This window comes from Chlorogloeopsis sp. ULAP02 (assembly GCF_038404745.2).
Taxonomy (GTDB): domain Bacteria; phylum Cyanobacteriota; class Cyanobacteriia; order Cyanobacteriales; family Nostocaceae; genus Chlorogloeopsis.
Map to the genome: position 1 here is coordinate 1 of NZ_JAYKTT020000065.1, position 115,343 is coordinate 115,343.

The window sequence follows — 115,343 nt, forward strand, 5'->3', positions numbered from 1 at the left end:
GATTTTCCCAGGCGTGACTTTCCATCCGCCCGATGGTAGTTAACCTCACTCTCACGAACATTGAGTTGTCAAGGTTCATTTGAAGAATATAAGGCGTTCTCCATTTGATTCCTTGCCTCTAATCCTCTGCAAAATCGCAGTTTCTAGAGAACGAATCGCGCCCTGTATGCCCTACAGTACTTAGTCCTTTAGTTAAAATGTTAAGTGCGTTCTCATCCCGGCACAACTGAGCACCACAAATACATTTATGGGTACGAGTAGATAAAGTTTTTTTAACTTGTCTACCACAAGATGAGCAGTTGATACTGGTGTATTGTGGAGCTACAGCAATAGTTACTTTACCGTAGGTATTTCCAAAATACTCAAGCCAACATCTGAACTGATACCATTGAAAATCCAAAAAATTTTCAAGATGCTACTAGTGGGCTTTCAAACTTCCCAGTATTTCTTGTAAGTGGTTGTGCAAAAGAAATTATCTAGTTAGAAAAGGGAACGGGGAACAGGGGGTAACACGAGTGCAGGCGACTGTATACACGCACAGACGCTCGTAGGGTGGCAAGACAAGGAGAATCGAACTATTGTGAAAAGATTATGGTTTTCATTCAATTTAAATAGTGTAGTTCTCTAGCTAGCACTAAAAAAAAGTGTTAAAAAATATATAACACGTTTTAAAAAGTATTTAATCATGGTTCAAACTATATCTGTAGCTAGGCTGCCACAGGAGCAGCCCAAGGTTTGGCATGCTTTGGAAACAGCACAAGCGATCGCCTGCTTGGAAACAGATTTAGATCAAGGTTTGAGCAGCGCAGAAGTAGAGCAGCGATTAGCTGATTTTGGTGTTAATGAACTGACAGGGAAAAAAAGTAAACCTTGGTGGTTAAAATTTCTCCTGCAATTTAACCAACCACTGCTGATTATTTTGCTGTGTGCGGGATTAGTGAAAGCAGTCACTGGTAGTTTTGTAAATGCAGGGGTAATTTGGGGTGTCACCACTACCAACGCAATGATTGGATTTATCCAGGAATCAAAAGCCGAAGGAGCGATCGCGGCACTAGCTCAAGCCATTACTACGGAAACAACTGTTATTCGTGATGGTCAAAAATTACGCATTCCTTCACGGAATTTGGTTCCTGGTGATGTCGTATTGCTTGCTTCTGGTGATAAAGTACCAGCAGATTTACGGTTAGTACAAGCGCGAAATTTACAAATAGATGAGTCAGCACTAACTGGTGAATCGGTAGCGGTAGAAAAAAATACTCAATCTTTAACAGCAGAAACCCCTCTCGCAGAGCGTAAGAATATGGCTTACGCGGGTGGTTTTGTCACCTTTGGTCAAGCTATAGGTGTAGTAGTTGCTACTGGGAATGAGACTGAAACAGGTCGAATTTCTCAGTTAATGGAGCAACATACCAACCTTTCTACTCCCTTAACTAGAAAATTTGATAAATTTAGCCAGAGTTGGCTACGTGTAGTTTTGGGACTTGCGAGTCTGACTTTTGTGGTAGGACTCAGTTATAGAAATTTGCAAGATGCCTTAGAAGCAGCCGTAGCTTTAACTGTCAGTGCGATCCCAGAAGGCTTGCCAGCGGTAGTAACTGTAACACTTGCCATCGGTGTTTCGCGCATGGCACAACGGCACGCCATTATCCGGAAGTTGCCAGCAGTGGAAACTTTGGGGAGTGCGACTGTTATCTGTTCTGATAAAACTGGCACTCTCACAGAAAATCAGATGACAGTACAAGCAATTTATGCAGGAGGGCATCAGTATACTGTCACTGGTATTGGTTACGAACCGCAAGGAGAAATACTTCAAGATGACAAACCAGTTAATTTAAACAGTGATAAAGGTTTGCAGGAATGTCTGTTTGCTGGATTGTTGTGCAATGATTCCCACATGGAAAATAAAAACGGCAAATGGGTAGTAGTTGGCGATCCGACAGAGGGAGCGTTAATTATATCTGCGAATAAGGCGGGTTTTAGTCAATCTAACTTAGCAAGACAAATGCCAAGGTTGGATGCGATTCCCTTTGAGTCAGATTACCAGTACATGGCAACTTTGCATGAGACTTCCAGAGGTAAAAGTATTTATGTTAAGGGTTCGGCAGAGGCAATTCTCAAACGCTGCACTTTGATGTTGAATACTGATGGACAACCCCGCCCGATAGATTGTGTAGAAACTCTACGCCAAACAACTATCGAACGAGAAGTAAATATTATGGCGCGGCAGGGGTTGCGAGTGCTGGCGTTGGCGAAAAAGTCAGTCAGCAATGAGCAAATGACGGTGGATCATCCTGATATTGAGACTGGTTTAATTTTCTTGGGATTGCAAGGGATGATAGATCCACCACGCGCAAGTGCAATTAAAGCAGTGCAAGCTTGTCAAGAAGCAGGAATTCAAGTCAAGATGATCACGGGCGATCATGCTGTAACTGCCCAAGCGATCGCTCGCCGCATGGGGATTCATAAAAATGGCTCAGTTCTAGCCTTTACTGGTGCAGAACTAGCAAAAATGGATCGACAAGAATTAGCCCAAGTAGCAGAAGAGGGTGTAGTATTCGCCCGTGTAGCACCAGAACAAAAGCTGCGCCTTGTGGAAGCTTTGCAGTCAAAAGGCGAAATTGTCGCCATGACAGGAGATGGTGTTAACGACGCCCCTGCCTTAAAGCAAGCAGACATTGGTATTGCAATGGGCGGCGCTGGTACAGAAGTTGCCAAAGAAGCGTCTGATATGCTGCTTACTAATGATAACTTTGCCTCTATTGAAGCAGCGGTAGAGGAAGGGCGCGCTGTCTATAAAAATCTTTTGAAAGCAATGTGCTTTATTCTCCCTGTTAATGGTGGAGAATCAATGACAGTTTTGTTAAGCACATTGTTAGCTAGAGATTTGCCAATTTTGTCATTACAAATTCTTTGGTTGAATGTCATCAATTCCATCACCATGACAGTGCCTTTAGCCTTTGAGCCAAAGCCGCAAAACGTGATGAAACAGCCACCACGCAGCCCCAATGAACCATTGCTATCTGGTAGTAGAATCAAGCGAATTTTAGCAATTTCTCTGTTTAACTGGATTGTGATATTTGGTGTTTTTGAGTATATTCGCCAAACTACAGGTAACGTTGATTTAGCACGAACAATGGCGATTAATTCCTTAATTGCGGGACGGATTTTTTATCTATTGAGTATTAGTCAATTAATCCCGAATTTAATTGCCAAGATGGATGGAACGATCCAAGAAAATGTGGATATTCCCGCAATTGGGCTGGGAATTGTGGGAGCGATCGCTTTACAGATTGTATTTGCTCATGTGCCATTGATTAATCATGTATTTGAAACAGCACCTTTAACTCTCCAGCAGTGGTTGTTCTGTTTGGCTGTAGGTTCACCGATGATCGTTTGGGCTGCGATCGCTAATAAGATTGATCCACCAAATTAAATCAGAATCCAGAATTCCTCCTCATTTCGGGCTTCTGTCTCCTGGCTGTCTATTTTCCCCGCCTACGCACGCCAATTCCCAAAATAGCTTCTAATTACTGGGTAATTTGTTGTTAAAATTTCTCAAGAAATAGGCCAACACAAATGAACTTACGCAAAATCCCTCTAAAATCCTCTTAACTCCGTGTTCTCTGCGTTCTCTGCGGTTTATTATTCCATAACTTGTGCGTAAGTCCTGCTCAAAACACAACTCCCTGACTCTTCATTAGATGTCGGGGAGCTTGCAGTTGGTGAAGTAAATCCATAAGTCACCTAATTTAGGAATAATTGAGTCGGATACCTACGCGATCGCTTTCATTTTAAGCAATAAGTTTAAAAATAAATGATAATATATCTCAAGAAAGATACCAAGAGTAAATTACTAGTGAAAAATAATCTTGTTTGCTTCTGATTTGAGGAAAGTTCACTATGGTTGCGACTTTGGATGACACAAAGCGTAGTGCGATCGCTATGGAGATTGCAGATCTCAAAGCACTACAAGAGTTGCTGATTGCTACCGAACAAAAATTACAGCCTGCTGTGAGTAGTGATACCGAGATTAGCGATCGCTTGAATGATTTTATTAGAGATGATCGAGAAAATCTTGCAGTTCTTCAGGAAGTGCTCGCGAAGTTTGATGGTAGTTCGGTTCAGCCTAGAGATAATATCCGGCAGTATGTAGATCAGGTGAACCGTTTGATGGATGGAACTGAGCTGACATTGTATCAGAAAGTTTCTGCCTACGAACGGATCAAGCACCAAGCTGTGATGACTGGCTTGATTGTCCATAAGGCATCTCAAGTGGTTGGTGACGATGTAAAAGAGGCAATTGGTTCCTTAAATCAGGTGAACTTTAAAAATCGCGCCCATCAAGAGCAATTGAAAGGAGTAATGGAAGTTTTGGGTACGCGAGAACTTACAGGTAAAGATCCTGATCAGAGTGTTTGGGCGCGGACTCAAGATGCTGTCGCTGCTGTCAGAGGTATGTTTGAAGGACTAACTCAGTAGGAAAAGGACAAGGGAATAAGGAGACGCGGGGACACGGAGAATCGTGAATTACATTATTGCCCCTCTGAACCTGAAGCTCCTGGTGCTTCTTTCCTAGTCCCTAGCTCCCACTCCCCCTTTCCTCTTTTGCACCCATTGGGGCAATCCATTAAGAAGGTACTACCTGAGAGTGTGATAAGACTTTGTACTTGTAGCTAGATTGAAATAATCAGGCTGGTGAGAAAGCAAGTTTCAGATGCTGCAAGTAGAACAAGTCTTACAAAACCGTTATCAACTTCAATGCCAACTTGGTAACAATGGAGTTCGCCAAACCTGGCTAGCTAATGATTTACAAGCCCCCGATCCAGAAAATGCACTAGTTGTTGTCAAACTCCTAGTCTTTGATGGTATTGTACAGTGGGATGACCTTAAACTTTTTGAGCGAGAAGCACAAATTCTTCAAAATCTTAATCATCGCCGTATTCCCAAGTATGTCGATAATTTTTGTATTGATGACCGAGTACTCTGGTTTGGCTTAGTACAACAATATATTCCTGGTATATCCCTCAAAGAAAAACTTGCTCAAGGACATAGATTTACAGAAAAGCAAGTTCGCAAAATTGCTGTTGAGGTTTTAAATATTCTGACAGTTTTGCACGAGTTGCATCCACCAGTGTTGCATCGGGATATTAAGCCGAGTAATTTAATTTGGGGAGTAGATCATCATATTTATTTAGTGGATTTTGGCGCAGTTCAGGATCAAGTTCTCAGAGAAGGAGTAACGTTTACTGTTGTGGGAACCTACGGTTACGCACCGATGGAACAATATGGTGGTAGGGCAACTCCGGCATCGGATTTGTATGCACTCGGAGCAACATTGATTCATTTGCTAACTGGCATTTCTCCAGCAGAATTACCTCAATCCAATTTGCAGATTCAATTTATTGAGCGAGTTACCATCAGTTTCAGTTTTGCCAGCTGGCTAGAGAAAATGACAGCACCAGCGCCAGAGCAAAGATTTGTCAATGCTCGCGAGGCACTAGAAGCTTTAAAATCAGGTTTGGTTGTTAATAAATCAGTCAGAAATAAATTGGTAATACCGTCACGAGAATTAATTAATAACTCTGGGTGTGGTATTAACAATACTAAAGAACAAGTTCCTGATGAAATTCTCGGCTGGAATTGGGGTGCATTTCTCATGCCTTGGTTTTGGTTGTGGACTAATCAAGTTTGGATTGGATTGATCTGTTTATTTCCCTCAGTTGGGTGGATTATGACAATCTTACTTGGTGCAAGAGGTAATGAATGGGCTTGGAGAAGCAAACGCTGGCGCAGCGTGCAACACTTTAAAGAGCATCAAAGAGGTTGGGCGATCGCTGGACTTTTAATTGGTGCACCCTTTAGTTTGATTTTGTGGGGAGGAGCGATCGCCTTTATCGCATCTTTGTTGTAATACAGGTTACAGGTTATAGGTTACAGAAGAGGAGTGGGGGAGTGGATCTGTAGTAAAAATCCTTCTCCTTGTTCCCTGTCCCCTATTCCCTGTTCCCTGTTCCCTGTCCCCTGTTCCCTGTCCCCTATCCCCTACCTTTGGAGTTGCTATTTGTAATATCTTCTCCAGCAACCAAGGAGCAAAACGTTGACACCAGACTGCGATATGACTTTGCCATCCCACTAAAATTTCTGGTGAATCTTTTTGCAAGCCGAGAACAAGCGCTTTTGCTACTTTTTGAGGAGTCATTGGCATTACCCAACGAAATAACTCTAAATCTCTTACCATATCTGTATCTGTAAGAGTTGGCAGCAATGCCATCACCCGAATATTATATGGAGCTAACTCACTGCGCAAAGCTTGAGTAAATCCGACGATCGCAAATTTGGTGGCTGAATATGTCGCCATCGTTGGAGCGGCTACTTTCCCCATCAAGCTGGAAACATTAACTATTGTCCCTTCCCTGCGGCTTGCCATGCGTCGAGCCATCATATGAGTTAAAGAGTAGGTTCCCAATAAATTGAGAGATAGTTCTTCTTGAACTTGGGGAAGTTTAGATTGCAAAAAAGAGTTTTGGTGTGCTACACCTGCACAATTGACTAATATATGAATTGGCCCATAACTGCGCCACAACTGGGCGATCGCAATATGAACAAATACTGGCTTAGTCAAATCAACTGCCATAATCGTGGCTTCTACTCCCATTGCCTCGATTTCTTTGGCTACCTCTGCTAACTTATGGCGATCGCGTGCCACTAATATCAACCGTTTTATGCCTTGTTGCGCTAGTTCTAGAGCGATCGCACGTCCAATTCCACGGGAAGCCCCTGTTACTAGAGCTACTTTACCCTGAATATTCATGGATTTAAAACCTCCAGAATTCTAGTCTTACCGCACCTGTGTCATCTACAAACTTCATGAGAGCTTTTTCGCAATCCGGTATCAGTAAGACGAAATTTAATCTCACTAAAAATCCACAGCCGTAAATCAACACTTGACGCGATCGGCAAAATGGATGTGGCTCATAGTTCACTCCTCTCCTAAATACTTAGGATTTACGTGTATCTTTGCACAAACACAATCTAACAGTTAAATCAAGTACCCGCAATATTTTTTAATAAGAATTTCTTAATACTCATAAGTAATAAATGCATATAATGTATGGAGACTAAAACTAGATTTTTTATATAAGTTTTTCTTAATAATCGTTGAAAAATAACTTGATTTATTTTACAAATATGCCAAAAAATGCTTTTTTCTTGAAAAAGAAGCTCTTTTAAAAACTTTTAGAACTAAACTTCTAATGTAAATGAGCTGAACTCACATTGAGTTGAAGCAAATAACAGATTGATTGCAAAATCATATTTTTAGGTAATAACGACCACTGTCTTGGAAAGCTTTGAAGTTCCCTCCGGGACGCTGCGCGAACGCCGGTTTCCGGCGCACCCTACGGGAAGCCGCAAAGCGTCTACAAACTTTCCGCAGATAAACACAGATGCACACGGATAAATTATCTGTGTTCATCTGTGTCCATCTGTGTTCGATTTCTAAAAATATGATTTTTGCTTTGCCATTTTAGTTCACAATAAGATCCCCGACTTTTCACAAAAGTCGGGGATCTGTGACTTTAAAAATTAAGATTCAACTAATCCTACAGGGCAACTAACATTTGTTCCACCCAAACCACAATACCCACCAGGATTTTTGGCTAAATACTGCTGATGGTAATCTTCAGCGTAGTAAAACTCAGGCGCATCTAGAATTTCTGTAGTGATGTTTCCGTAACCTGCTTCCTTGAGAGCTTTTTGATACACATCTCGCGATGCTTCTGCTAACTTTCTTTGTTCCTCAGAATAAACATAAATCCCAGAACGGTACTGAGTGCCAACGTCGTTACCCTGACGCATTCCTTGGGTGGGATCGTGATTTTCCCAAAAGACTTTGAGTATGTCACTGTAACTAATTACTTTGGGATCAAAGACAACCAGAACCACTTCATTGTGACCGGTCATGCCGCTACAGACTTCTCTGTATGTAGGGTTAGGCGTAACGCCCGCAGCATAGCCAACTGCCGTAGTGTATACTCCAGATAATTGCCAAAATTTGCGTTCTGCACCCCAAAAGCACCCCATACCAAATATGGCCATTTCCATGCCTTCTGGAAAAGGAGGTTTGATCGGATTGCCGTTGACATAATGACGATTGGTGACTGGCATAGCCTCAGCCCGCCCTGGCAAAGCTTGTTCAGGAGTGGGGAGGGATAATTTTTTACCAAATCCAAATAGCACCATTGATTTTGACTCTGATTCTGAGAAATATTTTGACTTTACTTACATATTTTAAAGATTATGGCGATCGCTATTGGGTGGGTTTTCTCTTCTATCTTCTTCATAATTTCCCCCCTCTGGCTGAGTTAGTGCAGTTTCAGAGAAATAGCTATTAATCCAATTCAAAATTGGTATTAACAATAACAGTAAAATTCCAGAAAAGATGTCTCCACCCCAACTGTCATGCAACCAATGAAAAGCACCTTCTTGATCTGTACCGTGAAAGTATGCCAGTAAAGTGTTGCGAACAATATTGCCACTCACGCTAATTAATACTGCTATGGATAAAAACGAAGTGGTTATGCGACGAGAAGACAAAGCACCAGTCCAATAAAGTAGCATCAAGCTAACGTAAAGAGTTGTCAACAGCATTTTCAACCCCGCACAGTAAGGGGCAACTTCCACAATCCGTTCTTCTATATATATATTGATGCCATCAACAGTTACCGTCATACCCAACTGATTTAATATAAACCCCGCAGTGCCAGCAATGAAGCTTTGCAAGGGGAAAGTATAAGGAGCAATTAAGTAAGGAACTAAAGTTGGCGTTGCTAGAAAAACTAATAGCAGGGGAAATCTTTGCAATTTCAAGCCTGGAATTCCTTTGAGCCACAAGCATAATCCTATCAGGATCGCACTAAAGGAAAGATTCACCCATTCGCTAAGTCCGCTCAGATAAAAAACTCCCCCAACTAACAACAACACAGCACCCAAGGGATGAGTAATATCTGGCAGTCTTTGCCACAATTTTCGCTGTTTCCAAGCAATATAGGCAGCAAAGGGTAAACCGATTATACCGTGACTAAAATATTCGTGTTCTGTACTAATATTTTTGTGTAACCAACCATCCAGCCAATGTAGTACAACCGGAGCATATAACAGCCCTAAAATACTAACAATTAGCAGGCTAAACAATTGTGGCGAAAGCCAATGTTTTACTTGACGCCGAATGATCATAATTTTTAGCTAGAGTCAATCATCAAACCATCAGCCATCACACTTAGATTGCAACGGGAAGATTGGTTGGCAGTTCAGCAGCGATCGCACTCGAAATTTCTTTGACTTGGCTGTTGCTCAAGCCAGGATACATCGGCAACGATAGAATTTGCTTTGCCAGCATTTCAGCATGAGGAAAGTCACCGACTTGATAACCCAAATCAGCAAATGCTGGCTGGAGATGACAGGGAATTGGGTAATGAATGCCTGTTTGAATTCCTGCTGCCATCAGTTGTGCTTGCATTGCAGAACGTTCCACAGGGCAAGAATCACAAACTCTTATGACGTAAAGGTGATAAACGTGTCCCTCACCGCTATGGTTTTCGATAGGAATAATTCCGCTTGCTGCTAAGGGTGCCAGTTCAGTGTCGTAATCCTGAGCAATCTGGAAGCGATCGCGATTCCACTGAGCAAGATATGGTAATTTTTGGTGCAACACAGCGGCTTGGATTGTATCCAAGCGGCTATTTGTACCACTTTCGGTATGAAAATATTTTTGGGATGCACCGTAATTGCGTAAACGGATCATAGTTTGAGCCACACCTGGATCTCGCGTTACAAGCATTCCTCCATCACCCAATCCTCCCAAATTTTTGCTGGGGTAAAAACTAAAAGCTGCTGCAATTCCTACTGAACCAGCACGATATCCTTCTCGCTCGGCTAGATGTGCCTGTGCTGCATCCTCAAAAATTAGTAATTTGTAAGTATCAGCCAAATCTAAAAGCTGTTTTGGCGATACCATTTGACCGTAAAGATGTACGGGAATAATTGCTTTAGTTTTTGATGTGATTGCTCTTACCGCTGCGTCTAAATCAATTAAAGCTGTGCGAGGATCGCAATCGACAAAAATTGGTTTTGCTCCTGCACGCAAAACTCCAATCAGCGTTGCGATAAAAGTGTTAACTGGTAGAATTACTTCATCTCCAACACCGATATTACAAGCTTGTAAACCAAGGGCGATCGCATCAGTACCTGAGGCTACACCGACACCATATTTTGAGCCACAAGCAGCAGCAAATACAGCTTCAAAATCTGAAAGTGCTTGCCCTAAAATAAAATCTCCCTGTTCTAATACAGTCTGAATTGCCTGTTGCAGTTGATTTTGAATTAACTGATGTTGGAAATTTAAGTTTACAAAAGGGATGGCGATTGGTATATTACTCATTTTCATATATACTCAAAAATCTCATATTAAATTTTTATTAATAAAGTCTTAACATACTTGTTCATTTAATGCCATAATTGGTATTGATTATTGTGCATTACAAGCATAAATTCATTTTTAATATCTATTGAAAACTATTGAATTAACTCAGGATTTTATAGAAATTAAATTCAAAATAACAATTTTGCAAATATTTAAAGATATAAAATACTCCATCTAACCATTTTGGATATTTAACTCATAGAGTGTTTGAAAAAAACAACATCCACTAAAATTTTTACAACTCTTTTAAAACAGAAGCGCTACTTCTAATTTAAAAAGTTGCTCTATGTATGATTTCGGAAATATACCAGGGTAAATTTTTAGTTTCTATTTACTTCTGAGTTTTATCTTACCCAGTTCAACCCCAAGACTAACGTAGTTAGGTATCGATTTTGAAATAACTACGGATTACATTTACAGCACAAGAGATAGAAAATATATACTGTCTACTGAGGCAACCAAATATTTCAAAAAAGAAGTAGTTAGCTAGATGAAAAATTTTTAGTAAGTTAAAATTTTTACTCTTTCCTTGTTGATCCGCAGCGAAATTGGGGAATGCTTAAGAGTAGCGAATAACCCATAAACAGTGGTTACATGAATTACAGTATCGATCAATTATCAAGGTAGTGGTGGGAATGGTGGAGCCTGAAAATAAGTTTTTACCCCTAAAGGATGGTTGGGAATCCTCAGAAACTAAAGAGCAACAACGCCTGAAGGCATTGTCAGAATTAGGTTTACGACAACCAGAAACCATTCCTGTTTTTGAAGAAGCCACTCAAACGGCAGCCCATTTTTTAGAGGCACCGATTTCTATTTTGGGATTTGTGGATCAAGAACGCCATTGGTTCAAGTCAGCAGTGGGTTTATCCAGACTAGGACTAATGAATCAATTAGCGCAAAACCGCCAATTGTTACGTTGGGAGTCTTTTTGCACTCAGGTCGTAGAAGGTTCGCAAGCTGTAGTGATAAATGATACTAAGCATTTAGCAAATACAGAGCTAGCTGCCAGTAAGTTAGTGCAAGATTATGGCATTCGTGCCTATTTAGGAGCACCATTAATAGATGCTTGTGGAAATTGTTTAGGTGCGCTGGCTGTAATGGACTTGGTGCCACGCAATTTTACTCAGCGCGATATTGAATTTTTACAAATAATAGCTCGTTGGAGCATGAGTGAATTTGAGCGTAATCGGCTACTGCAATCTGTTTCAGACAGTACAATTTCTATGAGTACTGCTAATTGGTCACTTCCAGAAGTTAGTACTAGTGAAATCCAAATTAGTCCAGTTACAATTCAAACAGATGTAGTTCCTACTAACCAACTCAAGTTGAAGCTTTTGGAACAGTTAACTCAGGAGTTGCGTACACCCTTAACATCTGTGTTGGGTATGGCTAGTGTACTTGGACGCGAAATATACGGCCCTTTGACTACTAAGCAAAGAGAATATTTAGACATTATCCAACACAGCGGTCGATACTTACTTTCCTTAGTGAATGAAATTACTGAACTAGGAGCAATGGATGAAAGCCAAACTACACTAAATATTGCTCCTGTAGATATTGAAATGTTGTGTCAACAAGCAATAAATACTCTTGAAGAAGCCGCCAATCGTTGTAAGCAAGATATTCGCCTCTCTATTGAACCAGGACGTCATCGCATTTGGCCTTTAGATAAAGACAAGGTACGACAAATGTTGTATCACCTAATTTTTAGCGTGATTCAACTATCTGCAACAGGCAGCGTTGTCCGGCTTCATGTCTCATATAAAGAGAATACGCTCAATATAACGATTTGGGTTTCCCATCCTTGGTTAGGAGATGGAATTACAGAAGTTGATCCTTACTTCAGACTCAATAGCTCACCATTGCTTGAACTAACGAGTGAGACAAAAACTTACGATCACCCAGAAAATCAAGAAATAACACTGAAATTACCACTAGCAATAGATCAGCTGAATAATGGGAGAGTTGCAGTGTCGAGTATCCTGGATCTAACTCAGCAGCATGGTAATCTCTCAAGGGAAAGCTTGGGTTTGTTACTCAGTTGTGAGTTGGCAGAATTACATGGCGGGTACATTTCGATTCAAGGATCACCAGAATCAGGATACCGTTATGTCTTAACGTTGCCACTGAATCAAGAAAAAACACAAGCAATGAGTGATGTTTCCTCAAATACTTCTTCTTAGTACACACAATTTTAGACTGGCGCAGCACAGCAAACACAAAAATATATATACAAGTTTTCTCTTTTGTCTTTAAGCATTAACTGTCTTCAATTAGCATGGACTATGAGTTGAAAAAGTTTCAACTTTTAGAGCTATATAAACTATCATAAATCTGCACTCTGTGCTAATTGCTTACAGTGTCTTATGAATTTAATCTGGCAAAAATTTACATTATCCGATTTACCACTGAAAGAATATCTTGGCACTAGCTACTTACACAGTTTTTTGGTGGGCTTATTGAGATCTTGGCGACAAACTAGTATCTTGATGCAGTGGGGAGACGCAATTTCGGCTGCTTTAGTGAGCTTGGTGTTAATATTGGCACCATTCACTGTGAATAATACAGCTGTGCTGGGGATATTAATGTTGGCTTGTGGAGCCTTTTGGCTACTGTTGACTTTGTCTGATGAAGTTACATCCCCAAATACTCTGTTTGTGACTCCAATTCATCTGCTAGTATTACTTTTTTGGGGAGTTTGTGTAGTTGCTACCGCCTTATCTCCAGAAAAAAGGGCTGCTCTAGCAGGGCTAATAAATTTTACACTCTATTTGCTGCTGTTTGCACTGTGTGCCAGAATACTCACTTCACCCCGGATTAGGTCTTGGTTACTGATTTTATACTTGCATATGTCTTTACTGGTGGGTGTCTATGGGGTGCGGCAGAAGTTTTTTGGTGCTGCACAGTTGGCAACTTGGGTTGATCCTGAATCACCATTGTCTAAGAATACAAGAGTTTATAGTTTTTTAGGAAATCCGAATTTGCTGGCTGGATATTTGCTGCCAGCTGTGATTTTAAGTTTAGTGGCAGTGTTTGCTTGGCGGGGATGGGTGCAAAAATCTTTAGCAATCACGATGTTGGTTGTAAATCTAGCCTGCTTCCGTTTTGCTGACAGTCGTGGTGGTTTTATTGGTTTAGCAGTTGGTTTAGTTGTTTTGGTGTTGCTATTGCGTTACTGGTATGGTGAGTACCTACCCCGGTTTTGGCGAATCTGGTTAGTACCGATGCTTTTTGGGTTTTTTGTCGCTGCTTTTGTTGTCGCTTTTGGATTTTCAGAAACTTTTCGCTTGCGTATTCTCAGTATTTTTGCTGGGCGTGGCGATAGCAGCAATAACTTTCGTATCAATGTTTGGATGGCAGTGATTAAAATGATTCAAGACTATCCAGTATTTGGTATCGGCCCTGGACATGATGTTTTTAATAAAATTTATCCATTCTACCAACTGCCTCGATACAATGCCCTCAGTGCTTATTCGATTTTGCTAGAAGTGGCTGTGGAGACTGGCATCATTGGTTTAACTAGTTTTATATGGTTTTTAGTAGTAATGTTTAATACAGGTTGGTTGCAACTGCAAAAACTGCGCCAAGCTTCAAGTGTAGACGGTTTGTGGTTAATTGGAGCGATCGCTGCCTTGGCAGGTATGCTAGGTCATGGTTTTGTAGATACCGTGTGGTATCGTCCAGCAGTCAATAGTATTTGGTGGCTATTAGTAGGTTTAGTTGCCAGCTACTGGACATCTTCAGCTCAAGCTCAAACTCAACAAGTAAATTCACTTCATTCCCAATCCGCACCCAACTAAAGTCTCACCTGAAAAGGGGAAATAGGTGACAGGGAACAGACAAGAGAAATTGTCATGCTTAGTTGTAGAATTTTACTGTGATCAAATAAATTGAAATTGAAAAAAGCCTTGGAGGATAATCTATCCAAGGCTTTTTGTATATAATCATCTTCCCAATAATGTGCGTTATGGAGTAGTCGTAGATTTCATCAGCAAATTTATTCCCTATAAGTAGTGCTACCCACAGCGTTAGGATCGCGATATCGGGTTGTTTCATCAGTACGTTTTCTACCAGCTAAACCAGCTAAACCCAAAAGTCCAAGCAATCCCAACCAACCCCAATCAAAACCGCCGTCTTCCTCAACTCTAGTACTTGGTGCAGGTGTAGTTTGGACTCCAGGTTGAGTTTGCTGAACTTGTGCTTGTGCAGGTAGAGTTAAGGGCAAAATAACCATACTCAAAGTGACAACACCAGCGCTCACAGCTTTAGTGAAATGACTTTTCATAGTAAAAGTTCCTTGTCTATTTCAAAGTTATTCACCACTGTATCGACTCACCCAGTAAACATAATCAATCTGTAGCTATAAACTCAACTGACGTTAAACTCACGCTTAAGACATATAGATTTCAATTATTCTCTCAAGGTTAGGATAAGAATAATATCCAGTTGAGCATTTATAGTGGTTTAATAGCCCTTTATAAATTCGTTAGCCAGTTTACAAGACTTTTCATTCATTAATTTAGGCACAAGTACAATTCTCAATGAGCGATAAGAATGACGGTTACAAAGTTATTAGTGACAATCGACAAGCCCGGTATTTATATGAGATTCTCGAAACTTACGAAGCTGGTATCCAGTTGACTGGAACTGAAGTTAAATCAATCCGTGCGGGTAGGGTTAATCTCCAAGATGGCTATGCTTTGATTCGCAATGGAGAAGCATGGCTAATTAACGCTCATATTTCACCTTACACAGCTAGTGGACAATATTTCAACCATGAGCCACGCCGTACACGCAAGCTACTACTGCATCGCCAAGAACTTCGTAAACTTATTGGCAAGGTGGAACAGCAGGGTTTGACTTTAGTGCCTCTGAAAATGTATCTCAAACGTGGTTGGGTAAAGGTGACTATAGCTCTTGTCAGAGGGAAGAAACTCCATGACAAGCGAGAAGATCTCAAAAAACGCCAAGATCAGCGTGAAATGCGAAGAGCGATGAAAAATTATTAAGATTAGGGACTAGGAAAGAAGCACCAGGAGTAAGAACGTCAAGCACGATTCTCCGTGTCCCCGCGTCCCCATCTCCCCGTGTCCTCTTCAGTACCCAGTAAATTTTTCTTGCTCTGAATCTTCTCTAAACAAACCTAGCACAGGGCCGAGAATTGCCCCAAATAGAAAACCACCAGCGTGCGCCCAGTATGCAATACCACCACTTTCCATACCAATATTGGTAGGTGCTTCTAAGCTCGCAACGCCGTAAAAAGCTTGTTGGAGAAACCAGAATCCGAGAAAGAAGTATGCTGGAACGCGAAAGGTAGGAAAGAAAAATCCCAAGGGAACTATACCTAAAACCTCTGCTTGAGGAAAGCGGATTATATATGCTCCCATGACACCAGCGATCGCCCCACTTGCCCCTAATGAAGGAACTGCGGAAGTTTGTGAGAAGTACCACTGAGCCAATGTCGCTAAAATACCGCAGCTTATATAGAAAAATAAATATTTAACATGGCCTAGCTTATCTTCAACGTTGTTGCCAAAAATCCACAAAAACAACATATTGCCAGCTAAGTGTAGCAAACCGCCATGCAGAAATTGTGCAGTAATTAAAGTTACCCATTCCGGTACTGGTTGATTGACAATGATACCTCCAAAGCTAGCTGTTAATTCTCGCGGCACCACTGCAAATAGATGAAAAAAACTATCTAAGTATTGGGGAGGTAGACTCGCTTCATAAATAAAAGCAAGAACGTTAGCTGCAATCAGCCCATAGGTAACATAAGGTGTAATTTTTGTTGGATTATTATCTCTAATTGGAACCACAGGAGTCTTTGTTAATTTTTTAGAACAAGATTTACCATACCTAATTTGTTGAGTATTTCTGCCAACCTCTAGATAGATTTAGCACGTTACATTGGAGATATTTCTTTTGTAGATAAGTTTTGATTGCTGTCAGGTCTCATTACCTAAATTATTTAAGATCCTTTAGTACAAGTATTAAGTTATACTTAAACTATATTTTAAAAAATCTACAATTATCATCACTCAAAGTCATGATCACTTCAGGTAAGTTAACCTAAAGCTTATATGTCAAGGAGGATGGAAAATTTGTTCTAAAATTCTTTATTTACGTTATTTTTTGATACAACGGACTGAGATTTTGACAAAGTTAGAGAACAAACAACGGCATAAATAATAATGGTTCAAAACAAGAAAATATCTCTATTCGGTGAAGACTCCTAATTATAGATGTGTCACAATAGTCGTCCACCTTGATGCTAAATCCTCAGCAATGCATAGATTTTTTGTACACAATTTTGTAACCTATGTTTGTGATTTTCTAAATTTAGAACTATATATGTATGTATATGTATAATTAGGTTTAATTTGATTAAGGACTTATCATTGATGATGTGTTACAAATTATAAAAAAGTTGGATCTAGTTCTACAGCTATTTAGATGTAAGTTTAACTTTAGGAATACAACTGAATAATACCTCTTACGATTGGAAGTTATATTGGTAATTCATTCTACAGAGTGTTATTAGCTGGTAATCCTGTCATAGTATGAAACATAAGAGTACTATTATTGTCTGTGTTTGCTGACAGTGTTTATAGAAGCAAATTTCTTAGGAAAAAATGCTAGGGGTGTACTTTCCATGCCCTTGACAATCCTTGTAGTGGACGACGATCTAGGCACTCGTCTGTCTATTAGCGATTATCTTGAATTGTCTGGCTACTCGGTAATTACTGCTAATGACGGTCAAGAGGCTTTGATAAAGGTGGAGGAGTTCCATCCTGATTTAATAGTCACCGATATTGTCATGCCACAAATGAATGGTTATGAATTAGTCCGCCAGGTAAGACAAAAATCTATGTTTCGGTTACTGCCTGTAATTTTATTAACAGCACGAACACGAACACAGGAAAGAATTCTTGGCTATCAGTCAGGGTGCGATTTATACTTACCTAAACCTTTTGAATTAGAAGAACTAGGAGCAGCGATTCGCAATCTCTTAGCGCGATCGCAACTCATTCAATCTGCATACAATGTTTCCTATCCCGACAATGCGAGTGCTTCCACCCCCACAACTACTGTGGAGTTACTTTCCGAATTAACTCCCAGAGAACAGGAAGTTTTAGAACTTTTGACTCATGGTCTTTCCAATGCTGAAATGGGTCAAAAGTTGCATCTGAGTCCTCGGACAGTGGAAAAGTATGTTAGCAGTTTATTAAGAAAGACCGCCACTAATAACAGAGCAGAATTAGTACGTTTTGCTATTAAACATGGACTGGTAGAATAGCTAAACCAACCAATAATTCTTTTATTAAAAACAAAATCTGATTAGCGTATTAACGTTACAAAAAGTAATAAATTATTATCTATTTCCAAATATGCTATTGCTGTTGCGATCGCCTAGCTTCTCCTAAAGACTCTTGCCTTACTTCTCCAATCGCAAAGTTAGATTCCATCTGTTCTAACACAACTTGCCAAACTCCATATCCATTTTTACTAAGATGTAATCCATCTGTAGTTAGATCTTCTCGCAAATTGCCTTGAAAGTCAGCAAACCAGTCATGTAAATTCAGATAACTGGCTTTTTCTTGTCGAGTAATTAAAGCTAGCTGACTATTAAGACGACGAATTCGGCTATTAGAAATCGAAGCAAGACGAGTTGGCAATATTGATTGGACAAGAATCAAGCTACCTGGATGATTTTGGCGTAAGCGACGAATAATTAAACGATAATTGCGTAAAATTGCCTGATCATTCATGCCCTTACGCAAATCATTAATTCCAGCCATTACGTAAATCACATCTGGCTTGGTTGCGGCAAAAGCAGACAATCTGTTGAGGATGCCACTAGAAGTATCACCAGATATTCCTTGATTCAACCATAATTTCCCAGCAGGTAGCTTTTCATTAGGAAACCACATACTTAAAGAATCGCCAACTAAGACATTTAGGCGATTTGCGCCTTGTCCTTTAACCATTGCTCTGGCTTCCATTGCCAATAAGCTTTTCCAATCTTCATAAGTTAGCTGGGGCTTTTTCCCAGACTCCAACAAAGACTGTAATTCATTTTCGCTTAGGCGTGTATAAATTTGACCAGCTTTTAGAGCTGCTAGTCTATGGTAGTAAAGTTGACTGCCAGATAAAAATCTCCGAGTCGGTTGGTATATTGACTGAACAGAGGATTCAACTGGTATAGGCAAATTCGGGTTGCTAAATTCTGGTGAGGGAGTTTCTACCGTTGAAGCCACTGTTTCACCTGCTACTGCCTGCAAACCCTCTTTTGTATTCAACTGGATTTGATTACTTTCTGTTTTGAAGACTAAGGGCTGTGGCAACGTTGTTACTGGAATAGCTAATCCTGCAATTAAGCCTGCTGCCAATAAATAAACGTTCCTCATCTCGTAAGTTTCTCCTATGACTACTATTTTGTCCAATGACAGCGTTTCTCGGCTGATTGCAGGAAATTTCTTGAATCAGCTAATTAATTACCTTTTACAGTATTTACACTGTATCGGTGTAATTAGCTAGCTTAGGAGATTCGTTTTTACAGTATCTTTAATGTTTTTTCTTAGTAGTATAAATTTTGTTCGATTTTTTATACTTTTCCTGTTCCCTAAATTTAACTATAAAATTATTTTGTGCGTTTGATTTTTAAGGAAAACTGCTACGGATCTACAAATCTATAACGACTGCCAATCACATAATCTTCATTAATTTCAAATGATATCCATTGTCTTTGCAAGGTTTCTGCAACAAAACCGGTTGTATTAGAACCCGCAAATGGATCTAAAACTGTATCGCCTTCATCAGTTAAAAATTTGATAAAAAACTCTGCAAAACCTTGAGGAAAACGTGCAGGATGTGGTTGTATCCCCATTAATTTGCAGCGACGTAAGTAGGCGCTATTTGATTCAGTATTAGCAATTTCTAGCAAATTAGGTGGAATTGCACCTTTGTTATCTTTTTGGAATTGCTCGGAAATATCATGTCCACTAGGACGCATTTTGGCTTTATAACCATTTTTAAGTAATTGCTTCATACTCTCGCTGTATGGCTTTAAAACTTTTCTATTATCAGCTTTGGGGTGGGGGGTTTTCGATAACCACCAAACGATATTTACTGAGTCTTTCACACGAATACGTCTAATTGTTACCCACTCAGCCGGGGTAGGTAATCGTGCCGGATTGTAGTGATAAAATTCTTGAGCTAGAAAAAAACCAACTTCTTTGCACAACCTAACTAAAAGCTCATATTGATAGATACTCCGCACGGGATTTCCAGGTAGATAAGCACCACCTAAATCAAGCACAAATGAGCCATCCTCTGCAAGTAATCTTTTAAATTCATAAGCGAAAGGTAGAAACCATTCTATATATTTTTCTGCGCTTTCGTTGCCGTATTCTTTTTTGCGGGTGAGCGCAAATGGAGGTGAGGTAATAATTAAATTAATACTGCTATCTTCAATATATTTAATTAGTTCTTGGGTATTACCTAAATATATGGAACCGTAGTTTTGAGTGTAATAGGGAATCAAATTTATAGATTGCTGTGAAGTTATTTGTTTGGATTTCAAGGGTTATGTTGTTGGAAAATAAAGAACTAGTTTATAGTTTATATACACTTTGAAGGGGCGGGCAAGAGACCCACCCCACAAGAAATGTTTCTACAAATATTCTTGTTAAGAAGTTTGCCAGAAAAAGGGATAATCTTCAGGAGTTTTTGAAAGAGCAGCTTTGACAGGATTTTGCCTAATGTAATCCCAATATGTCTGAAACTCTTCTTCATTTCTAATAATGCGGTCGTATCGCTCATCTTGCCAGATTGTACCTGTATGTTTCATTAACTTAGGAATTTTTTTAGCACTATAACCTTTGATACTTTTCATAATGCTACTAAGTGACCAAAATTCATTGTCTAATTTGAGCCAAGGCTGAATTAGCATATGGACATGGTCTGCCATTACAACAAAGATATAAATGTTATATCTCTTGTTATTAAAAAATAGACAAGCATTAAATACTACTTGCCTAGCTTCTGGGGTAAGTTCTAACTTTTCCCAAGTATTAAAAGTAATAAAATAAACTGCTCCATCTAATTCCCAATGAGGTAAGGTTCTTTGGGTAATTTTAAACTTTGGCTCTTGCATATGGGACAGGAAGGTAATTGTTATTTATCTTGTGGAGTGGGCATCTTGCCCGCCCCTTTATTTATTTTTCCCATTCCAAAAAGAGAAAATTTACATTCTAAAAAGAGAAAGTTTAATATCTTTACTTAAGATTGTAGAAATTTTACCTGTTTTTAATCTAGGACGGGTGAGACACCCATCCCACAAAACAATTCTTTTGATTATTCAACTGAAACGGCAATAATTCCTCTTTTCTAGTTAATTGGGCTGTTTAGTGTTCATTATTTTTATTCAAACAGTCAACGGGATACTCACCTCATCAATTTGTCATCTCAAGTGCCGAATCGAGCAGGCTCGCGAACTCCTAATTAAAAGTGACTTGTCAATTGCGGATATTACTTATAAAGTCGGCTTTGCTAATCAATGACATTTCACTAGTCATTTTAAGCGCCTACTTGGAGTCACACCTAAGATTTTTCGAGAGCATCGCATAAACCCGTAAAAAAAAAGCAAGAATTTGTAAGAAAAAATTTTGTGCGATCGCTATTTTGGAAGTCAGGAGTGCTGCAAGCACCATATTTTGGTTGGTAGCCACTGGAATCGAGCTGCACCCGCGTCCAAGAAGTGACAATTCCAAGGAGAGGTTTTCTTATGGCGATCAAATTTACTGGCGGTTGTCTATGCGGAGCAGTCCGCTACGAATGTTCGGCTGAACCCATTGCGATGGGAAATTGCCACTGTCGCGATTGTCAACGTGCGACGGGAACTGCTTATGCGTCCGGGCTTCTTGTGCCCCAGAGTGCAGTCACTATCACCGGAGAGGTGAAATACTATGAGGTGATTGGTGATAGCGGCAATATTGTTGGTCGAGGCTTTTGCCCAAACTGCGGTTCTCGATTATTTAGCAAGCCTCCAATTCCTGAATTTATGGGCATTATGGCTGGGAGTCTTGACGATCCAAGCTGGTTCCGACCGACTATGGATATTTATACAGCCAGTGCTCAACCGTGGGATTACATGAACCCGGATTTGCCTAAGATTGCCAAGATGCCATAGTGCCTGCTTTTGAGGTGGACATCTTGCCCCACCATAAAAAATCCCCCGCCACTGGCAGGGGATTTCAATTAATTACCTACAAAACTAGCAGCCGAATTAACCGAACTTACCAGCCGTCGAGGCAATTAGGAATGCTGCGTAAGTTAGAACATAGCCCACAGTGAAGTGAGTTAAACCAACCAAACGAGCTTGAACGATAGACAGAGCAACGGGCTTGTCCTTCCAGCGAACTAGGTTTGCTAGTGGAGTACGCTCGTGTGCCCAAACAAGAGTTTCAATCAACTCTTGCCAGTAACCTCTCCAGGAGATCAGGAACATGAAGCCAGTTGCCCAAACTAGGTGTCCGAACAGGAACATCCAAGCCCAAACAGACAGGTTATTCATGCCGTAGGGGTTGTATCCGTTAATTAACTGAGCGGAGTTAGCCCAGAGATAATCGCGGAACCAGCCCATCAGGTATGTAGAGGATTCGTTAAACTGAGCTACGTTGCCTTGCCAAATTCCCAGGTGCTTCCAGTGCCAGTAGAAGGTTACCCAACCAACTGTGTTTAATGCCCAGAAAGTAGCTAGGTAGAAAGCGTCCCAACCGGAGATGTCGCAGGTACCGCCACGACCGGGGCCGTCGCAAGGGAAGGCATAACCGAAGTCCTTTTTATCGGGCATCAGCTTAGAACCACGGGCATCCAGAGCACCTTTCACGAGTACGAGAACGGTGGTGTGAATAGCCAATGCGAAGGCGTGGTGTACTAAGAAGTCGCCAGGGCCGATAGTTAAGAACAGGGAGTTAGTACCAGAGTTAATTGCATCCAACCAACCTTGCAACCAAACGTTGCCGTAATTGGGGTATGCTGTGTAAGCAACGCTGTCTGGGTTAGACAACAGGACGTTTAGTCCGTAGAGCACTTTACCGTGAGATGCTTGGATGAACTGAGCAAACACAGGTTCGATCAGGATTTGCTTCTCTGGTGTGCCGAAAGCAACAACTACGTCGTTGTGAACGTACAGACCTAAGGTGTGGAAGCCTAAGAATAGGGATACCCAGCTCAGGTGAGAGATAATCGCTTCTTTGTGCTTCAGTACACGCTCAAGTACGTTGCCCTTATTTTGTTCGGGATCGTAATCACGAACCCAGAAGATCGCACCGTGAGCGAAAGCACCAAGCATCAAGAAAATAGCGATGTATTGGTGGTGAGTATAAAGAGCGGCTTGGGTTGTGTAGTCCTTACCGATGAAGGCATAAGGTGGCATAGCATACATATGCTGTGCTACCAAGGAGGTAACAGTTCCCAAAGCAGCTAAGTGAATGCCCAACTGGAAGTGTAGGGAGTTGTTATAAGTATCGTACAAACCTTGGTGAGGCAGGTTAAACTGACCTTCACTCTTGGTACCAGGTACTAAACCAGATTTGGAGTTCAGCATTTCTTTAATGCTGTGACCAATTCCAAAATTAGTCCGGTACATATGGCCGGCGACGATGAAAATTACAGCGATCGCTAAGTGGTGGTGAGCCATATCGGTCAGCCACAGCGATTCTGTTTGAGGATGGAAGCCACCCAAGAAGGTCAAAATTGCTGTACCAGCACCTTGGGAAGTACCAAATACATGGTTTGCAGTATCGGGGTTAGAAGCGTAAACTCCCCAATTACCAGTAAAGAAGGGTTGCAAGCCTGCCGGGTGGGGCAGAGTGCTTAAGAAGTTATCCCAACCTACGTGCTGTCCGCGAGATTCGGGGATAGCAACGTGAATCAAGTGACCAGCCCAAGCCAGAGAGCTAACACCAAACAAACCTGCTAGGTGGTGATTGAGGCGAGGCTCTGCACTCTTAAACCAAGAGAGGCTAGGACGGAACTTGGGTTGTAGATGCAACCAACCAGCAAACAAGAAAACTGATGCCAGGATAAGGAGGAACACAGAACCCATGTATAGGTCGCTGTTCGTCCGCATACCGATGGTGTACCACCAGTGATAAACACCAGAGTAAGCAATGTTTACCGGATAGTTAGCTCCACCTTGGGTAAAAGCTTCTATTGCGGGCTTACCAAATTGAGGGTCCCAAATCGCATGAGCGATCGGACGGATGTGAAGAGGATCTTTAATCCACTGTTCAAAGTTACCTTGCCAGGCTACGTGAAATAGGAGGCTGGATGCCCACAGGAAAATGATTGCCACATGACCGAAGTGAGTAGCGAAAATCTTTTGGTAAAGATTTTCTTCCGTCATGCCATCATGGCTTTCAAAGTCATTTCCTGTAGCCATCGCATACCAGATCCGACGTGTCGTCGGGTCTTGCGCGAGATCCTGGCTAAATTTTGGAAATTTTGTCGCCATAGGTTTGAGAAATCCTCTGACTTTTAGCCATCAGGTATCAATGTTCTTAAGGAGTTCTGAGTTAGGAGTTTTGAGTTAATGGTTGTCAGTTCGTGGTTTTTGTTGTTGATGTTAACCGCTAAAAACAACTTGTAGCCCATCACTCATAACTCATTGCTCCTAAATGCTGGTTGCTAGCCTAATGAGAGAATATGTGCGTGGAAGAACGCCCATGTCGTGGCAATTCCCCCCAAGAGGTAGTGAGCTACACCGACCGCACGACCCTGAATAATGCTCAGAGCGCGAGGCTGAATTGAAGGTGCTACTTTCAGTTTATTATGTGCCCAAACAATGGACTCAATTAATTCTTGCCAGTAGCCACGACCACTGAACAGGAACATTAAGCTGAATGCCCAAACAAAGTGAGCACCCAAGAACATAAGTCCGTAAGCTGACAGGGCACTTCCATAGGAGTTGATCACCTGTACTGCTTGCGCCCACAGGAAGTCACGCAACCAGCCATTGATGGTGATGGCACTTTGGGCAAAGTTACCACCAGTAATATGAGTCACATTACCAGCTGCGTCTACTGTTCCCCAGACGTCAGATTGCATCTTCCAGCTAAAGTGGAAAATTGCGATCGAAATGGTGTTGTACATCCAGAACAAACCGAGGAACACGTGATCCCAACCAGACACCTGACAGGTACCACCACGACCAGGGCCGTCGCAGGGGAAACGGAAGCCCAAGTTTGCCTTGTCTGGAATCAGACGAGAACTGCGGGCAAACAGGAAGCCTTTCAAGAGAATTAGTACTGTGACATGAATTTGGAATGCGTGAATATGGTGGATCATGAAGTCCGCCGTACCCAACGCAATCGGCATCATTGCCACTTTACCGCCTACGGCGAGAATACCACCGCCAAAGGCATAGCTAACAGGTTCAAGTGCATTTGGCGCGGTTGCTCCTGGTGCTACAGTGTGTAGGTTTTGTACCCACTGAGCAAATACAGGCTGCAACTGAATTGCCGAATCCGAGAACATATCTTGGGGACGGCCCAAGGCGCGCATTGTGTCGTTGTGGATGTAAAGCCCAAAGCTGTGGAAGCCAAGGAAAATACAAACCCAGTTGAGGTGAGAGATGATTGCATCCCGGTGACGAATCACACGATCCAGAACGTTATTTTGGTTCACAACAGGATCGTAATCGCGCACCATGAAAATGGCAGCGTGAGCAGCACCACCCACAATTAGGAAACCGCCAATCCACATATGGTGAGTAAATATGCAGAGTTGGGTAGCGTAATCGGTTGCCAAGTACGGATATGGGGGCATCGCGTACATATGGTGGGCAATGATGATCGTCAGCGAACCCAAGAAGGCAAGGTTAGTTGCCAATTGAGCATGCCAAGATGTGGTCATGTTCTCGTAGAGACCCTTGTGACCTTCACCAGTGAAGGGGCCTTTGTGGTTTTCCAGGATCTCTTTGATGCTGTGACCGATACCCCAGTTGGTACGGTACATATGACCAGCGACGATGAACAATACCGCGATCGCCAAGTGGTGATGGGCAATATCAGTCATCCACAAGCCACCTGTGACCGGGTTTAGACCACCCTTGAACGTCAGGAAGTCAGCATACTGACCCCAGTTCAATGTAAAGAAAGGTGCTAAACCACTGGCAAAGCTGGGATATAACTCGGTTAACAAGTCTTTGTTCAGGATGAACTCATGGGGCAGGGGTACATCCCGAAGAGGAACTCCTGCATCCAAAAGCTTGTTGGTTGGTGCGGAAACATGAATGATGTGTCCTGCCCACCCCAAGGAACCACAACCTAGCAATACTTGCAGGTGGTGATTGAGCATTGACTCCACATTCTGGAACCATTCCAGTTTAGGAGCGCGCTTGTGGTAGTGGAACCAGCCAGCAAACAGGAACAAACCTGCTAATACCAAACCGCCAATAGCTGTGCAATACAGTTGGAAGGAGTTGGTAATCCCCCAGCCACGCCAAACTTGGAATAGACCGGAAGTAATTTGAATGCCGTGGAAGCCACCACCGACATCCCCATTCAAAATGTCTTGACCAACAATTGGCCAAACAACTTGAGCGCTAGGCTTGACGTTGAGTGGATCGCTCAACCAAGCTTCGTAGTTTGAAAAACGAGCGCCATGAAAAATCATCCCGCTCAACCACAAGGTCACTACAGCTAAGTGACCAAAGTGGGCTGCAAATATCTTGCGGGAAATATCTTCTAAATCACTTGTATGTGTATCAAAATCGTGGGCGAGTGCATGCAGGTTCCAAATCCATGTGGTGGTTTTGGGACCTCTGGCTAGGGTTCTGTCGAAGTGACCTGGTTTCGCCCATCGTTCAAACGAAGTTGGAACCGGATCGTTATCGACTATCACTCTTGCCTTTTTTTCCTCTCGCTCCGGAGGACTTATTGTCATTCGACCTCCTCTCTTAAAAAGGGACTGAGGAATCATTGTGACCACAAGCTGTCTTCTTGGTTTTTATGAACCAAATCGCATTTTCCATTTATAATTTGGAGCCGCGATGAAGACCTTGTGTGGGGAGTGGTTTCTGTTGAATTATAAAGTCTTCTCTTGTACATTGTTGGAGACTTTTTAACAATAATTCAAAATCCCCAGATTTATTGTCTCATCTACTTTCCGATTCTAAAACACTGGTCAAAAAGTCAATACTTTCTCTATTTATTTTACAAAGCTAAACAATTCGCAAAATTTATGGTTATTTTCTGAGCGATCGCTGTTTTTAACTCTTACAGCTATAATCCAATTAAAAATATTTGGAATTTTCGTTACAGGTTATACCAAAATATAGTTAAATAGCTGTAAGAAGAAATAGTTAAAATCGCCACATAATTATCTTAGATAGTACTGACATAAATTCAAAAACTTAAATTCTCAGTCCAAGGACAGGTAGTTAAAAAAGGATTTCACCTTTTGGGCTATAGTTCCGAATGGACAGTTTGCGCCAAAATGCAACATAAAATCTGTCTGTTGTTTAGGAATGGGTGAAAAACATGAACTCGTGGCGGACAACGGCTGCAACTTTAATAAAGTCGCTAACGGTATTGACCTTAGTATTATATTTAACTAGCTGTGGTGATAAAGCCATCAGCCAAGAGCCATCTGGTAGTTTACAAGAAAGCCCTGCAATTTCAACAAAGCAATTCTCGGAGGTTGCCCCACCAACGGTCGTTCAAGAACTACGTCAAACCTTAGAAGTATATAGACCTCAGGTATCAATAGTGACTCCTAAGCAGGATGAAGTTCTGCAAGATAACACAGCTACAGTCCGCTTCCAGGTTAAGGATTTACCTATATTTAAAGATCCACAACTGGATATGGGGCCACATCTGCACGTAATAATTGACAATCAACCGTACATTGCAGTTTACGACTTAAATCAACCGTTAACTTTACCAGACTTGTCCCCTGGTACCCATACCTTACGTGTTTTTGCCTCCCGTCCTTGGCATGAAAGCTTTAAAAACGAGGGTGCCTACGCTCAGACAACATTTCACATCTTCACTAAAAGCGATGACAACAACCCCGATCCAAATTTACCCCTGCTAACCTACAGCCGTCCGAAAGGCAGTTATGGAGCGGAGCCTATTTTACTGGATTTTTACTTGACAAACGCGCCGTTACACCTGATTGCGAAAGATAACCCTAACAACCAGTTTGCAGATTGGCGCATCCGCTGCACTATTAATGGCGAAAGTTTTGTTCTTGATCGCTGGCAAGCAATATATCTAAAAGGCTTTAAACCAGGTAAAAACTGGGTAAAACTAGAATTTCTTGATAACCAAGGCAATCCTGTCAAAAATGAATTTAACAGTACAGTTAGGCTAATAACCTACGAGCCAAAAGGTAAAGACACCCTTTCTAAAATTGTCAGAGGAGAACTTTCTGCAGAACGAGTTCGCGCAATTGTAGATCCCAACTACACAGGTAAAGTACCGACTGCCGAACCCACACCTACTACTACACAAAAAATTCAACCCCAAGAAGAAAAACAGCCGAGTTTGGAAGTTACACCTACACCAACTCCTAGCATCGCACCCAGGGTTGAAACTACACCAGAGATACAACTTCAAGAAAAACAACCTGTTCCTGAAATTGAACAAACACCTCCAACTCAACCAGAGAAACCAAAAGGTGGCTTTTTCAATCGTTTCCAAAATCGAGCAGGCAAAACACCTATTCTACAACCTACAGAAATCTCTCCTAGCCCAACTCCGGCATTAGAACCATCACCGGAAATTGCACCAGAGCCTGAAGCTATTGATTTACCAGAAAAACAGCCTACTCAGCCAGAAAAATCTCGATTTGGTAAATTTTTTCAGCGTTTTACAGGTAAAGCGCCTATATCTCAACCTACAGTAGAACCGTCTCCAAGCGTTTCTCCCACATTACCGGAAATTATTGAGACACCAGCCCCAGAAACTACAGCTGAACCTCTGGTTACTCAACCAGAAAAATCAAGATTTAGTCGATTTTTTAATCGCCGTGTAGGTGATCTATCAACTCCACAACCTTCACTAGAAAAATCTCCTAGCCTACCTCCAACACTGCCTGAGATTGTAAATGAGTCTCCCGCGCCAGAACAGGAACTTTTACCAAAAGCTGATCCAAGACTTTTACCTCAAAAAGTTGCTCCTCAGCCAGAAAAACCAGAATTAGAAAGATTTTTTAATCGTCGGCAATATCCAAATTCTGCGCCATCTCCAACTTTACCTTTTGCTCGATCACAGATGAATCAGCCTTCTACACCAGAAGCGACAGCAACGCCTGAACACTCAAGCGGGTAAATCCACAATTGATTGTGACGAAACAAGAACCCTGACTTTTTTGAAAGTCGGGGTTCTGTGTATTTAGTAGCTTTTTAAAACGCAGAGGGACGCAAAGTGAGCGCAGAGGAGCGCAGAGTTTTTAATTAGAAATACTGAGTTCAGTTTTGGTAAGTTTATTTAATTTGTAAATTTCTGGTAATTGCCACCAAGCAAGATGAGGGTATTCGTGATGTTCTTTGTGGTAGCCAAAATGATAGCAAGTAATAAGTGACAACCATGTTGGCATAGAGATAGTTTGAGCAAAGTGAGGTTTAATATAACCTCCTGGTGGTTCTTTATGAGTAAGGAATGTACCAAAATAAAATAATTGTAATGAGCTTAATAGTGAAGGTAATGCCCAAAAGAGAATAAGATTTGTATGGGGTATATTTAATACGTAATGAATAGTATTATACGCTACTATCCAGGCTATTATTTGACTCCAACTCCAGTAATTCTTCATAAAGTATAAATACCAGGCAAAGAAATTTTTATGCTTGCCGTCGTGGAAATCGGGATCTAGTTCACTGGCAGGGTGATGGTGATGCATCCAGTGCTTTTTTATTAATGTTTTGTAGGATAAAAAACCATAAAAAAGTAAGCATATAGTTCCGATTAAATGATTAATTTTAGTGTTTCTGGAAAATACTACCCCATGCATAGCATCATGAGCAGTAATGAATAATCCTGTATATATAAATGTCTGCAAGATTATAGCTAATAATGACTCTAAAATATCTGATTTGGAAAGGTCAAATGAAAGTAAAAAAATTAAGCTAGCTGCCCATATTCCTAAAATGGCAATAGCAATGAAAATGCCTGCCATACCAACAGTAGATTGATTTGTAATTTCTATATGATGGCTAGATAAGTGTTTTGATTGCATCAGGCTTTTACTCCGCCTAAAATTTCGTCGAAATTCACACAATTCGGTCATTAAAAAGTTCACTAACCACTTAAGGGAAAACCCTGTTCATGGTCAGTGCTGTGATATAAGTAACACCTAAATCAAATATGTAGAAAAATTAAGTTTACTTAAATAATATTACACATATTTGCATAGATGGTGACTGTGTAAGCAAAATTTCTTGCTCTATAAGGTTTTTGAGCCGTGGAGTTTAGTGAATGAGGTTGAGTACCTCGCGCAGTACGCTGTAGCCCTGATAATCCCAAAGTAGATAAGCAAGAAAACCAATCATCGCCAAGCGTCCATTCCATAGTTCAGCTTGGGGTGTAAAGCCAAACTTAAAGGCATTGCGATCGCTACCGTTATATGCTTTCTCTGTTACATCAGTCGGATAAGGCCCCATTGTTAAGTTTCCTCAAGATTGTGAACTACACCATTCATAGTATTTACCCACCTAACAAGTGCTATCTATCTCTAGTGCCAAAGTGTAAGCAAGTCGAAAGGGTGAGGTTTGGAGGCTAATATACAGGGTTGTATCTGACAAAAGGTTAATAAATATTTCTCTTAGTCTCTACAATCAAGATTATTTGTAAAGCAAATTAGTAATAATGCATACATAAACTCTTCTTGAGTTTTGAAGAAATGCTTGTAAGTTGTTAGATGGTGCGATCGCCTGTTTAAAGTTCACTACAGAGAGCGATAGTTGCAAGGTTGTCAGTAATATCTAACGGAAGTCAGAAGGTTTTCTAATTATTGTTGCTCAAACTAATAAGAAGTAAATAAGTTTTTGAACGAAGAATATGGCTCCTACGGCACTAATTACGGGTGGATCTGAAGGGATTGGTAAAGCAACAGCTATTTTATTTGCCCGTAAAGGATATGAACTTATACTTGCGGCTCGTCATCGCGATCGCTTAGAAAGCGCAGCGCAAGTGGTGCAAAGCGTTGGTGGTACAGCACCACTAATAGTTACTTGCGATGTCACCGATCCATTGCAGGTAAAAACACTAGTAGACAAAGCTTTAGAGCATTATGGTTATATTGATGTGCTGGTAAATAACGCAGGCATTTATGCGTCAGCACCAGTAGAGGAGTTTTCGCTGGAAGATTGGCACAAGGTTATAGATACTAATTTATGGGGATATATCCATACAATTCATGCTTTACTACCTCACTTTCTTCAAAGAGGAAAAGGAACAATTGTGAATGTGAGTTCAATTGGTGGTAAAGTGCCTACCGCTTACCTTGTTCCTTACTGTACAAGTAAGTTTGGCGTTACAGGATTGACAGAAGCGCTTCATGCAGAATTAAAGCCGAAAGGAATTCAGGTTTGTGGTATTTACCCGAATTTAATTAAATCTAATTTTATGGAACGGGCTGTAATGAGAGGGAAAAATGAGCAAGATACTCAAAGCCGTCGCCAACAAATTGACAACATCCTGAAAAATCCCGTGGTAGAGAAACCCGAAGATGTAGCAAATGCTATTTGGGATGCAGTTAAAAATCAAAAATCCGAAGTATTTGTTGGTTCTGCCAACTTTTCACAAGCAGTGAATCGGTTATTTCCTGGTTTATTCCAGTGGGCTTCTCATCAAATCTTTAAAAATAAAGATAGCTGAAGGGCTAAGTATGCAAGATAAAGTTTTTCCTAATTTTGGAAGCTCAAGATTGACTGATACTATTTCATAAAAATCTGATACAAATACAGACTTTGTAGAGAAGCGATATATCGCGTCTGGGCAAAATTTATGTGTATCATAATTAGCGTGAAATGGAATGACTCCTTAATAAGGCTGAAGTAAACATATGTTTCCCTTCTGCCTTCTGCCGTCTACCTGATTAATTCCAGTACAAAACTTTTTCTTTAATTATTGTTTTACCATCCCTAGACACTTTTAGTGCATTCCGAGTCAGTAGGTAACGAATGTCACCATTAACAGCAATGAACTGGCTATTTTCTATTCCTATATGGAATTTATAGCTTTGCAGTGGAATGGTAATTGTGTCATTGCCTTGGCGAGTCACAGCTACGTAACTGTTGGGAAGTTCTCTACCGCAAATATACACAATAAAGTTTTTGGTCTTAGCTTCTACAAAGGTAGTATTACCATTAGGACAACCCCTAGCTAAGGGTTTTCCATCAGCATCGATCGCGCTATTAACTTTTTCTTTAAAGGTAACACTACCACCCTTACTAAGTTTTGTAATTACTAATTCATAAGGAGTAACCATGTATGTTATTTCACCCTGAATAGCAACATAAGTCTCACCGTTTTTACTACTTATAGGTACAGTAATTTTATTACTGCCATTTTTAGAGATTTTAATGTAATATCCAAGAGAATTATGCCGTTCTCCTCTACAAATATAGATGTAATCTTTAGCTGTATAAAAAGTGCGTTTAGGTATTAAATTACCAGAAGGGCAAACTTGCGTTTGAGCAGTTTTTAGTTGATAAATTTTTGAGTTTTTTAGTATATTGCCTGTTTCCTTCACTTGAGACTTTGAAAAGGGTGTCAATAACCATAAGGAAGACACGCTCACAACGATTAACTGTAAAGTTACTGCGTGAGCAACATCCAGTTGTAAAAAATTCATGTTTTTAAACTTTTAAACATTAAAATTGCCGCCACATCTAAGAAAACATGGCGTGAAAATATCAGTGTTTTAACGGATGAAAAACTGAAATTATTATCGTATTAAAAAAACCCAAAACAACTAAAATTTCTGGGAATTTATTTATTCTTTAATAAAAGTAATTGTTAAATGAAATTCTTGTTAGCCGAGATGGGGATTGAGTACTGGGAAGAGAACATGGGAACGCAAAGAGAAAATTCCCCTATCATCTGTTCCCTGTCACCTATCCCCTATCCCCTATTTACCTGACTCGCATTCTTGTCTAGTTATGTGATGACGATAGCGAAACATTGCTTCTAGTTGTACTTGTACCAACCAGCCACCTAGAAACTCAGCTGGTTGTCCGCCAGGTAAAGCAAAGGAAATTTCATCAGTTAATCTGGTTTTGCCATTTTCCGATTTAAATATATGCCGATGTAGCCAGGATTCAAATGGCCCAGATATCTGTTCATCTGTAAACAGATGATATTCTTCATATTCAGTATGACGTGCTAACCAACGCAAAGGCAATGGCCCGATCGCCAGACGAAACTCAGTAATAGCATTTATGCCTAAGCCTCCCTCACGACGTACTACTTGCAACGGTTGCCAAGGAGGGGTAAGCAATTGCAACACGTCTGCTCTTTCGTGAAATTTCCAAACTGTTTCTAAGGGTGCATCAATAACTGAGGAATACTTAAAGTGCAGCATTAAGAAAAACCTCAAACTTAGCCTTCATACTCAGTATCGATTTCGATATCAAGAGTGTCTTCATCGATGCGGATATACAAAATATTGGGGCGACAGCAAACTTGGCAATCTTCTACATAAGATTGCTGCCCTCCCGCACTCAAATCTACAAAAGTTAAATTTTCTTCACCACAATAAGCACAGTAATATTCTGCTGTTGTTTGCATCTATCTGTTTTAAATTTTAGATTGTAACTGCTAATAGCTAATGCTAATTTTATTTTGACAATTTACTATCAACATTTAGCCATTATTTTTTCAGATGATTTATCGAGTTGACTTGTAGCATCAGCCAAGTGCTTTAGTAGTGTAGACTGTGGTAGAGGCCCTTGCAAATGACTCCAAGGTAAGACTTGATCGGTTGACCAGTTAGTATGAACGTAAAAATCTAAACTGGGAAGTTGTCCTTTTAGTTCTTTAAAAGCACGTTTATAGCTACCTAAAGAATCACCAAAGTTACGGGTAAGTTCTAAAAGGTGTGATAGTCGGCGATCGCCTCGTGATAACAAAGCCTGAATAATTGACCAATTGTAACTTTCGGGGCGAAAATCTATCCCTTGTGGCTTTAGTTGTTTCTGTAAAAACTGCAACCGCTTCTGGGCTTGGCGATTTACTCCCAACCACTGAAAAGGCGTATGTGACTTGGGAACAAAAGTACTGCATCCTAATGTTAACCGCAAACCAGGAGCAGCTTTTTTAATATCGCGCATCATCGCTACAGTCGCATCTAAATCCTCTGGTTCTTCGCTAGGAATTCCTACCATGCCGTAGAGTTTTAAATTAGTTAATCCTCCAGCTTTGGCATTCATGGCAGCTTGAATAATTTCATCATTGTCCAGCTTTTTATTGATAATTTGTCGTACCCTTGAAGAGCCACTTTCTACAGCAATCGTTAAGGATTTTGTATCTCGTTTCGCTAAAGTTTGCGCCAATTGTACTGTCACAGTATTAGTTCGCACCGAAGCAATACTCAGACGTATATCGTCGAACTGGGGTTGGCTGATATAGTTCAATAATTCCTCAAACTCAGGATGTTGAGTAACTGAAGCACCTAATAATCCGAGCCGATTTGTGACTGTTAAACCTTTTGTAATTGCTGGTATTAAAGAACCTTCCAAACTAGCAGTTCTAAAAGGTAAAGTGAGATAACTTGCCAGACAGAAGCGACACATTTCTGGACAACTTCTCACCACTTCTACCATATAAATATTTTCCCAAGCTGCTTTTTCAGTCACTACCGTTGAAGCTGATAAAGTGTTGCCTCGATAGGTTTGTTTTTGTACTACAGCGGGAATTTCTGGGGAAATAGGTTGAATTGATTTAATCGTACCATCTACATCGTAATACTCAACTTCATACAAACTGGGAACATAAATGCCCGGTACTTGTGCGAGTGCTTGAAGTTGAGTTTGCCTGTCAGCATTTCTAACTGCTTGATAAGCATCAATAAAATTATCTAAGAGATTTTCACCATCCCCCAGTAAAATGACATCAAAAAAATCTGCGAAGGGTTCGGGGTTGGCAGTTAAGACGGGGCCACCACCAAAAACTATGGGATGATTAGGATCGCGGAAAGCTGCCCTGATGGGAATTTCTAAAGATTCTAATAAGTTCAATATATTCACATAATCCAACTCCCAGGACATCGAAAAGCCAAGTAATTCCGGCTTTCGTGGCAGTGGTTCGTGAATATCGGTGAACAAGCGACTCACCTGCAGATCTGAACGCATAGCTAAAGTAGCCCACACCACTTGATAGCCAAGGCTTGTAATGCCCACACTATACTCGTTAGGAAAAGCAAAGATAGTGGCGATCGCGTCAGTGTTGGGAGTGGCAGGAGTGAATAAAAGGCGTTCAGCAGCAAATATAGAAGATGTCACAGATTAAAAATAGGGGCTAGGGGCTAGGGGCTAGAAAGTAATCTCGTCTCTAGTTTGTTTATCTATATTTAATTTTAAGGTATAAAATTATGAGATTAAAAACTAAAGTTATAAGATTCGCTAGTATAATTGCTAAATCCTGGCGAAAGATGCCATAGATTAACCATAAAAAAACACCACTGATAAAAGTAATCAGCATCGTGTATGAAACATCTTTTGCTGATTTAGATTGCCAGGTTTTAATCATTTGTGGTAAAAAAGCACTTGTAGTTATAGTTGCAGCAGTTAATCCTAAAATAGTGAGAAATTCCATAGAGTAGATGCCAAGCATTTAGCTAAATACATCCACTTATTATACCCATGCCAACTGTTTTGATTCTGTAATTATTGTCTCGTTTATTAACCATGCATCGAGTTCATCAATCAGTACGATCGCTTGATCAAGAATGTTTTGCTGTTCGCAAATAGATAGGATTAATTTAGTAATATTATCTTCAAGATTTTTCGGTAATTTATTGCAAAATTTTTTAGCAAACTTAATCAGTCTTTTTTCACCGGGATGAGGTAGATAATTAACAGCAAAAATGATATCAAAATAACTAGCTATTAAAGCAGAAATACGGTGATTGATGCTGATTAAATCGTTACGTTTAGTTGCTAATTCTATTTGATGTGTGTGGGCAGAAAGATTGTTGCGTAAAATTGGATAATTTTTGGCAATAATTGCTCTTCTTAACTCTTCAGGATAAGGTTGGGTAGCTCTAACACGTAACTGTCTAAACCAACCATCTTTATCATACAACGGTTGCGAATGTAAAATGTTCCACCAAAAACAAGTTGAGTAACCAACTGATGCTTCGTGTTTGACAAGTACAGCATCTATTTGTTGTTCAATCCAATTCGGTGTGCGATACATAATATCAACACTCCACCCGGAATTTTTATCTATCCATTCGTCACCGGGTTCCCAAAATTGATTGTTAATTTCAATGCGATCACTGAATTTTTTAGCTATGCTCTCACGAATATTTACCGAAATTTCTTCTTGCACGTATACATAAAAATCTAAGTCTGAGAAATCATCGGCAATAGCACTTGTTTGAGAACCTGCTAAAGCCACAGCTACAACTTGCGGTAGTTGGCTAAATTCAGCGGCGATGTTTTGAGCTAAAGAGGAAATTTTTTGAAAGTCAACAGATTTTTTAGGACTTATGTCATCATCAAACATAGACACCGAATTGCATACAGGGTTGGCAATACATCCCACCCTAGCAAATATGTACTACTGTCTGCTGTCCAAGACGCTTATAAAATCTGACACTGTCCATGATGCCGCAAAAGATGGTCACACAACACTAGCGCCATCATCGCTTCAACCATTGGAACTGCACGCGGTAGCACACAAGGATCGTGGCGTCCTTTGCCGGCTAAAACAGTCTCTTCGCCCTCATTGGTTACTGTCTTCTGCTCTTTTCTAATTGTTGCCGTAGGTTTAAATGCTACACGAATCAGGATATTTTCACCGTTGGAAATTCCGCCTTGAATACCTCCGGAACGGTTGGTACGAGTACGAATTTCACCATTTTCATCAATATAAAATTCGTCGTTATGTTCAAATCCACTCAACAGAGTTCCAGCAAAACCAGAACCGATTTCAAAACCTTTACTAGCGGGTAAAGACATTACACCTTTGGCGATATCGGCTTCCAACTTATCAAACACTGGCTCGCCCAAGCCTTTCGGTACATTTCGCGCTACGCATTCAACTACACCACCAATAGAATTCCCTTCCCGCCGGATTTGCTCGATTAATTCAATCATTTTTTCAGCGCATTCAGCATCAGGGCAGCGAACAATATTGCTTTCAACTTGTTCTAAAGTCACGCCATCAGGATCGATAACCCCTTCTAAATCTTTAATGCGCTTGACGTAACCGATAATTTCTACACCCGCAACTTGCCGGAGAATTTTTTTAGCGATCGCTCCTGCCGCTACTCTGCCTATTGTCTCCCGTGCCGACGATCTACCACCACCTTGCCAGTTACGAATGCCATACTTAGCATCATAAGTTGCATCTGCGTGGGAAGGGCGATACTTAAACGCCATCTCATCATAATCTTGGGAACGAGTATCTTTATTCTTGACTAAAATTGCGATCGGTGTCCCCAGCGTTTTCCCCTCAAACACCCCAGAGAGAATTTCGCATTTGTCTTCTTCTTTGCGAGGCGTTGTAATTTTACTTTGTCCCGGACGCCTTCTGTCGAGTTCTACTTGAATTTCCTCAGCTGAAATTTCCAGTCGGGGAGGACAACCATCAATTACAACTCCCACACCGCCGCCGTGGGATTCGCCAAAAGTGGTGACGCGAAAAAGATGCCCAAATGTGTTGCCCATGATGTTGAGGAGATATCGTCTAATATATCTTACTTGAAGTTCTGTTCTCCCTAAGTCTCCTTTTTGTTTGGGTGTAGAAGTATTAGTATCTTTTGCTTATCCTTCACTCTCTAAAAATTATTTCCCTTACACCCTCACCCCCTTAAACCCTTACACCCCTATTCAAAACTATGCCCCAAGCCAAAGTCTTTGTTACCCGCCGCCTTCCTACTGAGTTACAGCGATTACAACAAATTGCGGATGTAGAAGTTTGGACGGAACGCCAGCCGCCTCCCTACGAAGTTTTGCTGGCAAAGACAAAGGAAATAGACGGGTTATTGTGTTTGTTAACCGATCAAATTGATCGGCAACTGATAGAAGCCGCAACTTCTATTAAGGTTATCAGTCAAATGGCAGTGGGGTACGACAATATTGATATTCTATCTGCTACAGCACGGCGTATCCCAGTTGGTCACACTCCTGGTGTATTAACAGATGCAACAGCCGATTTAACTTGGGCGTTACTAATGGCAGCCGCACGACGAGTGGTAGAGGCAGATCGGTTTACGCGTGCGGGAGAATGGCGGACATGGGAACCAGATTTGTTACTGGGGCCTAATGTCACAGGTGCTACTCTGGGGATTGTTGGTTTTGGGCGAATTGGACAGGCAGTAGCTCGTCGTGCTAAGGGTTTTGAAATGCGAATTATTTATACCAGCAAGCACAGATGTGAGCCAGAGCTAGAAGAATCTTTGGGTGTGGAATTTGCTAGTTTTGAACGTTTATTACAAGAGTCTGATTTTGTGACAATTCATACTCCTCTAACAGCAGATACACACCATCTGTTTAGTGAACCGCAATTTGCGCTGATGAAGCAATCTGCGATTCTTATCAACACAGCACGGGGAACAATTGTAGAGCCAAATGCCTTATATCAAGCTTTATCCAACGGTCAAATTGCAGGTGCCGCTATTGATGTTACAGAACCAGAACCTATTCCCACCGATAGTCCATTACTGAGTCTTGATAACTTAATTATTACTCCTCATATCGGTAGCGCCAGTCGTCAGACGCGGAAAAAAATGGCAGATATGGCGATTGAGAATTTAATTGCTGGGTTAAAGGGAGAGCGGTTGCCTTATTGTGTTAACCCGGAAGTTTACCAGTAAAATTCAACAATTTTTGTAGGGTGGGGAAATTTTCTAAGTAATGCCGTTATGCAAACTCAGATGTTACACTAGTATTACAATTTTTTCCGAGAGGCAAAAAATGAACCAACGGGACTTCTCAAGCCGGACTTGACAAACCCGGCTCATGGCATTCACGCTATTAATCTTGTCGTCTACAAAATTGCCGAGGCTCTGTACAAGTCTGAATATCCAGAACCAATAATTTGGCGTTCTTCGCCCATCACTACAGTTGCTAACAATTTCGACAAACTTTATTTCCCTTCAGACAGTTTGTCACGTTCCCCGAAATACACTCGCTACCTCAGTGACGATAGGTTACTCAGAACTCACACCACTGTAATCATGCCAGAGTTATTTCCCCACCTTAGGGGAGAACAACTTATCCTCCACCCCGGTATTTGCTATCGTCGCGATGTGGTGGATAAACGCCATGTGGGCGAACCCCACCAAATGGATGTTTGGCTGATTAATGAACATCAGCATCTAGGTAGAGAAGCTTTAATTCCATTCATCGAAACTATTATTTACGCTGTTCTGCCAGGTATATCCTACCGCCTCAACGAAACTTCGCACCCCTATACCCGCAATGGGTTAGAAATTGAAGTGTTAGTTGATGGCAAATGGATTGAAATCGGAGAATGCGGGGAAGCTCATCCTCATTTGTTGCGATCGCCTCAAAGCGGATTAGCATCTGGTTGGGGATTAGATCGTCTGGTGATGTTAGTCAAAGGCATAGATGATATTCGCTTGCTGCGAAGTAGCCATCCCCGGATTGCCGAGCAGATGAGAAACTTGCAACCTTACCGCCCAGTCTCCAATCAACCTAGCATTAGTCGAGATATGTCAATTGTGACTGAGTTAGATACGGAATTGGAAGATATCTGCGAACAAATAGTAGAGGTATTGGGTGACGATGCCGAACTTTTGGAGTCAGTAGATATACTGAGTGAAACGCACTATCAACAACTTCTACCCCAGGCTATTCAACGCTTGGGTATCCAACCGGCTCAAAAGAATCGGTTGGTGCGGATGACTCTAAGAAGCCTACATAAATCAATTTCCAACCAAAAAGCTAATTTGCTTAGAGATTTGGTTTATCAAAAGATTCATCAGGGAGTGGTTGTGAATGTTTAGAACAGCAATTTAGTAGTTACAACAAAAAAGCGATCGCTTCTCATTAAGATGGCGATCGCTTGCAATCAAAACCAGATGTTCACACCCTTACCAGTGGTGTCGTATCCAATCGTAAATTTTTACGTATTCTTCCCCTGGATTTTTCCACGAGTAGTCATATTCCATACCTTGGATAGCTAGTTTTTGAAACTCGTCCGGATAGTAGTGCCACAAGCCAATCGCTCTATCCATTGCTGATTCAATCGCAAGATAATCAGTATCGTAGAATACGTAACCATTGCGTTTTTCTTGGGGGACATTCTCGTCATAGTCGCGATCAAACACGGTATTTACCAGCCCACCCACACCCCGGACAATCGGTACAGTACCATACTTCAAACCAATCATCTGGGTTAACCCACAAGGCTCGTAGTTACTTGGAACCACAATCATATCTGCCCCTGCATAAATCAGGTGGGATAATTCTTCGTTGAAGCCCAGTTCTAAATGTACATCGGGGTTATCATTCAAAAAGCGTTTTTCATGCTGGAAGTGAGCATTGATACCAGGTTCTGTGGCAGAACCCAATAATACAAATTGCGCTCCCCGATCTAGGGCGTAATAAATTGCGTGGTGAACAAGGTGAACTCCTTTTTGATTATCTAAACGACCGATGTAAGCAACAATTGGTTTATCAACATCGCGTAACAACAGTCTTTCTCTTAAAGCTTTTTTATTTTTGGCTTTATCTTCAAAGGTTTCTTTGGTGTATTTACAAGGAATATAGCGATCAATTTCGGGATTCCAAAAATCATAATCTATACCGTTGAGAACCCCACTGAACCTATCTTGATGTAAATGTAAGGTATGACCTAAACCACAACCAACATCCGTAGAACGAGCTTCCCAAGCGTGGTTGGGTGAAACTGTGGTGATAGCGTTGGCGTAAACTATACCCCCTTTCATTAAGTTCAAAGCAAAGGGGTTGAAGTTGTCGCGCAGCTTATCATATTGGAAATAATAAGCTTCTTGGTTTAAACCTGTCGCCCGCAGAGCATCAGCACCAGCTATTCCTTGATGTTTAAAGTTGTGAATGGTATAGCAAACTCGTTGATACTCCATACCGTGATACTTATAAATTTCAAACAGCAGAGGTGGTATTAAACCAGTCTGCCAGTCATGGCAATGGATAACATCAGGGCGCTTATTACTTCTAAGCAAAAATTCTAAAGCGGCTTTACTGAAGAAGGCAAAGCGCATATTGTCATCATCACAACCGTAATAGCAACCCCGATTAAAGAAATTATCTTGAGAATGGGGTTCAATGAAGAAACAGACTCGCCCGTGTACCCAACCACAGTAAACAGAACAGTGAATAGCAGCGCCATACCAGGGTACCCACAAGTTCATGTAGGCATCATGAAGCCCCCAAATATGGTCGTAGCGCATACAATCATACTTTGGCAGAATAATCTCGACGCAATGCTCCCGTGTCTCCAACTCACGACTCAGCCCGTAAACGACATCCCCCAAACCCCCAGCTTTAATCACAGGAGCGCACTCCGAGGCAATCTGTACAATGTACATCCCTACTCCTCGCTTAACAAAACTTTATTTTTATATTCTCATTCATTATATGAAAGATGTACTCATTGACAAGCGACTGGTGGGATGATATCGGAATTATGTATAAATTAAAACGGTGCAATCCATAGAATAGAAAAAGTGTAATAAAAACTTAAAAATTACAAGTGTTTTATGTTATTGCGATCGCCTGAAGGGAAAAGTGCGATCGCAAATAATTTAATCATTGAGCAAGTAATTTTGATACTTCTGCATGCATAAAGGCAATATCAGGATCGCGTTGGATTGCTTGATAGTAACGTATTTGCATGGTAGTTCCTTCCTCTGAAGGTTGGAGCAACATTCGTGCTTCTGCCAATAGCTGGTTGGCTTGGTTGATCGTCACGGGTTCTTTGCTACTCATAACTTCATCAATTTGAACAATAAATTGAGAAATAGGATGCAACCAATCAAACCATTCATGCCCAACCACTAGTTGAAAAAATTCCCCTTTGGATTTAATGCGTCCGTAGAATTGTTCATAACCAACACGTTCAGACTCTAGCAGAGCTTTGTGAAGACTGAGTAGCGCTTGTCGTACTTGCCGTAGTTGTTGGAGTGTGGCATCTAAAGATGGATTGTGAGAAGACATCGGGCAATGATTAGGGTAGACACTTTTCCCATCTTGTCATAATAGGAGGCAGATGGCAGAAGGCACTTTAAACATCAGGCAACAACGGTAAGCGACGAATACGAATTCGGCTTGGCTCGATCGTCACAGCCGCCCCCTGCTGTAGTTCTTCCTCACATTCATCAATCACTTTCAACAGCAATTCAGTCAATGCTGGGGCGCGTAACCTTTCAATACGAATACGAATAACCGAGGGAAAAGTTGCTTCATCAAGAGCTAACAATATATGAAAGTCTGCGTCGAGTGTCACAACAACACGCCCTTCCTCTCTTGACATTTTAATAATCTCTGTATCTTCGGCTTCAGATAGCCCAATTTCACCTATATGAATTGTGTCAATTCCTAACTCACGTAGTAGTATTGCCGTAGAGCGTGGTAATCCCTGATCAAGCAACAGTTTCATAATTTGCAGGTAGTTCGACGATCCGATCGTCTAAGTAGGAGGATGCAAAAATCAGAGCTTGGCGAATGTCTTCATCTTCTATTTCTGGGAACTCTTGATGTAGTTCTTCTCGATTAGGATAAGTAGCAAGTAACTCAATTAGTCGGCGAACAGTGAGGCGAAGATTACGAATGCAGGGTTGTCCATTCATACGATTGGGATTGCTGGTGATACGATCTAATTTCATGAGAGTAACTCTATCTCCTTGCAAAAGTCATCGTTATTATATAGAAACTTTTTTCTAATATCCCCTTTGAGCAATTAGAGCGACTTTTTCCAGTTAAAACCTCTTTAGGAATAATATGTAGGAAATTGCTGCATATATTGCCATACAGTACATAAGTAGCGATCGCATAGTTAACCAGCCACTTCTGCGATAAATATCACCGAGGCGGGCTTCTGTGTCTTAGGATGAATTGGCTCGCACATCTCCATCAGCCGAAATCCACTAACAACAAAAAGCTCGATCCAATTTTCTAAAGTTCGGAAATACCAAGGAGCCGGATCGGTGAAATTAGAACTGAATCCAGCCCATGAGCCTTGCCGCCAACCCTCCTGGTACGGGGAATCGCCACACGCGACTACTGGGTGCAAAGTCTGGACAATAAATGAACCACGAGGTTTCAGTAGCGATGGTATGACTCTAAACAATCCTTCAACTGGTTCTTTACCAAACAGCGCAAAGTTAGAAACCGCGACATCAACAGAGGCTCTGAGTTTGCCCGCAGCAATTTCTTCATAAGCAGCCACAAAAAACTCACCACCGCCAGCCTCTTGCGCTTGTTCAATCAGCGCGGGAACTACATCTACTCCCATCACGTGGATTCCTCTGCCAGCAAGTTCGCGGGCAAGCCAGCCTTCACCGCAACCAATATCAAGAACAGAGTTGGGCGAACGACTCAAAATAGCATCAATTATTGCCTGGTTAGTGACTAAATTACGACTATCAATCTGTTCCTCACGTACCGCGCTTATCCACGGTAACGCGTTCTTTTGCCACGAGTCTACTATCTTTGCATCGCTGAGTGGTTCCATGCTTGTTAACTCTCTGATTGGTTAAAGGTGAAGGTTAGCAGCAGCAGATAGCATTTGTAAAACTACTGAGAAATCTCAACTATCCGTTTTATTGATTTGTTAGCCTGCTTTCAACACAATCTTGTTTATATTGATATTGCTAAGGTTTTCTCCAAACTGTAATACTTTTACGTAATGACTCTTTTCCAAATCGTCCCATCTGTTGACTACTATTGCCCTTACGTTGAGGTAAAACATATATTTTTTCTGGAACAAAACCAATAGTTTCCGCTATCTCCGTACAAATCATATCAACAGGTATAATCTCTCCACCATATCTAACATTGTCATTGACAAAGGCAACATATGCGCCTTTCTTGCAAGTCCTAAATATCTCAGCAAACAGAAAAGTTAATTCACAAAAATAGCCTTCTACCATAGACAATATGCCTTGGTTGTTAATTTCTCCGCGTTTCTGTCTGGTTGCTAAAGCATTGTTTACTTCTCGAAATGCACTATTTTCATTAAAAATCTTACAGATATTCTCAAATCTATCAACTTTATTTATATCTCTATAGATTTGTGTAAGCCTATTTAACTTTGAGCGATTTTCGACAGTACAGCATAATTGATTTTGTCGTAATGCTCGAATTTCTGACTCATCTACACCTAAATATGCAAGTTCTAAGGCATAGGTTCTTGTATAGTCATATCTATTGCAATATGGCGGTGAAGTAATTACACCAGAAAACCGATCGCTTTCGTACTTTGGTAATAGTTCTAAAACGCTACCTCTGATAACATCTTGTTGACTTTTTTTCGGTAAAATATCTTGCAAAGAGCTTATGTCAAATAACACTGTTTTAAAGGCACTTAATAATGCTTCTTTGACAGTAGGCAGGTTTCCTTTATTAAATGCTTTGATTGGATTTTTACTTTTGGAAAGCCTTGACTGGTTCCTTGTCTGAACTTTTTGAGATCTATAGTCCCATCTTAAATATTGACCATCTTTTCTGGTGTAGCTAACCTCCTCTAGGATACTAGTTATCAGTAATTGATATAAAACTTTTGCTTCTTTAGAAATTTGTTGAGTGTTAATCCAGTTTGAGAAAAACATCAAGTCATTTTCAGTCTGAGCGGGAAATGCATCTTTAGTGATAGTTATATGAGGAAATTTAAATTCCGTTCTACTGGGATTAGCTTTTATAAGTTGTTCAAAAATATTCGTCAGTTCCTCAATGTTATAATTTTCAAGTTGAGCTTTAGCTTCCCACATTAGATGACAAATGGGAAGTATTTCAAAACCCAAAGCATTAATTCCTAGAGCTTTACATACAAGTAAAGTAGTGCCAGAACCGCAAAATGGATCTAGTATTGTATCATCAGGTCGAATTCCAAATTTTTTTATTAATTGCTCGACTAGCTTAAAAGAAAATCCCTCTTTATAACGAATCCAACCATGAGCAACTTCCCCTTTATTACCTTGATAACTGACCAACTTACGATTAAATTCATCAGTTTCCTCCAAAAGTTCAGCATATTGACTCTCTAGAGAAATCCTAGCTGATTCCTCACAAACTTTTTCATGTGAAAAGTTCAGTATTGTCAAGTCTGACTTAGATTTTCTGTCAAATTCAAGTGGAAGATTCAGTTGTTTTACTTTTTTTTTTGAATTCTGAGTAGACTCATTACTCTGAATTTTCTTGTCTACATCTATGTTTATATCTATAAACCTAAGTACATCAGAGGCAAAGTGATATCTTGCTTCTTCACTGGTAACAATCTGTGTCAAGTTGTAAACATAGTTGACTATTTCATCATTCTGTAGTCGTCGATTAACCTCATCGGTTATACAGCTAGCAAGAAATATTGTAGTTACATGAGGATTAAATCTCTTGGCTTCTTCAAAGCTTTTTTTGGCGGCACCGTATCGCTCCAAAGCTCCTGCTGTATCTTTCCCACCCTTTACCTCAATAACTGCTACTATCTCACCAGAAGGATTTAATAAAGATAAGTCAGGTTCGGTAGAAAAAATAATGCTTGTTTGATTAATCAGGCGCACACCTGAAAGTAAATCTACTTTATCAACCAAGTCCTGTAAATATTCAGAATCCAACCTTGATGAACCATCTTTCAAAATTGCAGCAACAATATATTGTGCATCAAGCAGCAACCGGATAAGTATCCTTCTTGTTAGCAGTTCTGCTTCTTCTCCAATTTTGTTTAACCATGAGCCATTAATTTGTGCGCCAGCAGACGCATACATTAATGCCTGCATATCAGTCTGACTATACTCATTAGTGCTTTCAATAATCAGACTTGAGTGAGAATTATATAGTTGACAGAGAATTAATGCCCTGTCTTGTGATAATTTACCCTTACCTTCTTCTATAGAATCAATACTTGAAAAAGCCAATTTCTTAGCAGCCTTTTGTGGTAAAACTGCAACACTTCGATAGTAACCGGAAAGTTTTGGCTGTTCTAGAAGTACTCTAGGATGAGCAAATACAGCAATTTTAGGTATTTTACTTTCTTCTAAAATGTTCCAAGCAGTCTCAGAAATCCCCCAATTATGTCTACCTTCCCAATTAAAATTGTCCGATATCTCTATTAATTTTTCAATTTCAGCCAAAAAACCGTTAAAACCTAATTCGTATAATTTTCTATAGAAGAAGGTAGAGCGTAGCTGATAGTCTATTTGAAGAGCTTCTTGTAGTATTTCTCTATCCATCGCAAATATAAGCAATCCTTTAGCTAAAACAATTTTCTGAACAAGAGCAAATAAACACTAATCAGGATTAACATATTTTCCCTAGCTTTGTGACAATACTGCGTTACAACATGAAAATAATTTGAAAAGTCAGGTAACAATATTGTTCTATCAAATTATTCTTTCAAACCTAATTTCTCTCGGATCGCTTCGTCTTTATCTTTAAAGCCAACTAATACTGCCGTACCATCCTTAACAAAAAGGGGACGCTTGAGAAGCATCGCATCTTTAGCAAATGTCTCAATCCACTGTTCATCAGTCCAAGTTTTCTTCTCATCACCCAACGCACGATAAGATTGTCCGGAGGTGTTTCGCATTGACTGAGAACCCAAAGATTTTACCCAGTTTTGGATTGTCTGGCGACTGGGCGGATTTTCTTTGGTATTAATAAACTCATAATCAATACCGTTGTCTTGTAGCCACTGGAAAGCTTTTTTGCAGGTTCCGCAGTTAGGTATACCGTAAACTTGAATTGACATAGGATAGGTGATAGGAGACAGTGAACAGGGGATAGGGAACAGGGAGACAAGAAGGATTTCCTCCCACTCCCCCATTCTCCCCCTCCCCCACTCCTCTTCTGTAACCTGTAACCTATTTTCTGAAAAAATGCGCGATCCAGAAATTAAAATCGATCCGGGAACTCTTCTGTTAATTGTGTCTGTTCTACTGCTCGTGCCGCTTTTGATTGCTGGTTTTTTCTTTCAATAATCTTTGTAAGTTGCAATAGCATAATTAATAATTCTTGCGCTAGCTCTGGACGATCGCACTAATTAAGTCAAAATGAAGGCGATCGCTCACAGGGAATTCTCATGACTGCAACAGCATCATCGCCCAACTTACCTGTATTAACGGAATCAAGATCGCGATTGCCTAATATTTGTGGTTGGGAAGCAGAAATTCAGTCAGTGGTTCAACAGAATAATCCAGTATTTTTGACTACTACTAATTTACGTCTGGAAAACATCACGGCGGGATTTGCTTGCGCTCTACATATGCATCAACCCACTATTCCCGCAGGTGCAAACGGTCAACTCATCAGTAATCTCCAGTATATGTTTGAACATCCCCACGAAGGGGACAACCACAATGCTGGAACCTTTGCTTGGTGTTACAGCCGCATGGGAGAATTTATTCCCGAATTGATTTCCCAAGGTTGCAATCCTCGAATTATGCTCGATTATTCGGGCAATTTACTGTGGGGTTTACGCCAAATGGGACGAGATGATATTCTTAACAATCTCAAGCGCATCACCTGCGATTTCCAATATCAGCCTTATGTAGAATGGTTGGGAACGATGTGGAGCCATGCAGTTGTTCCTTCTACTCCCATTCCCGATCTAAAACTGCATATTCAAGCGTGGCAACATTATTTTGCAGCGATTTTTGGTTACGATGCCCTCAAGCGCGTCAAGGGCTTTTCTCCATCAGAAATGCACCTACCCAATCACCCCGATAGCTTATTTGAATATATTAAAGCTTTGAAAGAATGTGGCTATCGTTGGTTAATGGTGCAAGAACATTCTGTTGAAAGTCTCGACGGTTCTCCTTTACGCCACGAAGATAAATATCTTCCTAACCGTTTGCTTGCCCGCAATTCTCACGGCGAAACTATCAGCATCACAGCGTTAATTAAAACTCAAGGATCGGATACAAAATTAGTGGCACAGATGCAACCTTATTTTGAGGCAAAGGGTAGAGGAAAACAGCAAATTGGTAATGTGTTTGTTCCTTCGTTAGTTACCCAAATTGCCGATGGGGAAAATGGCGGCGTGATGATGAATGAATATCCCCGCGATTTATTTCGGGTGTATCACGAAATCCGCGATCGCGGTAGCAATTATGCAGGTGTAGTAGCACTGAACGGTACAGAATATTTGGAACTAATTGAAGCAGCTGGTGTTAATTCTGAAGATTATCCGACTTGTCAGGCAATTTCTCAACACAAAATTTGGCAACGAGTCGATCCGGATCATGCTACACCAGAAGCTGTAGAAAAAGCGATCGCTGATTTAAAAGCCAGCGACTATCAATTTCATATGGATGGTGCTTCTTGGACAAATCATTTAAGTTGGGTGCAAGGCTATGAAAATGTCTTAGATCCGATGAAAAAACTTAGCGTTCTGTTTCACAAAAAATACGACTCTTTGGTGCAACAAGATCCTTCAGTGACACAAAGCCCTGACTACCAAGAAGCTTTGCTATATAACTTATTGTTGCAAACTAGTTGTTTTCGCTACTGGGGACAAGGAACTTGGACTGATTATGCACGAGAATTGTATCAGCGTGGTGAAGCGGCGTTAAATCATTAGTGGTTAGTAGGGGCGGGTTTTATTGATTATTTTTCGGTTAAATCGACAATTTCTCTTTTAAACCCGCCCGTACAGTAGTTAGTGGTTAGTAGGGGCGGGTTTTGTTGATAATCTTGCCGTATCCAATTTTTAGGCGATAACGACCACAGATGGACACAGATAAACACAGATAAATTATCCGTGTGCATCTGTGTTTATCTGCGGAAAGTTTGAGCGGAGGTTTCCGGCGTTCGCGCAGCGTCCCGGAGGGAACTTCAAAGCTTTCCAAGACAGTGGTCGATTTCTAAAATATGATTTTTGCTTGTTATTTTAATTCACATCAGACGTAATTTATCTTTTAAACCCTCCTATACAGTAGTTAGTGGTTGATTATTTACTACCAGCCTCCACAGAAAATCTCTTTCTTGATACCAACTTAATTAAACGTCACCACACTGCGAATCGATTCACCCTTGTGCATTAAATCAAAAGCATCATTAATCTGCTCAATCGGCATCACATGGGTAATCATATCGTCAATGTTAATCTTGCCTTCCATGTACCAATCAACTATTTTCGGTACATCTGTTCGTCCCCTTGCACCACCAAACGCCGAACCTTTCCAAACGCGCCCAGTCACAAGCTGAAAAGGACGGGTGCTAATTTCCTCGCCTGCACCAGCAACACCAATAATCACACTCACACCCCAACCTTTATGGCAGCATTCCAAGGCTTGGCGCATAATTTTGACATTACCAATGCATTCAAAACTATAGTCAGCACCGCCTTTAGTTAAATCCACCAAATAAGCAACTAAATCACCTTCAACTTCTTTGGGGTTAACAAAGTGCGTCATGCCAAATTTTTCTGCTAAAGCGCGTTTTTTAGGATTGATATCTACCCCAACAATCATATCTGCTCCTACCATCCGCGCTCCTTGAATGACATTCAAACCGATGCCACCCAAACCGAAAACTACTACATTTGCTCCCGGTTCTACTTTTGCTGTATTTATGACTGCACCAATACCCGTTGTCACGCCGCAGCCAATGTAACAGACTTTGTCAAAAGGGGCATCTTCGCGAATTTTGGCGACGGCAATTTCCGGTAGTACGGTGTAGTTAGCAAAAGTAGAAGTTCCCATATAATGAAGAATCTTTTTGCCATCAATGGAAAAGCGACTCGTACCATCAGGCATGACACCGCGCCCTTGAGTAGCACGGATAGCTTGGCAAAGATTAGTTTTAAAGCTCAGACAATATTCACACTGACGACATTCGGGAGTATACAGGGGAATCACGCGATCGCCAGGTTTAACACTGGTGACACCTTGCCCCACCTCAACTACAACACCAGCGCCTTCGTGTCCTAAAATTGCTGGAAATAAACCTTCTGGATCTTTACCAGAAAGAGTGTAAGCGTCCGTATGGCAAACTCCACTGGCTTTAATTTCAACCATCACCTCCCCAGCTTTTGGCCCTTCTAATTGTACGCTTTCAATAATCAATGGTTTACCTGGTTCGTAGGCTACTGCTGCTTTAACTTCCACTGTCAAGTCTCCTGTTTAGCTTGCTTAGTCAGCTAATCTGAGTTTATTGCAGGCTATTGATTGTGGAATTGTTTGTAACTTTTTAGCAAACAAAGCTAAAAGCGAAGATGGGAAATAAGGCAGAGGGCAGAGAGAAGTTTGTAGACGCCTCCGGCGTCTTCCCGTAAGGGTGCGGAGGTTTCCTCCGAAAGCGTTGCTCCTGCGGAGGAGGCTCAAAGCTTCGGAGAGGCAGTAGGCAGAAGGGAATTAGAACAAGGGACAAGGGGATAGGGAGACACGGGGATTGAGCTTTTAAGAGTAACAAAAAATAAATTATCCAATTATGTAGGGGTGGCAAAAAGCGGTGTGGATATTCCTCCCGCTTTATTGCCGTTGGGTTAGACGCACGACATCTTGGAATTTATGAAAGAACTTGAATGCGTCGTAACCCACCATCGTTTTTGATGTATCACAAATTCGACATTTTTTTAATTGGAAGTCCCTTTGAAGGTGAAGTTTGAGCTTTTGAAGGTGAAGTTTGAGCTTCTGAAGGTGAAGTTTGAGCTTCTAATCTCGAAGTTCCAGTTTTTCAATCTTTCACTCTGCCCCTCTGCCTTATTCTTAAGTGAAAAGATGGAAATTCTTCTATAATTGATAGACTATTCGTATTCGATTGCTCGTATTTTGCATAGCTTATGAATCCTGCCCTGACTAAAATTGGCGCTCAAATGTCTAACTTAACGGGTGTCAGAGCGATTATGAAAGATATTATCGAAACATTGCGAGCGGGTGCAGGGCGGCAATTTATTAATTTGAGTGCTGGTAATCCGTTGATATTACCTGAAGTAGAACAGTTATGGCGAGATTGTACGGCAGAGTTACTAGCTAGCTCAGAATACGGTGAAGTCGTTTGTCGCTATGGTTCCAGTCAAGGCTATGCACCATTAATTGAAGCGATCGCCCGTGATTTTAACAAGCGCTACGGTTTAAACTTGAGCGATCGCAATATCTTAATTACCCCTGGCAGCCAAAGCCTCTATTTTTATGCCGCCAATGCTTTTGGTGGTTACACTAACAGCGATGAACTCAAACAAATTGTTTTACCTCTCAGCCCAGATTACACTGGTTACGGTGGCGTTTGTTTGTTTCCAGAAGCTTTAATTGCTTATAAACCAACTCTAGATATTGACGCGACTGCCCATAGATTCAAATATCGTCCTGACTTTAGCCAATTATCAATTACAGAAAGTACTGGTTGTGTAATTTTCTCTCGCCCCAGCAATCCTACGGGTAATGTCTTAAGCGATGAGGAAGTGAAAAAAATCGCTGCCTTAGCTGCACCTTATGATGTGCCAGTATTAGTTGACTCCGCCTACGCGCCTCCTTTCCCGGCATTAAACTTTACCGAGATGATGCCTGCGTTTGGTGACAATATTATCCACTGCATGAGTTTATCGAAGGTGGGATTGCCAGGAGAACGCGTCGGTATTGCCATTGGTGACGAAAAGCTGATTCACGTGCTGGAGTGCTTCCAAACAAATTTATGCATTCACCCATCACGCTACGGACAAGCGATCGCTGCCCGTGCCATTGATTCTGGTGCCTTGGTAGAAATTTCCGAAACCGTAATTCGTTCCTTCTACCAAAATAAATTCACAATTTTAGAAAGTACGTTAGATGCAACAATGCCCAAGGATTTACCTTGGTTTTTGCATCGCGGTGAAGGAGCCATTTTCGCTTGGTTGTGGTTGCAAGATTTACCAATGACTGACTGGGAATTTTACCAACAACTCAAGCAGGTGGGTGTGATTGTTGTACCTGGTAGCACCTTCTTCCCTGGTTTGCAGGAAGAGTGGCAGCACAAGCAGCAATGTTTGCGGATAAGCCTCACTGGTACTGACGAGGAAATCGCAACTGCAATGCAACGTTTGGCAAAGGTAGCAAAAGAAGTTTATCAGCGTGCAGCTGTAAGTGTTTAAGCTCTAGAGCAAGGCAGGAGGCACAAGGAGATGAATCAACAGAAGCAGGAGAAGCAAAAGGGCAATAAGGAAAATAAACAACTTATCTCCCCATCTCCCCATCTCCCCACCTCCCTATCTCCTAAATTAGATGATTGGTTAGAGATTGGGACTATTGTTGCAGCTCAAGGCTTGCGTGGGGAATTGCGAGTTTATCCAGACTCGGATTTTTCAGAAAGATTTGAAGTGCCAGGTAAACGTTGGTTATTGCATCCTGGGCAGACTGAACCGCAACCGATAGAATTACTTGCAGGACGTTACATCGAAGGCAAAAACTTGTACGTCATCACCTTAGCTGGTGTGGAAAATCGTAATCAAGCAGAGGAATTGCGCGGTTGTAAGTTATTAGTGCCCCAAAGCGATCGCCCCCAATTGGGAGAAGATGAATATCACATTCTCGATTTAATTGGTTTGCCAGTTTTTATGCAGGAAACTGGGGAACTGATTGGCAAGGTGATAGATGTTCTGTCTGCTGGCAATGATTTGTTAGAAGTCGAGTTACATCAGCAAAAAGAAGAGGGGGAGAAAATCAAAAAATCCAAGACAGTTTTGATTCCATTTGTGAGAGCGATCGCCCCAGTGGTAGATTTAGAAACTGGTCGCATTGAAATTACTCCACCTGATGGATTATTAGAGATTAATAATTAAGTATGTGATTTCATTAATTCATATTGAATTCTCTATCGAAAAATTCTTTGCACCATCTAATTTCTAAGGAATCAAGGCTACATTACAGCCATTTTTAGATGAATATATTCTTTTAAATTTATTTTGTTAGAGCCTCAATTTTTCTAATAAGTCGGCGATTGGTTCTTTTACTTTTATAAAAACTCTACCCAAAGATATAGTTTTGAAATTAAAAGGATTAGAAATACTTACAGATATTATAAAAATTAATATATTTTTTGACATCTAGCTAAGATTATTGTAAGTAAATATTTAGTCTACTTACTTTCCATAATGGTTATCAATACACCCCATAAATTTAAATTTCAAAAATAAATATTTAACTATTAGAACTTACGCAACATTCCTCTAAAACCCTCTTTTCTCCGTGTTTTCTGCGTTCTCTGCGGTTGATTCTTCCGTAACTCATGCGTAAGTCCTGGCTATAACAGCCACTAAAACAGCCACTAATATCAACTTCTGGGAAATAAGAGAAAAATTTTTCGTAAGTAAGATGATCTTCATACTGAAGATAAATAAACTTTCATAAAAATGATTGTTATGGAGTTTGGATATGACTTTAGCAAGCCTTCCCCAAACAAAACCGTTAACAGATGAAGAATTGCGCAAAATGAACGCCTACTGGCGTGCAGCTAACTATTTAACGGTTGGACAAATTTATCTCCTCGACAACCCCCTGCTGAAAGAGCCACTGAAAATAGAACATATCAAACCTAGACTTTTAGGGCATTGGGGGACAACTCCGGGACTCAACTTTCTCTACGTTCATCTCAACCGGATCATTAAGAAAAATGATCTGAACATGATTTATATTGCCGGGCCTGGTCATGGCGGCCCTGGTATAGTTGCCAATACATACTTGGAAGGCACGTACAGTGAGTACTATCCTAATGTCTCCCAAGACGAAGAAGGAATGAAACGGCTATTCAAACAGTTCTCTTTCCCTAGTGGTATCGGCAGCCATTGCACTCCTGAAGTTCCCGGTTCTATCCATGAAGGCGGTGAACTTGGTTATTCGTTATCCCACGCTTATGGCGCTGCCTTTGATAACCCAGACTTAATTGTTGCCTGTGTTGTTGGCGATGGGGAAGCAGAAACTGGTGCTTTAGCTACTAGCTGGCATTCCAATAAATTTCTGAATCCTGTACATGATGGTGCAGTTCTCCCCATCCTGCACTTAAACGGATATAAAATCGCCAACCCTACCGTGTTAGCACGGATGAGCCGTGAAGAATTGCAAAGTTTGTTTGTTGGTTATGGCTATAAGCCCTATTACGTCGAGGGTTCTGATCCGGAAGCCATGCATCAATTAATGGCAGCAACACTAGATACAATCATCAGAGAAATTAAAGATATTCAAGAAGAAGCTCGCAATCATGGCTTTCGCAAGCGCCCTCAATGGCCGATGATTATAATGAAAAGCCCTAAAGGCTGGACAGGGCCAGAGGAAGTAGACGGAAAAAAAACAGAAGATTTTTGGCGATCGCACCAAGTTCCCTTTGGCGAGTTAGCAAGTAAGCCAGAACACCTCAAACTGTTAGAGAACTGGATGAAAAGTTACAAGCCAGAAGAACTTTTTGATGAGCGTGGTAAACTCAAACCCGAACTGGCAGAACTGGCTCCCAAAGGGCAACGGCGCATGAGTGACAACCCCCACGCCAATGGTGGCATTCTACTGTGCGACTTAAAAATGCCCGACTTTCAAAATTACGCTGTGGATGTTCCTGAATCAGGTAGAGTTGTTGCCGAAGCTACAAAGGTAATGGCAAAATTCCTGCGAGACATACTAAAACTCAACCAAGAAAGCCATAATTTTCGGATTGTTGGCCCGGACGAAACCCAATCAAATCGATTGGACGCTGTATTTGAAATTACCAGTCGAACTTGGGTAGCCGACACCGTCCCTGAAGACGAAAACCTATCTGCCAATGGACGAGTAATGGAAATTCTCAGTGAAACTACTTGCCAGGGTTGGTTAGAAGGTTACCTGCTTACAGGCCGTCACGGCTTCTTTTCTTGCTATGAAGCATTTATCCACATCGTAGACTCAATGTTTAACCAGCACGCCAAGTGGCTGGATACTTCCCGTGACATTCCCTGGCGCAGACCAATTGCTTCCCTCAATTATCTGCTTACTTCCCACGTTTGGCGGCAAGATCACAACGGCTTCTCTCACCAAGATCCGGGTTTTATTGATATTGTTGTCAACAAAAAAGCAGGCGTGATTCGGGTGTATCTACCCCCCGATGCCAATTGCCTGTTGTCAGTAACCGACCATTGTTTGAGAAGTCGTGACTATGTGAACGTCATCATTGCCGGAAAACAACCTGCTTTACAGTACCTTGGCATGGACGCAGCAATCAAGCACTGTACCAAAGGTATTGGTATTTGGGAATGGGCAAGCAACGATCAAGGTAGCGAACCCGATGTAGTCATGGCTTGTGCTGGTGATATTCCTACTTTGGAAACCTTGGCAGCAGTAGACATTTTGCGGCAGAACTTCCCCGATTTGAAAGTGAGGGTAGTAAACGTAGTCGATCTGATGGTATTGCAACCACCGAGCGAACATCCTCACGGTTTAAGTGATAAAGACTTTGATAGTATTTTCACTACAGATAAACCAATTATCTTTGCCTTTCATGGCTATCCCTGGTTGATTCATCGTCTTACCTATCGCCGTACTAACCACAATAACTTGCACGTGCGCGGCTACAAAGAGGAAGGAACCACCACCACACCCTTTGATATGGTTGTAAGAAACGACTTAGACCGTTTTAATTTAGCAGATGACGTGATAGATAGAGTACCAAAGTTGGGTTATAAAGCAGCTTATGTAAAGCAGATGCTCCATGATAAGCTCATTGAGCACAAACACTACATCGCCAAGTACGGTGAAGATATGCCGGAAATTCGCGACTGGCAATGGCCCTATTAAATGGCAAAACTAAGTCATTAAAAATAAACCTGGCTTTTTGAAAAAGCTGGGTTTATCAAAATGAGAATCCATAGCACACTGCATTAGGCTAAATTGTATCCGGGTCGATATTTAACTCCCGCAATTTCGCTGCTAAACGTTGTGCTTTTTGTTCTGCTTGTTGTGCTGTTTCTTCAGGTGTTGCTACTAGTTGCCCATCTGGTGTAAAAAACCGCAATAATCCCTGATGAACTCCCAAATATAACCCTAGCTGATGACTCCACAAATATCCTTGTTCCGATGCTTGCAGAGGTTGATATTCTCCATCTACTAAATGAAATCCTGCAAATTCTAATGTGTATGGGTCAAACCAAAAATAATCCGGCGTGCGGAAAGTATCTTGATAAATTTCTTTTTTTAAACCTTTGTCTGTATTTGCTGTTGAATCGGAAAGAATTTCTAGAATTAGATTGGGGTATTTCCCATCTTCTTCCCAAACCACCCAACTTTTACGGGTTTTACGTTGAGTTCCCAGCACTACAAAAAAGTCTGGCCCTCGGAAATGTTCTGATTTCAGTTGGCGTGGACTATAGTAAATAGTCAAATTTCCAGCAGCATAGAAATCATTTCTGTCTCGCCACAGCCATTCTAGACACGTCAAAAGTAAAATTATTTGTCGTAGATGCAATTCGCTTTCCAAGGGAGGCTCATCACTATATAAATCACCAGGTGGAAAAATAACATCTTGGCAGATGCCTCCTTGAGAAGCTAATTCTTGAGTAATATTCATAGAATTGTTGCGGCATCAAGTAGTTATGGATTTATTTTAGCCATCGCTAGATACAATCTAAAATAAACTCATTAGCCACCTCTGGATTTTAAGTACGTTGTTGATTTCGGTATATTGTTGGTATTTTTATAAAGTTAAAATCCTAAGAATATTACAAGAATCTTAAAAGATGCCAATTAAAACCGTTTTTGTTGACTCAGGCTGTCAGGATCGGGTAAGTCAAACTTTATAGTGACTAAAGCCAAATGAATTATCCCCGCTGAATGCAGCGTGAAGGGGAGGAAAATAACTCTTGGTAGAGTTTCAGGAATAGGAGATTATATCTTGGCTAAGTTGAAAGTAGGTATTAACGGATTTGGTAGGATTGGGCGTCTGGTGTTTCGCGCTGGCATCGATAACCCTAACATCGAATTTGTGGGTATTAATGACTTGGTGCCGCCAGACAATCTCGCTTACTTATTAAAATATGACTCCACCCACGGTATGTATAAGGGCCAGGTGGAAGCAAAAGATGACGGTATCGTTGTGAATGGGCAATTTATCCCTTGCGTATCAATTCGGAATCCGGCTGATTTGCCCTGGGGTAAATTAGGTGCAGATTATGTTGTCGAATCTACGGGACTCTTCACAGACTACGATGGAGCGGCAAATCATTTGAAGGCAGGAGCAAAGCGAGTGATAATTTCTGCTCCTACCAAAGATCCAGAAAAAGTTAAGACTTTGTTGGTAGGTGTAAATCATAACTTGTTCGACCCAGCCAAAGATACAGTTGTTTCTAATGCCAGCTGTACTACTAACTGTCTTGCCCCCATTGCCAAGGTGATCAATGATAACTTTGGTTTGACTGAAGGCTTGATGACGACAGTCCACGCGATGACTGCCACCCAACCCACCGTAGATGGCCCTTCTAAGAAGGACTGGCGCGGCGGACGCGGTGCTGCACAGAATATAATTCCCTCATCTACTGGGGCAGCCAAAGCAGTAGCACTAGTATTACCAGAGTTGAAAGGCAAGTTGACAGGTATGGCCTTCCGGGTTCCTACACCCGATGTCTCTGTGGTTGATTTAACCTTTAAGACAGCTAAGGCTACTAGTTATAAAGAAATCTGTGCTGCCATGAAGGAAGCTACTGAGGGAGAATTGAAAGGTGTACTAGGATACACAGATGAGGAAGTAGTTTCTACAGATTTCCAAAGTGATTCTCGCTCTAGCATCTTCGACGCTGGTGCTGGTATTGAGCTTAATTCCAACTTTTTCAAGGTTGTGGCATGGTACGACAATGAGTGGGGCTATTCCAATCGGGTAGTTGACCTCATGTTGTCAATGGCACAGAAAGAAGGACTATTGGAGCGCACACCAGTAGCAGTCTGATTAAGAGGATAAGATTCTGATCCCCGACTTTTTGAAAAAATCGGGGATCTTTTTGCTCAAAATTGCAAAATGATTTAACGAAATTGCATACGATCGCACAACCAATCTGCAAAGAACCTGCCTAGAATAGGCCAGGAGGGGAGTACTCAGGACTTTTTCCAAAATTCTTAATGTGTAATTGGTAATCAGTAATCAAGAATATTAATTAATCTCTAAATAACCAATTACTCATTACCACTAAATTTAAGCATCAATAGCATTACAGCTAAATGGTATCTGTCCTGAACCAACTACATTCAAGAGGTTAAAAATGTCGAAGAATTTACTTGAACAATTGCGAGAAATGACCGTAGTAGTCGCAGATACGGGAGATATTAAAGCAATTGAAAAGTTCAAGCCACAAGATGCGACTACCAATCCCTCCTTGATTACCGCTGCGGCACAGATGCCGGAATATCAAGAAATCGTCGATCAGACTTTACTCCAAGCAAAGAAAGATGCTGGTTCGGGAGCAAGTCAAGCGCAGATAGTTTCTGTTGCGTTTGATCGTTTGGCAGTGTCCTTTGGATTAAAGATTTTGCAGATTATCCCTGGTAGGGTGTCTACAGAGGTAGATGCACGCTTATCCTACGATGTCGAAGGGACAGTAGCTAAAGCACGGGAATTAATTGCCCAGTACAAAGCTGCTGGAGTCTCCCGCGATCGCATTCTGATTAAAATTGCTTCGACTTGGGAAGGTATTCGCGCTGCTGAAATACTGGAAAAAGAAGGAATTCACTGCAACCTTACCTTACTGTTTGGTTTGCATCAAGCGATCGCCTGCGCTGAAGCTAAAGTTACTCTAATTTCTCCTTTCGTCGGACGCATTCTCGATTGGTACAAAAAAGAAACCGGAAGAGATTACGCTCCAGCAGAAGATCCGGGAGTTGTTTCTGTCACAACTATCTACAACTACTACAAGAAATTCGGCTATCAAACCGAAGTGATGGGAGCTAGCTTCCGCAATATCGGCGAAATCACCGAACTCGCAGGCTGCGACTTGTTGACTATTTCTCCAGCACTTTTGGGTGAGTTGCAGGCAACTGTTGGTGAACTACCTCGCAAACTCGATCCCCAGAAAGCAGCAGGTATGGACATTGAAAAAATTTCGATGGACAAAGCTACCTTTGACAAGATGCACGCGAGCGATCGCATGGCATCAGAAAAACTAGACGAAGGTATCAAAGGTTTTACCAAGGCACTGGAAACTTTAGAACAACTATTAGCAGAAAGACTGACTAAATTAGAGGCTAAAGTCACTGTTTAATCGTAATTGCTGTATATCTCTACAATGAATGAGATTCCCCCTAGTCCTCTCCAAGAGGTTAGGGGATTTTTTAACGAAACATACTGGCACTTATTTGCATAGCTCTGTTAATAGCTTCTGCATTAGATTTGCTGGCTTGAGTAAGTGCTTGCAGGTGTGCTTGTACCAAATTAACGTTTATTGGAGATTGGGCTAATTGAGTGTACACCCCAAGTAGCAAATCAGGATCAATTATTGGCAACCCATTAGTTTGTGCATAAGGGTTTCGTGTAACTATGATTACTGGATTATTCCCATAGATAATAATAGGAGGATAAGTGCAGTAGGGATTGTAAGGGCTGTATACACCCCATTGACCACCGTATAAACCGTAAGGATTACTTATGCTGAAAACACCATACTGACCGCCATAAAATCCATACTGATTAAGAATTGAATTTGCGTTGTATGTGTTGCTTGATAAAACTCCTAAAAATTGCCCATCACCACCGAATAATTGAGCAATGCCATTGACATTAACTAAAAAATCTATAAGTTGCATTATTTTTGCAGTATATTATTTCATTTTTCATTTTCTAAAGAAAATATATGAGCAACATCAGTAGCAGTATTGAAAGTTTTATGAAGATAATTTTAAATAGTTTTTTTACTTTTTTCTCTTTGCCAAGCTCAAGGCTGGAAAAGTATTGATTGAGGAAGGCTCTGTCTCTTCTTCATAAGGCTCGGAAGCTGAACTGCTGTGGTAATAATCGATGATTTACAAGCGAATCAAACGTCTTAGAGGATTGTGAAGATGAGCATTACTCTCGAACTTTCTCCGGACATCGAAGCTCGCTTAATTGCCCAAGCCTCTGCCCGTGGTATATCAGTAGAAGAGCTATTGAAAGTGACTATTGATACTTTGCTTACCGCTTCAGAGCAATCATCCTCAGCCGTTCTCTCTCCTCAAGAGCGGGCAGAAAATTTGTCAACTGGGCTAGAAGCCACTCTATTAAAACACTGCCACTTTCTGATGAAGCGATAAGCCGCGAAAGCATTTACCGCGAACGGGAAGATAGCCAGCGATGAGGTACTTGGTTGACACTAACGTGCTGCTGCGAAGCATCGAACTCAGTCATCCCATGAATAGTGCTGCTGTAAACGCCGTTCAATTTCTCCTAGCACACGGAGTTTAGCGAGACGAAACCAGCAAAGCAGTTATCCCTCTGGCGAAAGTTGGCTACACAAACGGTAAAAGCTACAAAATAAAAGACAGAATTTTCTTCTGACTATGAAAATACTGGTACTAAATGCCGGATCGAGTAGCCAAAAAAGTTGTCTGTACGAGATAACAGGTGCAGTTCTCCCTCAAGAACCACTCCAACCTCTTTGGGAAGGGAAAGTAGATTGGACTCATCGTCAAGGCGTTGCAGAAATAGAGGTTAAAACCGCTACTGGAGAATCGTTGCAAGCAGAAATCTCAGCAGAGTCCCGTCCTCAAGTTATTGCTTATCTACTTGATACTCTATACAAAGGTTCTACCCAAGTAATTGATGAACTGTCAGAAATTAATGTAGTAGGACATCGGGTAGTACATGGTGGACAAGAATACCGTGAAAGTGTAGTAATTACTGAAGATGTAAAAGGTGCGATCGCTTGTCTTTGCAGTCTTGCACCTGCCCACAATCCCGCAAATTTACAAGGCATCGAGGCAATAGAGCAACTGTTGGGAGATGTCCCCCAGATAGCAGTTTTTGATACCGCTTTTCATAGCAGTATACCCGATGCAGCAGCAATCTATCCCGGCCCCTACGAGTGGGTAGAGCAAGGTATCCGTCGCTACGGTTTTCACGGCATTAGTCATCAGTATTGCGCTCAACGGGCGGTTCAAATTCTCGGTCGAGATTTAGCTTCTCTAAAATTAATCACTTGTCATCTCGGCAACGGTTGCTCTCTAGCAGCAATTAAAAACGGTCGCAGCATAGATACAACAATGGGCTTCACACCGCTAGATGGACTGATGATGGGCAGTCGTTCGGGTGCTGTTGATCCTGGTATTCTCATCCACTTATTGCGACAAGATGGTTATACTGTTGATAAATTAGATAATGTTTTAAATAAAAACTCCGGCTTACGTGGAATTTCGGGAGTGTCTGGTGATATGCGGCGAATTCGTGAAGCGATCGCTCAAGGTAATTCTCGCGCTCAATTAGTTTGGGATATATACGTACATCGCTTGCAGTCCTATATTGGTGCGATGATTGCGAGTTTGCGAGGACTAGATGTTTTAGTATTTACTGCTGGTGTAGGTGAAAATGCTGCTGATATTCGCGCTGGGGCTTGTGAAGCTTTTGAATTTTTGGGATTGAAACTCGATTCGCAAAAAAATATGGGCAATCCAGTAGACTCAGATATTGCTGCCCCTGACTCAACGGTGCGAGTATTAGTAATTCATACCCAAGAAGATTGGGCGATCGCAACTGAATGTTGGCAATTACTGATGTAGCTCATGTTAATGGATTTTCTCAGATATCCTGACCGAGTAAATTTGTACTCCTCTAGGGAAGTTATTTGTTTATCACATCAGCCAGAAGGAAAATGGACTGCAAAGAGTGTTGAATGCTTGCTGGAATTGGAGGAAAATAGCTTAAAAGTTTTCCTAACAAGTCCGAAGCTTCCAATTTGTCGCCTTTGTTTGCGCTGGCAGACAGAATTTCCTGAACAATCTCGCTTTCTCGGAGATAGTTGGGAACGCAGTTATGGAGAACTAGAATGGCGAGGACTTTTCCCAGAACGCGTCATGCCCTGGTATATATTGATTTATGATGGCAAATCAACGCATGGATTGGGAGTAAAAACGCGATCGCGCTCTCTTTGTTTCTGGCAGACAGATGCAGAAGGAGTGAGTTTATGGTTAGATGTGCGCTGTGGTAGTGTAGGCGTTCAACTGGGAACTCGAACTTTAGAGGCAGCAACTGTCGTATTTAGAAGAGGAGAAGAAGGTGAAACTCCTTTTCAGGCAGCGCAGGCATTTTGTCAACAGTTGTGTACATCTCCCAGGCTGCCATCTCACCCCGTATATGGAGGAAATAACTGGTATCACGCCTACGGTAAAAGTTCAGCTACTCAAATTCTCGATGAAGCCAAATTAGTTAGCGATTTATCTCCAAACACAGATAATCGCCCATACATGGTTATTGATGACGGATGGCAAATCTGTCGAGAACCAGGTAATGGCGGCCCTTGGTGTATGGGAAATGCTAAATTTCCAGATATGGCAGCCTTAGCGTCACAAATTCAGGCAGTTGGTGCTAAACCAGGGCTATGGTTTCGCCCTCTATTGACAGCAGAGTATGTGCCGCAAGAATGGAAGTTAGGAGTTCAGCGTCAAAGTCATTTGGGAATAGAATATCCCCTCGATCCTTCCCAACCAGAGATATTGGAATTAATACGCAATGATATGCAGCGTTTTCTCGACTGGGGATATCAACTTATTAAACATGATTTTACAGCTTGGGATATTTTCGGACGCTGGGGACGGCAAACTTGGGTAAAACCTTTGGGAGCAGAACTTACTGATGATGGATGGGCATTTAGCGATCGCTCTCGTACCACAGCAGAAATAATTTTAGAGCTGTACCAGGCATTACGTGAGAGCGCAAAAGACGCAATCCTCATCGGCTGCAATACAGTTAATCATCTAGGTGCGGGTTTTTTTGAACTCCAACGTATTGGAGACGATACAAGTGGTTTGGAGTGGGAACGAACTCGGCGCATGGGCATTAACACCTTAGCATTTCGCATTCCTCAACATCAAGCATTTCATGCTGTAGATGCTGATTGTGTAGGGTTAACTCCCTTAGTGCCGTGGGAAAAAAATCAAGAGTGGTTGACACTTGTTGCTCAAAGTGGAACTCCCCTCTTTGTCTCCGCAAATCCCGCTTCTATTAAAGTTGAACAACGTCAAGCCTTAGAGAGAGCTTTTACATTTGCTGCTAAGGAATTACCCCCAGCAGAACCCCTTGATTGGTTGTACAACACCTGTCCCCGACGCTGGAAACTCAATGGAGAAGAAGTGACATTTAATTGGTTTGATACAACAGGAGCCTGGGTTTTTACAGATTTGTGAAGTTTTAAGAAACAAGGCAGAGGGCAGAGAGCAGCGCCGTGCGGAGGTTCCCTCCGTTAGCAGTAGCTCCACTCTGCGAGAAGCCCTTCGGGTACTCTACGAGAGCCGCCTTCGGCGTCTACGCTCCGCGAGGCTCTGAACTTCAAAGAGGCAGAAGGAAAGACAACAGAAGTGTTTTTCACCGTTACTCGGTGGGTGATATCAGAGCCAGAGGCTCTATTTTTCGTTACCAGGTTCAACCTGGTAACGAGGGTAGCGGGCTTACCTGGTAGCTGTTGTGACTGTTGCAATATGCTGGTACAGTGACTCCATAAAATTGTAAGTATCATCACACGCTTGAAAAAAACCTTGGCGCAATCGCTCTAGATCGGATTCGTTATTCAATTTTCTCTCAATCGTATCAACTGCTTGATTAGCGTGTTCTTCTTCACCACTAGAGTCTAAATGGATTTCAAACCAAATTGTTTGCGCTAACTGTTCTGAGAATTTTGGTTTGCAACTTTGTTCAATCAGATCAATTTGATACGCACCTTCCACTTCTACTCCTAGTGAATATCCCAAGGCAAAAGGAATATCACTTGTAAAACCTTTTACCATTGCATCAATAAATTGTTGTGCAACAACTGGTTCTTGAATTTGAAAACCGCAAGATTCAATAAATTCTTTTAAAATTACACAATGCATCCGCGGCTGACTTTCTTCTGCAAGCATAGTTTTTATATAATTGCGCCAAGTCTTGTCTTGGTGTGCATTTAATGCTTGACGTAAAACGATCCAAAAGAAGCCATGACAGGAAGCATGATAATAATCATTAAAAAAGATTTTAAATCCTTGTGTAGATAAGTCTTGACTAAGAAGCTTTGAATACATCCAATTCGTTAATACTAGATGCTTCTGAATTGCAAAACGGTGTATTTCATCGATAATATCTGATTTAGCAACTCTCTTCTTGGCTTTAATTCTTTTATCCAAAATTTCCGCCATTTTTTTAGAGCTTGAAAAGTTGGCTTTGGCTAGGTTAGTTGCATTATTATTAAACGAAAGAGATTGCAAATCCAGATAAGTCATCGATTGCATAGAAGTCAGTTGTGTCATGCTAATTTACTTAGAAAAACACTCAAAATTTCACAGCAATACCATCAAATTAATTACAATTTGAAGACGCTGTGTTATGGTGTTTAACTTGATTTTTGTCTAGAAAAATCATCTGTTGCATTATTATTTAATTTTTTCTTCAAAATCTATCCGTAATTCCCTATATTTGTCAAAAACATGGAGTAGCAAATAAGACTATGTATATTAATGTACTTGGTATTAGTACTGAGTAATTAATTTATGTAAAGATTAGCAATGATCTAGAAATATTACAGTATGCTTTTAAAACTTAGATTTTATTGATTTAGATTTAGACTACGTTACAATTAGCAACTTATTGTGATGTTAGTAAACTAAAGTTTTAATCATTTTTTAATGTTTAAAAATTAATTTATTTTATAGATTATGTATTAAAAAAGTTGAGAGTTCAAGTATAATCACGTATTTGTTTGGATTCCCTGACTTTTTTGTAACTTAACAGTCTTGCTTGTTTACCTACTTAAGAAATATCCGTAAAACTAACTACAGCTAGGTCGTAATGTTTGGGAAACTTGGAATAGTCTTTTGGTAAAGACTTTATAATTCAAAATTGGTATGTGTTAGGAATTACACAAATTATGATTTTTATATCATTTGACTGATGATTGCTTAAACATCACCCGTAAGTAGTAAATATATTAAGCAGATAAATATACTTAGAATAAGAGATTGACAAATCGACCAAATTAATATTTTTTGGATTAGGGGCTAAAAGCTTTAGACTAAGCTGCTCCCCTAAATCAATTGCAAATAACTAAAGATTTTTCCTGCTAAAGGCTCAAAACCATCGCCGAATTCTGCTGGGTAATGTTGTACTGCCCAGAAGGCTCTGCCATTGTATTCACCAACAAAGACACTGCCAACGATATTGCGATCGCCTTGTTGCCGAAAGACTATTTTTTCTGTTGCCCAAGGATATAAATCCTCTTGAGCTTGAGAACGGTTAGTTACTTGCCATTTATTGATGGCAAATAAACCATTATTTCCCAATAATCTTTCTGTTGTCTGTTGCAAAGTTAACTTTTCACCAGGAAAGAAAAACTGTACGTACACGTTTTTATTAGGATTACTATCAGGTTGAAGCCAGTAAAACCATACTGCTGTTCCCTCCCCGGAACTAACTGTTTGATCTACAAAACGATTGGCTGGTACATAGGTTGTAAAGGGTAAACCTGCTCTTTTGTAGAGGTTGAGCGTAATTTTCTGTTTTTCTCCTTCTACATTAATGGTGTCAGTAATTGTATTTGATTTCGGTTGGGCTGTTGGTGGAGTAGGAGTGGGCGTGGGAGTGGGGTTCACTTGCACGGTACAGCCATTGCTAAAGATGAGTGCGATCGCACTCATAATAGAAAAAATCTTATTCATAATTTTGATGCTTTTTTAGCATTACTATTTCAGCAACGTCGCAAAAGTACAAGCCAAATCATAAACAGCCTCAAAGGCAAGGGAATAGTTGTAGGCAAATCTGCGATCGCTCTGCGAGTAAAAAGATGTTCAAGACTAATTGCACCGATTATTAGTTCGCGCTCTTGTAAAACAAACTCTCCAGAAAAAGGAGATTCAGCTTTTAGCTCGTATTTGGTATCAGCATAGTTAATTTCAAATATTCTTGCAAAGGGATTAGGTTTCACAGCCCAGGCAATACGTTCACCGTTTTGTTCTAGAAAAAAAATTGCACTTACTGGAGTTTCACGGTAAGCTGTACAGCAAGAATTTGAAATAAAAAATTGACCAGCCTCTCCCCAAGTTGAAAATTCAATACTTCCAATAGATAAATTATCCTCTACAACATCACAATTCCAAGTAAACCAATTTCTTGGAGTCGTCTTGAGCACTCTTGCCTCCCAAATTTTATTTATGATGGGCTTTTTTGCTGTTCATTAGTCCTCATCCTAAATAGAGATGGCAGCAATTGAACTCATGCTTTTGGATCACCAATTCAGGTGATTGTAGCGGTTTATGTAGAGTAAATCTTTTGCACTCATTCGATTTTCAAATAACTCTGAGACTTGTAGCATTCTCTATAACCGTAAGGTGGAGAGAACCTGCAGGCGGGTTTCCCACGCCCAGGGAACTTCGGAGCACTGTCTAGAATGTAAAAATAAGAGTTTGAAGAAAGTTAGGCAGTGCCCATCCTACAAGAATTGCAATCAAGCAACTGGTGCAAGATCTGAAAAATCGACCACAGATAGACACAGATGAACACGGATAATATCTGTGTCTATCTGTGTTTATCTGTGGTTGTAATAAATCTAGATCCTGATTTTTGCAAGAAGTCTTGTAATCTTCACCCCGTCCGCTAGAACAGAGTGAGGTTTTAAACTCAAGATAGGTGCAATAATGTTCACTAAAGTCTAAACTGCTAATAAAATCCTACTTTTACAGGTATTTGTTGTGAAAGCTAGATGGATTATTGTCGCAGTCTCAGCAGCGCTGTTTTTTGGCGGCAGCCTGTTTACATCTTTACGCGATCCCTGGTTTCAGAGCTTGCAACGTCCAGACTGGTTGACATTTGAGTTTATCATCCCGTTTGTCTGGTTTTTGATTTGGAGTTGTACAACAATTTCTGCAATCTTAGTATGGGATAAAAGCTCAAAAAGGTTTCGCCCTTGGTTTTTAATGGCGATGTATGCAGCGATCGCTATTTTAACTTCAGCTTATAGTCCGATTGTGGTTGAACTCCGCAGCCTTTTTGGTGGAATGATTGTTGGTGGTTTAGCAAGCATTCTTGTGTACATTCTGGCATTTCTAGTTAAACCAATTTCTAGAACCGCTTCTTGGCTATTTTTACCTTACGCTCTTTGGGGGCCATTTGGTACTTATTTGACTTGGGTGTTGATTCAACTTAATCCCGGTGTAGGCAAATAAAAAAAGGTACTGGGTATCAGGGATTGGGGATTAGGAAGAGGATTGGGTGAGGTGGGGACATGGAGAAAAAGACGTGACTCATATTCCTGCTCCTTGTCTTCCCATCCCCTTGTCCTAATTTCCTTCTGCCTCCTCCTCAATACCAATCTTGATGGCGACAAATAAGCCTTTTTCTGGCTTGATATTCCTGCACAGCACCTTCAGTAATAACTCGTTGTCCGTTTCGTCTTCGAGTGGGAAGCTGTCCTGAGTGTAAAATTTGGTGCATTTGGCTTAGATCTATACCTAAACGTCTGGCTGCTTCCAAAGTTGAAATTCCGCGATTAAGCATAGTTTGTTTCCTACTTCTAGGTTGCTAAATTTACTTTGAATACTTAGTTGAATCAGTCTTATTTGAAGTAAAGTATCAAGTTGCCTCAATTACTTGCAAAATCAAACTCATCGTCTAATGTCAGTAAATTTTGACGTTTATTCTCATTCTTAAGAACACTCACGTAATAATCGGCATAGCGAAAAGCAGATGCACGATCATAAGCAGCAATAGATATAGCTTGTAAGAATACGTTTGTGGGGATATCAAATCCAGAGAATTTTTCGTATAAAGTCAACAAATCCTCATCGGTTGGAAACAAACCAGTGTTTTCTACTGATTGCGAGTAATCAAATATATCCTCTATATCCTCAATGAATGCTTTGAACATCTAGTACCTCCCCAAAAGCATAAGATGCAAAACCTGTGATGAAATTTAGCTGCTGCTCACGAGTTTGTAAGTTGACAGGGAGTTCAGTATCAGAGCATCCTATCTGCCTCAAAATTTCCAAGCAATAAGCACTGAGCTGAGTATATGAAGCTTGCTCTAATTCTTGAGCAACCTCTTTTGCCCTTTCCAGATTGACTCGAATCACCGTCATTGCAGGGCTTGTCATAAAATGCACCCTAATTAAACTGGATAATTGCAGTTTTGATCGGGATCGCAAAAGAGTGTAACCGTGTTTTTGCGGTATTTATGAAAAGGAAAAATTAAAGTAGCAGTGTATTTACGCAAATATGTCTGGAGCGATCGCCCATAAACTGTGCTGTGAATATTCAACTTGGGAAGTTTTAACAGCAGTATTTTGTAATTTATCTTAAAACAAAGAGAACTGTTTTAGGGATGAAGTACTAAGAAGTAAGCACAAAGAATTCATCTGGATGACAAAAATAATTTCAGTGTATTAGAGTTAGCACTGCTGCCATTAAGTCTCATAATATGTAATTTAGAATACTTGTGAATAATTAATACAAAAATTACATTTATAATTTACTAATTTTCATCTAAACGCTATGGAAGTCTTCAAGAATAATTACGGTAAAACAACTCTACATCTTGTTCTATTCTTTAAGCTTAACCAAAAACAGTTTTTTAAGAAAGTTTTCATCTCCAGATTTCGATAAAGTCTGAGAAGAAAACAACATAATTAAGAGGGTTTTGAGAATAAACGTTATAAGTTTTTAACTATGCCCTATTTTGCAGGTATTTCGTCTTGCTATCGCTTAGTCATCACTGGCATGATTGCTACTTTTATCTTGAGTACTGCTGGGTTTTATACGTGGCGAAATTTATCAAACAATGACATTATTGTTATGCTAGCTAATTTTGAAGATTCGGATTCCAAACAAAAAAATTACCGTGTTACTAAAAATATTTTTGATAGTTTAGATGATGCTACTAGAGGCTTTCCCGGTGTTAAAATCCAATATTTAAATAAAACTATTACAGGACAAAGGGATGCTCGTAACGAAGGCAAAAAACATCAGGCAACTATTGTAATCTGGGGTGATTATGGAGCGACAGATGTAGCAGTACAGTTGAGCGCCCACTTTGAGGTTTTACGTTCTATAAAAGAATTACCTAAAATCAAACGATTAGAGAAAACAGCAGACGTATCCGAATTAAAAAGTTTTAAATTGCAAACTAGCGTCTCCAATGAAATGATTTATTTAAGCCTTGTTACTATAGGAATAATCCACTACAAAGCCAGCGATTTGGATAAAGCTATTGCTAGTTTCAATGAGGCACTAAAAATCAAAAAATCTGTTCTTACTTTAGATAAAAGCATAATTTATTTCTATAAAGGAAATACCTATGCTCAAAAAAAATACTACGATCATGCTATTGCTGACTATAATCAAGCCATTTATTTAGACTCTAATTTAGTTAATGCCTACTATAATCGAGGACTATCTTACTACTATAAAAAAGAGTATGACCGCGCTATTGCTGACTACAATCAAGTTATTAAAATTGACCCTAATATAGCTAAGGTTTATAAAAATAGAGGACTAGTCTATGCTGAGAAAAGAAATTATGATCACGCCATTGCTGACTACAATCAAGCCCTCAAACTTGATCCTAACTTAGCTAATGCTTACAATAATCGAGGAGTTGCTTACTACTATAAAAAAGATTATGGGCGTGCTATCGCTGACTATAATCAAGCCCTCAAACTAGATCCTCATGATCCTAAAGCATATAACAATAGAGGTAATGTTTACTACTCTAAAAAAGAATATGACCACGCTATTGCTGACTATAATCAAGCCCTTAGACTTGACCCTAATTTAGCAGAGGCTTATAAAAATCGAGGACTAGCTTATGCCGACAAAAAAGATTACGAACACGCAGTTGCTGACTATAACCAAGCTCTTAAACTTGATCCTAATTTAGCAGAGGCTGAAAAAAAACAGGATTTGTCTGATGTTAATAAAGCTGTTCCAAAAAATAATAACAAATCTTCTACTGATAACAACAAAGTTCTCAAAGTTGATTTCGATGATGCAAAAGCTTACAAAAAGCGAGGTAATACTTACTATCGCCAAAAAGACTATGAGCGCGCTATTGCTGACTATAACCAAGCCCTTAACCTTGATTCTAAGGATGCTAAAGTTTATAAAAATAGAGGAAATTCTTATTACTACAAAAAAGACTATGAGCGCGCCATTGCTGACTACAATCAAGTTTTAAGAATTAATCCCGATGATGCCGAAGCTTACAACAATCGGGGATTAGCTTATACTGATAAACAAGACTACAATCGTGCTATTGCTAACTACAATCTAGCCATTAAGCTTAATCCTAATCTAGCCGAAGCTTATAACAATAGAGGGAATGCTTACTACTACAAAAAAAACTACAATCGTGCCATTGCTAACTACAACCAAGCTCTCAGACTTAACTCTAGCTTAATCAAAGCCTATTATAATCGGGGACAAGCTTACTACCACAACAAAGACTACGATCGCGCTATTGCTGACTACAACCAAGCCATTAAACTTGATCCCGATGATGCCAAAGTTTACTACAATCGTGGGCTAGCTTACTACTACAACAAAGACTACGATCACGCTATTGCTGACTACAACCAAGCCATTAAACTTAACCCCGATGATGCTAAAGTTTTCTACAATCGAGGGCTAGCTTACTACTACAAAAAAGACTACGATCGCGCCATTGCTGACTACAACCGAGCTATTCAACTTGATCCCTATGATGCTAAAGCTTACAACAACCGAGGAAATGCTTACTATCCCAAACAAGAATACGATCGCGCTATTGCTGACTACAACCGAGCTATTCAACTTGATCCCAATCTAGTCGAAACTTACAATAACCGAGGAAATGCCTACTACCCCAAACAAGAATACGATCGCGCTATTGCTGACTACGATCAAGCCCTTAAACTCAATCCTAATCTAGCTGAGGTTTACGGCAACCGATGTCAGGTATACCTTCAAAAAGGAGAGTATGATCGCGCCATTAGTGACTGCAAACAAGCTCTCATACTTAATCCTAAGCTCTCTGATGCTTACTACAACCGAGGAATTGCTTATAAAAACAAAGGTAGTAAAGACAAGGCTATAAAAGACTTCAAAAAAGTTTTAGAATTAGACAGTGAGCAAGAGTTACATCAAAAAGCTGAAAAACAACTTCAAGAGTTAGGCACTAGATAGTAGAACTTAGAAATTATTCTCCAAGCCCTCTCAAAACTACTAACTTTGACTCTAACTTATTAATTTGCTCTGATGGGAGACGTTTGCAGACATACAAATTTCAAGCATGATATCATCAGGGAAAACTTCCTCCAAATATCGCGCTATCGCTTCCCTAACTACATCTGCTTCAGTACATCCAGAAGCTTGGGCTAAGAATTGAATCTTCTGCTGCCATTTTTCAGGAACCCTAGTTCCCACCATTGGTGAAAATACCATCAAAGCTACTCCGCTATAATTAATTATTAAGTAATTAATTATACGTATACTTTAGGAACTCAATGTTATTTTTATAGATTAACTTTAGAAAATTTGTAAACAATATAACTATCGGGACTTACGCACGAGTCTACGGAATAATAAACCGCAGAGAAGCCAGTGCGCCCTTGCGGGTTAAGAGACTTGTAGCAACTGGAGCAACGCAGGGAACACGGAGAAAAGAGGATTGGAGAGGGATGCTGTGTAAGTCCTAACTATTTACCATCTGATTCTATATTGTGTGCCGTATAAAATGTTCAGTTGGTTTATCGTACACACTATTTTCCCTGACTTTGTAGGATACAATTGTATAGCTTAATACTAAGCATCCTAGAAAAAAAATGACACTAAACCAAGTCATAAGGTTATTGGTGATTGAAAGCTCTCTCTCTAACAATCGCATCTTGGCTGCGTCAAATTCAGTTCTAGTTATCTTAGTGGTATGAAATTGTGTAGTTAGATTAGGAATGCGCGATATCGTCTCTGTTAGCTTGTTGTTTCGTTTTTCCAGGGGCATATATTAAAGCTTATTCATCAGCAACCAAGATAACATGGCTTTTGTCAAGTAGCAATTATGCTGAAAAAATTAAATAATAATGTATAAATAAAAGCTTATAGTTGTTTTTTCAGCCTATTGGTAAACTCCAACCCTTTCTTACTAAGACTTTGTGTTTTTGACTGGGTTGTCTGACAACAAGAATTTAAGGAGAATTGATGCTGTCTGCGTCAATAAATTTTGATATGACAAAATATAATTTTCACTCAACAACATCACCTCTAAGCGATCGCCAACGTAAAGTGAAACTCGCTACCCTGGTTTTTACCGCCAGAAGTCGCCCAAATCTCTCCCCCTAGCTTTTGAACAATTTGACGACAAATCGCTAAACCCAATCCAGTGCCGCCAATTGTGCGTCGTAGGAAACCTTCTTCTTGATAAAAGCGTTGAAAAATGGCTTCTAGCTGATTTGGTTCAATTCCCCGACCTGTATCTGCAATAATGATTTCTAACATCCTTTGTAACTTCGGCTTTTTTTGAGAAGAAACCGAAGTAACTGATTCTGTTTTATGATTTATGATTTGAGCACGAATCGTTACCTTGCCATCAGAATTGGTAAACTTACAAGCATTTTCTAAAAGCTTAATCAATACCTCAATCAACCCTTCGCCATCCGCTTGTACTAGGGGTAATTCTGGTGGTAGTTCCAGAACAATTTGAGGTAAAGGCTGTACTGATAAGCGTTCTTTAAGGCTACCCAAAACTAAATCTAGACTCACTTGTAAAGAAATTGGCTCTAACTGCCAGCGCATCGAACCTGCTTCTAAACGAGAGAGAGTCAGAAAATCCTGGATCAACCGCCGCATCCTTTCTAAATCGGTTAAAGCAGTTTTCAACATTGACTGCTGCATTTCTGGTGGCATATCCCCTTCACTAACTAAACTCTCCAAACAAATTTGGATAGTAGATAAAGGAGTACGCAATTCATGTCCTACGATCGCTATGAGGTTGCTTTGGGTACGTTCTAGTGCTGCTAGTTGCTGGTTAAGAGTTTCTAGATTACGGTAAGCTTGAGCTTGGATGAGGGCAACTCCTACAGAGGTAGCGATCGCTTCTACCAAAGCCTGCTCGGAATCACTCCAAACATAGGCACAGTCACCGCAGTGGTGTAATTCCAATATTCCTAACCAGGTTTCTTGATAGCGAATTGGCACTAGCAAGCACGAGCGAATCTGCCAACGCTGTAGTTGAGTACTTAACTTTGAATCTGCTCGTATACCCAAATCTTTTGTAGTGTCAGTAATGGCAAGTGAGTGATCGCCAAATAAAGCAGCTTGAAACAGTGGATGAGTTGCTAATGACCAATTTTCGCCTTTCATTGCCGGAAAATCAAAGGCTACCCATTCATACTCAATCGGCGCTGCCACATCACCCACTTGATATGGGTAAAGCAGACAACGACAAGGGCTAAATAACTGCCCCAATTCTCTAACTGCAATCTGGAAAACCTCTTCCGGTTTTAAAGAACTGCGGATAGCGGCGGTAATTAAATTAATTAACCGTTCATTGCGCTCTTTTTTTGTAATGGTGCGATAGGCTTTGAGCTGCTTGTATTGACTAGATTGCAAATAGGTTACCAGGCGATCAGTAAACAATCTGGCATCAATTTCTAGTATGGGATCGCTTGCTACTCCAGGCAAAGCTTTTGAAGATAAACCGTAGCGCTTTTGCGATCGCTTGACAGCAGCAGCCAAGTCTGGGCGATATACTAAAATCTTATCAAGTAACAGCCCAGCTGCAACTATACTAATCTGACGCTCAAAAGTCCAAATTCCTTTAAATTGCCTTGCTTGATCCAGTGCTGCTGCATCTATTGGGGAAGCAAATTCAAGGGCAACTATACAGGCAGCATACTTTTTACCAATAATAATCAGATGCCATTCCTGTGCTAAATCATCTTCTGGAGCAAGGGGAATGGTGAAATAGGGAGCTGAAACCGCTGCAAAATCAGACTCTTGTGCAGCTAAGACATAAATCTCATTTGTACGCTGGGCAATTCGCTGATAGCGACGACTCTCCTGACGATAGAAACGCTCCTGCTGAAAGTTAGCAATTACCAAAGGTTGATCTTTCCCTACCAGCACCAAGTCTTCCATTGCGTGAGAAAGCGCTGTCAAGGAAGCCTTGAAATAAATCTGAGGGCGTAGATGCGGTAGAGTTTGAAGTAAATCCTGCAATAGTGAATTGGCACTCTTCATCACTAATAAGCTTTAGAGCCGCCTTCTGTTACAAGTTTTTAAACTAATACTACGGAGCTATAAAAATGATTTGCTCTTCTAAAATCATGATTATGCGATCGCCACAATCAATGTATGAATGATATCATCAAGCAGGGTGCTATCAGCCTGCTCTGCGCAGAATTGATTCTGGCGAAAAAGTTTTACCCAAATTGGCATCACGCAGATCAACATCACCCAAATTGATGCAGCTTAAGTCTGTATTGCGTAAATCGGTTCTTGACAAAATAGCTTTTGTCAAACTGACATTGTACAAATCTGCCTTACTCAAATTTGCTCCAGTCAAATCTGCCTTTCTCAAATTTGCACCTGCTAGATTGGCACCAGTGAGATCGGCATAGCGTAAATCAGCACCTTCAAGATTTGTATTGCTCAAATCGGCATAACGCAGATCAGCTAACCGCAGATCAGCTTCAGTTAAAATCGCTCTGTGCAAATCCGCGTTGGTGAGGGTTGCTCGAATTAAACAAGCTTTGCTCAAACAAGCCCAAATTAATAAAGCTTCTGTTAAGTCAACTCTCCATAAAATTGCTTGCTCCAGAATTGCTTCACTTAAATTGGCTCGATACAAGGAAGCTCCAGATAGATTAGTTCCGCTCAAATCTGCCTGCCCCAGGTTTATCCCAGCTAAACAGATTTCACTCAAGTTTAATTGTCGCAAGCTAACCTGTAAAAAATCCTTGTTACCTGCACTATGGTGTTTGAGAATGTCATCAGTATCCATGCTCTTTACAACTGGAAATTTGTCAGTTTGTAAACTTATGTAAATAAATATAACAAAAATTAGAACATCAGCCAATTATCGCTGTGCATGGACGCAGGAACAGCACAGAGAGAGCATGTGTAATTAATTTTGTATAGGTACTACCGATTCTTAAAATTAGAGCTACACATAGTTTGTAGTAAGCACTTTTTGTGCTTACTACAAGCAGATAACCTTTGTAGCGATTTTTTGAGAAACAGAATTATCTCTGTACCATCGAAGTCAAAGACGAAACATTTTTAAGATGCCCTTGTCTCCCCTTATCCAAGTCTTTCCTTCTACCTTCTGCCTACCAACGGATACGCCGTACCTACGCTCTTGCGCGTAGCGGCTCCGCATCTACCGCGTCTACTGCTATCTACCTTCTTAAGATTGACTGTGATTTTTTTGACTAGCAACAGCCGCTCTCAAATTACCTTGATATTCTGAGAGCAACTTTAAGCCTGCCTCTTTTTCCAAACCAGTCCAATGCATTAACAGTGCTAATTTAACCCATTTACCGCTTCGTTCTAGTAAAAACCCAGATGCCTCACGACTTAAACCTGTTAAGTCTTGCAAAATTCGTAAAGCGCGATCGCGTAATTTTTGATTAGTAACTGCTACATCTACCATGCGATTGCCATAAACTTTACCCAAACGTACCATCACACCTGTAGAAAGGATATTTAAAGCCAGTTTTGTTGCCGTTCCTGCTTTAAGGCGAGTAGAACCAGCTAATATTTCTGCCCCGGTTAACAAGCGGATGTCAACATCTACTTCCATGCTTACCTGTTCGACTGGTACGCAGGTAATAAAAATAGTAGTAGCTCCCCTTTGACGAGCAGCATTAATTGCACCGTGAACAAAAGGTGTTGTACCACCAGCCGTAATGCCAACTACTACATCTAGTTGTGTCACTTGTCGTTGTTGAATCGCAGCCTCTCCATCTTGAGCGCGATCCTCTAAGTCTTCAGAACTGCGTACCAACGCGCCAGCACCACCAGCAATAATTCCTTGTACTAGTTCTGGAGGCGTACAAAAAGTAGGTGGACACTCAGCAGAATCTAGTACACCAAGTCTACCACTTGTGCCTGCACCAACATAAAACAAACGTCCTCCTTGGCGCAAACACTCAGCAGTACGTTCAATTGCCTCCGCCAAATCAACTCTAGCTGCTGCCACCGCAGCTACTGCTTTTTGATCTTCATCATTAAATAGTTCTACCAATTCTAAAGTACTGAGCTGGTCTAAATTAAGACTATTTGAATTAACCTGCTCAGTTAAAAGATGCCCGCGCTCCTGCAAATTCGTCATTTATTCTTTGTCCTTTGTCATTTGTCATTTAGCCACGGAGATGGGAAGCTCAAAGTCAACAGTCCAAAATTTACAGTCAAGGATTGTGATCATTGACTATTAAATGTTGACTAAATGACGAACTACAACAATCCCTCCAATCTGCGACGTATTCTTTCAAGTTCAGAATCAGAGAATTCTGGCTGTTGTTGTGATTCCTGTTTTTCAGGCACAGATTCCTCTTGTACATCTGGTTTCCAATCGGTTTGTTCAACATTTACTTCTGGAGGAACTATTAATGCGCTGTTTTCTGGGATAATTTCCCAATCATAGTCAGCACTTTGGCAAAATTCCTTAATTTCTTCCGCATCTATTGCCTCCACTGTCGGTGTGGGGAAATCCTGAGCTTCCAGCATCAAAGCAAAACGTAGGGCATCGTCTTCTGACTCAAACATGAGAATTTTGTTGCGATCGCTGACTCGAATTGTATGAATTCCCTCATTGTCTGTACCAGCATTAAAAATTAACACAAAAACACGCATGGGTGTAATCATCTTTCCTATCATCTGGGGCCTATTTTTTTAATATGTGATACTGTGATAGTACTAGGATTAATTTAAAATAAATTCACAACTACTTTTGAGTAATTTAACCTAGTTTTTGTAAGAATTTATCCATGTAACTACCAGGTGATTGCAAAGTTGGGGCGATGAACCCCAGCTTTTTATTTGGAGATTTTTCAAATATTAGTGGAAATTGCTTGCACAGGACAGGTAGGAATACATTGTTCGCAGACTATGCAGCGCGATCGCGTAAATGTCAATTTATAGCTTTCTGGGTTGAGGGTTAACGCTTCAGTAGGACAGACTCCTGTACATAACCCACAATGCACACACAAATTTTCGTCGATGACAATTTCACCTAATGTGTGGGAAACACTGATATTTTGCGATCGCATCCACTCAATCGCAGCATCTAGCTGATCTATATCTCCTGAAAGTTCTACAACTAGCTTGCCAATTTGGTTCGGTGCCACTTGGGCGCGGATGATATTAGCTGCAACGTTAAAATCTTTTGCCAGTCGATAAGTAACTGGCATTTGAATAGCACGTTTAGGAAAGGTGAGAGTAACTCGTTTTTTCACAATTGTTGAAATTCTTCTGCATCCACCTCATCTTTAGTTCTAGCGTACTTAGCTAACTAGGTAGAAATAATTAAACATAAAATGCTTATTCACAAAAACTTGACAGGATAAGCATTTTTCCTTACGCCATCTACATTAGGCATAACTTTTAACTTGTCGATCATGCAAACAGCGCCCGTACGTGCGATCGCTACATTTTCTTAAATCTTCTTAAACCTTTGATGTTGTTTTCTACTAAATCCTTTAAACAGGTACATACTAATTGCGCTGGCTGATTATTCAAGAATTGAGCAAGCATTAAAATATTAAATTTTATTACAATCTCTGCTAAAAGTAGATCAAGTCAAAGTCATTTCGACTACGTTATTAAAAGTAAAGTCATAACGATTATGAATAAATTTGCTGTTGTAGCAAGTGTCCGGGTGTAGATTTTCTTCCCGCTTTATTGCTGGGGGTTAAAGAAGATCTCTGAGAACTCAAGATAATTAACCGAACTGTATTGAGATATTGCAACGTTTTATTAAATTTATGGAGAAATTGCCCACTATGGCTGATCCTAAAACATTGACAACCGCTGATGGCATTCCAGTTGCAGATAATCAGAACTCGTTAACAGCAGGCGATCGTGGCCCTGTGTTAATGCAGGATTTTCATTTAATGGAGAAGTTAGCTCACTTCAACAGAGAACGAATTCCTGAGGTGTTGTGCATGCGAAAGGAGCCGCTGCATTTGGCACATTTACCGTTACTCACGACATTACTCGCTACAGTAAAGCCAAAGTTTTTTCAGAAATTGGCAAGCAAACCCCAGTTCTTCTCAGGTTCTCTACGGTAGGAGGCGAAAAAGGTTCAGCCGATGCTGAACGCGATCCCAGAGGCTTTGCAGTCAAATTCTATACAGAAGAAGGTAACTGGGATTTGACAGGTAATAATACACCAGTCTTCTTTATCCGCGATCCGCTCAAATTTCCTGATTTCATCCATACGCAAAAGCGCAATCCGCAGACGAATTGTAAAGATGCCAACGCCATGTGGGATTTTTGGTCACTTAGCCCAGAGTCTCTACATCAGGTTACAATTCTATTTTCTGATCGCGGCACTCCCAAAACCCATCGGCACATGAACGGTTATGGCAGCCATACATTTAGCCTGATTAATGCCCAAGGAGAACGAGTCTGGTGCAAATTTCATTGCAAAACCATCCAAGGCATTGAAAACTTTACAGCAGAAGAAGCAATTCGAGTTAAGGGTGAAGATCCCGATCATGCCACCCGTGATTTATTTGAAGCGATCGAGCAGGGAAACTATCCCCGTTGGCGAGTTTGCATTCAGGTAATGACACAAGAACAGGCGGCACGTTATCAAGATAATCCTTTTGACTTAACAAAAGTTTGGAAACATTCAGAATATCCCTTGATTGATGTGGGAATTCTTGAACTCAATCGCAATCCTCAAAACTACTTTGCTGAAGTTGAGCAGGCGGCGTTTTCTCCTTCTAACGTCGTTCCTGGGATCAGCTTTTCTCCCGATAAGGTATTGCAAGCTCGGATCATGTCCTATCCCGATGCTCACCGCTATCGGATTGGTGCCAACTATCAGCAATTACCTGTCAATCAGCCCAAATGTCCAGTGATGCACTACCAACGTGATGGTGCTATGGCATTGGGCAACAATGGCGGCAATACACCTAATTACGAACCTAACAGCTATGAAGACGCACCAAAGCAAAATTGTGCGTATGCAGAGCCAGCTTTAGACTTAGGCAATGTCAAAGTTGATCGCTACGATCACCGTGCCGGAAATGACGATTACACCCAAGCAGGAGATCTCTATCGGCTGATGACACCCGATCAACAAGAGCGTCTGATCCAGAACATTGTAGGCAGTTTGAGTCAAGCGCGACACGATCTGCAAATGCGTCAACTTTGCCATTTCTTCCGAGCAGATGTAAATTATGGTCGTCGTGTGGCAGAAGGATTGGGAATAGTAATCGATCCATCTATGCTTCCCAAGTCTGCCGAAGCCGTCGGAGGTAGAAGCTAGTAGGGACAAGGGGACACAGGGAAGGGGAGACACAGAGAACAATTCTACTTCATTCTCCATTCTCCCCTCTCCTCATCTGTGATCGCGCTTATGCAGTAGTCTCAGAAACAGAAGGCCATTACTCAACAAAAGTACTAGAGTTAAAGATAACAGTACTTAATAAGTTTTAATAAATCTGTTATGAGTACGGATTCACCTGTGAATTCTCCAATCAAGCCGGAATCTTCTTTTGGAGTGCGCCTGAGAAATTTCTTAATTGCAATTGTGGCGATCGCCCTCAGTGTTGCCCTTGTTTTGGGATTGAAAAGCGAAACTAGCTCTGTTTCTCTAACTAGTTTAGATGAACAATCTACACCATTAGAAGTAGCTTTAACCAATGGCAAACCATCGTTAGTGGAATTTTATGCTAACTGGTGTACTGTTTGCCAGAAAATGGCACCGGACATAGCTCAACTAGAACAGCAGTATGCAGACAAAGTTAATTTTGTCATGCTAAATGTAGATAACACCAAATGGCTGCCAGAAATGCTGAAATATCGGGTAGATGGTATTCCCCATTTTGTATTTTTGAGCCAAAAGGGAGAATCTGTTGCACAGGCGATCGGCGATCAACCCCGCACAGTTATGGCAAGTAATTTAGAAGCTTTAGTTGCCAATTCACCCTTACCTTATGCTCAAACTAGTGGGGAAGTTTCTAAAGTTTCAGGATCAGTAGCACCAGCAAGTAGCAAAGACGATCCCCGCAGTCATGGTAGTCAAGTAGCAAAATAAATTTATAGTGAGGGTACAGTGGGGGCATTGTAATGATGTGTCCCGACTAGAAAATTTAGCCAAAACACATGATAAAGCCTGTGACTTTAGTTCTCGTTACCAGGTTGAACCTGGTAACGAAGGTTTGTAGGTTGCCTCCTCTACTTGCTAGCCTGGTAAAATTGATAGCTGCACGTGAATGTATTATAGTTGACTAAAATACTGACAGTATAACGCTCATAAGAAGAGTAACTTCATCATAATTACAAAAAATCTCTTTTTTTGAGGAAGTTTACGAGAAACAGTACGTTAATTCCTTACATTTATTCGGATTTCGGCTAATTAATCTACCAATGGTAGTCTTGAAACATCGAATTTCTTCGATATAATTAGCCTTATGGATACGAAAGACACTGACATATTTAAAGTTCTTGCTAACGAAACTAGGTTACAAATCTTGCAGTGGTTGAAAGAACCTGAAGCAAACTTTCCTCCTCAAGATGTAGATCCTAGTACAGTTGGGGTTTGCGTTAGTAGTATTCAAAAGAAAACTGGCTTGGCTCAATCTACTGTGTCTCATTATTTATCTATGTTGGAGGCTACAGGGCTGATTATATCTACACGCCAAGGGCAGTGCACTTATTACCGTCGTAATGAAGAAGCTTTCTCTGAGTTTGTTACTCACGTGGCTACAGAGTTATAGTATAAATAAAAATGAATCCTCCTCTTTATCGATTCTTATTATTTAATATCGAAATTATTCGATATTTCTAATAATCAGAATACTGTTATGGTGTAGGTGCGACAGACAAGTGACGGTATAGATGAGGGAGACCAGGATGCTAGCAAGTTATTTAATTTTATTATTTATCGGCTTGGGTGCTATCTGGCTAGGACTCAAAGTACGTGAGGAAGTCTATCGCATTGCAATTGTATTCAGTGGAGTAATGCTTTTGGTAATGGGATTTGTGTTGTCTCCATCTGTGGTGCAATTTGGTGTTGTGCTAGTTTTGCTGGGGCTGCATAAACTATATATTCCGCAGCCGAAATTTTAGATGTTTGGAACTGAACTGTCAAATTTTTGAGCTTTAATGAGGATAGATTATCAGCTCGGCAGGATCGCGATCGCTCTAGTTAAAATAGCGGTTTATGCCTTACCTCTAAGCTTTGAAATGCTTGGATTCTCAGTGGATTTATTGTGGCATACAAAAAGCGATCGCGCTCCTGCTCATCAACTGTTGCGGAATTTCATTGCGCAACTATGTCCAAAGAGCGATGAAATTGAGACAAGCTAAGGAAAAGCCGATACTATAATTCACACCAAATTAGCTCCCCAACTTCTTAAAGAAGTCGGGAAACTGTGTTGGATTGCTATATATATCGCCAGGCTGATGTACGCTTTCAATAAAAGCTGAATACTGATATCGTAACTTGCAAAAAATTTTTCTGCGCGTTACATTCTCGGCCTAATTAGCCTTGAAAAATATTTACACACATTTACTAAAACAAAAGGTTTCATCTCGATGAATCGAGTAATATCTTGGATAGAAAGTATGCGGCTGTGCCAGATAATCGCTGTTTTACTAGTAACTATTGCATTTTTATTTAGTACAGCATTTGGCAATTCTTATCAGCAATCTGCCCAGGCAAAAGCGCTAACACCAGAAGCACAACAATATCATTCTGAAGGTGGCAAAGAATTTCAAAAGGCAGTAAAAGATACTCAAGAATCTGGTAAAAATATCTTAGAAAGCGCTAAAGATAATATCGTAGAAAAACTTAATCTAAATGAACCGATTCCTCCAGCGACTAAAGAGTTTTTCCAGGATGTCAAAGAAAATACCCAACAAGCAGTTAAGAATCCACAAGTAGTTATCCAAGACTCTCAAAATCAAAAATAAAAAAAGTAGCTTGTAGAAGCAAAATTTAAGTCCAAAATTCTTTGATAACCCACACCTTAGCAAGGTTGTGGGTTTTGTAAATGATTTTGTGAGTACGGGTATTTTGACATTGCCTACAGAGAAACCCCCAATAGTAGATGCGATCGCTACATTAGAGAATAGAGAAAGATAAATCAGCGATCGCATTTAATTTTAGGGTATTTCAGAATAAATCATGAGTGAAAAAGCTACTATTTTAGATAATCCCTTGCTTCAAGGCTCTGGCTTACCTGCTTTTGCAGACATTAAACCAGAACAAGTAGTGCCAGCGTTTAACCAGCTGCTAACAGAATTAGATCAAGAACTTACTAAATTAGAGTCTGACGTACAACCGACTTGGAGCGGTTTAGTAGAATCTCTAGAAAAAATTACTGAACGTCTCAGTTGGAGTTGGGGTGTAGTTAGCCATTTAATGGGGGTAAAAAATAGCCCAGAACTAAGAGAAGCTTATGAAACCGTACAACCGCAGGTGGTACAGTTTTCTAACAAGTTGAGTCAAAGTCAACCTATTTATGATGCTTTTAAAGCACTGGGCAACAGTAATAATTGGAATAACTTAGATTCTGCCCAAAAGCGGATCGTGGAAGCTGCAATTCGAGATGCAGAACTTTCTGGAGTTGGTTTGCAAGGAGAGGCAAAAGAGCGTTTCAATGCCATCCAAATGGAGTTGGCTGAACTCTCCACTAAGTTTTCTAACCACGTTCTAGATGCGACAAAAGCTTTTGGCTTGACTTTAACAACAAAAGAAGAAGTTGACGGACTGCCCCCCAGTTTACTTAGTTTAGCAGCACAAGCAGCACGAGATGGGGGAGCAGAAAACGCCACCATAGAAAATGGCCCTTGGCGCATTACTTTAGACTTCCCTAGTTATGTTCCTTTTATGCAGTACAGCACTCGCCGTGACTTGCGCCAAGTGCTTTACAAAGCTTACATGACTCGTGCTTCGTCTGGAGAGTTAGATAATAACCCAATCATTGAGCGCGTTTTGGAGTTGCGTCAAGAACTAGCAGAACTACTTGGCTATAAGACTTATGCAGAAGTTAGTTTAGCAAGTAAAATGGCTCCCAATGTGGAAGCTGTAGAAAAACTACTGGAAGAATTGCGCCAAGCCAGTTACGATGCAGCAATGCAGGAATTAGAAGATTTGAAAGCCTTTGCAGCTTCTAAGGGAGCAGCAGAAGCTAATGATTTAAAGCATTGGGATTTTAGCTTTTGGGCAGAACGCCAACGAGAAGAAAAATTTGCCTTCACTCAAGAGGAATTACGCCCTTACTTCCCTCTACCCCAAGTGCTAGATGGTTTATTTGGATTGGTAAAGCGCATATTTGGTGTGACAGTCACTCCTGCTGATGGCAAAGCACCCGTGTGGCATGAGGATGTCCGTTATTTCCAAATAGCTGATGAGGCAGGTAATCCCATTGCCTACTTTTACCTAGATCCTTACAGTCGCCCCGCCGAAAAGCGTGGCGGTGCGTGGATGGATACCTGTATTAATCGGGGTAAATTTACGGAGAATGGCTCGGTGAAGACTCGCTTACCCGTAGCGTATTTGGTATGTAATCAAACACCCCCAGTTGATGGCAAACCGAGCTTAATGACTTTTACAGAAGTAGAAACTTTATTCCATGAATTCGGCCACGGTTTGCATCATATGCTAACTAAGGTAGATTATGCCGGAGCCGCAGGTATTAATAATGTCGAATGGGATGCTGTAGAATTACCCAGTCAGTTCATGGAGAATTGGTGTTATGATCGCCCGACTTTGTTTGGCATGGCGAAACATTACGAAACTGGCGAAACTTTACCAGAACACTATTACCAAAAACTGCTAGCGGCAAAAAACTATATGAGTGGTAGTGGTATTCTCAGGCAACTCCACTTTAGCTTCCTTGATATTGAACTACACCACCGCTATCGCCCTGGTGGCAATGAAACACCCAAGGATGTGCGCGATCGCATTGCCAAGACAACAACCGTCATCCCACCCTTACCAGAAGATTCTTTCCTGTGCGCTTTTGGACATATTTTTGCAGGAGGTTACGCAGCAGGTTACTATAGTTATAAATGGGCAGAAGTCCTAAGTGCAGATGCTTTTGCAGCTTTTGAAGAGGCAGGTTTAGAAAATGAAAAAGCTGTAAAAGTTACAGGTAAACGTTATCGTGATACAGTTTTGGCTCTTGGTGGTAGCCGGCACCCAATGGAAATATTTAAGTCTTTCCGTGGGCGTGAACCAAGTACAGAACCATTACTCAGGCACAACGGTTTAGCTGCTGCTTAACGACAACATTTATCAGCATAGATGGGTAATACTTGCGCTCTACCCATCCTACAAATGATAAATACAACAAAGAAGGCGCTATGATTAGCGCCTTATTACCGTGATTAGATGAATTCACAAGGTAAGGAATAAACTTAGATACTTACCTTATTTATTCAGGGATAGTTTCTGCGTGAACAATAACATGGATAAGAATAATAAAAAAGTACATTAAATAGTCTCTTAAGGTTTGAGTGTTTCATTAAGTAAAAGGCAGAAGGAAAAAGTTTTTTCATTCTTTACTGGTGAAGCAGCGCTCTTGGGAGGGTTTCCGACGCCACATCCTACCCTACGGGAAGGGCTAGGTAGGGTAAGGTACGGCTTCAAGGTAGAGTACCCGTTCCCCCGGAGGGGGTTCTAGAAGGGTAAGGTGTACGAAGTTCGTATCGGCTGACTTCTGCTTAATTTTTAAAACTGGTATGAGCAAGTGAGCGGAAGCCGATGGTGAAGCTAGGGAACTATTTTTTCATAACTAGGTGTCTGGATTGTAAATAACACCAAGCAAAATAATATTTTTTGACGTGGATCGCCCAAATTTTCTGAAAGTGTGTCTATCTTTGCTTCTACATATATTCCCTTGGGGCTTACCCTTGGAAGCTATTGCACAGACAACTTCTCATCGCCAATTACTAAGCAAACCCAAACAAACAAATAATCGTAGCAACAAAAGTGGCAACCTCCAAGTTAAGATACCTGTTAAGAAACTACCAGCACGCCGGGAAGCTGGGAGTACACGTAGAGGTAGCTGTATTTCTGGCGATCCAGCACTTTTGGCTTTATTGTTGCCTACAACTAATTTGGGATTGACAAGTGCTGCTTATCCTCAGTTTTTTTGGTACTCACCTAAAAATACAGCCCAACAGACAAAGTTTTCCTTGTATAAGATAGACGAGCAAGCACGAACCCTTCTTTACAATACAACCTTCAAACCCAGCACTGAAGCAGGCGTGACTAGTTTAGCCCTACCTAATCAAGACAAGACTTCGCCTTTGGAAATTAATCAAACTTATTATTGGACTGTATCAATTATTTGCGATCTCACAGATCCTTCACCTAGCTCTGTGATTACCGTAGATGGTTGGATACAAAGAGTCGCTCTCAGTCAGAATGTAACTAATCAACTGCAGCAATTGAACTCTAAAGAGCGTATTCCTATCTATGCCGAGCAAGGTCTTTGGTTTGATACACTATCAACTGTAGCAGAACTACGCGCCTGCAACCCCTCTGACAAGAATTTATCGAACCTCTGGATCAATCTGCTACAACAAGTTGAGTTAGCAGAATTTGCCCAACAACCTTTACAGCAAGAATGTTCTCGTAGGTGAGAGGTTACTACTTAAATATGTAAACTCTTAATAGCATATTGAAAATTTGTCAATAAACAACAATAGATTTTATCTACTTTTCTGTCTTTCTTTGCAATACTTAACTTAGTTTTAATTAAAAATAGTAAACATAGATTAAAACTAATAAAATTCATCATCATTCATTAAGTTAATCGTGCAATATTAAGAGTAAGCTAAATAAGTAAAGCCTAGTTGAAAATTATTCGTCACTAGGTGCAAACAAAAATAACATTTGTCAATATTTAGCGGTGTATAGTCAAAAGCATTAAATTCGCATTCTATTGACTATTTACTGTTGAGTATCGATGATGTTATTAAGCAAGGCGGTGAAAGTTAAGCCAATTACAAGAGATTGCAAACCAAAGCTACGTGAGCAACAAGGCGTAACGATGATCAACAACATTTTGCTAGCTGTCTCTGGGCTGGGACATGCAGAAGAGATGCTGAAAACTTTAAAGGAAATACCATCAATTCAACGTGCAAAAGTCACAGTTTTGCACGTTGTTCCGCCACAAAGCACCGCCGGAGCCATGACAGCTAAGTGGGAAGAAGGTGGCAAAATTTTAGCTAATGCTATTCAAACTTTGAATTTAGATCCCAGTCAAGTCTCTTCAATATTGCGGCAAGGCGAACCCAAAGATGTAGTTTGTCAAGTAGCAGAAGAAATCGATGCAGACTTAATTATTATGGGTTCTCGCGGACTAAAACGACTGCAATCGATTTTAGCAAACTCTGTCAGTCAGTACGTTTTTCAATTATCTTCTCGCCCCATGTTGCTGGTAAAAGATGACATTTATGTCAAAAAAATAAACCGCATTATGGTAGCAATAGATAATTCTGAAGCTTCAAAACAGTGCTTGAATTTGGCATTATTTTTAATTCGAGACATTAAGGGAGGAGAATTAATTCTGTCCCATGTAATCACAGATTTAGGAGGTGAATCTGCTACATCAACTCAGATTAATCCTGAACAACATCCTGTTTTAGCAGGCGCTGTCGCAGAAGCTAAAAAACAAGGTGTACAACCTCGTTGCGTACTGAGTATGGGTAAGCCAGGTGAAAAAATTTGTCGCTTGGCAGAAGAGTTAAACGTAGATCTATTATTAATTGGCTCTCCAGATCGTCGTCCTTCAATTGCTAAGAGTTTTGTCGATCTAGATCGACTTTTAGGTTCTTCTTTGTCTGACTACGTCAGAATCAATGCTACTTGCCCAGTCTTATTAGCACGAACTACTGCCGCTTAAGATAAGATTTTGCAGTTCATCAAGTCGTAGCAGAAGTAGAGACGCGAAATTACCCTCCAGGAATGCCTGCGGTATAAGCGTCTCTACAACGTTTGTATTTGTATTAGAGTCTTAGTGAAATTGTATAAAACGCCCTATTTTCGCCCCTTTGAGATATCTGCAATCGGCGATCCCTTTCTACGTTGGTGTTGCTGAATTATGGGATGATTACGCCCAATTTTGAGTCAATTTTTCATGGTTTCAACCTCTAATTCATATCAAACCCAAGTAAGCAATTTTTGTAGAGTGGACACTGCCTATCTTTCCTCAAAACCTTATTTTTACATTGTGGATAGTGCTCACCCTACTATTAAAGCTCTTCCTTTTCATAGAAATTATAAACATACCTCAAGAGAGATGGATGTTTGTAACAAGGAAACCAGTATTAGATATAGCGTAGTTTTCCAGATATTTGATTTTACTGGAGCAAGCATTGCCTTGTTAGGTACTAATCATAAGCAAAAACAGGCAAATAACAGATTTTTCAGGATTTTGAATAGGAGATAGATGATGGTAGATGATTTTTTGCGAAAAGCGAACGACTTTATCGGCGGGTCAAAAGACGAAGAACGTAAAAGAGAATATGATACTCACAGAGGACGGCGGGTATATCCAGCTAGTGAAGATCGTTACGATGAGGAAGACGATGAGGAGTATTCTGGCAGCGATCGCCGTTCTCGTAAAGACCGCTATGATGAGGAAGATGATGATGAGGACGATGAAGACTAGTAAGCCATAGTCTTAAAAGCTTCCTCATCTCAGTTGCAGTATGCGTCTGTGCCTCCAGCAGCCCAGAGCAGCCGAGCTTTCAATACTATAGCTACGATGGGCTACGTTCCTAGCTTAAGAGCGAGCTTACTATTTCTGTGAGCCAGTCTCCATGATGACGTTACCGTGTTGGCAATGAGGCACAATGGTTGCCTCGTTTGAAAGCGATACTACCTGATTAGCTGTTTCGATTTGCTGCCCGCAAGCGATTGAACCTGATATGAGCTACGGCAAATAATGATTTTATTTACTTGCTCGATTTTCTCGAAAATACGGTAGCCCTAAAGCTGATGGAGATGTAGATTTACCAGCTAATCCCAGAAGCGCGAGTAAGGCGATCGCATAGGGTAACATCACCAAAAACTGATAAGGTATATTCGCGCCCAAGGCTTGAATCCGCAATTGTAAAGCTTCGGTGGCACCAAACAGCAAGCAAGCTAAAGCACTGCCAAGGGGATGCCACTTGCCAAAAATTAAAGCTGCTATAGCAATAAATCCTTTACCGGCACTCATGCCCTCAGCAAAATATCTGACTTGAACTAAGCTTAAATAAGCACCCCCCAAACTGGCAAGACATCCACTGATCACTACAGCTAAATAACGCACGCGCTGTACAGATACTCCCGCAGTGTCAGCAGCCTTTGGATATTCTCCTACCGCTCTTAAGGTTAAACCAAAGCTAGTTTTAAATAAAAGATAAGTAGTAAAAATAATCAAAATTAAAAGTAAATATACAAGAATATCCTGCTGGAATAATAAAGAACCAATAAGCGGAAGATTGGCAAGACTAGGAATAATGAGCGGCTCAATTCCTGGCAAACGCTGCGTACTACCACCGTGAAACACTAGCCGTGCCAAAAAAGATGTTAACCCAGCTGCTACCAAATTAATCGCCAAACCGGACACTAATTGATTAACGTATAAACTAACACATAGAAAAGCATGAATTAGTCCGACAAATCCACCAGCTATTAATGCTGCGAATACCCCAATCCAAACATTTCCAGTGGAAAAAGTTGCAACTGAACTACTAAAAGCACCAGTTAGCAACATACCTTCCAAAGCAATATTTAGCACTCCCGAACGTTCCGAGTATAGTCCACCTAACGTAGCATATGCCAAGGGTACAGCAAGGCGCAAACTGGCAACGAGGTAATCTAAGAAAAAGTCATTTGTCATTTTGTTTAAGGCGGGTTGAGCAAATAAGCGATCGCCTCCAATAGAGATATCATTGACAAAACCCATCCGTATAGTATTTGCTGGTTATCTTTTTTAAGGTAAAGATTTTTAACCAATCAAATAATATAAGCAACTTCTTTGACTGGATTGAATTTTATTGTAGATGACTATATTTATCCACAGATTAAATTCTGAGGTGACAAAATTTTTTGAAATAAATTTTTTCTTAGCTAAAGTTCAAAAAGCTTGAGAGTCAAAAGTGCAAAAATCAGTTTTCGCCAACATAAATAAAGATAAGAAGATTACAAAGCTAAATTGAAATGCCTTGTAATCTTCTGGCCCCAGAAATACTTGTCTGAATCAAATCTAAAGCTTATTAAAAAGTAAACTCTATTCTAGAGACAATACTCTTCTATCCAAAGAAATAAATCAATTTTACATAATAATGTGATAGTTAATACATTTTCTTTTGAATATAATATTGCTAATATAAATACCCATACTTCTGTTTGGATTAGAAGTTAACAGAATAATAATACTATTTAATCAATGGAATCTCTGGTGATAAAGCAATATTTAAGATAGCTTTACAGCAATCAAGGAAATATTTGTATTGACAAATACATATTTATTTAATAAAAAATAAACTTTTGATATAAAACCACTCTATTCTTTAGTTAGAAGATAGTAAAAATATTAGTAGTTAACTTAGTTATTAACTACTAATTAAAAATGGAAATTAAAAATGAATAAAAATCAGCAGCTAACACCACCGAAATTTACTATCCATCAGTTTGTGTGTTTTATTGGAGGTGTTGGCACAATTTTAGATTTTCAAGTTGATGCCAACACCTGGAAATATGCTGTTGAGATGGAAAAGGGGCCAGAACCAGTTATGGGTAGAATTGGTAGTGAAACAACAATTTTATTGCACGAAATGGATATTCACGGAGTAATTAGTTAATTAGCTAGTCTATATTTCTTAAAATTATGTATCTGTGAGCATCAAAATAAATTCTCCCTTGTTTCTTTAACTTACACAACAATCGTGTAATAGTTACTCTGGTAGTACAGCAAGCATTGGCAAAATCTTCGTGAGTTAAGCGAACTTTAAGGCGGGTTCCCTGTACTACTGTTTCCCCTATTTCCTGTTTCAAAAGTTGCAAAAAACACTCTAATCTATCATGCACTTTTCTTAATCCAGAAATTACTAAAAAAGATTCTGTTTGCTGTAATCTCTGATTGATTTTAGGTAAAAGAGCATGACTTAAACTTGGAGAAGCTATGATTTCAAATACCGAAATTGAGACTAATTCAGTATCCGAAAGTGCTATAGCTTGGTAAGTGTTTAGAGAAGTCATGTAAGAGCCAAAAACCATTCCTGGAACAGCCAATCCTACTAGCACTTCTTCATTGGTTTCACAAAGCGTAGTTAGTTTTACCAAACCTTGATGAACATACCAAATTGTCTGTGGATCTAAAGGGATAATTTCTCTTTTAGAATATTTATGTAGGGGGCGAGCGCTACTAAAGTTATAATCTTTTTTGTTTAGTGCTAATTCCCCTCGTCGAGAGTCAGTTAGATCTCGTAGTAGCCAACGTAAGTTTTGAGGTTTTCCCTGCTGGTTATAGGTAACAGCCACTGTTAATGCTGCATCAAATAACTCACCTCCACGTTGTTGCAAGCTTATAATTAACTCTTGGCTTTTGCGATGTTGGCTTAACTGGGTGAGGAAGTCACGAAAGTATTGACGCTGCTCTAAGGCAACAAAACTAATCATCAGTTTGCCAACTAGAAATCGCTTTTCAACATTCAGCAACTTAGTAGCAGTATAGTTAGCTTCCTGAATGCAGCCCTGGGCATCAGTTACTAAATAGCCGTCTGGTGCTTCCTCAAATAGCTCCTCGTAACGTTGGTACTGCTCTTCTAAAATTTCTTGTGTTTGTTCTAGTTGCTCATTTTGCTGGTATAGTTCCTCTATTGCATGATGCAGTTTTTGTGAGGCGGTACCAAGTTCGAGCAAAGCTTGGGGTACTGCATGAGCTGGCACAGGCATAGCAATAACATTTTCGTACAGTTTAGCTATACGCTGATCCATTGCTCGTGTTTTTTGAGCAAATTTGTCTATTTTTACTTTATTTACATCTTTTGTCTTATCTACATCCATTTTAGTTTTACCCATCTTAAAAATAAGGTAGAGGACAGTAGGAAATTGGGATGGCCACGGGGAAAGAGAACTAACAGACGCAGACAAGGGGTAAGAACGCGCTCCCCATCTCACTTCTCCTTGTCCTCTTCTATACACATTTCAGCAAGGGTTACTAGTTGAACAAAAAGTTAACTGCCTAATATAGTTTCTTGTAAACCGTAGCTTTTTAAAAGCAATACTTCTATAACTTGAGTGAAAAAATCTAGTATTTAACAACATCTAAAATCGATGAAAACTGACTAAAATCACCCTCTGTTGCTGCTAAATGCTAAACAATTCATCTTCAGAAAAGTTTCTTGATCGTCATAAATGCTTGCTTGTACGCGATCGCAGAATCTGAGACATAATCAAAAAAGTATCATAAACTCTTCCAGCATTTTTGCTTAATCAACGCATAAATGTTTACATTATAAATCGTATACATTTATACAATTATTTATTACTGCTTTACTAGAAGATAGCTACTGTTATCTCCTCCTAGCTTCTTCCATAGGAATAAATATATATATATCAAACGAACTGGTTTTATGTTAATTAAGTTTGTAACCAGAATCACAAAAAATCATTATATCTAATCAAGGACAAGTAGTAGCGCATCTCATCTAGATGAAGTACATTACCCCCCACTCTATCGGGTAGCGTCTGACGTGAAGGTTAGGGAGGGGTTACTCCATTAACTTGCAATCCGCTGTATTTGCAAAACGAGCAATAGTTCGAGTTTATAGGTTTATGGCGATCGCTTTCCAAGCAATTGTTAAGAAAAATTGCGTTATGCAATCTTGATGAATGCGCTCTAAATCCATGCTGACAAAAACGAAGAACAAAATTGCTCATCAGACTTTGTGAAGCGTAGTGGCAATCCTGGTTGAAGTTTATATGAATTACACTCAGCCGTTACTACAGTCATACAGCAAGGGGGAACAATAAAATCGTAAAGGAAGCACAAAACCAAAAAGGTAAAGGCAATATAGGAATGTTAACAACCAGGGAGTATCAGATACTGTACGCAGTTATGGAATTTTGTAACGAAACTGGTGATTTGCGAGCGCGATTACTCGGCTTATATGGATTTAATGTTACTCAGCAAGAACTAAATGAATTGAAGGATAAAGTGTTGCAGTTAGCAACGGGGTAGTGATACATCTACTATTGTTGACTAGCAAGCTCTACTTAATTGTTTAAGCGTTTTCAAATACTTATAAATCGGAGCGGCGGGATTTGAACCCACGACCTCCACTACCCCAAAGTGGCGCGCTACCAAGCTGCGCTACGCCCCGACAACCTTTATATACTAACACAAACTTTGAAATAAACAATAGTTAAACTAAAAAACCTTAAGCATTCCAGCGGCTTGCAGCAAACCTGGAATAGCACAAGCACTCCATTTACCTTCTACACAACGACCCGTATTCATCATCAAGCGAAGGCTATAGTTATGAGGATAACCTTCTACCTCCATCCAAAGTAAATCACTTTCGGCTTCACAGGCAATTTTTTCTTCATCCATTAATTCAGACGAAAGTTGCTGCATTGTGTCTGCTAACTGTAACAGTAATCGGCAAAAATCATCTAATTCTGCTTCTGTTAACTCAATCGCCCAATCGTCTGTACCTACTAAACCTTTAAATTCAGGTGCAGATGGACTCCAACCAATACGCCAACCAGATCCACTTTTAATTACACGTTCCATACATTGAGTTAGTAGTTAGTAGGAGTTATTTTAACCACTATCCACTAACTAATTCTGACTAAAAACATTGACTAAAGCTTGCACTAAGGCATTTCGCTGCTGACGATTGAGGCGACGAATAGCAGCGCGATCGCCTGCAAATGGGTTTTGGCGCAGTGTATCATGACCTGGATATAGTGTTTCATACATAACTTCATTTGCATCCAGGTAATCAGCCAAAGTTAATTTCCAATCGAGTCGATAGTTTGGTGGACGCCCCTTAACATAAATGTGATAGCGGATCATGCGACTAACTAAGGTGTTGTTTGTAGCAACTTTTCCTGTTTCTTGGCTAGTATAATTATTTTCCTTTGGTAAATCTGGCAACTGTTTATATACTTGTTGCCAAACTTCACTAGGATTGACTCTCTGAGCATAAGCAGGTTTGGCAAAGAACAAACTAGTGTATGTTAATTCAGTTTTACTGAAACCTAAAATTAATACACTCAAAACTAATATTATCTTTACCCCCTTTTTGAAGGGGAGTACAGAGAGTATCTGCCAAGACTCAAGCATAAGCTGCAATAAGGATAATTTTTTGCTCATTCTACTTGGCAAATAGTGCTTCTTTATACTTCACCAATAATTTCTGGTTGAGTTAGTTCGTCTGACATCTCAATAATTGCCCTCAACACTGGCTTCATCATAACATCATCGTTATTTTCAAAGTCTTCGTAACGCCGACGTTTTGCACGATTTGCCACCTGAACCGTAATGCGGTAGCGATTTGAGGCTGCACTAATCAGATCCTCAGCGCGATGCATGATTTGGGTTTGGGTAGTCTCGAACTTAGAACGCTTTAGCATATTTACTGGTTCTTGGGATCATTTTTAGTTTAGCAGGATAATTAATTGTTAGTGGATAGTGGTTAGTAGTTAATGGTTGATGGTTAGTGGATAGTGGGAAATAAATAACTACTACTATATGTACGGGCGGGTTTTAATAGCAATCTCTTAAAACAAAAAAATATTCAAAATAAGCCCACTCCTACTGTACGGGCGGGTTTTGTTAATGTTCTTTCGACTAAAACCAATGATTTATCTTCTAAACCCGCCCCTACAACCTACTATCTCTTGATAGAGGTTTTTTAGCCGTTGATAAATCTATAAAGGGGTTTGTAGCACTACTTGAAAATAAAGTTACAAATATTATGGCTGACATTGTGGAAACTGCCGTCAATGCTGGTTATTTCAAAACTCTGTTAAAAGCTGTTGACATTTCTGGGCTTACGGAAACTATCAAAAGTCCTGGCCCATATACAATATTTGCACCTACCGATGATGCTTTTGCCAATTTACCCCAGGAAACGTTAGATTCTTTGCTGCAAAACAGTGAGAAATTAAAGAGAATTGTTGCCTATCATGTTGCCTTTGGGGATGTCAGATCTGATGATTTAGCACAACTTGACGAAGCAGAGACTGTTGAGGGGTCGGTTGTAGCTATTGAGTCTAGTAACGGCAAAATTAAAGTAAATGACGCCAATGTTATCAAGACTGATATCCTAACCGATAATGGCGTCATTCATGTAATTGATGGGGTATTAATGCCTGCAATATTGGCTGGACACTAAATGTAGAATAAAAAATTACCCTACACCCAAAATGCAGCCAGTACGTGGAGGTAGATTTAAACTCAGAAGCTTATTTTCTTCCTCACCGTACCACTCTATCTCAGCAGTACCATATAGAAGCTTTTGGGGTTGGGTACGTAAACAATTTGTATCTATATTCGCTTTGACTGAAGCAGTACCAGCGTTAACAGCTACAACTATTTCCTCTGTATCTAAAGTGCGGGCAAACACGTACAATTCTCCTTGGGCATACAAAACTTGGTAATCACCCGTGCGCAAGCATGGGTAAGCATGACGGAGGGCAATTAAGTGGCGGTGGGTATTGAGAATTTCTCGATCCCAGCTGGCTTCCAAAGGAAAGCCACGACGTGAATCTGGATCGAGACGACCAGGTAAACCCACTTCATCGCCATAATAAATACTGGGCGCACCAGGGAATGTGAGTAACAATAAAGTTGCTAATTCCACACTAGGGCGATCGCCTCCAGCAATACTAAGCAATCGGGCTGTATCGTGACTGGCAAGCAAATTTAATTGGGTGAGTTGAATTTCCCAAGGGTAAAGTTGCAGTAGTTGCTTTATTTTGGCAGCATACTCGGCAGCAAACAAAGGTGGGTAGGGATGATAGGAACGTCCTTGTACTTGTTCGATGTCTACGCGATCGCCTGCGGTAAAAGCGATCGTTGGCGCGGCAAATAAGTAATTCATCACACCATCAAATTGTGTGCCATCCAACCACTGACGAGAATCGCCCCAAACCTCACCAACAATATAAGCATTAGGGTTGATCGCTTTGACGCGATCGCGAAATTCCTGCCAAAAACCAGGAGATTTAATTTCAAATGGCACATCTAAACGCCAACCATCAATGCCAAATTTAATCCAAAATTCGGCAATTTCCATGATATATTCCCGCACCTCTGGGTTGTCATGATTAAATACTGGTAGCGCTCGATTTCCATCCCAACCCACATAATTAGCAGGAAATTCCCCATTATAAGGAGCAAGAGGCCAATCTTCTATTTTGAACCAATCTACCCAAGGCGAATAAGGGCCATTTTCCAAAATATCGTGAAAGAAGAAAAAGCCACGACTAGCGTGATTAAATACTCCATCTAAAACTATTTTGATATTACGGATATGGGCTGCATCTAGCAATTCTTTAAATGCTGGATTGCCCCCTAGCATGGGATCGACTTGATAATAATCATGAGTGTGGTAGCGGTGATTACTTGCAGATTGAAAAATGGGTGTAAAGTAAATGGCATTAATTCCCAAATCCTGAATGTAATCTAACTGTTCAAGCACGCCCCACAAATCTCCTCCTTTATAACCTTGGAGTGTGGGCATAGCATCCCAATCTTCCCAACTGGCATTAGGCAACACCCGTTTGCGGGGTTGTTTGCTTTTGGCAAAGCGATCGGGGAATATTTGATAGAAAACAGCGTGTTTAACCCAGTCTGGCGTATTAATCTGCATCAATCGTTCCTGGTTCCTAATCTATCCATCGCGATCGTTGCAGATACTTGGTTATTTACGTCTCACACTTGTGGTAGAAAATTTTGTTGATAGTCATTGGTTAGTAGGGGCGGGTTTATTTAGATATTTCATTATCCTAGAGAGATTGTTGTTAAAATCCGCCCGTACAGTGGTTAGTAGTTATTCTCCCCCTTCGCTCCTCTGCTCTCCTGCTCCTGCCGTGTCCCTCACTCCCCTCTCCCCTTTTCCTCTTTTTGGCAGAACTGCTTACCTAGAAACAGTATTTTTGTCCCCAAGTTCGTTAGAATGAACTGCCATCTATAAATTCTTCTTTCGGCAAACCTTGTGCAGTAACCATATTTGACTGTATCTGGTGAATACCCCCCAGTCTCAGGCACGATGGTTATGTTACCTTGACTTCTGGTATGGCTGAGTGTTTGTTAACTCAATATAAAAACTTGAGTGATGACCTCGGTACAGCCTAATGTAGGTGTGCAATAATTTGCCGCAAGAATATACTTCATACCCTCTTTGCTCATACCGCGAGGTTGGACAAAGATTTTCGGATGATGACAGTCTAACCCTTACTGGCTGCGCCACAACCAATCGCTGACGCGATATAGTTGCAGTACCCTTGCGAGGTTTTCGATGGATTGGACTAGCTTACTCAAAGCTCAACAAGCTGATTTCCTTCTACGGGTGAAAAAACCAAAGACTTATGATGTATGTTTACTAGAAAGTCAAGTTAAAGGTTGCCACACTGAAATAATTGCTTTTTGGGGCGAAATGCTGGAAAAGTTACTGGCAGTTGCTCGCCAACAAGCAGAAATTTTGGCAAAAAATCCGCCTCCAATTCCACCTGAATATCCTGAATATCCTGAGTGGGCTATCCCCTTCCCAACATACTTTCAACAGCAAGCTGAAGATTATATTTTACGAGAGCAGATTGTCGAACAAGTCATCAATCAGCGCTTGGGTAAAACTGTCAAAAAAGTACCGCAAGATACAGTTAAAAATATGCTGTTAGATGATGAAGGCAATTTGCGTAGTGAAAGCAAATTTCCTTACGTACTTGCTGATAATCCCAAAGTCAATATTTTAGTTTGTGTCGCGGATGGAGAAAGTTTTAATGGTATTAAGAAAGATAAAATTAAATGGTCTATTACTCAAGAGGATGCTAAAGAATACCGATTATTAATTTTTCTATGTTTGTTCTATCCGTTTAGTGGCAAAAGAGGATATGAAAAACAAGCTATAGTTATCGGCTTCTTACCTACAAATCAAATTGAATTTAACGAGCCAAAAGTTTTTGTTACTCCCAGTAACTTATTGTATACAGGAGGATTAAATTGGTATTTAGAAACAGGAATTAACAAACTGGATATACCACCAGTGATTGATGAGATTGTGGTGCCAGAAAATACTCAAACTGTACCATCAGAACATCCCCTTAAAAACATTATTGGAGATTGGGAATGCTGGCAAACATTGAAAGGTCATACTAGAGGTATTAACTGCCTTGCTTTCAGCCCAGAGAGTCAAAACCACGAAAACTTACCTTTGGTGGCAAGTGGTAGTCGTGGAGAGACAAAATTATGGGATTTGGCAAGAGGAGAGTTGGTATGTACTTTATCCGAGTATCCTTGGATTTTATCGAGTTTAGTAGATGAGGTAAACGCTCTAGCTTTTAGCCCCGATGGACAAACTTTGGTAAGTGCAGGTGCAGATTCTACAATTAAAATGTGGCACGTAGGCGCCCAAGATTTAATAGATATCCTGCATAAGCACAATGGTATGGTGCGCTGCGTAGCCTTTACCCCTGATGGACGAGTATTAGCAACTGGAGGAGATGACAGAAAAATTTTATTTTGGGATTTGATCCATCGCCAGGTAATGTTTGCCCTTTCTTTGGATGATACCGCGGCTCATTCTTTGGCTTTAAGTCAAGACGGTCAAATTTTAGTAACGGGTAGTTATCGCAAAATTAAAATTTGGCAAGTCTCTCAACAAATAAGCGGCAAACCTCCTATCCCTGAACTATTGCACAGTCTTACAGGTCATATTCATATTGTTTGTTCTTTGGCAATGAGTACAGATGGCAAAATTCTTGTCAGTGGCAGTCGAGATAAAACTATTAAGATTTGGCGGTTAGATACAGGAGAATTGTTGCATACCCTAAAGGGACATAGGGATGGAGTATACGCTATTGCCCTTAGTCCGGATGGACAAACGATCGCTAGTGGCAGTGCCGACAAAACCATTAAGTTGTGGCATCTCTCAACCGGAGAACTACTAGGTACTTTTACAGGGCATACTCACACAGTTACAGCAGTGGCATTCACTGGTTCTGGGGAAATGTTGGTGAGCGGAAGTTTGGATAAGACAATTAAAATTTGGCAGCGGAGTTAAGGATGTTTAATGGGATTTGGTGATGTGTAAAGACGCGATTAATCGCGTCTTTACATTGCTGCTGCTGATCGCGGTTTTATTTGAATCTAAACGGTATGAATTTATTTATCCTTCTAAGTTTGAAGTTGCTTGAGACTTCTTCCTTTTGAGGACGACACCGATACCACCAGCAAGCAAGGTGCCAGCAATCGTAATAGGTTCAGGTACTGGTTCGCCATATTGAACAGAGATGTTGTATCTTAGCGGTTTTGTTGAGGGATCAGATGCAAAAGAAGCTACAGCAATTGTATACAAGCCAGAATTTGGCAATGTAAAAGTTGCTTCTGAGTCACCCCAAAGCCCAGCAGGTATAGCTGGTGGCAGATCGTCATCTCCAATAGCGACTAGTGGAGTGGTAGCTCCATCTGCGAATATATCAGTGTAATCAGAAGTATCTGCTTCAGTTCCAAACCATACACCAAAAGCTGGATCGAGTGCCGCTACCGCTCTTCTCACTGTTACAGTCGCAATATCACCTGCATTGCCAGAAAAACTCCAGAATTTCCACTCCGAAGGATTTCCTGTATTGTCTCCACCTGGAACTGCTCCAGTCTGGGTGCTGCCAAAAGAAAGATTTCCTTCAAATGTTACGGCAGCAGCTTGTACAGAATTAATTGCTCCTAAAGCGATCGCTGTTGTTGTTACAGCTAGTATGGAAAATTTCTTTACAATTGCAGTAGTGGTGTTTGCTAGCTTCATTAGGTAAAGTACTCCTGTTGCTGATTTTTGTAGGTAACCAAAGTCAACTGCCCAGCAATGTTATAATTAATTTTTGTAATTTATGTCAACCAATTCTCAGTATTCTTACTTAGATAAGATATGAGGATTCTCCAAGGTTATACAGCCTGTTTTACAAAAACTTGATACTAAATAATATTTTTTTTATATCTTTGGATAGATGAAAATCTGAGCTAGTAGAGAATTTGCAATTAAAAAAGCGATCGCTCTTTTACCGGGGCGATCGCTTTTTTTCAATTCAATTTTTATAGCAGGGAACAGAAGAGGATGGGGGGACAAGGAGAAGAATTTTTCCTTATTCTCCCACTACTCTCTGTATTGAAAGAGAGTATAGGGGAGCCAGTGCAAAGGTGAACCAGCACTCTTGGGAGGGTAACACGAGCGCCCGGTGGCTGGTGTCTACTGCCATCTGCCTTCTTACACCAGCAATGTTTGCATCAAAGGCTTATCTTCCGATATCTTACCTGTGCGCAACCATTCTTGAAGTTCAACAGGTGGTTTGGCTTGGTTGAGTTTTTCCCGCAGTTGTGCGCCTTCAAGAATTTCCTTTTGTAGCAATTCTTGTGCAGTTTCCTCTAACAAGTCTCGGTTTTCATGCAGAATCGTCAAGGCAATATGGTGAGCATTATCAACTATTTGCTTCACCTCACGGTCAATTTCCTCAGCCACTTTTGGACTAATTGCACGACGTGGGTTACCATAGCCTTCGAGAAATTGTTGTTGAATCTTCTCAAATGCTACTGGCCCCAGTTTCTCACTCATACCGTAAAGAGTAATATAGCGTTCTGCCAAGTCAGTGGCTTTTTGGATATCATCACTAGCACCAGTGGAAACTTTACCAAAAACAACTTCTTCTGCTGAACGTCCACCCAACAGGGTAGCAATGCGACCGCGAATTTCGTCTTCTATCATCAAGAAGCGGTCTTCTTCAGGCATCTGAATAGTGTAACCCAAAGCACCCACGCCTCTGGGAACAACAGATATTTTCTCAACTTTACCAGCACCCGGCATCAAAGCACCAATGATGGCGTGACCAACTTCATGATAGGCAACGGTCTTTTTCTCTGTTTCATTCAAGACGCGAGAGCGTTTTTCTAAACCAGCAACAACGCGCTCAATCGCTTCATTGAAATCTGCCATTGCCACTCCTTGACGATTTTGTCTCGCTGCCAGCAGTGCAGCTTCGTTAACAAGGTTAGCTAAGTCGGCTCCAGCAAAACCGGGTGTTCGGGCAGCAATAATTCCCAAATCAACATCATCAGCTAGTTTGACGTTGCGGGCATGAACTTTCAGAATAGCTTCTCGACCGATTTTATCAGGACGATCCACAACAACTTGACGGTCAAAGCGTCCAGGGCGGCGCAAAGCTGGATCAAGAATTTCTGGGCGGTTGGTAGCAGCAATGATAATTACACCAGTGTTGGCATCAAAGCCATCCATTTCGGTGAGCAGCTGGTTGAGAGTTTGTTCTCGTTCATCATTACCGCCCATCATAGGGCCTGCACCACCACGAGATTTACCCAGTGCGTCTAATTCATCAATAAAGACGATACAGGGAGCTTGTTGTTTAGCTTGCTCAAACAAGTCACGAACACGGGCTGCACCTACACCCACGAATAGTTCGATAAATTCTGAACCAGAGATGCTAAAGAAAGGAACACTGGCTTCCCCAGCAATGGCTTTTGCCATTAATGTTTTACCTGTTCCGGGAGGCCCCACTAAAAGCACGCCTTTAGGGATTTTTGCGCCCAGACGGGTGTACTTAGCAGCATTTTTGAGAAAATCAATAATTTCTTCTAACTCTGCTTTCGCTTCGTCTACACCAGCTACATCAGTAAACTTAACACCAGTGCTGCCTTCAGAGTAAATTCGAGCTTTACTTTTACCTACAGTTAACGCCGCAGGGCCACCACCACCCCGGTTGAGTAAAAATCCCCAAATGCCAAAGAAAATAAGGGGTGGTACAACCCAGCTTAAGAGAGTAGCAATCCAGCCATTTTGGCTTGGTGGTGGTGCAGCAAATTTGACGTTATGATCGCGAAGAATTTTCGGTAAATCTAGGTCAATGGCTACTGGTGTAGTCTGGAAAACTTGTTCTACTGTTTGGTCATCAGGTGTTTGAGTTTTGATAGAATACTCGATGCGATCGCTACCTACAACTGCCCGATCAACTTTGCCTGCTTCTACCTGAGCGATAAAGTCACTATAAGGAGCTTGTGGCAACCTCGGCCCAGAAAAGCTAGGAACTATAAAGTTAAGTAGTAACAACAAAGTAAAAAGAATCAGCAAACTGCCACCAAATTGACGTATCCTCGGTGGTTTAATTTTATTTTTGTTATTAGTTTCTACAGGCATTTTTTATTCATTCTCCGATTGAAAAGTTTTTATTTTTGGTTAGTACTAACTACTGTACGGGTGGGTTTAAAAGATAAATCCTCGGTTTTAAGCGAAAGATCATCAGTAAAATCCGCCCCTACTTAACCACTAACCACCATCAACTCAATAACAGCGCCAAGAAACCACACAAAGCAATCCCATCAAACACTCCAGCCCCTCCAATACTCAAAACTCCCGAACTTTTTGAAAACTCCCGAACTTTTTGCTTGAATATCCTTAAGGTGTAATAAGTCAGCACCAATCAAAGTTCCAAGAATCCCACCAGCAAAAGCAACCGGAGCAGCATGAGCTGGGGCAAGTAACATTGCAGATACCACGGCAGTGAGGGGAGCCAGTAAGGGATTCATTTGAATACCTATTCCCGGAACTACCCGCGCTGCATAGTAGCTAACAACTGTGACAATGGCAGTAACTAACAAAATTGCCAGGACATTACCTTGCGTAAATTGATACAGTGCTAACAGTACCGGAATCAACCCACCGCCAATATTTAAGGCAACAGTATTAGAACGTTGCACTTTCCTTAAGGGGATACCCCAAAATTCTCTTAACCATAAATCAACAAAATCATCTGTCACGGCAATGGTAGACTCTGTGCGGTATATAGGTATATTGATAGTGCTGCCTAAAATCACCAATATTAGTAATGTAAAAGCAATACTGGGAGAAAATCCCAACTTAGCTACTGCAATTTCTACTATGTCTACTGCTACAACAAACCAAAGGAAAGGTATGAGCAGCAACAATAAAAGAAATAACAGCAGTGAAACCGGCAAATAAATCATGACGGTGTACAAGCAGGAGTTTTATTGCCGAAGTTCAGATGACGAAATTCGCTCTAAGCTTCTGTTTTAATTGACTTGAGTTTATTGTAAAGATTGTTGTTACAATTCATTTTCGTATCTACCCCCCCAGAAAATAGGAATTGCCGTACTCTGATGGAAAATCAGCTTAGATTTATATTGAAAGTCTTTTTACTCTCTGCCATAATTTCGATTTTGATTAAGTATGTGGGGCCTTATTTAGCGATCGCGCAAACGGGAAAAAATGCTCTGATTATAGTATTGTTGCCAACAATATTTATGGCGATCGCCTTACTATGGCGATTTCAAACACACAAACAAACCTAAGGCTATATCCTCGTTGCCAAAATTGCTAGAATTCAGCTAACTTAGCTTAGTTACAAAAAATAGCAGTTTGTCAACTGCCGGGAGTTAGGGAGTGAATCTAGGTCAATGGATTGGCTTAATCGCCTTAGTCTTGTCGTTATATATTTTGTGGCAAATACGTGAAGTACTTTTACTGATATTTGCTGCTGTTGTATTAGCTACTACCTTAAATCGCTTATCCAGACGCTTCCAAAGCTCAGGAATGAGCCGAGGATTTGCCATATCGCTATCGGTAGGTATTTTTATTGCTGCGATCGTCGGATTTTTCTGGCTGATTGTACCGCCCTTTGCCCAGCAGTTTAATGAACTTACTTATCGAGTTCCTAAAGGCTTTCAACTATTCAATACTTGGCTTAATCAACTTGAAACTCGCATTCCTGTTCAATTAACTCCATACATACCAGATATAAATAGCCTTACTAAACAAGCAGAACCTTTGATTAATCGTTTGCTGGGAAGCTCTTTTGCTATTGTGTCTGGTTCTTTGGAAGTAGTCCTCAAAATTTTGCTGGTGCTGGTGTTAACAGGGATGTTCCTAGCTAATCCCATCGCCTACCGCAAATTATTTATACGTTTATTTCCTTCATTTTATCGACGCCGGGTAGATGGAATTTTGGATCGCTGCGAGATTTCGCTGGGAGGATGGGTGATAGGTGCTGCTATTGCCATGACCTACGTGGGAATTATGAGTATGATTGGCTTGTTCATTTTGCGTGTACCCTCAGCTCTGGCGTTAGGAGTCTTAGCGGGGTTTATGAACTTAATTCCCAACCTTGGCCCTACTATTAGCGTAGTACCCGCAATGGCGATCGCACTTTTAGATGCTCCCTGGAAATCCCTTGTTGTATTGGGTCTTTACTTTATTATTCAACAGACAGAGGGTAATTTTCTCACACCAATTGTCATGGCACATCAAGTATCGCTGCTACCTGCTGTGACATTAATCTCTCAACTATTTTTTCTCAGTTTCTTCGGCCCATTAGGATTATTACTAGCATTACCCCTAACAGTTGTAGCTAAAATTTGGGTGCAGGAAGTATTAGCTAAAGATGTTTTAGATCAATGGGATAACAAGCCTCCTAGAGAGACTGAGTTTGTCATCGTTTCTGAAAAATCACTAAAACGTGAATCTGAGGCAGAACTAGATGGATTTGTCGTAGAAACTACAACGGATGAGCAAGATAAACCTGTGATGGATGATGAGATTGCAAAAACTGAGGATTAGCACTCTAAAATTTTTCTACGGCAGGTCGCAAATCTAATTCTAAAGTCCAAACGGTCTGATCTTGCTTGTAGAGTTGCCAGTAAGTTTCAGCTATAGCTTTTGGTGAAAGTAGGGTATGTGCTTCTCGTTCTATTGCCATTGCTCGCACTCTTGAAGTATTAATCATGCCATCAATTACAATATGGGCGACATGAATACCTTGGCAACTAAATTCTCGTGCCAGCGACTGGGCTAATGCCCGTAACCCAAACTTACCCACAGCCAAAGCAGAAAAACGGGCAGAACCCCTGATGGCAGCAGTCGCACCCGTAAGTAAGATAGTACCTCTACCTCGCTCTACCATTGCTGGTAAAACCTGTTGAACTGCCAGAAATGCACCAAAACAGTTTATTTTCCAACAATTCTCAAATTGCTCTGGTGTCAGTTCCAGAATTCCAGCCATTTTAAAAGCACCAGCATTGTAGACTAAGACTTCTGGTGCATCGAAGTATGATTTTACCTCAGCAAAGGCTACTTTGACAGATACAGGATCGGTAACATCACAAGGAACAGCCAAAGCTTTACCACCAGCGACTTCAATATCATTTTGGAATTCAGCCAGCTTGTCTGCACTTCTTGCCATTAATCCCACAGCAAAATCTTCACGGGCAAATCGGTGGGCAATGGCAGCACCTAAACCAGAGCCAACGCCAACAACTACAGCGACTTTTGCTTCACTCATGACAGAAAAGCTCTTAAAAGGCAACATTCCTAAAATATATTATTTAGAAATTACTTTTTGTAAACATCCTTTCGATATTTGCGTTGTTTTCGTATGGTTTTGAGAATAGGCGTTGCTGATTTTATGTATAAAAATAACCTTATTTAAAGCCAAAAACCTTGTTTAGAGGTGATATATTACGTTTGTTCATTTGGATTTATACCGCGATGCAGCAGTGTCTGGGAATGAGTACTATGTTAAGTATCAAAATTTCCAAAACTAGAAACAGCGCGCTCGCTCCTAAAGGCATAGTTTTGAGTGCTAAGAAAGACGCTACCGAATAGATAACCCCAACTGCACACTCTGAGTTGTTTTTCTCAGGTTTGATTAACATTTGAATTGCAAAACTGGTAGTTTTACTTCTCATCGCAAAGATTCTAAGTATTGCTATGTCAATGTGTGTTTACAAAAATATTTTTCACCTAGTAACTAAGAATATTTACTGAGAATATTTTTGAGCGACTAAAGATAGAAGCTTGATTTTACCTAATTTAGTGGGTTAGATAGAAGTAATGAGAAAAATTTTTTAATTAAACGACTAAGGCTGAATTATGTAACTCTAGTGCATTGTGCAAACATAAGATAGTTCCCCAGGAACCAAACAGAAGTGGCTAAATTCAAGGTGTGTGTCGATGGAATTATTAGAGTACCAGGTAAAAGAATGGTTTCGTGAGATCGGTATTCCTGTCTTGTCTTCTCAAAAAATTGATCATCCTACGGATTTGAAAAGGCTAAAAATTAACTACCCAATTGTACTTAAATCTCAAGTGTATGGGGGTGAACGGGCAAATGTTGGCGGAGTAAGGTTTGCAGAAACAACCATAGATGCGATCGCTGCTGCCCAAAACATTTTTAATTTACCGATTTTGGGTGAGTTGCCAGAAGTTTTGCTGGCAGAAGTCAAATATGATGCAGAACAAGAATTTTATCTAGCAGTAGTTTTAGATACCGCTGTTTGTCGTCCCATACTTTTGGGCTGTACGGAAGCAGATATAGATTGGGAATCTGCTGGGAAAAAAATGCAGCATGTTGTGGTAGAGCAAGAATTTTCTCCATTTTATGCGCGACGGTTGGCTTTAAAAATGGGCTTGCAAGGTGCGTTAATGCAGTCAGTAAGTGCTGTAGTCGAAAAAATGTATCAGCTATTTATAGAAAAAGACTTAGATTTGGTGGAAATTAACCCTTTAGGAGTAAGTAGTTCCGATCAAGTAATGGCTCTCAATGGTAATGTGAGCGTCAATGAACGAGCGATCGCACGTCATCCAGATCTCGCAGAAATGGCGAGAAAAATAGTTAATCGTCACAGCAACATAGATTTCAAACCACATTTAGGCAACTGGGATGGAGTAGAACTTCACGGTAAAATTGGCATTCTAGGCAACGGTACAGGCTCAGTACTGGCAACTTTAGATTTAGTAGTCAATGCGGGTGGTAAACCAGGTATTTGTCTGAATCTACGCCACGCTTTTCCTACAGATACTTCACCAACTACTTTTCGCGATCGCTTGGATCGAGCTCTCAACATTTTGACTGGTGATAAAAGTATTCAAGTCATACTAATTAATTTTTTAGGTAGCCTTCCTCAAGTGGAAGAAGTGATGGAAGTAATTGCCAACTATGTGCCAAATCACAAGAACGAACTCAAACCACAGGTATTGCGCTCTAATGGCAGTAAAAGCCGCCGTGAAAGTCACTTGCCGCGCTTGGTTGTTCGTCTTGCCGGCTCTGAGTTTGATGCAGCTAGAAAACACTTAGCAACAATTAAAACTCCAAGCGATACATCTATAGTAGTAATAGAAAATTTAGATGAAGCCGTAGTAGAAGCAGTTCGTCTTGTCAAATTAACTTCTCATAGAAAGTTTTGATATTGTTACCTCAAGCTTGCAGTGGCAGTTGAGGCAAAATGGATAAATGATAAATCTACTAAAAATGAGAGACATTAAGCACCTTTAATCTAAAAGGATGTGGCTAGATCAATGCGTGTCCACATAGGCAAACTAATGAAAATCAAAGACTTTAAGCCTGTTGAGGCTAGTTTTGTATATGTAGCCCTACTCTTCTAGGGTGGTGCTTCTGACAAAAAAATATTCTAAGTATCGCCAGCAAGAGCTAATAGGATAGTTTGTGTTGTGGTATTAAGCGTAAAGACGAATTTGCTCTAATTCTAGTAAAAATTGAGTTTATATCAATGAATATGCCATTTATCACAGTGGCTAGCTCTACCTAATCAATATTTATAAATTAACGTAACTTTTTATGAACTTAACGCCAGACAGTAAAGTTTTAATCCAAGGCTTTTGTGAATTCATCTCAGCAACTCATATTGCTCAAATGATAAGTTATGGAACAAACTTAGTAGCTGGAGTCAATCCTGGTTATGGTGGGCAGAAAATATACGATCTGCCAGTATTCGATTTAGTAGAGCAAGTTGTTGAGAAATTCGGGCTGATTGACACTACGATTATCTGCGTACACCCTTACCAAGTATTGGATGCAGCGCTAGAAGCGATCGCTTCCGACATCCGCCAAATCATAATCATCTCACCAGGAGTACCACCATTAGATATGGTGCAACTGCTGCGTAAAGCTGAAGCAAAAGAAACCTTAATAGTAGGGCCAAACAGTCCTGGTATTATCGTACCGGGAAAAATTCTTTTAGGTACACAACCAAGCGAATTTTATACTCCAGGCTCAGTGGGAATTATCAGTCGCAGTACTACGCTTACCTATGAAATAGCTAGGGAATTAACCAAAGCTGGTTTGGGGCAGTCACTCAGTGTCAGTATTGGTAGTGATGCGATCGTCGGTTCATCATTTATTCAATGGTTGCAAATTCTAGATGAGGATGATGCTACAGAAGCAATTGTACTAGTTGGACAACCAGGTGGGGGGCGTGAAGAAGCAGCGGCACGCTACATTGCCGAAGCGATTGATAAACCAGTAGTTGCTTATATTGCAGGCATCAATGCCCCACCAGCCAAACATTGGCGTCAAACAGGAACATTAGCAGCAGTAATTGGGCGCCATCCAGACTTTGGCATAGCAAAAAGCAAATTGGCTGCTTTTTCTCAATTAAAAGTTCCCGTAGCCGAGCGCCCTTCTCAAATTCCAGAATTAGTAAGACAAGTAATTAATAAATAGTCATTTGTCCTTTGTCATCAGTCATTTGTAATTTATTTTTACTAATGACTAATGACTAAGTAGTGCTTTTGTAGCAGATTCTCCTGCTTTTTGTAATTTTCGCTGTAACTGAAAAATTAAGCCTCCTAATATGATTCCTTGAATAAGAATCGCAAAGAAGACTATGATTGAAGATAATGAACTTCCAGTAGGATACAAGACAACAAGCGGTGCAACAACTGAAAAAAGCCACACAAAAGTGACATGGTTTGGGTTATTTAATAATAAGGCTAAAATAATTACTGGTAGTACAATTACAGTCCCAATAATAGCGACAGTCCAAAATATTCGATTCTGAGTTTTCATGAATAAAGCTAGTTGGGTCAATGCTGCATAAATCATAGCTAGACTACCAGCTAAAGCGAGAGCATAAATACCATTCATTTTATTATTATTGTCATCTTGTGTTAAGACAACCAAGAAACTTAGAGAAACAATACTAATCATTGCATTTAAGGCGATTGCTACCCATACTGGACTTTTTTCTTCCCAAATTAAATCTTTGATTGTCTGACTATTCCAGAAACTCTTATAACCACAAAATTGCTGATAACGCGCCCAATCTATTAGGGATTGGCGATGAGGACTAATAGCAGCAATTAAATATAGGAATAACCAAAAATGCAAAAATAAAAGAGATGAGAGATTTTCTCTAATCATTACATGATCAGAAGCTTTAACTAAAACTGATGATTGCCAGCTTGCACATCCTATAGTTACGAATGTAAAGTAAGACGTTAGCAAATAGCTTTGCTTCTTACTTAGCATCGTGGCATTAGGATGGGAAAAACAACGCTGTAAAGCTTGCCACGCGAAACTTGTTAAAACCGTATAATTTAAAATCGTTAAGCCAACTTTAGCGATAAAACTAACTCCTATGGGAAGAGCAAACCAACGAAATGTTTCCCATGAGTCAACCGATTTAGAGACAGAATTGAGTAACAAATGTGGAATTAGAAAATATGGGTTAAAAAATCTCAGCCAAACTAAGGGGTAATCTACAGGAGTATAAGATAACCATTGTTTAGTAAAAAGAAGGAAACCAAGAACTACTCCGCTACCCAACCAAGCTTGAAAACCACCTAACCAAGAACCAACTAAGCCAAATAATAGTGCAGCACTATAGTAAAAAACACAAGCTGTAAACATCACAGCGTAAAAACAAAAAATCAATCCTAACGGAATACCTGCCGCTAATCCTGACCACAAATGCAAAGGAATTGCTAGGACTAATGTAATATAGACTAAGATTGGAACTCCTAATATTTTTCCTACTAAAATAGTTTGGGGCGACTGAGGACTAAGGCGAATAAAATTTAGCGTGTCACGACGTTCTTCTGTTGCTAAATTATTAATTAGCAGATAAATCCCTGCTACTAAGAGGGAAAAGCAGCCCATCATACTAAGCAGTGTAAATAAATCTAACCACCATAACTGCCAATTTATAACTAAATTACCAAACTCATCTAACGAGCATTGCGGAAGCCCATACAAAATCTTTCCCGTGCAATATTGATTGGTGAAACTTGTAACACTGACATCATTCGTTGTTAGTTGAACTTGGAAATACATAAATAGCAGAAATTGCCCCAGCAAAGAGACAGAGATTGCCAGTATGATGTTGCGTTTTTGTAGACGCCCTTTTATTTCCCTTAAAAACTGGGGATTCCAGTCTCCAATTTTATCTAAAAGATTTTTTATCATTGTAAACTCTCCAATAAAGTTAAGGCGCGTTAGCAAAAAACGCACCTGAAGATTTATCAATCTAACTTTCTATCAACAATGCTTTCGTAGCTGATTCACCCGCTAATCTAACTTGGCGTATTAATTGAAAATTTAACAATATCAAAAGACTAAATTCACCTAAAAGAGCAATAAAAATTGTTGGAATTGTAGTATATTCTAAAGCATTCCAAGGAAAAGTGGAAACCAACCATAAAATAGGAGCTTCACGAGGTTGAATACCCAACATTCCCAGAGATATCATTGGTAAAAATATGACTGCCCCAACAATAGCGATCGCCCAAAAATAACGCTTAGAAGTTTTTAGTAGAAGCATCCTTTGTGCTAAAGTCGCATAAATCATCATCAAAGTAATAAACAAAGCCACACCTAAAATAGCTTTAAATTGCCCAATTTCATTCAGCCAATTTAAGCTATTGGAGTGATGAGCATTTAAAATAGGTGCGATTAATATCCAAATGATGAGTGGAGTGGTAATCATCATTAGATTTATTGCCATTGTAATTACTGCTGGGCTTTTTTCAGACCAGAGCAAATCTTTTAACAGTAAATTATGCCAAAATCTCTTGTGTTTGGAAATATTCTGATGCCTATATCTTGCCCAATCTTGTATTGCTAGGCGATGAGGAGAAATAACTGCAATTAAACTAAACAAAAGTATCAAATTAAAGAACACTAGTAAAGGAAAATTTTGTCCAATTCGATAATTAATATCGTAATAGCAAGAAGAAGATAATGATGATGTGTAAGGGCTACCAGATGAGCAATAATTCCTGACGTATTGTAGGGTAAATCCCCAAAGAATTACTTGCGAATAAGCTACTAGTAGATAACTTTGACCTTTACTTAGCATTGAAGCATTTGGATTGCGGAAGCGACGCTTTAACCCTTGCCAAATCCAGTAAGTCCACAAACCATAATTCAATAATTGCAAGCCAAGTAAACTAACTAGATTTTTACCAACAGGAAGATAAAAGAATTGAACTTGTTCTAGTATTTCCCATTTATACCTATGAAATAGATTTGGGAATAGATAACCAGTTATGTCAAAAGGACTTAAAAGTTTTAACCAAGCAGCTGCATTATCCAAGTATGGGCCACTCGTAGCTATTTGTATTGTAATAGTCAAGAAAACTAAAACTATACCACTACCTAACCAAGGCTGAAAGCCGCTGAAGAAACGACTAAAAAAGCCAAATAAAAGTGCAGCGCTATAGAAGAAAACACAACTAGCAGCTAAAACAACATAAAAGCTAAAAATATGACTAAGGGCTATATTAGCGGAATGTCCTGCCCAAATATGTAAAGGAATGGCAACTCCAACAGCAAGATTAATTAAAATCGGCACTCCCAATATCTTGCCAGTTAAAATACTTATTTCTGATTGAGGACTAAGACGTAGGAAATTTAATGTACCTCGGTTTTCTTCTTGAGCTAAGTTATTGATTAATAAATAAGTACCTGCAACCAATAATGTGAAGATAAAAATGACACTGAGTGATAAAAATATATATTCCCAATGGTCTCGCCACCAAAGTTGTATGTCAATTTGGTCTAAGGGACAGAATTGATTACTACTATATAAAACATTCTGGATACTACGTTCTTCTGCCCTTAGTTGTTCTAATTGTTGTGTGAGTTCCTGAACTTTTACTGCATTCTTTGCCTTACTAAATAAAGATATTTGCTGTTGTAATTGATTAATTTGTGGGTAAAGTTGGTTCAGTTGTTGTCTGTAAGTTACACCTTTAAGACAGTAGGTGCCAGACATAGAGTATCTATTTCCGGGTAGTTCACGTAATTGATATAAAAAAAGTATTAACTGCCCGAACAGCGATGAAACAAATGTAATAATAATAGGAAAAACTTTTAGGCGACCTTTAATTTCTCTCATTAATTGCGGATTTAAATCGCCAATTCTGTTAATAAAATTGAGCATCATATATAAATTTCTCCGAAGATAAGAAGTGGAGGAAGTAGGTGACGCGGTGACGCGGTGACAAGGGGAGAACAACTAATGACTAATGACCATAAACTTATGATGCTTGTTTGTGACCTAATTTGAGGAAAATTGTTTCCAAATCTTCTTGAGTGCAGTGAAATTCAGTAATGGGAATGTCAGCTTGGATGAGCGATCGCAATAAATCTGCACAGTCTTCCTGTTTCCCAGAAAAATTCACTCGGATGCTGTTTTTTGCTGTCATCACCTCCCACTCTTGTACTAAAGGATTATTTTTCAATTCCCCCAACAATTCCTCTTGTTTTCCTAGAGTCGAGATGATGATTTGTTGGCGAGCAAGACGTTGGTAGAGTTGTTGTAGCGAGGCACTTTCTACCAAATAACCGAGTTCCATAATTCCTACAGAAGTACATAATTCTGCTAAATCACTTAGAACGTGGGAGGAAATCAATATCGTCATCCCTGCTTCCTGCAATACTTTGATGATTTCTCGAAATTGCATCCTGGCGATCGGATCAAGTCCCGAAACTGGCTCATCTAACAGCAGTAAAATCGGTTCATGGATGATTGTTCGCGCTAAACTCAGGCGTTGTTTCATGCCCCGCGATAAGGTAGAAATTAAACTGTTGCGTTTATTACTTAGCTGTATTAGCTCTAAAACTTCATGCAGGCGTCGGGTGCGGCGCGGTTCTCGCAATCGATACAAACGAGCAAAATAATCTAGGTAATCCCAAACCGTGAGTTCCTCATACAGCGGATAGTCGTCAGGTAAGTAACCAAGACGACGCTTGAGATTAAGGTTGCTGCGATCGCGCAGTAAGCGATCGCCATTAATATAAATCTCACCCGTAGTTGGTTCTTCTGCTGCTGCCAACATCCGGATGAGAGTCGTCTTTCCTGCACCATTGGGGCCAATTAACCCGTATACTTCACCTGAATAAATTTCTAAATCAACATTATTAACGGCAATGTGTCTGTCAAATTGCTTAATCAGTCCACTGGTGCGAATTGCTAATTCTTTGATCATAGCTGCTGAGGACGGCTTGTGATTAACAAATAAGCTAGCCTTTTACAGCAGCATTTGTCAGGTTCGTTTCGGAAAATGTAACTGGCTTTGAGAAAACAGTAGCGCAAAAACTCTCGTTACCAGGTTGAACCTAATATCGAGAAACGAGAACAACAGAACTGTGGCTCTCTGTCGTTGGGCTTTGCCCAACGACAGAGTATGGTACAAAATCAGGAGTATAAGTTGTCCAAAAAGGATGTTTTGTAGTGCTTTATAGACAATGTATACTTATCAGTTGTTGATTAATTTTAACTCTTCTAAAAACTGGACAGCAGTTAACAGAAAATTAACTAATTTTTTACCAGTTATTTAAGAATGTATCAAACCAAACATCATAAGAATTAGGTGGCAAGTTCATCATTTCCTTTGTGCTACTTCTCATACATAGCGTGTTTACTGTTTTTAAAATACGTTTGCTCATCTTAAAATTAACAGTGTTTATACGTATTTACCAGCCAGTAACAGCAGCACAAATTACGTAGGCTCATGGTTGTTTAATTGACAACAGACAAGCCATTATTCGATAGAGAAACTACAACCCTTGTTTGTGGATATAAAAAAACAAGCACAGATGAGGACACGCTAGATAATATTTTTTGATATCGCTACAAGCTAGCGTCAATCCTATTTGTTTACTTGCAATCAACACAACTATGAGTATACAAAAATGAGTTCAACAAAATTGGAATTGCTAGATATTTCTCGTGCAATCAACTCAACTAATGAAGAAATAGCAAATAAACTAGCCTTACAAAGTAAAAAAATAAATAAAATTTCCTTGGAAGTACTAGTTAAGCAAAAAGCCAAACTAATGGAGGCTGAAAAAAACCAAGTTACTCCTATAGCTCAGAAAGTTATAAATTGCATGATTCTAAAAATGCAAGAAATAGATGAACTCTTATCTGAGAGAAAGAAACAAGGTAAAATCAGCCGCGATGGTTACATTCGTTATCTAATTCAAGCTTGGTACTGTAGTAGCCATACCCCAGAATTTCAAGTGATATTTCATGAGCGTATAGGTCTATATATCCAATCATTACCTGAACATAAACTCAAAGAGGGAAGTAAATTTTTCCGGGCGATGGAGTCCGAATCAGACGAAGAGATAGGACATGAAATTTTAGCTCTAAGAGACTTACAACAATTAGGGGTTCAACATTTCAATTCAATTACTGATATTTTTGATGAATCTAAAAACTTGATTTTTACACAATCACAGTTACTAAATCAAAGTAATTTTCTTGGATTCTTAGGGTACTCATCCTACATGGAATTTTTGTTTGCCAAACATATTGCTTATCAACTTCAGCTTTTAAGTGAAGTAGGAATCGCTAGAGAAGCCCAAACATTTTTATACAATCACTATGTGATCGATTTAAGTCATGCTGGGCATGATATCGAGCTACTTAACTTTTTTGTTGATAGTGATGAAATTGTGAGTGTAATCAAAGAAAATATTAATGTTGTTCACTCATTATACCTGGGTATTCTTGCAAGAGCTTTCAATTAAGAACAGATTTACCTGAAAAGGAAAATGAGTGAAAATAGCAATTCATCAAACTTGCTTTTACAAGCACTATCTTGTCACACATCGACAGTAGAGTTAGCGGATCTCAAGGAAGATCGCCTAAATAATCACATGAACGCAGACATCCAGCTATCTCCATCGCTTTCCGTTGCTGAGGCTATTGTCAAAATGCTGGAAGATTTTGGAGTCAAATACGCCTTTGGTGTTTCTGGCGGAGCAATGGCAAAGCTTTGGGGTTCGCTATCAAATAGCCAGATCCAAGTTCTTCACTTTCGCCACGAAGCCGGAGCCGCTTTTGCAGCAGTTGAAGCATCTTTAGCTAGCGATCGCCCTGTCGTTGTCTTCAGCACAACAGGGCCGGGTATAACCAACGCCTTAACTGGTATAATGGCAGCCCGTGGTGAGGGAGCCAAGGTAATTTTACTATCTGCTTCTAGTTCAGCATCACAGCGCGGCAGGTGTGCTATCCAGGAAACTAACGAGCAGACAATACTTAGTGGCGGAATTTTGAAATCAGGGGCATTGTTCCATTACGCGACTACTCTAGAGTGCGCCGAACAGCTTCCACAAACTGCTCGCAGCATTGCCCTTGGCTTAACAAAACCCAACGGCTTCGTTGCCCATTTAAGTATTCCTACAGATATTCAGTCAAGTTTGGTAAATCAATCTTTACCTCAACCAGATTTATCTCTATGGCTACCTATTCCTAGCAAAGAAACAATTACCAAATGCATAGATTTGCTATCTGAAGGTAACTTTGCCATCTGGGTTGGTTTTGGTGCTAGAAGCGCCGCTAAAGAAATTCGTCAACTGGCAGAAAAAACAGGAGCCGCAGTGATATGTTCGCCTCGTGGCAAAGGAATTTTTCCTGAAGAACATCCTCAGTTCGTGGGTGTTACAGGTTTGGGCGGGCATGGCTCAGTATTCACTTATATGCAGAACCAATCTCCTTCACACATATTGGTTTTGGGAACTCGCCTTGGAGAAGCTACTTCTTTTTGGAGTAGCCAAATGATTCCTCAGGCAGGATTTATTCACGTTGATATCGATCCAGATGTTATAGGGATTGCCTATCCATCCGTACCAACTTT

Annotated in this window: 98 protein-coding genes, 1 tRNA gene and 3 pseudogenes (1 of these 102 running past the window's edge); 43 read left to right on the forward strand and 59 right to left on the reverse strand. The window is 40.4% G+C overall.

Annotation, left to right across the window (positions count from 1 at the left end):
* Positions 1-118 precede the first annotated feature (118 nt).
* Positions 119-397: pseudogene (locus U2718_RS21540) on the reverse strand (zinc ribbon domain-containing protein); the annotation flags it as partial.
* A gap of 288 nt (positions 398-685) precedes the next feature.
* On the opposite strand from U2718_RS21540, the gene U2718_RS21545 reads away from it, so the two are divergent.
* The 3 genes from U2718_RS21545 to U2718_RS21555 all read left to right on the forward strand — a co-directional run bounded on the left by U2718_RS21545 (position 686) and on the right by U2718_RS21555 (position 5,911).
* Positions 686-3,433: a cation-transporting P-type ATPase gene (locus tag U2718_RS21545; RefSeq protein ID WP_341997073.1), complete on the forward strand. Its 2,748-nt coding sequence runs from the start codon at positions 686-688 to the stop codon at positions 3,431-3,433.
* Positions 3,434-3,900: 467 nt separating this feature from the next.
* On the forward strand, positions 3,901-4,479 hold the full coding sequence (locus tag U2718_RS21550) for a hemerythrin HHE cation-binding protein (RefSeq protein WP_341997072.1): 579 nt from the start codon (positions 3,901-3,903) through the stop codon (positions 4,477-4,479).
* 235 nt (positions 4,480-4,714) lie between these two features.
* A complete protein-coding gene (locus U2718_RS21555; RefSeq protein ID WP_341997070.1) occupies positions 4,715-5,911 on the forward strand; it encodes a serine/threonine-protein kinase in 1,197 nt (398 codons plus the stop codon).
* 6 nt (positions 5,912-5,917) lie between these two features.
* Here the strand turns inward: U2718_RS21555 and U2718_RS21560 are convergent, their stop codons facing one another.
* The 5 genes from U2718_RS21560 to U2718_RS21580 form a co-directional block, all read right to left on the reverse strand.
* Positions 5,918-6,811 (reverse strand): SDR family NAD(P)-dependent oxidoreductase, encoded by an 894-nt coding sequence (locus U2718_RS21560; RefSeq protein WP_341997068.1) that lies wholly within the window; start codon positions 6,809-6,811, stop codon positions 5,918-5,920.
* Between the two features lie 4 nt (positions 6,812-6,815).
* Positions 6,816-6,983: a hypothetical protein gene (locus U2718_RS21565; protein WP_411813346.1), complete on the reverse strand. Its 168-nt coding sequence runs from the start codon at positions 6,981-6,983 to the stop codon at positions 6,816-6,818.
* 601 nt (positions 6,984-7,584) lie between these two features.
* Complete coding sequence (gene msrA / locus U2718_RS21570) at positions 7,585-8,241, reverse strand: peptide-methionine (S)-S-oxide reductase MsrA (RefSeq protein ID WP_341997066.1); 657 nt, start codon at positions 8,239-8,241, stop codon at positions 7,585-7,587.
* 48 nt (positions 8,242-8,289) lie between these two features.
* Positions 8,290-9,234 (reverse strand): cyanoexosortase B, encoded by a 945-nt coding sequence (gene crtB, locus U2718_RS21575; protein ID WP_341997064.1) that lies wholly within the window; start codon positions 9,232-9,234, stop codon positions 8,290-8,292.
* 43 nt (positions 9,235-9,277) lie between these two features.
* Entirely contained in the window at positions 9,278-10,444 is a 1,167-nt protein-coding gene (locus U2718_RS21580; protein WP_341997062.1) for a DegT/DnrJ/EryC1/StrS aminotransferase family protein, read from the reverse strand.
* 671 nt (positions 10,445-11,115) lie between these two features.
* Here U2718_RS21580 and U2718_RS21585 point away from each other — a divergent pair.
* Together U2718_RS21585 and U2718_RS21590 are read left to right on the forward strand one after the other, a co-directional pair.
* Positions 11,116-12,663: a GAF domain-containing sensor histidine kinase gene (locus tag U2718_RS21585; protein ID WP_341997060.1), complete on the forward strand. Its 1,548-nt coding sequence runs from the start codon at positions 11,116-11,118 to the stop codon at positions 12,661-12,663.
* Positions 12,664-12,846: 183 nt separating this feature from the next.
* A complete protein-coding gene (locus U2718_RS21590) occupies positions 12,847-14,280 on the forward strand; it encodes an IctB family putative bicarbonate transporter (protein WP_341997059.1) in 1,434 nt (477 codons plus the stop codon).
* A gap of 197 nt (positions 14,281-14,477) precedes the next feature.
* Here U2718_RS21590 and U2718_RS21595 read toward each other — a convergent pair whose 3' ends face one another.
* Positions 14,478-14,765, reverse strand: a complete 288-nt coding sequence (locus U2718_RS21595; RefSeq protein ID WP_341997058.1) for a WGxxGxxG family protein — start codon at positions 14,763-14,765, stop codon at positions 14,478-14,480.
* A 256-nt stretch (positions 14,766-15,021) separates the two neighbouring features.
* Here U2718_RS21595 and smpB point away from each other — a divergent pair, with 256 nt between their 5' ends.
* Positions 15,022-15,489, forward strand: coding sequence for an SsrA-binding protein SmpB (gene smpB / locus U2718_RS21600; RefSeq protein ID WP_341997056.1), 468 nt, complete (start codon positions 15,022-15,024; stop codon positions 15,487-15,489).
* 87 nt (positions 15,490-15,576) lie between these two features.
* On the opposite strand, the gene U2718_RS21605 is transcribed toward smpB, so the two are convergent.
* The gene (locus U2718_RS21605; RefSeq protein ID WP_341997054.1) at positions 15,577-16,299 is read right to left on the reverse strand and encodes a rhomboid family intramembrane serine protease; all 723 of its coding nucleotides are present in this window, start codon (positions 16,297-16,299) and stop codon (positions 15,577-15,579) included.
* 836 nt (positions 16,300-17,135) lie between these two features.
* On the opposite strand from U2718_RS21605, the gene U2718_RS21610 reads away from it, so the two are divergent.
* Positions 17,136-17,780 (forward strand): response regulator transcription factor, encoded by a 645-nt coding sequence (locus U2718_RS21610; protein WP_341997052.1) that lies wholly within the window; start codon positions 17,136-17,138, stop codon positions 17,778-17,780.
* 94 nt (positions 17,781-17,874) lie between these two features.
* Here U2718_RS21610 and U2718_RS21615 read toward each other — a convergent pair whose 3' ends face one another.
* From U2718_RS21615 to U2718_RS21625, 3 genes are all read right to left on the reverse strand, one after another.
* Positions 17,875-18,891: an SGNH/GDSL hydrolase family protein gene (locus U2718_RS21615; RefSeq protein ID WP_341997050.1), complete on the reverse strand. Its 1,017-nt coding sequence runs from the start codon at positions 18,889-18,891 to the stop codon at positions 17,875-17,877.
* 266 nt (positions 18,892-19,157) lie between these two features.
* The gene (locus U2718_RS21620; RefSeq protein ID WP_341997048.1) at positions 19,158-20,066 is read right to left on the reverse strand and encodes a site-specific DNA-methyltransferase; all 909 of its coding nucleotides are present in this window, start codon (positions 20,064-20,066) and stop codon (positions 19,158-19,160) included.
* 105 nt (positions 20,067-20,171) lie between these two features.
* A complete protein-coding gene (locus tag U2718_RS21625; RefSeq protein WP_341997046.1) occupies positions 20,172-20,639 on the reverse strand; it encodes an REP-associated tyrosine transposase in 468 nt (155 codons plus the stop codon).
* Between the two features lie 603 nt (positions 20,640-21,242).
* Here U2718_RS21625 and U2718_RS21630 point away from each other — a divergent pair.
* On the forward strand, positions 21,243-21,674 hold the full coding sequence (locus tag U2718_RS21630) for a GFA family protein (protein WP_341997041.1): 432 nt from the start codon (positions 21,243-21,245) through the stop codon (positions 21,672-21,674).
* 96 nt (positions 21,675-21,770) lie between these two features.
* Here U2718_RS21630 and psaB read toward each other — a convergent pair whose 3' ends face one another.
* Both psaB and psaA read right to left on the reverse strand, forming a co-directional pair.
* Positions 21,771-24,002 carry a photosystem I core protein PsaB gene (gene psaB, locus U2718_RS21635; RefSeq protein ID WP_341997039.1) on the reverse strand — a complete coding sequence of 744 codons (2,232 nt, stop codon included), beginning with the start codon at positions 24,000-24,002 and terminating at the stop codon, positions 21,771-21,773.
* Between the two features lie 173 nt (positions 24,003-24,175).
* Positions 24,176-26,434, reverse strand: a complete 2,259-nt coding sequence (psaA, locus tag U2718_RS21640; protein ID WP_341997037.1) for a photosystem I core protein PsaA — start codon at positions 26,432-26,434, stop codon at positions 24,176-24,178.
* Between the two features lie 596 nt (positions 26,435-27,030).
* On the opposite strand from psaA, the gene U2718_RS21645 reads away from it, so the two are divergent.
* The gene (locus U2718_RS21645; protein ID WP_341997035.1) at positions 27,031-28,824 is read left to right on the forward strand and encodes a hypothetical protein; all 1,794 of its coding nucleotides are present in this window, start codon (positions 27,031-27,033) and stop codon (positions 28,822-28,824) included.
* A 121-nt stretch (positions 28,825-28,945) separates the two neighbouring features.
* Here the strand turns inward: U2718_RS21645 and crtW are convergent, their stop codons facing one another.
* Together crtW and U2718_RS21655 are read right to left on the reverse strand one after the other, a co-directional pair.
* Positions 28,946-29,731, reverse strand: coding sequence for a beta-carotene ketolase CrtW (gene crtW, locus U2718_RS21650; RefSeq protein WP_341997033.1), 786 nt, complete (start codon positions 29,729-29,731; stop codon positions 28,946-28,948).
* A gap of 232 nt (positions 29,732-29,963) precedes the next feature.
* Positions 29,964-30,155, reverse strand: coding sequence for a chlorophyll a/b-binding protein (locus U2718_RS21655; protein ID WP_341997031.1), 192 nt, complete (start codon positions 30,153-30,155; stop codon positions 29,964-29,966).
* A gap of 397 nt (positions 30,156-30,552) precedes the next feature.
* Between U2718_RS21655 and U2718_RS21660 the strand changes: the two genes are divergently transcribed.
* The gene (locus U2718_RS21660; RefSeq protein WP_341997029.1) at positions 30,553-31,371 is read left to right on the forward strand and encodes an SDR family oxidoreductase; all 819 of its coding nucleotides are present in this window, start codon (positions 30,553-30,555) and stop codon (positions 31,369-31,371) included.
* A gap of 220 nt (positions 31,372-31,591) precedes the next feature.
* Here U2718_RS21660 and U2718_RS21665 read toward each other — a convergent pair whose 3' ends face one another.
* The 7 genes from U2718_RS21665 to aroC all read right to left on the reverse strand — a co-directional run bounded on the left by U2718_RS21665 (position 31,592) and on the right by aroC (position 37,391).
* Entirely contained in the window at positions 31,592-32,350 is a 759-nt protein-coding gene (locus U2718_RS21665) for a hypothetical protein (RefSeq protein ID WP_341997027.1), read from the reverse strand.
* A gap of 276 nt (positions 32,351-32,626) precedes the next feature.
* A complete protein-coding gene (locus U2718_RS21670; protein WP_341997025.1) occupies positions 32,627-33,079 on the reverse strand; it encodes an SRPBCC family protein in 453 nt (150 codons plus the stop codon).
* 17 nt (positions 33,080-33,096) lie between these two features.
* Positions 33,097-33,285, reverse strand: coding sequence for a CPXCG motif-containing cysteine-rich protein (locus tag U2718_RS21675; protein WP_341997022.1), 189 nt, complete (start codon positions 33,283-33,285; stop codon positions 33,097-33,099).
* A 68-nt stretch (positions 33,286-33,353) separates the two neighbouring features.
* Positions 33,354-34,997 carry a radical SAM protein gene (locus U2718_RS21680; RefSeq protein ID WP_341997020.1) on the reverse strand — a complete coding sequence of 548 codons (1,644 nt, stop codon included), beginning with the start codon at positions 34,995-34,997 and terminating at the stop codon, positions 33,354-33,356.
* A gap of 58 nt (positions 34,998-35,055) precedes the next feature.
* Entirely contained in the window at positions 35,056-35,310 is a 255-nt protein-coding gene (locus U2718_RS21685) for a SemiSWEET transporter (protein WP_341997019.1), read from the reverse strand.
* Between the two features lie 39 nt (positions 35,311-35,349).
* Positions 35,350-36,225, reverse strand: a complete 876-nt coding sequence (locus tag U2718_RS21690) for a DUF4037 domain-containing protein (protein WP_341997238.1) — start codon at positions 36,223-36,225, stop codon at positions 35,350-35,352.
* 77 nt (positions 36,226-36,302) lie between these two features.
* Positions 36,303-37,391: a chorismate synthase gene (gene aroC, locus U2718_RS21695; RefSeq protein WP_341997017.1), complete on the reverse strand. Its 1,089-nt coding sequence runs from the start codon at positions 37,389-37,391 to the stop codon at positions 36,303-36,305.
* 170 nt (positions 37,392-37,561) lie between these two features.
* On the opposite strand from aroC, the gene U2718_RS21700 reads away from it, so the two are divergent.
* Complete coding sequence (locus U2718_RS21700; RefSeq protein ID WP_341997015.1) at positions 37,562-38,539, forward strand: D-glycerate dehydrogenase; 978 nt, start codon at positions 37,562-37,564, stop codon at positions 38,537-38,539.
* A gap of 129 nt (positions 38,540-38,668) precedes the next feature.
* Positions 38,669-39,694, forward strand: coding sequence for a hypothetical protein (locus tag U2718_RS21705; RefSeq protein ID WP_341997013.1), 1,026 nt, complete (start codon positions 38,669-38,671; stop codon positions 39,692-39,694).
* An 87-nt stretch (positions 39,695-39,781) separates the two neighbouring features.
* On the opposite strand, the gene glgA is transcribed toward U2718_RS21705, so the two are convergent.
* The 7 genes from glgA to U2718_RS21740 form a co-directional block, all read right to left on the reverse strand.
* Positions 39,782-41,260, reverse strand: coding sequence for a glycogen synthase GlgA (glgA, locus tag U2718_RS21710; RefSeq protein WP_341997011.1), 1,479 nt, complete (start codon positions 41,258-41,260; stop codon positions 39,782-39,784).
* Between the two features lie 220 nt (positions 41,261-41,480).
* Complete coding sequence (locus U2718_RS21715; RefSeq protein WP_341997009.1) at positions 41,481-41,888, reverse strand: hypothetical protein; 408 nt, start codon at positions 41,886-41,888, stop codon at positions 41,481-41,483.
* A 67-nt stretch (positions 41,889-41,955) separates the two neighbouring features.
* Positions 41,956-42,330, reverse strand: a complete 375-nt coding sequence (locus U2718_RS21720) for a DUF5615 family PIN-like protein (protein ID WP_341997006.1) — start codon at positions 42,328-42,330, stop codon at positions 41,956-41,958.
* Complete coding sequence (locus U2718_RS21725; protein WP_016874485.1) at positions 42,314-42,556, reverse strand: DUF433 domain-containing protein; 243 nt, start codon at positions 42,554-42,556, stop codon at positions 42,314-42,316. Before U2718_RS21725 ends, U2718_RS21720 begins: the two co-directional genes overlap by 17 nt.
* A 170-nt stretch (positions 42,557-42,726) precedes the next feature.
* Positions 42,727-43,404, reverse strand: a complete 678-nt coding sequence (locus U2718_RS21730) for a class I SAM-dependent methyltransferase (protein WP_341997002.1) — start codon at positions 43,402-43,404, stop codon at positions 42,727-42,729.
* A 139-nt stretch (positions 43,405-43,543) separates the two neighbouring features.
* On the reverse strand, positions 43,544-46,114 hold the full coding sequence (locus U2718_RS21735) for an XcyI family restriction endonuclease (RefSeq protein WP_341997000.1): 2,571 nt from the start codon (positions 46,112-46,114) through the stop codon (positions 43,544-43,546).
* A 155-nt stretch (positions 46,115-46,269) separates the two neighbouring features.
* Entirely contained in the window at positions 46,270-46,632 is a 363-nt protein-coding gene (locus tag U2718_RS21740) for a Spx/MgsR family RNA polymerase-binding regulatory protein (RefSeq protein ID WP_341996998.1), read from the reverse strand.
* 330 nt (positions 46,633-46,962) lie between these two features.
* Here U2718_RS21740 and U2718_RS21745 point away from each other — a divergent pair, with 330 nt between their 5' ends.
* Positions 46,963-48,462, forward strand: a complete 1,500-nt coding sequence (locus tag U2718_RS21745; protein ID WP_341996996.1) for a glycosyl hydrolase family 57 — start codon at positions 46,963-46,965, stop codon at positions 48,460-48,462.
* 415 nt (positions 48,463-48,877) lie between these two features.
* Here the strand turns inward: U2718_RS21745 and U2718_RS21750 are convergent, their stop codons facing one another.
* On the reverse strand, positions 48,878-49,990 hold the full coding sequence (locus U2718_RS21750) for an S-(hydroxymethyl)glutathione dehydrogenase/class III alcohol dehydrogenase (RefSeq protein ID WP_341996994.1): 1,113 nt from the start codon (positions 49,988-49,990) through the stop codon (positions 48,878-48,880).
* Positions 49,991-50,664: 674 nt separating this feature from the next.
* Between U2718_RS21750 and U2718_RS21755 the strand changes: the two genes are divergently transcribed.
* From U2718_RS21755 to U2718_RS21765, 3 genes are all read left to right on the forward strand, one after another.
* Entirely contained in the window at positions 50,665-51,948 is a 1,284-nt protein-coding gene (locus tag U2718_RS21755) for a valine--pyruvate transaminase (protein WP_341996993.1), read from the forward strand.
* A 30-nt stretch (positions 51,949-51,978) separates the two neighbouring features.
* Positions 51,979-52,635, forward strand: coding sequence for a ribosome maturation factor RimM (gene rimM, locus U2718_RS21760; RefSeq protein ID WP_341996992.1), 657 nt, complete (start codon positions 51,979-51,981; stop codon positions 52,633-52,635).
* 592 nt (positions 52,636-53,227) lie between these two features.
* Positions 53,228-55,609: a phosphoketolase family protein gene (locus U2718_RS21765; protein ID WP_341996990.1), complete on the forward strand. Its 2,382-nt coding sequence runs from the start codon at positions 53,228-53,230 to the stop codon at positions 55,607-55,609.
* 88 nt (positions 55,610-55,697) lie between these two features.
* Here the strand turns inward: U2718_RS21765 and U2718_RS21770 are convergent, their stop codons facing one another.
* Positions 55,698-56,378 (reverse strand): Uma2 family endonuclease, encoded by a 681-nt coding sequence (locus U2718_RS21770; protein ID WP_341996988.1) that lies wholly within the window; start codon positions 56,376-56,378, stop codon positions 55,698-55,700.
* Between the two features lie 324 nt (positions 56,379-56,702).
* On the opposite strand from U2718_RS21770, the gene gap reads away from it, so the two are divergent.
* Together gap and U2718_RS21780 are read left to right on the forward strand one after the other, a co-directional pair.
* A complete protein-coding gene (gene gap, locus U2718_RS21775) occupies positions 56,703-57,749 on the forward strand; it encodes a type I glyceraldehyde-3-phosphate dehydrogenase (protein ID WP_341996986.1) in 1,047 nt (348 codons plus the stop codon).
* 310 nt (positions 57,750-58,059) lie between these two features.
* Entirely contained in the window at positions 58,060-59,055 is a 996-nt protein-coding gene (locus U2718_RS21780) for a transaldolase (RefSeq protein WP_276747377.1), read from the forward strand.
* Positions 59,056-59,125: 70 nt separating this feature from the next.
* Here U2718_RS21780 and U2718_RS21785 read toward each other — a convergent pair whose 3' ends face one another.
* Positions 59,126-59,596 carry a hypothetical protein gene (locus U2718_RS21785; RefSeq protein WP_341996983.1) on the reverse strand — a complete coding sequence of 157 codons (471 nt, stop codon included), beginning with the start codon at positions 59,594-59,596 and terminating at the stop codon, positions 59,126-59,128.
* A 252-nt stretch (positions 59,597-59,848) separates the two neighbouring features.
* Between U2718_RS21785 and U2718_RS21790 the strand changes: the two genes are divergently transcribed.
* The 3 genes from U2718_RS21790 (at position 59,849) to U2718_RS21800 (ending at position 63,163) form a co-directional block, all read left to right on the forward strand.
* A complete protein-coding gene (locus tag U2718_RS21790) occupies positions 59,849-60,079 on the forward strand; it encodes a hypothetical protein (RefSeq protein WP_341996981.1) in 231 nt (76 codons plus the stop codon).
* Between the two features lie 246 nt (positions 60,080-60,325).
* Positions 60,326-61,540: an acetate kinase gene (locus U2718_RS21795; protein ID WP_341996979.1), complete on the forward strand. Its 1,215-nt coding sequence runs from the start codon at positions 60,326-60,328 to the stop codon at positions 61,538-61,540.
* Positions 61,541-61,549: 9 nt separating this feature from the next.
* Positions 61,550-63,163 carry a hypothetical protein gene (locus tag U2718_RS21800; protein WP_411813347.1) on the forward strand — a complete coding sequence of 538 codons (1,614 nt, stop codon included), beginning with the start codon at positions 61,550-61,552 and terminating at the stop codon, positions 63,161-63,163.
* Positions 63,164-63,424: 261 nt separating this feature from the next.
* Here U2718_RS21800 and U2718_RS21805 read toward each other — a convergent pair whose 3' ends face one another.
* The 3 genes from U2718_RS21805 to U2718_RS21815 all read right to left on the reverse strand — a co-directional run bounded on the left by U2718_RS21805 (position 63,425) and on the right by U2718_RS21815 (position 66,132).
* Complete coding sequence (locus U2718_RS21805; protein ID WP_341996975.1) at positions 63,425-64,258, reverse strand: hypothetical protein; 834 nt, start codon at positions 64,256-64,258, stop codon at positions 63,425-63,427.
* 774 nt (positions 64,259-65,032) lie between these two features.
* Entirely contained in the window at positions 65,033-65,662 is a 630-nt protein-coding gene (locus U2718_RS21810) for a hypothetical protein (protein ID WP_341996973.1), read from the reverse strand.
* Positions 65,663-65,691: 29 nt separating this feature from the next.
* Positions 65,692-66,132 (reverse strand): hypothetical protein, encoded by a 441-nt coding sequence (locus U2718_RS21815; protein WP_341996971.1) that lies wholly within the window; start codon positions 66,130-66,132, stop codon positions 65,692-65,694.
* 559 nt (positions 66,133-66,691) lie between these two features.
* On the opposite strand from U2718_RS21815, the gene U2718_RS21820 reads away from it, so the two are divergent.
* Positions 66,692-67,165: a TspO/MBR family protein gene (locus U2718_RS21820; protein ID WP_341996969.1), complete on the forward strand. Its 474-nt coding sequence runs from the start codon at positions 66,692-66,694 to the stop codon at positions 67,163-67,165.
* 136 nt (positions 67,166-67,301) lie between these two features.
* On the opposite strand, the gene U2718_RS21825 is transcribed toward U2718_RS21820, so the two are convergent.
* From U2718_RS21825 to U2718_RS21840, 4 genes are all read right to left on the reverse strand, one after another.
* On the reverse strand, positions 67,302-67,496 hold the full coding sequence (locus tag U2718_RS21825; RefSeq protein WP_341996967.1) for a helix-turn-helix domain-containing protein: 195 nt from the start codon (positions 67,494-67,496) through the stop codon (positions 67,302-67,304).
* An 85-nt stretch (positions 67,497-67,581) separates the two neighbouring features.
* Positions 67,582-67,866 (reverse strand): hypothetical protein, encoded by a 285-nt coding sequence (locus U2718_RS21830; protein ID WP_341996965.1) that lies wholly within the window; start codon positions 67,864-67,866, stop codon positions 67,582-67,584.
* Positions 67,847-68,092, reverse strand: a complete 246-nt coding sequence (locus U2718_RS21835; protein ID WP_341996964.1) for a hypothetical protein — start codon at positions 68,090-68,092, stop codon at positions 67,847-67,849. The genes U2718_RS21830 and U2718_RS21835 overlap by 20 nt, the downstream gene beginning before the upstream one ends.
* Positions 68,093-68,106: 14 nt before the next feature.
* Positions 68,107-68,256: a hypothetical protein gene (locus U2718_RS21840; RefSeq protein ID WP_341996962.1), complete on the reverse strand. Its 150-nt coding sequence runs from the start codon at positions 68,254-68,256 to the stop codon at positions 68,107-68,109.
* Between the two features lie 407 nt (positions 68,257-68,663).
* Here U2718_RS21840 and U2718_RS21845 point away from each other — a divergent pair, with 407 nt between their 5' ends.
* Complete coding sequence (locus U2718_RS21845; protein ID WP_341996960.1) at positions 68,664-71,156, forward strand: tetratricopeptide repeat protein; 2,493 nt, start codon at positions 68,664-68,666, stop codon at positions 71,154-71,156.
* Between the two features lie 51 nt (positions 71,157-71,207).
* Here the strand turns inward: U2718_RS21845 and U2718_RS21850 are convergent, their stop codons facing one another.
* The 6 genes from U2718_RS21850 to U2718_RS21875 all read right to left on the reverse strand — a co-directional run bounded on the left by U2718_RS21850 (position 71,208) and on the right by U2718_RS21875 (position 77,425).
* A complete protein-coding gene (locus tag U2718_RS21850; protein WP_341996957.1) occupies positions 71,208-71,414 on the reverse strand; it encodes a hypothetical protein in 207 nt (68 codons plus the stop codon).
* A gap of 816 nt (positions 71,415-72,230) precedes the next feature.
* Complete coding sequence (locus U2718_RS21855; protein ID WP_341996955.1) at positions 72,231-74,207, reverse strand: DICT sensory domain-containing protein; 1,977 nt, start codon at positions 74,205-74,207, stop codon at positions 72,231-72,233.
* A gap of 142 nt (positions 74,208-74,349) precedes the next feature.
* A complete protein-coding gene (locus U2718_RS21860; protein WP_341996953.1) occupies positions 74,350-74,970 on the reverse strand; it encodes a pentapeptide repeat-containing protein in 621 nt (206 codons plus the stop codon).
* A 405-nt stretch (positions 74,971-75,375) separates the two neighbouring features.
* Entirely contained in the window at positions 75,376-76,302 is a 927-nt protein-coding gene (gene murQ / locus U2718_RS21865) for an N-acetylmuramic acid 6-phosphate etherase (RefSeq protein WP_341996951.1), read from the reverse strand.
* A gap of 122 nt (positions 76,303-76,424) precedes the next feature.
* Complete coding sequence (locus U2718_RS21870; RefSeq protein ID WP_341996949.1) at positions 76,425-76,835, reverse strand: DUF3110 domain-containing protein; 411 nt, start codon at positions 76,833-76,835, stop codon at positions 76,425-76,427.
* 185 nt (positions 76,836-77,020) lie between these two features.
* Positions 77,021-77,425: an NIL domain-containing protein gene (locus U2718_RS21875; protein ID WP_341996947.1), complete on the reverse strand. Its 405-nt coding sequence runs from the start codon at positions 77,423-77,425 to the stop codon at positions 77,021-77,023.
* A 528-nt stretch (positions 77,426-77,953) separates the two neighbouring features.
* On the opposite strand from U2718_RS21875, the pseudogene U2718_RS21880 reads away from it, so the two are divergent.
* The 10 genes and pseudogenes from U2718_RS21880 (at position 77,954) to U2718_RS21925 (ending at position 87,832) form a co-directional block, all read left to right on the forward strand.
* Positions 77,954-79,467: pseudogene (locus U2718_RS21880) on the forward strand (catalase).
* A gap of 180 nt (positions 79,468-79,647) precedes the next feature.
* Positions 79,648-80,238: a thioredoxin family protein gene (locus tag U2718_RS21885; protein ID WP_341996945.1), complete on the forward strand. Its 591-nt coding sequence runs from the start codon at positions 79,648-79,650 to the stop codon at positions 80,236-80,238.
* Positions 80,239-80,614: 376 nt separating this feature from the next.
* Complete coding sequence (locus tag U2718_RS21890; RefSeq protein WP_341996943.1) at positions 80,615-80,920, forward strand: metalloregulator ArsR/SmtB family transcription factor; 306 nt, start codon at positions 80,615-80,617, stop codon at positions 80,918-80,920.
* Positions 80,921-81,056: 136 nt separating this feature from the next.
* Positions 81,057-81,272: a hypothetical protein gene (locus U2718_RS21895; RefSeq protein WP_341996941.1), complete on the forward strand. Its 216-nt coding sequence runs from the start codon at positions 81,057-81,059 to the stop codon at positions 81,270-81,272.
* 36 nt (positions 81,273-81,308) lie between these two features.
* Positions 81,309-81,512: a hypothetical protein gene (locus U2718_RS21900; protein ID WP_341996939.1), complete on the forward strand. Its 204-nt coding sequence runs from the start codon at positions 81,309-81,311 to the stop codon at positions 81,510-81,512.
* Between the two features lie 228 nt (positions 81,513-81,740).
* A complete protein-coding gene (locus U2718_RS21905; protein WP_341996937.1) occupies positions 81,741-82,118 on the forward strand; it encodes a hypothetical protein in 378 nt (125 codons plus the stop codon).
* 214 nt (positions 82,119-82,332) lie between these two features.
* Entirely contained in the window at positions 82,333-84,435 is a 2,103-nt protein-coding gene (locus U2718_RS21910; protein WP_341996935.1) for a M3 family metallopeptidase, read from the forward strand.
* Between the two features lie 629 nt (positions 84,436-85,064).
* Positions 85,065-85,799, forward strand: coding sequence for a DUF928 domain-containing protein (locus U2718_RS21915; RefSeq protein WP_411813348.1), 735 nt, complete (start codon positions 85,065-85,067; stop codon positions 85,797-85,799).
* Between the two features lie 410 nt (positions 85,800-86,209).
* Complete coding sequence (locus tag U2718_RS21920; protein ID WP_341997234.1) at positions 86,210-87,064, forward strand: universal stress protein; 855 nt, start codon at positions 86,210-86,212, stop codon at positions 87,062-87,064.
* Between the two features lie 546 nt (positions 87,065-87,610).
* Positions 87,611-87,832, forward strand: coding sequence for a hypothetical protein (locus tag U2718_RS21925; RefSeq protein WP_341996930.1), 222 nt, complete (start codon positions 87,611-87,613; stop codon positions 87,830-87,832).
* A gap of 282 nt (positions 87,833-88,114) precedes the next feature.
* On the opposite strand, the gene U2718_RS21930 is transcribed toward U2718_RS21925, so the two are convergent.
* Positions 88,115-89,050 (reverse strand): ABC transporter permease, encoded by a 936-nt coding sequence (locus U2718_RS21930; RefSeq protein ID WP_341997232.1) that lies wholly within the window; start codon positions 89,048-89,050, stop codon positions 88,115-88,117.
* A 745-nt stretch (positions 89,051-89,795) separates the two neighbouring features.
* Between U2718_RS21930 and U2718_RS21935 the strand changes: the two genes are divergently transcribed.
* Positions 89,796-90,014, forward strand: coding sequence for a hypothetical protein (locus U2718_RS21935; RefSeq protein ID WP_341996928.1), 219 nt, complete (start codon positions 89,796-89,798; stop codon positions 90,012-90,014).
* A gap of 4 nt (positions 90,015-90,018) precedes the next feature.
* Here the strand turns inward: U2718_RS21935 and U2718_RS21940 are convergent, their stop codons facing one another.
* Positions 90,019-91,218 carry a helix-turn-helix domain-containing protein gene (locus U2718_RS21940; RefSeq protein WP_341997230.1) on the reverse strand — a complete coding sequence of 400 codons (1,200 nt, stop codon included), beginning with the start codon at positions 91,216-91,218 and terminating at the stop codon, positions 90,019-90,021.
* A gap of 1,015 nt (positions 91,219-92,233) precedes the next feature.
* Here U2718_RS21940 and U2718_RS21945 point away from each other — a divergent pair.
* Positions 92,234-92,395, forward strand: coding sequence for a hypothetical protein (locus U2718_RS21945; RefSeq protein WP_341996926.1), 162 nt, complete (start codon positions 92,234-92,236; stop codon positions 92,393-92,395).
* 68 nt (positions 92,396-92,463) lie between these two features.
* On the opposite strand, the gene U2718_RS21950 is transcribed toward U2718_RS21945, so the two are convergent.
* From U2718_RS21950 to U2718_RS21965, 4 genes are all read right to left on the reverse strand, one after another.
* Positions 92,464-92,537: transfer RNA gene (locus U2718_RS21950), tRNA-Pro, on the reverse strand.
* Between the two features lie 47 nt (positions 92,538-92,584).
* Positions 92,585-92,950 carry a DUF1818 family protein gene (locus tag U2718_RS21955; RefSeq protein ID WP_341996924.1) on the reverse strand — a complete coding sequence of 122 codons (366 nt, stop codon included), beginning with the start codon at positions 92,948-92,950 and terminating at the stop codon, positions 92,585-92,587.
* Between the two features lie 48 nt (positions 92,951-92,998).
* Positions 92,999-93,535: a hypothetical protein gene (locus tag U2718_RS21960; protein WP_341996922.1), complete on the reverse strand. Its 537-nt coding sequence runs from the start codon at positions 93,533-93,535 to the stop codon at positions 92,999-93,001.
* A 23-nt stretch (positions 93,536-93,558) separates the two neighbouring features.
* A complete protein-coding gene (locus U2718_RS21965) occupies positions 93,559-93,795 on the reverse strand; it encodes a DNA-directed RNA polymerase subunit omega (protein ID WP_315791529.1) in 237 nt (78 codons plus the stop codon).
* Between the two features lie 344 nt (positions 93,796-94,139).
* On the opposite strand from U2718_RS21965, the gene U2718_RS21970 reads away from it, so the two are divergent.
* Positions 94,140-94,559: a fasciclin domain-containing protein gene (locus U2718_RS21970; protein WP_341996918.1), complete on the forward strand. Its 420-nt coding sequence runs from the start codon at positions 94,140-94,142 to the stop codon at positions 94,557-94,559.
* A 15-nt stretch (positions 94,560-94,574) separates the two neighbouring features.
* On the opposite strand, the gene U2718_RS21975 is transcribed toward U2718_RS21970, so the two are convergent.
* The gene (locus U2718_RS21975) at positions 94,575-96,038 is read right to left on the reverse strand and encodes a glycoside hydrolase family 13 protein (protein WP_341996916.1); all 1,464 of its coding nucleotides are present in this window, start codon (positions 96,036-96,038) and stop codon (positions 94,575-94,577) included.
* A gap of 648 nt (positions 96,039-96,686) precedes the next feature.
* Between U2718_RS21975 and U2718_RS21980 the strand changes: the two genes are divergently transcribed.
* Entirely contained in the window at positions 96,687-98,447 is a 1,761-nt protein-coding gene (locus tag U2718_RS21980; protein WP_341996914.1) for a WD40 repeat domain-containing protein, read from the forward strand.
* Positions 98,448-98,552: 105 nt separating this feature from the next.
* On the opposite strand, the gene U2718_RS21985 is transcribed toward U2718_RS21980, so the two are convergent.
* The 3 genes and pseudogenes from U2718_RS21985 to U2718_RS21995 all read right to left on the reverse strand — a co-directional run bounded on the left by U2718_RS21985 (position 98,553) and on the right by U2718_RS21995 (position 102,406).
* On the reverse strand, positions 98,553-99,185 hold the full coding sequence (locus U2718_RS21985) for a PEP-CTERM sorting domain-containing protein (protein WP_341996912.1): 633 nt from the start codon (positions 99,183-99,185) through the stop codon (positions 98,553-98,555).
* A gap of 456 nt (positions 99,186-99,641) precedes the next feature.
* A complete protein-coding gene (ftsH, locus tag U2718_RS21990; protein ID WP_341996910.1) occupies positions 99,642-101,579 on the reverse strand; it encodes an ATP-dependent zinc metalloprotease FtsH in 1,938 nt (645 codons plus the stop codon).
* 139 nt (positions 101,580-101,718) lie between these two features.
* Positions 101,719-102,406, reverse strand: a pseudogene (locus U2718_RS21995) (DUF1614 domain-containing protein).
* 153 nt (positions 102,407-102,559) lie between these two features.
* Here U2718_RS21995 and U2718_RS22000 point away from each other — a divergent pair.
* Both U2718_RS22000 and U2718_RS22005 read left to right on the forward strand, forming a co-directional pair.
* Complete coding sequence (locus tag U2718_RS22000) at positions 102,560-102,751, forward strand: hypothetical protein (protein ID WP_341996906.1); 192 nt, start codon at positions 102,560-102,562, stop codon at positions 102,749-102,751.
* A 91-nt stretch (positions 102,752-102,842) separates the two neighbouring features.
* Positions 102,843-104,015, forward strand: coding sequence for an AI-2E family transporter (locus tag U2718_RS22005; protein ID WP_341996904.1), 1,173 nt, complete (start codon positions 102,843-102,845; stop codon positions 104,013-104,015).
* Between the two features lie 4 nt (positions 104,016-104,019).
* Here U2718_RS22005 and U2718_RS22010 read toward each other — a convergent pair whose 3' ends face one another.
* The gene (locus U2718_RS22010) at positions 104,020-104,736 is read right to left on the reverse strand and encodes an SDR family NAD(P)-dependent oxidoreductase (RefSeq protein WP_341996902.1); all 717 of its coding nucleotides are present in this window, start codon (positions 104,734-104,736) and stop codon (positions 104,020-104,022) included.
* Between the two features lie 671 nt (positions 104,737-105,407).
* On the opposite strand from U2718_RS22010, the gene U2718_RS22015 reads away from it, so the two are divergent.
* Positions 105,408-106,640 (forward strand): succinate--CoA ligase subunit beta, encoded by a 1,233-nt coding sequence (locus U2718_RS22015; RefSeq protein ID WP_341996900.1) that lies wholly within the window; start codon positions 105,408-105,410, stop codon positions 106,638-106,640.
* A 391-nt stretch (positions 106,641-107,031) separates the two neighbouring features.
* Complete coding sequence (locus U2718_RS22020) at positions 107,032-107,916, forward strand: succinate--CoA ligase subunit alpha (RefSeq protein WP_289788747.1); 885 nt, start codon at positions 107,032-107,034, stop codon at positions 107,914-107,916.
* 48 nt (positions 107,917-107,964) lie between these two features.
* On the opposite strand, the gene U2718_RS22025 is transcribed toward U2718_RS22020, so the two are convergent.
* The 3 genes from U2718_RS22025 to U2718_RS22035 all read right to left on the reverse strand — a co-directional run bounded on the left by U2718_RS22025 (position 107,965) and on the right by U2718_RS22035 (position 112,685).
* Complete coding sequence (locus U2718_RS22025; protein ID WP_341996898.1) at positions 107,965-109,659, reverse strand: hypothetical protein; 1,695 nt, start codon at positions 109,657-109,659, stop codon at positions 107,965-107,967.
* Between the two features lie 61 nt (positions 109,660-109,720).
* Entirely contained in the window at positions 109,721-111,640 is a 1,920-nt protein-coding gene (locus U2718_RS22030) for an ABC transporter permease subunit (protein ID WP_341996896.1), read from the reverse strand.
* 94 nt (positions 111,641-111,734) lie between these two features.
* Positions 111,735-112,685, reverse strand: a complete 951-nt coding sequence (locus U2718_RS22035; protein WP_341996894.1) for an ABC transporter ATP-binding protein — start codon at positions 112,683-112,685, stop codon at positions 111,735-111,737.
* A 706-nt stretch (positions 112,686-113,391) separates the two neighbouring features.
* Here U2718_RS22035 and U2718_RS22040 point away from each other — a divergent pair.
* Positions 113,392-114,234 (forward strand): iron-containing redox enzyme family protein, encoded by an 843-nt coding sequence (locus U2718_RS22040; protein WP_341996892.1) that lies wholly within the window; start codon positions 113,392-113,394, stop codon positions 114,232-114,234.
* A gap of 129 nt (positions 114,235-114,363) precedes the next feature.
* On the forward strand, positions 114,364-115,343 hold the 5' portion of the coding sequence (locus U2718_RS22045; RefSeq protein ID WP_341997226.1) for a thiamine pyrophosphate-dependent enzyme. 751 nt of this gene lie beyond the right edge of the window; only the first 980 of its 1,731 coding nucleotides appear in the window; its start codon is at positions 114,364-114,366; its stop codon lies off the right edge, out of view.

What these genes read in the sequence shown, in the direction of transcription:
- U2718_RS21905 (WP_341996937.1), top strand. Translation starts at nt 81,741, where the DNA reads ATGAATCGAGTAATATCTTGGATAGAAAGTATGCGGCTGTGCCAGATA.
- U2718_RS21970 (WP_341996918.1), top strand. Translation starts at nt 94,140, where the DNA reads ATGGCTGACATTGTGGAAACTGCCGTCAATGCTGGTTATTTCAAAACT.
- U2718_RS21555 (WP_341997070.1), top strand. Translation starts at nt 4,715, where the DNA reads ATGCTGCAAGTAGAACAAGTCTTACAAAACCGTTATCAACTTCAATGC.
- U2718_RS21580 (WP_341997062.1), bottom strand. Translation starts at nt 10,444, where the DNA reads ATGAAAATGAGTAATATACCAATCGCCATCCCTTTTGTAAACTTAAAT.
- crtW (WP_341997033.1), bottom strand. Translation starts at nt 29,731, where the DNA reads ATGCAATCAAAACACTTATCTAGCCATCATATAGAAATTACAAATCAA.
- U2718_RS21870 (WP_341996949.1), bottom strand. Translation starts at nt 76,835, where the DNA reads ATGATTACACCCATGCGTGTTTTTGTGTTAATTTTTAATGCTGGTACA.
- msrA (WP_341997066.1), bottom strand. Translation starts at nt 8,241, where the DNA reads ATGGTGCTATTTGGATTTGGTAAAAAATTATCCCTCCCCACTCCTGAA.
- U2718_RS21835 (WP_341996964.1), bottom strand. Translation starts at nt 68,092, where the DNA reads ATGACAAGCCCTGCAATGACGGTGATTCGAGTCAATCTGGAAAGGGCA.
- U2718_RS21885 (WP_341996945.1), top strand. Translation starts at nt 79,648, where the DNA reads ATGAGTACGGATTCACCTGTGAATTCTCCAATCAAGCCGGAATCTTCT.
- U2718_RS21725 (WP_016874485.1), bottom strand. Translation starts at nt 42,556, where the DNA reads ATGAAATTAGATCGTATCACCAGCAATCCCAATCGTATGAATGGACAA.
- U2718_RS21645 (WP_341997035.1), top strand. Translation starts at nt 27,031, where the DNA reads ATGAACTCGTGGCGGACAACGGCTGCAACTTTAATAAAGTCGCTAACG.
- U2718_RS21845 (WP_341996960.1), top strand. Translation starts at nt 68,664, where the DNA reads ATGCCCTATTTTGCAGGTATTTCGTCTTGCTATCGCTTAGTCATCACT.
- U2718_RS21965 (WP_315791529.1), bottom strand. Translation starts at nt 93,795, where the DNA reads ATGCTAAAGCGTTCTAAGTTCGAGACTACCCAAACCCAAATCATGCAT.
- U2718_RS22030 (WP_341996896.1), bottom strand. Translation starts at nt 111,640, where the DNA reads ATGATGCTCAATTTTATTAACAGAATTGGCGATTTAAATCCGCAATTA.
- smpB (WP_341997056.1), top strand. Translation starts at nt 15,022, where the DNA reads ATGAGCGATAAGAATGACGGTTACAAAGTTATTAGTGACAATCGACAA.
- U2718_RS21660 (WP_341997029.1), top strand. Translation starts at nt 30,553, where the DNA reads ATGGCTCCTACGGCACTAATTACGGGTGGATCTGAAGGGATTGGTAAA.
- glgA (WP_341997011.1), bottom strand. Translation starts at nt 41,260, where the DNA reads ATGTACATTGTACAGATTGCCTCGGAGTGCGCTCCTGTGATTAAAGCT.
- U2718_RS21715 (WP_341997009.1), bottom strand. Translation starts at nt 41,888, where the DNA reads ATGTCTTCTCACAATCCATCTTTAGATGCCACACTCCAACAACTACGG.
- U2718_RS21935 (WP_341996928.1), top strand. Translation starts at nt 89,796, where the DNA reads ATGAATAAAAATCAGCAGCTAACACCACCGAAATTTACTATCCATCAG.
- U2718_RS21895 (WP_341996941.1), top strand. Translation starts at nt 81,057, where the DNA reads ATGCTAGCAAGTTATTTAATTTTATTATTTATCGGCTTGGGTGCTATC.
- U2718_RS21825 (WP_341996967.1), bottom strand. Translation starts at nt 67,496, where the DNA reads ATGCTTAATCGCGGAATTTCAACTTTGGAAGCAGCCAGACGTTTAGGT.
- U2718_RS21615 (WP_341997050.1), bottom strand. Translation starts at nt 18,891, where the DNA reads ATGAGGAACGTTTATTTATTGGCAGCAGGCTTAATTGCAGGATTAGCT.
- U2718_RS21765 (WP_341996990.1), top strand. Translation starts at nt 53,228, where the DNA reads ATGACTTTAGCAAGCCTTCCCCAAACAAAACCGTTAACAGATGAAGAA.
- U2718_RS22020 (WP_289788747.1), top strand. Translation starts at nt 107,032, where the DNA reads ATGAACTTAACGCCAGACAGTAAAGTTTTAATCCAAGGCTTTTGTGAA.
- U2718_RS21855 (WP_341996955.1), bottom strand. Translation starts at nt 74,207, where the DNA reads ATGAAGAGTGCCAATTCACTATTGCAGGATTTACTTCAAACTCTACCG.
- U2718_RS22040 (WP_341996892.1), top strand. Translation starts at nt 113,392, where the DNA reads ATGAGTTCAACAAAATTGGAATTGCTAGATATTTCTCGTGCAATCAAC.
- U2718_RS21655 (WP_341997031.1), bottom strand. Translation starts at nt 30,155, where the DNA reads ATGGGGCCTTATCCGACTGATGTAACAGAGAAAGCATATAACGGTAGC.
- U2718_RS21740 (WP_341996998.1), bottom strand. Translation starts at nt 46,632, where the DNA reads ATGTCAATTCAAGTTTACGGTATACCTAACTGCGGAACCTGCAAAAAA.
- U2718_RS21625 (WP_341997046.1), bottom strand. Translation starts at nt 20,639, where the DNA reads ATGCAAGAGCCAAAGTTTAAAATTACCCAAAGAACCTTACCTCATTGG.
- U2718_RS21910 (WP_341996935.1), top strand. Translation starts at nt 82,333, where the DNA reads ATGAGTGAAAAAGCTACTATTTTAGATAATCCCTTGCTTCAAGGCTCT.
- psaA (WP_341997037.1), bottom strand. Translation starts at nt 26,434, where the DNA reads ATGACAATAAGTCCTCCGGAGCGAGAGGAAAAAAAGGCAAGAGTGATA.
- U2718_RS21720 (WP_341997006.1), bottom strand. Translation starts at nt 42,330, where the DNA reads ATGAAACTGTTGCTTGATCAGGGATTACCACGCTCTACGGCAATACTA.
- U2718_RS21785 (WP_341996983.1), bottom strand. Translation starts at nt 59,596, where the DNA reads ATGCAACTTATAGATTTTTTAGTTAATGTCAATGGCATTGCTCAATTA.
- U2718_RS21675 (WP_341997022.1), bottom strand. Translation starts at nt 33,285, where the DNA reads ATGCAAACAACAGCAGAATATTACTGTGCTTATTGTGGTGAAGAAAAT.
- U2718_RS21780 (WP_276747377.1), top strand. Translation starts at nt 58,060, where the DNA reads ATGTCGAAGAATTTACTTGAACAATTGCGAGAAATGACCGTAGTAGTC.
- U2718_RS21590 (WP_341997059.1), top strand. Translation starts at nt 12,847, where the DNA reads ATGAATTTAATCTGGCAAAAATTTACATTATCCGATTTACCACTGAAA.
- U2718_RS21560 (WP_341997068.1), bottom strand. Translation starts at nt 6,811, where the DNA reads ATGAATATTCAGGGTAAAGTAGCTCTAGTAACAGGGGCTTCCCGTGGA.
- U2718_RS21850 (WP_341996957.1), bottom strand. Translation starts at nt 71,414, where the DNA reads ATGGTATTTTCACCAATGGTGGGAACTAGGGTTCCTGAAAAATGGCAG.
- murQ (WP_341996951.1), bottom strand. Translation starts at nt 76,302, where the DNA reads ATGACGAATTTGCAGGAGCGCGGGCATCTTTTAACTGAGCAGGTTAAT.
- U2718_RS21900 (WP_341996939.1), top strand. Translation starts at nt 81,309, where the DNA reads ATGAGGATAGATTATCAGCTCGGCAGGATCGCGATCGCTCTAGTTAAA.
- U2718_RS21735 (WP_341997000.1), bottom strand. Translation starts at nt 46,114, where the DNA reads ATGGATAGAGAAATACTACAAGAAGCTCTTCAAATAGACTATCAGCTA.
- crtB (WP_341997064.1), bottom strand. Translation starts at nt 9,234, where the DNA reads ATGATCATTCGGCGTCAAGTAAAACATTGGCTTTCGCCACAATTGTTT.
- U2718_RS21830 (WP_341996965.1), bottom strand. Translation starts at nt 67,866, where the DNA reads ATGTTCAAAGCATTCATTGAGGATATAGAGGATATATTTGATTACTCG.
- U2718_RS21800 (WP_411813347.1), top strand. Translation starts at nt 61,550, where the DNA reads ATGGATTTTCTCAGATATCCTGACCGAGTAAATTTGTACTCCTCTAGG.
- U2718_RS21805 (WP_341996975.1), bottom strand. Translation starts at nt 64,258, where the DNA reads ATGACACAACTGACTTCTATGCAATCGATGACTTATCTGGATTTGCAA.
- U2718_RS21690 (WP_341997238.1), bottom strand. Translation starts at nt 36,225, where the DNA reads ATGTTTGATGATGACATAAGTCCTAAAAAATCTGTTGACTTTCAAAAA.
- U2718_RS22000 (WP_341996906.1), top strand. Translation starts at nt 102,560, where the DNA reads ATGGAAAATCAGCTTAGATTTATATTGAAAGTCTTTTTACTCTCTGCC.
- U2718_RS21730 (WP_341997002.1), bottom strand. Translation starts at nt 43,404, where the DNA reads ATGGAACCACTCAGCGATGCAAAGATAGTAGACTCGTGGCAAAAGAAC.
- psaB (WP_341997039.1), bottom strand. Translation starts at nt 24,002, where the DNA reads ATGGCGACAAAATTTCCAAAATTTAGCCAGGATCTCGCGCAAGACCCG.
- rimM (WP_341996992.1), top strand. Translation starts at nt 51,979, where the DNA reads ATGAATCAACAGAAGCAGGAGAAGCAAAAGGGCAATAAGGAAAATAAA.
- U2718_RS21890 (WP_341996943.1), top strand. Translation starts at nt 80,615, where the DNA reads ATGGATACGAAAGACACTGACATATTTAAAGTTCTTGCTAACGAAACT.
- U2718_RS21745 (WP_341996996.1), top strand. Translation starts at nt 46,963, where the DNA reads ATGACTGCAACAGCATCATCGCCCAACTTACCTGTATTAACGGAATCA.
- U2718_RS21550 (WP_341997072.1), top strand. Translation starts at nt 3,901, where the DNA reads ATGGTTGCGACTTTGGATGACACAAAGCGTAGTGCGATCGCTATGGAG.
- U2718_RS21960 (WP_341996922.1), bottom strand. Translation starts at nt 93,535, where the DNA reads ATGAGCAAAAAATTATCCTTATTGCAGCTTATGCTTGAGTCTTGGCAG.
- U2718_RS22025 (WP_341996898.1), bottom strand. Translation starts at nt 109,659, where the DNA reads ATGATAAAAAATCTTTTAGATAAAATTGGAGACTGGAATCCCCAGTTT.
- U2718_RS21920 (WP_341997234.1), top strand. Translation starts at nt 86,210, where the DNA reads ATGATCAACAACATTTTGCTAGCTGTCTCTGGGCTGGGACATGCAGAA.
- U2718_RS21985 (WP_341996912.1), bottom strand. Translation starts at nt 99,185, where the DNA reads ATGAAGCTAGCAAACACCACTACTGCAATTGTAAAGAAATTTTCCATA.
- U2718_RS21610 (WP_341997052.1), top strand. Translation starts at nt 17,136, where the DNA reads ATGCCCTTGACAATCCTTGTAGTGGACGACGATCTAGGCACTCGTCTG.
- U2718_RS21955 (WP_341996924.1), bottom strand. Translation starts at nt 92,950, where the DNA reads ATGGAACGTGTAATTAAAAGTGGATCTGGTTGGCGTATTGGTTGGAGT.
- U2718_RS21685 (WP_341997019.1), bottom strand. Translation starts at nt 35,310, where the DNA reads ATGGAATTTCTCACTATTTTAGGATTAACTGCTGCAACTATAACTACA.
- U2718_RS21930 (WP_341997232.1), bottom strand. Translation starts at nt 89,050, where the DNA reads ATGACAAATGACTTTTTCTTAGATTACCTCGTTGCCAGTTTGCGCCTT.
- U2718_RS21755 (WP_341996993.1), top strand. Translation starts at nt 50,665, where the DNA reads ATGAATCCTGCCCTGACTAAAATTGGCGCTCAAATGTCTAACTTAACG.
- U2718_RS21940 (WP_341997230.1), bottom strand. Translation starts at nt 91,218, where the DNA reads ATGGATGTAGATAAGACAAAAGATGTAAATAAAGTAAAAATAGACAAA.
- U2718_RS22035 (WP_341996894.1), bottom strand. Translation starts at nt 112,685, where the DNA reads ATGATCAAAGAATTAGCAATTCGCACCAGTGGACTGATTAAGCAATTT.
- U2718_RS21925 (WP_341996930.1), top strand. Translation starts at nt 87,611, where the DNA reads ATGATGGTAGATGATTTTTTGCGAAAAGCGAACGACTTTATCGGCGGG.
- U2718_RS21545 (WP_341997073.1), top strand. Translation starts at nt 686, where the DNA reads ATGGTTCAAACTATATCTGTAGCTAGGCTGCCACAGGAGCAGCCCAAG.
- U2718_RS21980 (WP_341996914.1), top strand. Translation starts at nt 96,687, where the DNA reads ATGGATTGGACTAGCTTACTCAAAGCTCAACAAGCTGATTTCCTTCTA.
- U2718_RS21860 (WP_341996953.1), bottom strand. Translation starts at nt 74,970, where the DNA reads ATGGATACTGATGACATTCTCAAACACCATAGTGCAGGTAACAAGGAT.
- U2718_RS22015 (WP_341996900.1), top strand. Translation starts at nt 105,408, where the DNA reads ATGGAATTATTAGAGTACCAGGTAAAAGAATGGTTTCGTGAGATCGGT.
- U2718_RS21790 (WP_341996981.1), top strand. Translation starts at nt 59,849, where the DNA reads ATGAGCATTACTCTCGAACTTTCTCCGGACATCGAAGCTCGCTTAATT.
- U2718_RS21770 (WP_341996988.1), bottom strand. Translation starts at nt 56,378, where the DNA reads ATGAATATTACTCAAGAATTAGCTTCTCAAGGAGGCATCTGCCAAGAT.
- U2718_RS21670 (WP_341997025.1), bottom strand. Translation starts at nt 33,079, where the DNA reads ATGCTGCACTTTAAGTATTCCTCAGTTATTGATGCACCCTTAGAAACA.
- U2718_RS21795 (WP_341996979.1), top strand. Translation starts at nt 60,326, where the DNA reads ATGAAAATACTGGTACTAAATGCCGGATCGAGTAGCCAAAAAAGTTGT.
- U2718_RS22010 (WP_341996902.1), bottom strand. Translation starts at nt 104,736, where the DNA reads ATGAGTGAAGCAAAAGTCGCTGTAGTTGTTGGCGTTGGCTCTGGTTTA.
- U2718_RS21975 (WP_341996916.1), bottom strand. Translation starts at nt 96,038, where the DNA reads ATGCAGATTAATACGCCAGACTGGGTTAAACACGCTGTTTTCTATCAA.
- aroC (WP_341997017.1), bottom strand. Translation starts at nt 37,391, where the DNA reads ATGGGCAACACATTTGGGCATCTTTTTCGCGTCACCACTTTTGGCGAA.
- U2718_RS21945 (WP_341996926.1), top strand. Translation starts at nt 92,234, where the DNA reads ATGTTAACAACCAGGGAGTATCAGATACTGTACGCAGTTATGGAATTT.
- U2718_RS21595 (WP_341997058.1), bottom strand. Translation starts at nt 14,765, where the DNA reads ATGAAAAGTCATTTCACTAAAGCTGTGAGCGCTGGTGTTGTCACTTTG.
- U2718_RS21665 (WP_341997027.1), bottom strand. Translation starts at nt 32,350, where the DNA reads ATGAATTTTTTACAACTGGATGTTGCTCACGCAGTAACTTTACAGTTA.
- ftsH (WP_341996910.1), bottom strand. Translation starts at nt 101,579, where the DNA reads ATGCCTGTAGAAACTAATAACAAAAATAAAATTAAACCACCGAGGATA.
- U2718_RS21810 (WP_341996973.1), bottom strand. Translation starts at nt 65,662, where the DNA reads ATGAATAAGATTTTTTCTATTATGAGTGCGATCGCACTCATCTTTAGC.
- U2718_RS21700 (WP_341997015.1), top strand. Translation starts at nt 37,562, where the DNA reads ATGCCCCAAGCCAAAGTCTTTGTTACCCGCCGCCTTCCTACTGAGTTA.
- U2718_RS21585 (WP_341997060.1), top strand. Translation starts at nt 11,116, where the DNA reads ATGGTGGAGCCTGAAAATAAGTTTTTACCCCTAAAGGATGGTTGGGAA.